Source organism: Halanaerobium saccharolyticum, from assembly GCF_004362045.1.
Taxonomy (GTDB): domain Bacteria; phylum Bacillota; class Halanaerobiia; order Halanaerobiales; family Halanaerobiaceae; genus Halanaerobium; species Halanaerobium saccharolyticum_C.
The window spans coordinates 1-87,181 of sequence record NZ_SNWX01000012.1 but is presented as its reverse complement, the minus strand read 5'-3'; the positions used below and the strand labels follow the sequence as shown (position 1 = coordinate 87,181).

Below are 87,181 nucleotides of genomic sequence, written 5' to 3'. Positions count from 1 at the left end.
CCTCCTATCCCTATTTTAGCACCACTAATAAAATAAAACAACTAGACAATATTCCTAGCATCTAATTCTGTTAAATTTCTTAAACAATAATCAATTTTTTTTCCATCAGGAGTAAACTCCAGATGATTTGCATATTCACCTGCAGCTATATAACATTCAATCTGATTTTCCTGCAGGATCAAAGTCTATGTGACTGAGACTATCACCTATTCCATCTAAATCTATGACTCTCTTCTCGAATACCATTTATCTCCAGTTCAAGATATTCTGGTTTTCTCAGAATAGAATTTCTGTCCATCTATTTTAGTATTCTTGATTTTAATTAATCTAATTGGATGGTGACTGGACTCCCGTTCCCACTCACAACTTATATTTTCATTATTTAACTTTACAACCATCTAACTGATCTAATAATTCAAATATAAACAACATCAATCTTCATTTAAAATCGAGGAAGAAATATCAGAAGATAGAGTTGGATAAGAGACGATCATTCCCGCAGACTTCCGTCTCCAGAACAAGATTAATACCCAGCTCTTCAGTAGCCTTAACCAGGTGATTAACAATATCCTGTTCAAAGTTTTTCAATGGAGCTTGACCACGATGAACAATTGTCACTTCAGCACCAGAGCGAGCGGCTATATGAGCAAACTCAAAGGCAATATAATCACCTCTTTAAATATTAACTCCAAATCTCTGCAAGATAAAAATCATAGTAAAATATACAGCGACCATAATTGCCGTTGAGATAGCTAATGAGAGATAAAAATTTAATTCAGTTTTTAATAATACCGGTAAAACTATAAAAAATGATAAAGATGGTATAACCATCCAGAAAACATCCCTGGATAACTGAGCTACCTGAGTCTTACTTTCAGTATCTATATAAAGCCATATAATTCCTAAATATGAGACTAATGGAAGTGAAGCTAAAATTGCCCCCAGGAGAGAACTTCTTTTAGAAACTTCAGAGACAGCTACAATTATTACTGCTGAAATTATTGTTTTAAATAATAAATATGCCATATATATCAGCTCCTCTTCCAAATCCTAGTCTTTTATTAATATTATATATTATAATTAAAAACCACTAAAAATTAATCACTTTATCAGCTTCAATAATCCACTCTGTAAATTCTGTCATATTGCTTAACTCTACCCCATCTATCAATTCCACATTCTTTAAACCCCCTGCAGCAGATCCTCCGCAAGTTCACAGGCTTTACCAAGGGCAGCATCAAAAATAACATTTTCTGTTCCCGCTCTTTTCCCCATCTCATGTCCTGCTCCATGAATTAAAGGTTCTATCTCAATCCCGTCTTTTATATAAAGAGCACCAATCCCTTTGGGGGCATAAACTTTATGAGCGGCAACTGAAAAAAAATCTACTCCCAGCTTTTTAACATCTGTTTCAATTTTACCCACAGACTGAGCAGCATCAGTGTGGAATAAAATATCATTTTCTGAAGCTATTTCAGCTATTTCTGCCAGTGGTTGAATTGTCCCTGTCTCATTATTTGCGTGCATGATGGTAATTAAAATTGTCTCCTCGGTTACTGCAGCTTTTAATTGATCAATATCAACTACTCCATTCTGATCTACGGGTAAATATGTTACCTCATAACCGTTTTTCTCCAGAAATTCACAGGGAGAGATTACAGCAGGATGTTCTATTTCGGAAGTTATAATATGTTTACCCCGATTCTGATAAGTATAGGCAGCTCCCTTAATTACCATGTTATTCGACTCACTTCCTCCAGAAGTAAAAATAATCTCTTCTGGTGAAGCATTTAATAAACTGGCAACTTTTTTTCGAGCCTCTTCCACAGCCTGTTTTGTTTTTGAGCCCAGTTCGTGACTGCTGGATGGGTTGCCAAAATTTCCATAAATATATGCTTCCATTGCTTCAGCTACTTTCTTATCAATTGGTGTTGTAGCATTATAATCAAGATAGATCATAGATTCACACCTTCCTTTCTAGACTTTACTTATCAGGTATCGATTGATTTAATATTTATATTTATATTTAAAGCTACTTCTTACATAACATCATCAATATAATCTCGTTATAAAAATAAAAGAATATCAGTAATTTTTTAACAATTCTGTAAAGTTCAGAACATCTTTAGTTTGTTTTGAAGTCGGTTCCTAACATCTAAACACTTTCTCACTATTTCTATTATATCAAAGTCATTTTTATAAAACAAAAATCCCCAGAAAAGCTCAATTATTAATTGAAATAATGAAGTTTCTCTGAGGATCAATCAGAGTAGAAAAATTAATATAATCATGATATATAACAGATATAATAAATTAAAAGTAATTATCTCAGTCTTTGTAAAACCATATCTTTCTTTATCTTCCCGAATAAAAATCGTATAAAATAAAGGCATTAATGCTACAAACAAAATATTAATTATATATAAAGTTAAATCATTAATAACTGTGCTCACTAGAGCCAGAGGAACAAATCCAATTGTCAAAGTAATGACATTATCTGCAATAACACTTGTCGAACCAGAAGTAATTTCTCCTTCTTTTGATACATTCCAGGCCTGAAAAATTTCTGGTAAAGTAGTTAAAGGACCCGTTATAAATAAACCACCGATCAGCTGAGGTATCCCCAGAATCTGGACAATATTCTCTGTTGCTCTCACAATATAATATGCACCAATAGCAATTGCTGCAGCACCAGCTATAGACAGTATCAACTTAGTCCAACTCCAACTCACCTCCTCTCCCTCCTGTTTCCCTGTCATTATTGCCTGAAAGAGAAATATAACATAAGCTATCAGCATAATATATCCATCTGCTGGCTGCAGACCTCGCCATCCCTGAGGCAAAGTTAAAAAAGCAGTTAAAACAATGATAGCCAGATAAGGTAATGCAAGAACTTTGACAGTTCGTTTATTTAGAGCCAGGAATTCATTTTTCAGATGCTGTTCATGTTTTTGATTATTTTTATATGATTTCCTGGAAGCAAAATAAGAAACAGTAATAATTAAAGGAATAGAGATTATATTTGAACCAAGTAGATTGCCTAAACCAATATCCGAGACTCCTCTTACTGCACTTGTTATATTAATAGATACCTCTGGACTGGCAGTTACAATAGCCAGAAGAGCTGCACCAGCTGAAGAAGTTAACCCCCACTGTCTGCGTAACATTTTTAAGGGAAATGATAATTTGCCTGCTCCCCAGTGAGCAGCCCAGGCTGATATAAGTAAAACACCAAACCAAAAGAATAATATTTTGATCACCTCTTTTGCTTAACATACCAGAATTTATATTCAATTAATTTATACCATCTTTTCCTCATATAAATGTAAACTTTTTCTTAATAACTAAACCTCTATATCTTTAAAATACTCAATAAATTCTTTTTTATTTAATAAGATTTGATTTCCAATCCCCAGTTCCTTAGCTAAAGCAGTAACCGAAGGCATCTCTAGATGAGCCTTTTTTAGTATCTCCTTTTGAGCAAAAACTTCCGCAGTTGGTCCATCAGCCAGAATCTTTCCCTGATTTAACACAATTATCCTTTCAAAAACTTCAGCTACAAAGTCCATATCATGATTAATTGTAAGCACCAGTTTACCTGATTCAATCTCTTCCCTGATAATTTTCTTAATTAAAGCTATATTTCTATAGTCCTGACCGATAGCAGGTTCATCAAAAATAATAATTTCCGGCTCCATGGCCAGGATAGAAGCTATAGTAACTAATTTTCGTTCTGAAAGACTTAAATCATAGGGATTTTCATCAGCAATTTCCGAAAGCCCCAGTCTTTTAATAGCTTTTCTGGCTCTTTTTTCTGCTTTATTTTCTTCAATATCAAGATTTAAAGGTCCAAACTTCACTTCATCCAGAACATTATTTTTAAAAATCTGATCACTTGGATTTTGAAAAACCAGTCCAATTTCCCGAGCCAGGGAGGCAGCAGTATGTTCTTTTGTATTCTTATCGTTAATTAAAACATCCCCTTTTTGGGGTTTTAAAAGTCCTTTTAGAAGTTTGACTAAAGTAGTTTTACCTGCCCCATTCTGACCAATTATTGCTGTCGATTTCTGTTCAAGGGAAAAACTAAGATCTTTAAGTACTGGTATTCCTTGATTATAATGAAAAGAGAGATTATTTACCGATATTTTTGCCATACTTAGCCACCAACATTTCTTTGAGTTCTGAGTTTCTAATAGGATACTGATCCTTTTCATTTTTTAATTCTAATTCCCTGGCTATCTCAGTATAAATAGGCACTCCCATTCCCATCTGTTCCAGGTCATTTCGAGAAAAAACTGCTGCTGTATCATCATATGCTACAATTCCCCCCTGATTCAAAAAGAGAATCTTATTTGCATAATCAGCTAATTTATTTAATTTTTGACTGACCAGAATAACTGTTAAGTTTTCTTCTCTCAGGCGAGATACTGCTTTAAAAACCTCTTCTGTTCCCTGGGGATCAAGCTGGGATGTAGGTTCATCTAAAACAAAAACATCTGGCTTTAAAGCCATGATACTGGCAATGGCCAGCCTCTGCATCTGACCTCCTGATAATTCAAAGGGGTTATTATCCTTTACTTCATTTAAATCCATTAGGTCAAGATACTTATCAATTCTTGTTATCATTTCTTCTCTTTCTACCCCATTATTTTCCAGGCCGAAAGCCAGCTCATCATAAACACTTAGCTTGGCCCCTGAAATCTGATTAAAGGGATCCTGGAAAACCAGACCAACTTTTAAAGATATTTCGGCAATACTACTGTTTAAAGTATTTAGGTCATCAATTAAAATTTCCCCTTCAAATTCTCCTTTGTAAAAATGAGGGATCAGTCCTACAAGAGACTTGCAAAAAGTAGATTTTCCTGCTTTATTGGGACCAATAACTCCTATAAAGTCACCTTTTTCAATTTCCAGAGAAATATTGTTTAAGGCTTTGTTTTCAGCAAGTGAATACTTATATGATAAATTGTTTATAATAATTTCTTTCATAAAGTTAGCCTCCAGACCAATACTGCTGCTAAAAATAATAACAAGAAAATTCTCAGCTGCTTCATTCCTCCAGGTACTTCCTCCTGATGCAGGAATGTTTTTTTAGTAGCCGCAGAAAAACCTCTAACCTCCAGGGCTATTGAACGCTCATGAGTGTTTACCAGAGAACTCATAACCAGAGGACCAATTAGTGGTATAAAAGCTTTAATCCGGACCCAGAGACTGCCCTCTGTTTCCATTCCGCGAGCTCTCTGGGCATCCATAATTATAGAAGCATTGCTGGACATCATAGGTATTATCTGCAGGACCGAATGCATAATATAGCCCAGTTTTGCCGGCATTCCTCTGCGTACCAGTGATTCTATCATCTCAGCCGGGGGTGTGGTTAAAATTAGAAGAGAAAAAGCTAACAAAACATTAATTGCCCTTATTGAAATTTTGGCCGCATAAAGTATTCCTTCAACATAAAAACTCAGATTAAATATAGTAAAGAGTTTTGTCTGATTTGCCCCATAAAACATTCCCTGAATAACAAAAATAGTCAGGATGATTATAAATACAAAGCTAATTATAGGAATCACCCGTTTTACAACCTTAGCCAGCAGCAGAAGCATTAAATTAATTAAAGTTAAACTGGCTGAAAAAATTAAAGTAGGCATAATAAATGGGGAAATTACTGAAACAAAAACATAAATAATTTTAGTAAACGGATCAATTTTATGAATTAAACTATTTCTTTTTACATATAAACTGAGAGATCTCAAGCTCCCGGCCTCCTCTATTAGCTTTCTTCAAAAAGTACAGTTATTCGTTTAGGTAAACCCTTATATATTATATAAGCGATAATAGTAGTTGCTATCTTATCGGGTAAGTCTACTGCCAGCTCATCCAGTCCAGAAGCAAGCCAGACTGGCCAGTTTGCTGAACGGAGAATTCCAAAGAGAGCATCTCCCCAAATATTTCCTGTCTGACCTCCCCAAAAAATTATATTAATTGGAGTAGAAACAATAGTCGAGACTACTGCAATAACAACACCCATTATCACAGCTCTTTTCATGTTTTTTACAAATCCCATTCTGGCCATAACCCCGGCAGTAATACCAATAGCAACACTGGTGATTCCATAGGCAAAAGAAACAGGACTAATTGTCAATCCATAAATTACATTGTTAATCCCTCCACTAATAGCTCCTATCCATGGTCCAGCCAGAATACCGGCCAGAATTGTACCAATCGAGTCCAGCCAGAGCGGTAATCTTAAAGTCTGAGCAAATAATTTTCCTACATAGTTAATTCCAATACTGACAGGTATTAAAACCAGTGCCATAGTAGAAAAATTAAAGGACCATAAATTCTTTTTTTGATTATTTCGCATAATCTTTCCTCCTTAGTTTAATTGATCAAAATGTATTCTTTAATAATTAACTTATTAATTTATTTCTTTGAAAAAAAATTAATTCCTGCTTAATATACTGTAAATAAAATTAATTTATACCACTCCCAAAATATACTTGACAGCTAAATAATTTTATGTGATAATATTAATTGATAACAATTATCAATACTAAATAGCAAACTATAAATCAAACTAATAGGAGGTACATAAAATGTCATTAGTAGGAAAAGAAGTACTGCCCTTTATGGCACAAGCATATCAAAATGGAGAATTTTTGGAAGTTACAGAGGAAGATTTTAAAGATCAGTGGAGTGTTGTTGTTTTTTATCCGGCTGATTTTACCTTTGTCTGCCCGACTGAATTAGCAGATTTACAGGACGAATATGATACTCTAAAGGAACTTGGAGCTGAAGTTTATTCAGTTTCAGCAGATACCCATTACACTCACAAAGCCTGGCACGATAATTCACCAACAATTGGTGAGATTGAATTCGTGATGGTTGGAGATCCTTCTCATACCCTCTGTAAAAACTTTGATGTTTTAATTGAAGAAGAAGGTCTTGCCGATCGCGCAACTTTTATAATTGATCCAGATGGAATAGTTCAGGGTATAGAGATCAACGCGGGAAATCTTGGAAGAGATGCCAGTTCTATTGTCAGCAAAATTAAAGCTGCTCAATATGTAAGAAATAATCCGGAAGAAGTTTGCCCTGCCAAATGGAAAGAAGGAAGTCGAACTCTTAAGCCGGGGTTAAACCTTGTTGGAAAAATATAAAACTAAAACAATTATAAAATATTGAGCCACCTTTCACTAATATAGTGATTGGTGGCTTTTTTTACTTAGCTGCCCAGCTGCTCTTTTTTGCAACTATAATAATCAAAATTATTGATAATATCAATAATCCACCGGTTTCTAAAGCTAAGTTGAATGGTTTTAATTGACTGACTCCCATAATCTGCTGTAATCCCCGGGCAAGATAGGTTAGCGGCAGAAAACGGCTTAAGCTCTGAAAATATGAAGGTAGAAATTCTATTGGAAAATAGATTCCGGAAAAAAAGATCATAATAGTCAGTAAAATACTAGCAGCCTGAAAAGCACTATCTGCTGTTTTGAAAAACAGGGTTATTAAAGCACCAAATCCCATCATAATAACTGTTCCAATAAAGATATAAGGGATAAACAGCAGCCAGTTGATTGAAAACTAACTCCAAAAATAATTCTGCTGGCAGCCAGAATTAAAAACATGCTTAAAATTGATGCCGGCCCGGCATCCTGCTTGTTATCAGAGCCAGAACAAAAGCATTTTTGTTGATAGGAGCTGCTGCCATCCGCTTTAAAACTCCTTTTTCTTTATAATAGATAAAAACCTCGACTATGACAAATAATCCTGAAGAAGCAAGTCCCAGAGCAATTAAGCCGGGAAATAATGATAAAAACTGAGTTGAACCTGATGCCTGTGCCGGAGCTGTAGTTGCAGATTCTGTATCAATAATTACTGTTTCTAAATATTCATTTAGATTATTTTCTCTTAAATTGATTTCTCTGGCAATTGAATATGCCTGCTGCTCCAGAGCCGGATTATCCTGAATTCTGGCAGGATTAAAGGCAAATTCCAGACTGTTAGTAGAGCTTCTGCTTTATAATTTCTTAAAAGCTCCTCTCCCGCTTCTAGAGTGGAAACATATTTAAAAGTTAAGCTCTGATTTTCATTTATTACCTCTTCTAATCTGCTCTGCTCAATTGTCGCCTGATCACTATAATAAATAAGTACTCTATCAGGCTGGCTCTGATCACCACCACTATAAAGCGAACCGAAAATTAACATGAATATAAGCGGCAGTAAAAGCACAAAAAATATCGTCTCCTTATTGCGCAGAAAACTCAAAGTTAAAGTTTTCGTATTATTTAGATACTGTTTTAACATTAAGATTCACCTCCAGGATTCCAGCTGAATTTGTAGCTTGAAATGATAATTGAGCCAAACAGCCAGATAGCCGGAACAAGAATATTTAGCAGAACCGGAGTCGGACTTGGATAAATTCCCAGTGCATCTCTCATTCCATTAACCAAATAGTACATCGGATTAATTTTTGCAACCAGAGATATAACTCCTGACAAGTTAGAAACTTCAAAGAACATTCCACCTAAAAAAGCCATAGGATAAATTACAGCCTGAGTTACTGATTCCTTATTTTTAACTATTGATAAAAGTAAAAAACCGAGAGCAATGGAAACAATCAGAGAAAACAGCATATAAAATATAAATTCCGGTCTGAAAATCGCCAGATTAATATCAAAAAATATTTTAGCCCAACTATAAATTAAAACAACCTGGGTAATTGAGAGTAAAATAATAAATCCGAGTATTCCACTAAAATATTCAACAGCTCTTAATGGAGTTGCAAAATATCTTTTAAGAATTTCTCTGGCTCTCATAGATGAAATTTTTTCTACAAAAATTTCAAGACCAGAAATTAAAAAACTAAAAAGTATAATTCCGGGTACTAAAAATTCTGCAAATGAAAAGTCACTTCTGCTTTCAGATTCCATTATCGCTATTTCTCTGCTGCTTACATTTATCAGCTCATCTCTGCTAATATTCCCCTCTGCTATATTGATCTCCTTATTTAATTCATTAATAATACTGGTAATCATATCTGCCGCGATAAGAGAAAGCTGTCTTTCTGGCTGGCGATAAATTTCTAATTGAGCACTTGCTCCCCATTCTATTTCCGGAATTACTAAAACTAACTCTCTCTCACCCTGCTCAAGCTTTTTTCTTTCTTCCTGCAGAAAATTTGATCTGCTTTGATTTTCTTCTTTTCTATAAAATTGAAACCAGCGGCTTTCTTCGGAAGCTTCTATTAATTCAAATACTGTATTAATTATTGCTGGATAACTATTAACAGTGTTGGTTTCTTCAACTTCTGGACTGACTATACTAATCCGAAAAGTTACATTTTCTTCAATTTGGCCCCCGAAAATAAGAACCAGAATAGTCATTAAAATTAATGGGAAAATCAGATTCTAAAAAACCGAATATTTATCTCTTAAGTGCTGGCGCAGATGCTGTAAAAAAATACTTTTTATGGCTCCCATCAGTCACGCAGCCCCTTTCCTGTTAACTCTATAAAAACATCTTCCAGATTTGGTCTTCTAATTTTTAAATTGTCAATTTTAATTTCTTTTTCACCTGCCCAGTTAATCAACTCAGTCAGGGAATGAGAAAGATCTTTAACATAAATAGAAATCTCGGACTCTGTTATCTTCAATCCTGGATAAGTCTCCCTCAGCTCGTCAATTGCTGAATCTGTAAAACCAGTTTTTTCAAAAACGATTACATTTTCTTGCCCCAAATTATCAATTAGTTTTTCCGGGCTGCCGTCTGCAATGATTTTACCCTGATCCATAATATAGACATAATCTGATAGTTTTTCTGCTTCCTCCATATAATGAGTTGTTAAAAAGATTGTTTTACCAGCTTTTTTTAAGTCTTTTATTAAACCCCATAATTTTCGTCTTGCCTGAGGATCAAGCCCGGTTGTTGGTTCATCTAGGTATAGAATTTTGGGATCATTGATTAAGGCAAGCCCTATAGATAGGCGCTGCTGTTGACCACCCGAAATATCTTCTACAAAAGAATCTTTTTTATCCTCCAGAGCAATTTTTTTGAGAATATCAGCTGTTGAAAGTGATTTTTTGTAAAACGAGCTGAACATTTTAATTATCTCTTTAACCTTAATTTTTTCTATATAGTTATTTTTCTGCAGCAGAACCCCAATTTCTTCTTTTTCTTTTCTCGAAATCTTAGCTACTGTTTCTCCAAAAAATTTAATTTTCCCAGCATCTTTTTCTTTTAAACCTTCAAGTATTTCTATTATGGTAGTTTTTCCAGCCCCATTTGGCCCTAAAAGTGTAAATATCTGGCCTTTTTTAACATAAAAAGATATTCCAGCAACAGCTTTGAGAGACCCATATGATTTTTCTAAATTAATAATTTCTACTGCTTTATTATTTTCAACCATTATTCTGATTCTCCTTTGTATTAATTTTGCGTTTGTATGTTTATATATAAATATATGATATTGTAAGTTTTTGTCAATGGAAAAATAAAAAACTCTCAAACCAGAAATCTGGCTCAAGAGCTTTAATATCATATTAAATATATTTAATTATTGAATCTATTCAGTTTGAAATAATAATTTCTAATTCTGAGTCAGCAGATAAATAAAATAAGGAGCACCGATCAGAGCATCAATATTGAATATTTCTTTTAATACTTCAGAAGCAATTACTTCTTCCGGATCACCGGCTTTAACGACTTTTCCATCTTTCATTGCAATAATATAGTCTGCAAATCTAGCTGCCTGGTTTAAATCATGCAGCACCATAATAATTGTTCTTTCCTGCCTTCTATTTAAATCATCCAGCAGTTTTAGTACTTCTAATTGGTGGGCCAGATCAAGATAGGTAGTAGGTTCATCTAAAAATATGGTATCAGTTTCCTGGGCCAGGGCCATAGCAATCCAGACCCGCTGTCTCTGGCCTCCAGAAAGAGCATCTACAGAACGATACTTAAACTCATCTGTTCCGGTAACCTCCAGCGCCCAGTTGATCACTTCATAATCCTTTTTAGTTAATCTTCCTAACCCACTCTGATAGGGAAAAAGACCATAGGAAACTAATTCTCCTACTGTCATTCCAGTAGCCATTTCCTGAGTCTGGGCCAGATTGATAAAATACTAATTAAATCTAATTGAAAATGAAATCGATTCTCATTTGATTGCAAAAAAATAGACTACTGCAAAAATCAAGTAGTCTACTATAATATAAGATATGCCTGAAAATATATCAAATCTAATATAATCCCATATTTAAAAATATAAGTAAATTAATATAATTTAATAAATAATACTCTTATTTCCTCAGGTAATTGACTTTTCGCTTCAGTTACTCGCTTTAAATTTTCACTACCAGATTTTCGGGAGCAATTTTTTTGTTTCCTCCATATATTCTTTATACTCCGGTAGTTTATCAATCAAAATTTCTTCTTCAACTTTTATTCGCCATAAAAAACCAGCTATCGTTATTAATGAAAAAAAGAGACTAAAATATGAATTCAAGACTAGAGGGAAGGCTATGATCTGAATTATATTACCTGTATAAGCAGGATGCCTGACATATTTATAAATTCCAGATTTGATAATTTTCTGTTCTTCCCAGTTTTCTATATCTCTTGAAAAAAACTTACCCAGTCTTTTAATTGCCAGACCCCGAATTATTATACCCGAAATAATTAATATACTTCCAGAGACTGTAAATAATAAATTATCTCTCTGCAGGTAAACATATTCTATTACTGGAACTATCAATGTAACAAACCAGGTTAATGATAAATAATGACTGGTTGCAAGGTGTGATTTGTTATTTTCAGTCTTTTGTCCCTTATAAAAATATTTATCAGATAATAAACTGCAGCTAACTAGAGACAAATATAGATAGATGTAAAATTTGTTTACAGCTGATCCATTAGCCTCAATTAATCTCCAGGTATAAATTAATAAGATAATAATTACTATTTTAACTATAATATTAATTTTTTTATTCATATTAATCACCGATTTTTTTAAAAAAATTTGTCTATTTTTAATTACTTATTTGTATTCTTTATTTTTTACTCCTTTAGTCTAGTTATTTCAGTCCCATACTTGTTTTAACTTTATCCATTGTTTCAGCTGCAATTCCACCTGCTTTTTCTTCTCCCTCTTTTAATACATTATTCAAATAAGTTTCTTCATTAATTATTTGTTTGTATTTTTGCTGGATAGGCTTTAATGTTTCAATAACCACTTCTGCCAGTTCTTTTTTCAATTTACCATACTTTCCATCCGAAAAATGATTTTCAATTTCAGCTTGAGTTTGATTTGTTAAAGCCTGATATAAAGTTAACATATTTTTAATTCCAGGTGAAGCATAATCAAATCTAGTTTCTCGATTGGAGTCAGTAGTGGCACTCATTATTGTTTCTCTTATAACATCAGGTGAATCAAGCAGTCCAATAGCATGTCTTTTTTTGCTTTCACCAGTGCTTTTACTCATTTTAGCTTCCGGATCATCAAAGCCCATTATTCTGGCACCACTTTTTCTAATCAATTCTTCAGGAACTTTTAGAACATCTCCATATAAATGATTAAAGCGTTGAGCAATATCTCTTGTAATTTCTATATGCTGTTTTTGATCTTCACCTACCGGCACTAAATCTGTGTTATACAACAAAATATCTGATGCCATCAAGACCGGATAATCAAATAAACCTGTCCCAACTGATTCTAGCTTTTTTGATTTAGACTTAAACTGAGTCATTCGCTCTAACCAGCCAACAGGAGTCACACAGTTTAAAAGCCAGGTCAATTCGCTGTGCTCTGGTACATCAGACTGTACGAAAATTGTAGATTCTTCAGGATCAATTCCGCAGGCCAGATACAGAGCAGCAACTTCTTTCACCTTTTTTCGCAGGTATTCTGGCTTAATACTCTCAGGAATTGTCAGGGCGTGTAAGTCAACAATACAAAAGATGTTATCATACTTCTTCTGATTTTCTACCCATAAACTTAAAGCTCCTACATAATTTCCAATATGCATTTGGCCAGTGGGCTGAACCCCAGAAAAAACTCGCTTTTTATTTTCCATATTAAAACCTCCAGAATATCATTATAGTAATTTGCTTCTTAATTCTATTATCTCTAAATATTTATCTTAATTAGTTAAAAATAAAAACCTTAGCTTATCCTGTTACATGATAGCCACCATCTACATGAATAATTTCCCCGGTGACCATAGTTGAAAGATCACTGAGCAAATAAAGTGCACTGGCAGCAACTTCTTCCTGTTTAACCAATCTTCCTAAAGGTGATTTCTCCTTAAAACTCTTCATTAAGCCTCTGAAATCAGAAATACCGCTGGCAGCTCTGGTTAAAATTGGCCCGGGCGAAAGAGCATTAACTCTAATTTCATCCTGACCAAGGTCAGCAGCCAAATATTGAACTGAAGACTCAAGAGCCGCCTTAGCAACCCCCATAATATTATAATTTGGAATAACTTTCTCCCCTCCATAATAAGTAAGAGTAACTGCTGAGCCACCACTCTTTTTCATAAAAGGATAGGCCAGTTGAAGAGCTTTAACATAAGAATAAACACTTATTTCCATACTGCGGAGAAAACTATCCCGGGCAGTATTTACAAATTTCCCACTTAAATCTTCTTTCCGGGGTCCGCCAGCAATTGCATGAACAATAAAATCAAATTCTCCCCCAAACTCTTCTCCAATTTGTCTAAAAACTGCTTCAAATTCCTGATCGTCTGTAATATCTAATTTATGATAGTTTTTTGCCCCTAATTCTTTAAATAAAGGGATAACCTTTTCACCAATTTTTTCATTTTGATATGTAAATGCAGTTTCTGCACCTTCTTCATTTAACCTTTCTGCAATTTTCCAGGCCAATGATTTTTCATTAGCAACTCCCATAATTATACCTTTTTTACCTTCCATCAATTTAGACATCATAATTACCTCCCAATTTTAATAAATCAAAATTATTTGTTGTGTAAGTTTAAGTTAATAATATCACTAATGTTTTTTAATTTATAATTTTTAAAGCCTGTTCCAACTGGGGATCTCTCTTATTTAAAATATCACTAATCTCCTCTTTGACAGTTATATCTGGCTCAATTCCTTTATTTTTAGGCAGCCCCTCTACTGCAAGTTCGTATATCAGAGTAGAATAATGAAGCCTCATCCGGGTATTACTTAAGACTATATCTTTTGAGCTATCACTGCACACATATGATCCACCAGTTCTTCTTCCTAATATGGTACCAAGTTCATGGTATTTAAAGAAGGCAACAAAATGAGCAGCAGTTGAAAAATTCGCTCCATCTGTTAAAAGAATAATTTTGCCCTCGAAATTGTTTTCGGAAGTCTTAATTGGATCTGTAAAACCTAAAACCCGCTGGAGAAAAGGAAGATCAGCAGTAAAGTAGTCAGTTTCTTTATTAACTAGATAGGAAAGTAATGTTTTTGACATAAATGGATTAGCTCCAAAATTTCCTCTGAGATCAATAATTAAATTAGAAACTTCTTTCTCTTTTAAATTCAAGAAGAAATCCTCTAAAAAAGAATCAAATTTCTCTACTTTTTCCTGCATAAAAACATTTAGATCCAGCAGAGCATAATCATCAAATATTTTCTGCTCATAATAATTTCCATCCCTGTATGCTGCAAAATGAAGGCTCCAGGAGTTTAAGTTGAAATTACTATTGTGCTCTGCATTTAAATTAACAGTTATTTTATTTCCCTCCTGGTCAAGATACTCAACTGTAAACTGATCTGAATTATCAATAAAATCGTAGAATCTGCTGTTAAAATATTTGCTGAGTATATATCTCTGTTTTGCTTCACCTTTTCCGTCGCCACTGATGTTTTTAATTAACTCTTCTATAATTTTTTTGCTGCTCAAACCATTAATTGATTCAATTTTATTCCCGGGCTTAATTCCACTCTCCCTATCACCTTCTAAAAGAAAAAGTTCATCATTTAATAAAGTTACTTTCAATGGGAAAAACTTTGCATTTTCTTCTCTATTTTTTTCTAATGCCTCTGAAATATATAAGTTGGTATGACCGCAGTTAACACCAGTAATTAAAGGATTAATCAATCTATAAAATTCCAGCTCTGTCATTCCATTTTCAATCAAATCATAGGTGTTAAGAAAATCTGATTTCAAATCTTCTTTTTTGACAAATAGAAGAGGATTTTCATCCAGAATAGTAGTCTCAACCTGCTTTAGATCCTGAACTAATTCCTCTCTGGTATATTTTTTGCTTTTAGCAGCTTCCACATCAATATAGCTGCCAAAAAAGCCGGTGTTATATAACATTAAAACTGCCAGTAAACTGATAATGGTCCAGGCAGCAAAAATTTTAATTCTTTTCCCCTGCAGCCTCCTTCTTAATAAAATAAATGAAAATAGTAATATTAATGAGATAAGAACAAAAAATAAAGCAAATAAAATAATTGTATTAACCGGTAAAAAACCGGATTGATTCACTGAAAATATCATAAATACCCCCTCCTCCAGATTTATTATAAATTAATAGTAGATTATTGAAGTCAATAAAGAGCCCAACTTAAGTTAGGGTTTTTAGATAAATCAATAAAAAATTAAGAAGATACAGAATATGCATCAATATAATTATAACACATAGTGAAACAAAGATTAATAGTATAACTATATTCAATTAATAAAATGTAACTTTATTAATTAATTCCTACTTTATTGCTCCTTCTTTCTAGTAAAACCACATCCCGCCACTCACCATTTTTCATTTTTCCAATCTTCTCTCTTATCCCAACTTCTCTAAAACCATACTTTTTATGTAATAATAAACTAGCTTTATTTTCCGGAAAAACACCTGCCTGTAATGTCCAGAATCCATTTCTTTCTGATATCTTAACTAATTTTTTTAATAAATTAGTTCCAATATTATTCTTTCTATATTTTTCTCCTACATAAATACTCACTTCAGCAACACCAGAATAGACACACCTATCAGAAACCGGGCTTAATGCTGCCCAACCTAAAACTTCATCTCTTTTTTTAGCTACTAAACGGCATTCCGAACTATGTCCCGTATCCCACTCTTTCCAATCTGGAGCTTGAGCCTGAAAAGTTGAATTCCCTGTTTTTATTCCTTCAAGGTAAATTTCTCTTACCCCTTCCCAATCTTCAGTTTTCATTTTTTCAATTATGTATTCCATATTCTAACTCCTTTTCAATTATAATTGTCCCTGTTCTCCATACTTCTTGTTCGATAAAATACTTTATTTTTTTAATTTTATTAAATTGCAATGTTAAATTGAACTAATTTCAAACTGTAATAATTTTAATTGTATAGAATTTGTTTTAGTTGATCTTCAAAAGCTTCATTTGGAGTTAAGTAACCCAATATTTTTCTTGGTAAAGTATTACACCAATTTTGAACTCTGGCAATAGCTTCAATGGGGAATTCGTTTATGCTTCTACCTTTAGGTATAAATCTTCTTATCAAGCCATTGTGACGTTCGTTAGTGCCTCTTTCCCAGGATGAATACGGATGGGTATAATAAATTTTTGTATCAACTACTGCTTCTATACTGGCTATCTCTGAGAATTCAGAACCATTGTCACTTGTAATGCTTTTAAAAACTGTAGAAAATAGGTTTCCCGTTTCTTTAATCAGCATTGTCATAGCCTCCTGAACAGAATAAGAACTTTTGCCAGCAATTTTACGAATTATTTGTGAGCGAGTGGTACGTTCTGTCATAGTAAGTAATGCTGCCTGATCTTTAGTCTTTTTGTTGTTTCTAATTCGTCTTGATTTTAAAGAACGTCTCAATTTAAGTGGCAGATCAATATTTTTAATCTCAAGTAATCCAGCATCTATATAATTATAGAGAGTTTTAGTACAAACCATCTCTGAATTTGGAAATTTATTATGCAGCTTAGCTGAACCACAAATAGAATCAATTGAATGATCTGAGTTGTAAAATTCATCTATCACATGTTCTATGAAATTGTAACATTCTAAGAGTTTAAACTTAGGTCCGCAATTTTTACGATTATTCTCATAAACTCTTTGACCAGTGTCTGGAAAGTAGATTTCAACAGTTTTATTAGCTTTGATTTGAGAAACAGTACCACGTTTCAATTCGTTTCTGACTGTATTAGAAGCTCTATTTAAGCGTTTAGCAATAGCATAAGCTGACATTCCTTCTGAGTGTAATAATGCAATTTGACCACGCTCATAAGCATTTAGGTGTTTATTTTTTCGAGAAATTGGTGTATCATTTAAGTAGTCCATAGTGTGCACCCTCCTGTAATGTTTTTGTTTGTGGTAATTCAATTATATTACAGTTTGGGCCACTATGGGCATTTTTTTATTAAATTTTTAATTAGTTCAGGTTCATTATACAATTAAGCGCTTTTTCTTTTTCTTCATGAGAAAATAACATATCTTCACCTAAGATACCATCTTCTTCTAATTTAAGTGTCCAATTTAAAATAATATTTCGTACTGTATCTATAAGCCCCTTAACACTTGATTTATCAATAAAAAATACAATTTCTGTTTTATATCTCATATTACTATTCTCATATATTTTATTTTTGGTTTGATCATCAATAGATAAAGCTAATCTTCCTGACGTATTTAAGTCATTTTCTAACTCAGAAATTTTAAGATGTATTTTCATTGATGACATAAACCCCAGTATTGTTTGCCAACCTCTTAGTGGATGTTGTCCTTTTAATTGCCCTGGAATCACTCTATAATCAGGAATATCATCAGACTCAGAATACCCATTCATTTCTTTTTCTAACCACGCTTTAAATTCAGGAATATTTAATTTTCGTGCAACTACATAAGATTTTCTTAATAAATCTGAAATATTGTTTTTATTACTTAAGGATTCTTGTTGCAACTCTAAAACTATAGATTCCATATAAAATCACCTTCTTTTATTAGAATAAGACTTATAAACTTAGTATTTCAGATAACGTCCCTGGGATTTGCGCTCGTGACTGATTCCGTCAGAAACTGGCGTAAAGCTTGCTTTTCTATATCCGTAATTTGTTAAATTGCAAGCTTTATGACAGAAGTCATGACGCCAATCCCATGTTATCTAATCGTTTGCTTCTTTTGACCTTCTCTTTATATAATTATTTATTCTTTTTCTTTTACCTGCTTTCTTTTTAGTAATACAAATGTTATAATATAGTTGAGGTGATAAACTATGAAAACTATAAAATTAAGAAAAGTTGGTAACAGCTATGGCTTTACTATTCCTAAAGAGCTTAAAGAAAAATATAATCTTAAAGAAGGGGAAGAACTTCATATCATTGAAAATGAAGATGGTTTTACAGTAACCCCTTTTAATCCAGAATTTGAAGAATGGGCTAAAGCTTTTGATAAGACTAACCAAAAATATAAAAATACTCTTAAGGAATTAGCTAAATGAATGATATTAAATTTATACCTAAAGACATAATTCTATTTTTCCATGAACAACTTGTTAAAATTTATGGTGGTAGTTTTGGTATTAGAGATGAAAATTTATTAGATTCAGCTCTTGAACAACCTAAAGCAACTTACCAGGGTGAATATTTACATGATTCATTGTTAAAAATGGCAGCAGCTTATGGCTATCATCTTTGTAATAACCATCCATTTATTGATGGAAATAAACGAATTGCTTTTGTAGCTATGGATACTTTTTTACAAAAAAATGATCTAGAAATTACAGCTTCCGAGAAAGATACCTATAAAATGATGATTCAGGTAGCTTCTGGCCAGTTATCGAAAAAAGAACTAACTTTATGGCTTGAAAATAATACAAATTCAATAAAATGATAAACCTTCTGAGTTCATTAATCAGGAGGTTTTTTGTTTCGCAATCTACTAATCGGCAAATATCAGATAATTTCCCTGGGATTTTCGCTCGTGCCTGGTTCCGATAGGAACTGGCGTGAAGCTTGCGTTTTCGTATCCGTGATTGGTTAACCTGCAAGCTTTATGACAGAAGGCATGGCACCAATCCCATGTTATACGACCGTTGGGCTTTGCTCTTATCTTTATTAATTAAGAACATTAATAATATAATTCTTTTAATAGAAAAAAACACCTGCATAAATATCAAAAACATTATACATGCATATTGCATGCGTTAGTGTTAAGTGATATAATATAAATAGAATAAAAGATTAATCATTAGACGAAAGGAGTTTTTATTATGCCATCTTTACAAGTTAGAGATTTACCAGAACATCTTTATCAAGAAATTGTCCAATTAGCTGAAGCTGACAGAAGAAGTATTACCCAGGAAACAATAGTATTATTGGAAAAAGCTTTAAATATAGAAAAAGAAAACAAAAAACGTCGTCAACAACTTCTAAAAAAAATACAAGAAGAAACCAGTCAAGAACAGAAAGATGAAGAAATATTAGATCCTGTAAAATTAGTTAGAGAGGATCGTGAAAGATGAGAATTACAATCGATGTAAGTGCAGCTGTTGTAGTAGTGATGGGCGGTAAAAGACAAGAAGAAATTATAAATATATTAAATGACGCAGACTGGGTAATTGCTCCTTCTCTTTTTATTTATGAAGCTAGTAATACATTGTGGAAATATCATGAATATCAAGATTATAGCAAAGAAGATATTATGAAAAAAATTGAGTATCTTTATAAAATGGTAGATCAGTTTATTGATGCCAAAGACATTTTTGAAGAAGCTTTGCCACTTTCATGCAAGATAAGTCATCCTGCTTATGACGCTATGTATTTAGTTACAAGCAGGCGTAAAAATGCTACTTTAGTAACTTTAGATAAAAGATTAGTTAGAGCAGCTAAAAGTATTGATGTTCCAGTAGCAGTAATTACTTAGCCCAATGTCGTAGTCACGGTAGGATTAGCAGTTGCCTGCTCACCCCCGCACAGATCTCAGCATGCAGAATTACCACACTGAGCTCTTCAGTAATATTCACATCCGTTATCAGGCAAAGTTAAATCTTACCTGTTCTCTTTGCCTTTCTTGCTATATTCTTCAGTGAGGTTTGCACTAATTGTTCTGGCCTTGCCCGTCCAGTTAGTGTTTCCTTTAAAGATTTCATATTACTGTTAACCCCTTCCTCTGTATTATCTAATTTGACTTCAGAGTACTATGAGTTAATCCGAAGTCCTGCTAATTTCTGGTTATCCTTCTTGTTTGGTTGGATTTACCTACCAGTATGATTACTGGAACTGCAGGAGTCCTCCCAGGTTCCTAATACTTCTTTCTTTTCATGCCAGGTGCTCTGACCCCGACAGACCCTCATGAGTTTCACCATTACAACTCATTTGTGCTGACTTCCATGACGTTAAACATGTTGTCATCTGCTCTTTTGTCTGTGCTACAGACATCCAGTTAACGGGGCTGAATATGCTTCAGGAGTACGGTACTCCTTCTGGCCTAAAAAGTCCTCTGTGTACACTTCATCTAATAGTTACCTATTTCGATGCAACACTCGATACAGCCTGCTGGTTAGGCTTTGACTGATAGAGACTTGATAATTAATATCTACATTACGACTATGCTTTATCTACGGACAGCGAGGTAGCAATAGTTGACCTTCTGTCTGGCTTTTATTTATATCATTACCATCTGATTTTTTCGCTGTAATATTATTTTATCTCACTCTACTAGAAGTATTAAACTTCCTGGCGTTCTAACGTCCCGCAGGTTTACGAAGTTGATGAGTCTTAGCGCGACTGCGCTTGACGAATCAATTTGGGCGAAACGATAGTGGAGCCGTAAACCTTGCTGTTAGGCGAAGTCCTAGTTGACGCTTAATTCCCACAACATCTCTTATATTTCATTCTTCTTTTGGTTTTAGGATTTATGGCTCCACAAGGACAAGGGTCATTTCTTCCAACTTCATTATCTTTTACAACAAAATCTGTATCAGTTTTTATTCGAATTGCAGGAAAAATAAATTTAAATCCTGCATATTCCATATCTATTTCTAATATTTTAAAATCTTTATTCCATTCTGGAAGAAAAGCAAGAGATTCTATTTTTTCTGTTATTATTTCTAAATTTCCATCAAATTCATTAAATAATTCTATTAAACTTTGTTCAGTTATTATTCTTATTGAATCATCTAAAGCAGAACTACCAAGGTTATTTTTGGATATTACACATCCATATATATTATGTATTTTTTTATTAAAATTATTTCCAAATATTCTTTTTGATCCATCATCTAAATTATCCTCTAAATATTCTAATATTGCATGAATCTGAGATATACCTTTACTCAAATCTTCATCTCTAGCACAAACTTCTGGAATAGAATCAGTAGGTATCAACCACTTTATTTCCCCTATAAACAAAGTATTCGTAATAGAATCAAAACAAGCCATATCTATATCAGGAAGTTCACCAGGTAGTTCTGTTTTAAAAGATAAATTAAGGCTTTCAAATTCATCACTAAGTTTATTTTTGATTGAATTAATGATAACATCTTCTTTTTGATTTGATATTCTAGAATAACTGGGTTGATCAATTTTATTTATTAAAGTAATCAAATTTCTTTCAGCACTATTATTAATAATCATATTTGGTGCTATAGCATATATATCATCCTTCAAATTGAAGAATGGTTGCCATATTGCATCAATATTTCTAATACTATGGTCATAAATTAATATATCAATAATTGATTCTATTTTGTCTCTAGATAAATCAGTTCTAGATAAAAACAACTGGCATAAATCTTCGTAAGTATAAATTAAAACTACACTTTCAACTGCCAAATTATTTTTACCCGAATATAAACATGCAGATTGATGTAATAAACATTTAGTTAATAATATATTCCAAAATTCTTTGAATTCCTTTAAAGTAAAGCCAATAAAATCCCAATCCTCTGGTAATGTAAACATCTTATCAATTTGTATCAAACTAATTCTTTCAAATATTCCCAATATTTCATCGGCTTCTGAATAACTTATTTTTTCATCAAACGAAATTGATTCTATCAATTTGTGAATATTATTTTGGTATATTTCACTATTTTCCATAATATCATCTAAAGGAACTTCAGATATTTTTGCTTGTTCACGATAAGTTAAAGCTATAGCATCAATTAAATTATCATCTTCAAGTAGATTAAATTTAACAATATTATTTGTTTTATCCACCTCTACATCATTTCTACCTCTTGACCATAAAATATATGAGTCACACAAACTTCTATAAAAACCTGCATGTTTTAAAGTATCGCCTGCACTTACATAAAATTCTCCATCTATTTCATAATCTATTTCAAAATCATCATTTTTGCAACAGTCATATGCCCAATTAATAGCCATATCGACTTTGTCCAGATGATTATGAATTAATATATCCATACTTTCTGGTGAATCAGACAATAATACTATAGGTGCCTGTAATCTACACATATCTTCAAAAACTCTAAGTAAATATAAAATTGATTTTCCTCTTGGATTTTCAAACAGGGGAAATGACTCATGCTCGACATCTATTATATTTTCAATCTCCCTAACATACTTTTCAATATCTTTTTTCACATTATCAACTCCCTTACTAGGATTTCGCCTAACTCACTTATTTGCCAATGAAAATTCATGAATACTAAAAATAGTAAATTTTCATGACTGTAGTTTCATTAAGATTATCATTCAGTAAACGTTCTTAAATTTTAAGAAGTTCCTAAATCTTAGGTCGATCTTCCTTGCCAAAAAAATTTGCATTAAGCAAATCTATACCTGCTTTCCCATTCGCTTCTCATTATAATTTTTTTATTATCAACCAAATAATCTGTAGCTAGCTTACCATAAAGATGATCAATTTCATGTTGAAACAGTTCCGATAAATCATCATTAAATTCTTTTACTACTTCTTTTCCATTTTCATTTTGATATTTTACTTTTATTTTTTTATGGCGCTTAATATTAACAAAAAAGGCAACATCAAAACTAAAGCAGCTGTCCCAGACATCAAACATTTCTTCACTTTTCCAGATAATTTTTGGATTAACCATAATTATCTCTTCCCCATTTGAATTATAGTAAATCACTTTTTTTAGATAATCTATTTGGGGAGCGGCTAGAGCTCTACCAATATTTTTTTCTTTTTGAAGATAAGATAATGTATCCTTCAAATCTTGAACAACTTCTTTTAACTGGTTATCAAAATTAGTTATATTAGCTGATTCTTCCCATAATTTAGGATTACCAATCATTAATACTTCTCTTATGGCCATTATTAATCTCTCCTAACATAAATAACTTAATTTATATATTCAACAAACATTAGTCTTATCCTTCAAATTTTACCAATATTAATAAATTACTGGATTCTGTTTACATTAATAATGTAAATAGAAATAATTTTCTGAATTATAAACATAAAATAAAATCACAGCTGTACAATTAATATCACAATCAATTAACTGACTTAGCTGAGATTTTATTCTTATATTAGAGTGATTAAACTCTAATAAATTAAATTCTATAAATTCTCTTTTTCATGCTGCAGCAGCCATTTCTTGCGCCAGACTCCTGAACCATAGCCGCCCAGATCACCATTACTTGCTGTCACCCTGTGGCAGGGAATAATTATTGGAAACCTATTTTTATTATTTGCATTTCCAACTGCTCTATAGGCTTTATTATTGCCAACTGCTTCTGCAACTTCTTTATAAGAAAAGGTATTACCATAAGGAATTTCTAACAATTGCTGCCAGACACTTTGCTGAAACTCTGTGCCTTCAATTTCCAGCGGCAGCTCAAATACTTTTCGCTCTCCTTTAAAGTATTGATCCAGTTGTTTTTTTGCAGTCAATAAAACTGGATTAGCAGCTTCCTGATAGCGCTTTTCTTCTTTAAAATCTAAGCTGACTATTTTATCCTTATCAGCCTGAACCTCAACTAAACCAACTGGGGAATCATAATATGCAACCTTATTCTCTGTAGTCAGTTCTTTTGCACTATTAAATATTTGATCTAGATTCTGAGTGGTTACCTCCCAGAGATAAAGAGAAGCTGCTGTATTAAAGGGATCAAATTGATCTTTAAATTTTTTGAACTGCTTTTCTGTAGGCTCAGATTTTAAGCCATAAAACCACTGGATTCCTTTTCTAATTCCAAGATCATTGTAGCTGATTACATTTTTTCTATTTAATGAAAAGATTAAAAACATCTCTGCAGTCCAGCTTCCAATTCCCTTGATTTTAACAAGTTGATCAATGATTGTCTGAGCTTCAATTTGTTCAAGCTTTGAAAGTTCCAGCTGATTTTGATTAACTGCGGCAGCTAAATTTTTAAGATAATCAATTTTTCTTTTAGAAAGCCCACACTTTTTTAAATCACTGTCTGCAGCAGCAGCTATATTTTCTGGAGTTAATTTTGGAATCAGATTCTTTAATTTATTCCAGATAGAATCTGCAGCCTTTGCAGAAAGCTGCTGGTAAACTATACTGTTGGCCAGGGCAGTAAAAGGTTCTGGTATATATTCTCTTTCAATTTCTCCAATATAATTGATTAAATCATTCATCCTTTGATCCTTGTTTTTTAAGTAATCAATTTCAGACTGGGAAATCACAATTTTATTCTTCATCTGCTTTAGCTCCTTAGTTCATCGACTAAAAACTAATTATTTTTTTAAAGACTCTTCGATATCTTCTTTCTTGGTGGCAATAGAGTCAGCCAGGTGCAGCAGTCTTACATCAGGATATAGTTGTTCTGCTTTAGACCGCTTACGTTCATCAAAAGGGCCATAAGGTCCCATATGATAGGTAATCGCAAGTATATCTCTCTCTTCCAGTTCAATAAACCTGGTTGCCTCCAGAATTGAACGCATCGAATGATTTAAAGGCAAATTATTTTCATTATAGTTCCAATCACTATTCACATCCGGAGGAGCTATATTTCTGCCATCTTTAAACCATTTAATGAGATCACTGGCATATTCTTTGGAAATAATAAATTCCTTGTCTTCTACATATTTATCCAGGCCATAAGAATTGTAAAGATCCATATTATCTCTGACCAGGCTTCTCAAAAAGTTGTTCTGACCTGGAGTTATGGTGTGCTGCATCTCTGAGGTATAGGCAAAACATTTTTCCAGATCATGAAGTGAAGCCTGGAGAATAATATTTTCCCGGGGTATACCTGCATTAATTTCTTGATTAAGCTTTAAATACTCTCTTTTAACGTTTTCTGTGTGTTCTAATAGACCACCGGTAACATTTAAATGATGTCTGATACTTGCTGGTTTTTTATAAAAACCTATCTCTTCTAAATATGTTAACAGTTCTTCTATACCTTTTTTACCTGTCTTTTTTAAATCACTAATAAACCTATCCTTCATTTTTGCACCTTCCTGTATCTAAAAATTTAATTATTTTTATCTTTTTCTCATCTATCAAATTTTAACATTTCAGCTGTAATAAAACAAGCAATTTTAATAAAATACAAAAAATCCCGGTTTAACTGCAGTTAATTAAATCTTTACAGCTAACCAGGATTATTTATGATTATTCTATTTAATTAAGACTTTTATACATTCTCTATAACTCGTTCTAATCTTGTTTGGATCTCCTGAGCTATTTCATTAATCCTTTTATTTTCTGACATTCCCAGTGCCTTTTTGGGATCAACTGCTGCTACTTTAACTTCCTCAGTTTCAGTTTTATAAACAATTACATTACAGGGAAGCAGTAAACCGAGTTCAGGCTCCTCTGCTATTCCCTCAAAGGCAAAAGCAGGATTACAGGCTTCCAGTATAATATATTCATTCATTTCTTTATCCAGCTTTTCTTTAAATATTTTTTTCATATCCAGTTCTGTCAGAACCCCAAATCCTTCTTTTTTTAACTCAGCTTTGACCTTTTTGATTGTTTCCTGATAAGAAAGTTTAACTGTTTTTTGAATACCGTAATTACTCATAATTTTCCCCCTTAGAATTTTAAATCGCAATTTCTTGTGGACTTAATTGTTTAAATTATTCAAGATTTCTCTCAATTCTTCTTTTGAAATTTCGCCTTTTGCATAGCGCTGTCTTGCTATTTCTTCAGCACTGTCTGCATTTTTTTGATGTTCAATTACTTTTCCATTATTAAAATGGTTTCGATCATTATAACCCGGGCCACCATGTCTCTGATCATCATGTCTGCGCTTATCATCTCTGTGGTGATTATTTCTATTATATTCTTTAAAAAAGTAGTAAACAACTCCAACAATTACTATCCAGAAAATAAACGAAAATCCTCCACCCATCATTCCAGGGCCAAAACCCATCATAATTATTCCCCCTATTTTAAAAAGTTTTACTGATATTGTCAGTATTTACTAATACCAGTTATTTAACCAGTCTCTCATCATAAAGATTTCTTCGCGCTGACTGTCTCTGATACTTCTGGCAAGCAGATATACTTCTCGATGTTCATCTAAATTACGCATTATTAACTGCTGTGACATCATTACTGCTCCCATGTGATGAAAAATCATATCTTCTAAAAAAGCACGGTCCAATTCTTCTCCAGCTAAACCTTCGTAATTCCCCATCATTGGCTCATACTGATAATTATTGCTCCTATCTGGATACCACTTAGCCAGGTATTTTTCCATCTCTTCAATTTCCTGAGTCTGAACTTCTATAATATCTTCAGCAAACTCTCTCATTCTATCTCTATTGGTATTTTCTCTTAAAATTTTTGCCTTAGCAACTGCTTCCTCATGGTGTGGTATCATTTTAATTAAGAATTCATACTCACTGTCAACTGATTCCATCATTCCAGGACCCATCATCCAGGGTCCCATCATTCCTGGGCCAGGTTGAGCAAAAGTTAAATTAGCACCTGCTGCAATAATTGTTAAAATAATCAAAGTAGTAATTAAATATTTTTTCATTAAATTGGCCTCCTTTGAAACTCAAATTCGTCCCCAAATATACCCCTGTTAGGTATCCTAAACATAGTATAACACTCAGGATTGTTCCTGTCAATAATAATATCGTAATTGTTGGATATTAAACAATTACTGTTCTTTCAACTTTAGTCTAAGTTTATTATAGAATATAAATATGAAGAGAATATGAATTTTCTAAAAAAATTAGCTAGTTCTTTCAGATAGTTCTTCAGGATAAAAAAAGAGCAGCTGCAGATCAGCCACTCTTCAGAAATTAATTATGGAGTTTATTTTTATTTATAATTTAACAAGAATTCTTCCCTTAGAATTTCCTGCCAGCATTTTTTCAATCTGCTCATCTAAGGCTTCTAAAACAATTTCTTTCGAAAATTTATCAATTTGATCAAGCTTCCAGTCAGAAGCTATTTTTTGCCAGATTTCTTCCCTCAAATTTCTCTTACACTGAACAGAATCTATACCGAGCAGACTGACCCCTCTTAAGATAAAGGGATAAACATTTAGATCTAATTTTGCAGAGGCTACATTTCCACAGCAGGTTACAGCTCCACCGTAACTGGTTGATTTAATGGCAGTAGACAGCATATTTCCGCCTACAGTATCAATGACTCCATCCCATTCTTCTTTTAAGAGCATTTTCCCAGAATCATCATCAACCTCTCTGCGGTCTATTATGTTCTGAACTCCTAAGCTATTAAAATAAGCTTTTGCATCAGTTTTACCGGTAGCTGCTGTAACATTATAACCTAACTTTGCTAAAATAGCAGAGGCAAAGCTGCCAACTCCTCCCGAAGCACCAGTAACTAAAATATTACCTTGATCAATATCTGCCTCCCCGATTTTATAAACTGAAAGTGCAGCTGTAAAACCAGCTGTACCATAAATCATACTTTCTCTTAAAGATAAATTATCCGGTAATTTCACTGCCCATTCTGCCGGTATTCGAATATATTCTTCTAATCCACCATCAGTATTCATTCCCAAATCATAACCGGTGACTATAACCTTATCACCTCTGCTGTAAGTTCCACTCTGATCTTCCACAACTATACCCGCCGCATCAATACCTGGAGTATGGGGATATTCTCTGGTAACCCCTTTATTCCCATTTGCAGAAAGAGCATCCTTATAATTTAAAGAAGAATATTTAACATTGATTATCAGATCACCTTCGGGTAAATCACTAATTTCTTTTTCTATAATTTTTCTTTTAAATTTGCCTTCAACTTCGCTAACTTCGAATGCTTTAAATTTTATATTTTCCATATTAATAATCACTTCCTTTAACTTAAGCTTAACATATAGACTGCTAAAATTAAATGTTTAAAACTGACCGATAAATAGCTGGACCATAAAGGAAACTATTACTACGAGTGCTGAAATTATAAAACCGTGTAATAATGGTTTGATACCAGAATCAGTAACTTCCTTAAAATTTGTTTTTAAGCCAATTGCACCCAGGGCCATTACCATCATAAATTTTGAAACAGCAGCAATATTACTGCTTAAATCTGCTGAAACAACACCTGTGCTTTTAACCGCAACCATTATTAAAAATAGTAAAATAAAATAGGGAAAAATAGTTTTAATCTTAATTTCTTTAGCTGATTTATTAGATTTTTTACCCAGCTTCTTATTTTCTCGGGCATTTATATAAGAAAAAATCATTACTATTGGAACAATTGATAAAGTTCTGGTCAGTTTTACAATTACTGCAAAGGCACCTGCTGCATCAGAAAATGTATAAGCTGCAGCAACTACAGAAGATGTATCGTTAACTGCTGTACCTGCCCAGAGTCCAAAACCTAGATCACTCATCCCAAAATATCTACCTGCTATCGGAAAAAGAATAACCATTAATATATCAAAAATAAAAGTTGCAGAAATCGCATATGCAATATCACTATTATGAGCTTCAATTGTTGGGGCCACTGCAGCTATTGCTGAACCTCCACAAACACCGGTACCTGCAGAAATTAAACTGGAGAGTTTCCAGTTCATCTTAAACAGACGTCCAAAGATATAACCACCCCCAAAGGCAGTCAATAAGGTAAAAGTCATTACAATTATAGAATAACCTCCAACTGATAAAACCTGAGAAAAACTTAAAGTAAGGCCCATCAGTACAATTGCTGTTTTTAGAATTTTTTTGGACACAAACTGAATACCGCTGTTGAAAAAAGTTAGTTCTTTAATAATCGGATTTAACAACATCCCCAGCAGCAGTGCAAAAACACTGGCACTAATCAAATCCATTGGTATATATGTACTTACTGCTTTGGCAGTTAAAGCTACTAAAATTGTAAGGATAATTCCAGCTATATAATCCTTAGCCTCTGTCATTTTATCTCCCCCTTTTTGATTTCATTCTTGATTTTATAATAGAATAACGATAAAATAAAATTATAATATTTTATAAATCAATAAAATAAAATTATAGGTGATAAAATGATAGATTTCAGACATCAGACTTTTCTGCAGCTCTGCAGAATTAAAAATTATACTAAGACTGCATCTAAACTTCATATTACCCAGCCCACCGTAACTCAGCACATCCAATATTTAGAAAACCATTATGGTGTTAAATTATTTAATTACAGCGGCAAAAATTTAGAGATTACCGGAGCTGGAAAAAAGTTATATAAATATACAGAAAGAATGGTCGCAGATAGTCAGGAAATAAAAAAGTTAATCAGAGAAAAATCAGATATCCAAAAAATTAAATTTGGAGCTACTCTTTCAATTGGTGAGTTTGTAATGCCCGAAATTTTAAATCAGGTTATGCAAGAGAAGCCAGTGCTTAACTTTGATATGCTGGTTGAAAATACAGAAACTCTGCTCAATAAATTAAAAGCAGGGGAAATAAATTTTGCTCTTTTAGAAGGCTTTTTTGATAAGTCTAAATTTGGTTATCAGCTTTTCAGTAAAGAGGAGTTTATCGGAATCTGTTCTCCCGGCTTTAAACACAGCCAGCAGAAAATCAAACTGGAAGATCTATTAGATTCTCGTCTAATTTTAAGAGAATATGGATCAGGAACCCGTGAAATATTAGAACAGATTCTTTATACCAATAATTTAAGTAAAAAAAGTTTTGCTAATACATTAGAAATTGGTAATCTTAATGCTATCAAAGAATTGGTTGCAAAGAATAGAGGTATTTCTTTTATCTATCGGGCAGCAGTAAAAAGGGAATTAGAAAATAATATCATCTCAGATTTGAAGATTAACAACTTCAATATCAAAAGAGAATTCAATTTTGTTTACTTAAAAAATAGTGTTTTTGAAGATCAATATTACAAATACTTTAAGTTATTTAACAGCTATAGAAAATAATTAAAGCTGTTCTGTTAATTTCTAAATTAAGCAGAACAGCTCTCTAAAATACCATTATCTAATCCATTTTGTGTAATCTGTTAAAATTGATAATTTATCTGCTATAATTTTTCTGCCAGTTGATCACTTAGAGCAAGCAGTTCATCTTTTTGCTGCAGTCCCTCTATAAATCTTCTGGGAATTTTAGAAAATCCAACCTGAGCTCCAATCAAAGCACCTGTCAGCATAGTTCTTACCTGATTCTGACCTCCACCATTTAAAGCATGCAGAACTCCGGCTTCAAAATCATCCTTAAATCTTGCAGATAAATAATAGACAGCCGGCAGCATATGATAAATAGCACAGGGCATCCCATAAACTATAGAGGCTTTCCAGGCTGGTTCAATTACTATCTCTTCAGCCTCAGCTGCTCGAGCCATGTAAGACGGAGAAAGCAGACCATCAGGAGATGCAAACATTCCTTCACCATAAAGATCTGACTCCTTAACCACATTATTTTTGGGAGGTTGACTTAAATCATCAGAAGTCACCTTATGAAAGGGCAGCTTGCCCTGATCAACAGCCTGCATTAATTTAGTGGAAATTTCTGGATCAAGGCTTTCTCCCTGAACTAAAAGTGCCAACACTGAACTGAAGGCCACTGTTAAAGAAGCAATTAAATTATCTGATTGGATCAGAGCAGTATTTGCCGTTATCTTTAAACTTAATGACTCAAGATCATCAGCATAGAAAATAGCCTGAGCAATATTTCTTTCAATTGATTCAGTTGTATCTGCATTACCTGCTACCTGATCCCAGGGCAGTTCTTTTTCAACTCTGGCCCGCCAGAGATGCCGCATTGACTGACTTGTATAACCTCCTGGACCAGCCATCGCCTGGCCGGAAATTTCAGGCAAAAAATCTTCATCCATCATCCTGCAGAAATCATCCTGATCATAACCATCGTTTTCAATTAAGTGTTCAGCCATCATTTTTAGTAAAATTCCTGCCTGCGAAATTTCTCCTGCTTCCAGACCACCGTGATATCTATCAGATTTTGGGTCTGTATAATCATCAATCCATTCCCCATATTCCTCCCGCATTTCTTCTAAATCATAATACCAGTGAGGACCAACTCCCAGAGCTTCTCCGATAAACGCACCCATTAAAGCACCTTTTGCTCTTTCATGTTTACTAATCGCCATAATTTACCCCCTCACATTTTATATTGCCAGCTAAAATCTATTCATCAATTTTATTAGCTTCTATAAGTTTTGATTTTAAGTCAAATAATTTATCTGATAAATCTACTTTCATAATATGGGGATTTGTTAATCTCTTATATTCCTCTCCCAGACTATCCTTTTCTTGCTCTGCATACTCTTTAATTTCCACTACGGAAGGAGAATCATAGACCAGTTCTCCATTTTTAAAAATTGGTTCCATCATTTCTCTAATTCTATAATTACCTTTTTTTAGAGTGGTAGTTTTCCAGGTATCTCTGGCATCAAAAAGAGTTAAATCCTGATTTTCACTAATCTCTTCCTGCTGCAGACTAATTAAATCTGCTCTAATTTCACCTGAGTCTTTATCATAAATTCTTAATAATTTTTTGTCACCAGGATTAGTCATCTTTTTAATATTATCAGAAAGTTTTATTTTAGGCTGACCATTATATTCGCTCATCTTATAAACTGCCCCAAAGGCTGGACAATCATAGGAAGTAATAAGTTTAGTTCCAACTCCGTAAAGATCAATTTGAGCTCCCTGTAGATTAAGAGAAGTTATAATATTTTCATCAAGATTATTAGAAGCAACTATCACAGCCTCTTCCAGACCTGCCTGATCAAGCATTCTTCTGGCCTCTTTAGAAAGATAGGCTAAATCTCCGCTGTCCAGTCTAATTCCAAAAAGATCTGATTCGATTCCTTTCGCCTTCATCTCCTTAAAAACCTTAATCGCATTGGGAACACCAGATTTTAAAGTATCATATGTATCTACTAAGAGTATATCACTATTGGGAAAATTATCAGCATAGGTCCGAAAAGCTTCTAATTCACTTTCAAAACTCATTACCCAGCTGTGAGCATGAGTACCACTTACCTTAACTCCAAATTTCTTACCGGTTAAAACATTGGAAGTACCAGCACAGCCACCTATTACCGCAGCGCGCGCTCCGTAGACACCAGCATCAGGTCCATGAGCCCGACGCAGACCAAACTCCAGCACATCTTTTCCCTGAGCTGCCTCAGTTATTCTGGCGGCTTTAGTAGCAATTAATGCCTGGTGGTTAATAAAATTTAAAAGGGGAGTTTCTAATAACTGAGCCTGTAAAATTGGGGCTTCTACTTTAAGCAGTGGTTCATTTGGAAAAACAACACTACCTTCCGGAACTGAATGAATATCCCCTGTGAATTCAAAATCTCTCAAATAATCTAAAAAAGTTTCATTAAATCCCTGACTTCTTAAATATTCAATATCATCTTCTTTAAATTTAAAATTCTCTACAAATTCAATAATCTGTTCCAGACCTGAATATATAGCATACCCATTATTACAGGGGTTTTCTCGATAAAAAAGATCAAAAATTGCCTTTTCGGTTTTACCTTTATTACAGTATCCCTGAGCCATAGTCAATTGATAAAAATCAGTTAAAAGACTTAAATCTCTCATCATAATAAACACCAGCCTTATTTTATATTTTATGTATTGTTGTTTATAAAAATTTTAACATTTCAGATTTATTAAAACAAGTAATTTTGCACTATCTATTTCTAAACTTCATCATTAATCCTCCTGAACTTACAATAATTAAAGCAACTATTATTAATCGAAAGCAGGTTATTCAAAAAAGACTGGAGTTTTAACTCCAGCCTGATTAAAAATAATTTTGATTATCTAAAAATATATGTGGTTAACTTATCATCTATTTATTCAAGAAACTTATTTCCCAGACCCCATAATGTTAAATAACTCCAGACATTAGGCATTCTCGGATTACCAACACCAGTTGTCCCGTGCATATAAACATTTGTTCCGTCACCACCAAAAAACTAATGATGAGGACCTACCAGTATTAACTTCTGAAGTTTAATCTGATAGGTGTTTTCGCCTGAAGGGTCAGTAAATTCAGCGGGGAGTTAAGTCATAAAAAATATGTTATCATTCACTAAAATGTCATTACCTTACTTTCACTTTTAAGATAATCAGTTAAAGGCTCTCCCATATATTTAACCTCGATACCCAATTCTGCTAAATCATCTGCTACATTATACCGGTCAGCACAGGCTTTACAGGCCTCAACTTTAATTCCTGCTTCAATAAAATCTTTAACCTGTTTCTGTAATTCCTGATTCTCACTTAATAATTTTGAGGATGGCCCCCAGACAATAAATTTAACATCCTGCCACCATCCCTGTTTTTTAGCGTTGATAGTGTACATAAACACCATGTTTTCTGCAACTTCTTGATCACCACTTGTCCATAAAATAACTAAGCTATTGTCTTCTGTCATTTTATTCAACTCCTGTTAATTACTCAAACTCCGCACATTAATTATTCTTTTACAAATGCGGAGTTTGAGTAGTTATATTTAAATTAGATTAATTTCTAACTTATTCCTGTACTTCCATTTCGCCGGTAACTTCACTATCTTCAGTAATCTCTGCAGACTCCTGATATTCTTCACTGGCAAAATAGATGTTTCCTTCAACTGTGGCATCATAGAGTGTAAAACCATTAGCTTCTATAACCATATCTCCTTCAAAAACGCCGCCCTGAAATCTTGTATTTGGGCTACTTATAGTCATCTGGGGAGCTGTAATTGTATATCTGTCTGTTACATTACGTTCATCATCCTGAGCATAAGCTGCTATTTTACGATAAACCTCATTCTCTGAGTCACCACCATTATAGAAAGTTCCCTCAACAACAAGTTCCTCTTCAAAAGTCAAATCATTTAAAGTAGCAATGATCCAGGTTCCATCCTCACTAATAGCCTGTCTGAACTCCTCTTCTTCACTTACTATTGAAGCAGTTGTAACCGTATCAGCCGCTTCTTCCTGATTTTGATCGGTTCCATTACCTCCACCACATGCTGCCAGTAAAAAAAGTCCCAGAACAATAACTGCTGCTAAACCTAATTTTCTTTTCATTTTACTCCTCCTTTTTAATCCAAAAACAATTATCATTGGTGTATTTTTATAATCATCTAAAATACCACTTAATATTTTTTCTGCCTGCTCATCATCTCTGATCAACTTTTGGAGCGCCGCTCCATGATTAGTTATTCAGCAGCGACATTCATTGACCTCAGAAACCACTGTTGCTATCATTTCTCTCTGCCTGCGGGAAATATTTGAGCTGGCAAACATAATTGTTTTATAGATTTTTAGACTGATATTATAATTTAACTCAAATACTCATTTGCTCTCAGAGCCGCTTTTGCTCCCTCGGCAGCCGAAATTACAATCTGTTTATCTTTGATATCTGTTACATCTCCTGCAGCAAAAATCCCTTCTATACTTGTCTGATTATTCTCATCTATAATAATCTCGTTTTTCTGGTTTGTCTCCAGTCGATCACAGACAAAACCTGTATTTGGTATTAAACCAATTTCAATAAAAATTGCCTTGACAGCAAGATCAAGTTCTTTTCCCGTATTTGAATTTTTAATTTTAACAGATTCAACCTCGTGGTCACCATTTATTTCAGTTGTCTCATAGGATTTACAGATTTCTATTTTATCTGAGCTATTTACTTTATCCTGCAGACTTTTATCTCCAGATGGCTGCTCTCCTCTAATGATTAAATAGACCTTAGTTGCAATTTTGGCCATATCTAGAGCTGATTCCAGACCAGAATTACCGCCGCCAACAACAGCAACCGGCTGATCTTCATATAAAAATCCGTCACAGGTAGCACAGTAACTTACTCCCTTATCTTTTAATTGATGTTCTCCTGCAACTCCAAGGTGTCTCTTTTTGGTTCCAGCAGCAATAATCACAGCTTTAGTTTCAATTTCTTTTTCACTTTTGGTAATTAGAGTATGTCCCTTTTCTTCGTGTTTGATATCCAGTATTTCTTCTCCAAAAAGGGTATCTATATTATAATTTCGAAGATGACTTAAAAAATCCTGTACCAGATCCGGGCCGGTGGTTCCATATTCAGGTAGATAATTATCAATGGTATCAGTTTCTAAAACCTGACCACCGATATCTCTGGCTACCAGGAGAACCTTTAAACCTTTTCGAGCTGCATAAACCGCTGCAGTCATACCGGCTGGTCCAGCACCAATCACTGCCACATCCCAGTCTTTTTCACTGCAGTTTGGCCTTTCAAATTCAGTCATCTCATCAAGTCCACCCGAACTGACAAGTTCAATTAAATCATCATAGCCGCCAATTTTTTGATCACTGATAAATATTTGCGGAATAGTTTCTTTGCCACTTCGTTCTACCATTTCCTGCTGGAGTTCCTCGTTATCAGTTATGTCATAATCAGTATATTCAAGCCCCAGACTTTTCAGCATTGACTTTGCACGTCTACAATAAGGACACCATTCTTTTGTATAAATTTCGATCTTCGGGTTTTCCATCATATCAAATCCTTTCTTTTAATTAATTTCAGGATTAATAATATCTTTAATAGTTGTCTGTTCAAGTTCAGCCAGCATTTTTTGATAGGCCTTTCCAAATACACGGTGAATTTTACATCTATCTTTAATTTTACAGCTGCGGATTTCATCTACACATTCAAACACATTTTCTTTTGCTTCAAAAAGCTCCACTATCTGAGCCAGGTTGATCTCTTCAGCACCTCTACTTAAATTATATCCACCTTTTTTCCCTTCAGCTGAACTTACAATTCCATCTGCTGACAACCTCTGCATTACTTTTGCCAGATAAGATGAAGATACATTTCCCATCTCTGCCAGTTCTTTGACAGAAAGCTCTTCCTTTTTATTTCTTGCCAGAATCATTAAAGCAGGGACGGCATAATCAGTTTTTCTTGAAGTTTTCATTAATTAATAATCTCCTCATTTAATACCTTTCTCTGTTAAAAAATTATTTTTTTGATTTATCCTAATTATATAAGTGACAGGAGGTTAAATGACCTGCCTCTACTGCTTCGAGTTCAGGTTCTATCTTTTGACATTTATCAAAACTATATTTACAGCGGGGATGAAAACTGCAGCCGGAAGGTGGATTGATCGGGCTCGGAACTTCACCCTTTATTATATCCCGCTCTTTATAATTCCAGTCATCATTAACTCCTCTTAAGGAAGAAAACAGGGCTTCTGTATAGGGATGGACTGAATTATTGAAAATTGTGTCAGTATCTGTAATCTCAACTATTTTACCTAAATACATTACTGCCACTTTATTGCTGATATATCTTACCTCATGTAAATTATGGGAAATCCAGAGATAGGTCAGCTGATATTCCTGCTGCAGTTTTTTCATCAGATTTAAAATAGCAGACATTATTGAAATATCAAGGCCGGAAGTTGGTTCATCACAGACTATAAACTCAGGCTGTAAAGCGAGTGCCCGTGCAATTCCCACTCTTCTCGCCTGACCACCACTTAATTCGTGGGGAAAAAGTTCCGAATATCGTTTAGCAAGTCCCACCATATCGAGCAGTTCCCAGACTCGATCCAGCAAATTATAATCATCCTTAATCTGATCATGGATATATAATGGTTCAGAAACAATCTCTTCTACAATAAAGCGCGGATTTAAGGAAGACCTGGGATCCTGTAGAATCATCTGGGCATCTGATCTAAAATTTTTTAATTCCTTTTTATTAAAACCATTGATTGATTTTCCCTTATACAGAATCTCTCCTGCAGTTGGTTCGATTAATCTCAAAACAGATCGAGCCACAAACGATCGTTTAAAAAACAGGCTGAAAAGTGACCTGGTTCTATTTCTTCAAGCCGGGGCTCTTCTTTCCGACAGCGATCAAAACTGTAGCTGCAGCGGGGATGAAATTTACAGCCATCTGGATAATTGCCGGGATCAGGGACTTCTCCGGGAATAGTCTCCAGCTCTTCTGTTTTCTGATAGGGTGCAGATATCTTGACCCTTAAATATAATGCTACCTTTTTTTATTCTGGCTGAATCCGGCAGTAATCTCAAGATTGTTTTTCCTAAAGTCGACTTTCCGGAACCACTTTCCCCGACCAGAGCCAGAATCTCACCACTCTCGAGTTCCAGATTTATATCTTCCAGCACCCTTAAATAGCTGCCCTTATTTTTATATTCAACTGCTAAATCATTTATCTTTAAAATTTTATCCGGCATCAGACTTTATACCTCCTGATTCAATTTTGGATTTAAAGCCACCCTCAGACTCTCAGCAAAGGTTGAAAACCCAAGCATGGTCAGCATTATTGCCAGAGACGGCCAGACAATCATTAACGGCGCAGTCTGAATATACTGATATGACTGCTGCAGCATTACTCCCCAGCTGCTCAGAGGAGGCTGTAATCCCAGTCCTAAAAAAGAGAGTCCTGCCTCCCACATAATCATTGAAGCCATATCCATTCCACTCAAAACAAGGACTGAAGCAAATATATTGGGTAGAATATGCTTAAAAATTATGCGAGAATTATCTGCTCCCAGTGATCTGGCAGCTTCAACAAAATCCTCTTCTTTTTCTGAGAGAGTATCGGCTCTGACTACCCTACCGTAGCGGGGCATAATGGTGACCCCCAGGATAACTATAACACTCAACAGGGAAGGTCCAACTATAGAAAGCAAAACTAAAATTAAAATAATTGGGGGAAAAGCACGAATTACATCAAAAATAAATAAAATTAGATTTTCCAGTACACCACCTACATAGGCTGCCAACAGTCCCAGAATCATCCCAATAATTAATGAAATAATTATACCCCCAAAAGAAACGAGGACTGCCGGCCGGGCTGCATAAATTAGACGACTCAAAATATCTCTACCCAGACTATCTGTCCCCAGTAAATTTTCAAGACTGGGACCTTCCAGCCTTTTAGTCACATTAGTTTTATAAGGGTCAGCAGGAGCAATCAGGGGTGCAAAAATAGCTGAAACTAGAATCAGCATGATAATTATTCCACCAAGATAGGCTTTATAATCATTGCCCATTATTTTAATTACTCTAATTCTCTTTTTTTTGAAGCGGAAAAATTTCTGGCTCTTAAACATGATAAACCTCCAGCTGGTTATTTTTGTTTTATTCTGGGATCAAAATAGGCATATGAGATATCTGCAATCAAATTTGCAATTACAAATAATAAAGCTGCGGCTAAAACGCCACCTCTAACCATTGGTAGATCACGCTCATTAACCGAATTAACAATTAATCTCCCCAATCCAGGGCGGTTAAAAATTACTTCCACAAAAACAGCTCCACCGAGCAGCCTGCCAATACCAAGACCAATTACAGCAATGATTGGTTTAATTGCTTTTTTTAATGCATATTTATAAAGAATATAGGAGCGGGGAATACCAAATGATTTTTCAGTCTGAATGAACTCCTGATCCAGAGTTTCGAGCATTGAACTTCTGGTTAAGCGAGCAATATAACCGGTCCAGCCAACTGAAAGTGCCAGTGCAGGTCCAATTAAATGGTGCAGCCTGCTCAAAAACCCTCCTTCACCAATCCCAATTGAAGGTATTAGATTAAGATTAACTGAAAAAATAACAATCAATAAGACTCCGGCAATATAGGTTGGAGTTGAGGCTGTGATAAAAGAAAAGAGTGTTAAAAATTTTTCTAAATAACTATTATTATAATTAGCAGCCAGCAGTCCAATAGAAATCCCATTAAAAACAGCAAGTCCCATCCCTGTAAGGGTTAAAATAACTGTATAGGGCAGAACATTCAAAATCACCTTAAGTACCGAACGATCTCTAAAAATTGAGGTCCCAAGATCTCCCCTGATAATATTCTGCAGATAAATTAAATAACTTTGATACCAGGGTTTATCAAGGCCCAGGCGCCTGTTTAGTTCCTCCGCCATTTCTGGAGTAGCCCTCGGTCCAAGTATAATATCCGCTGGATCTCCAGGCAGTAAATAACTGAGGCTGAATAAAATTAATAAGACTGTAAGAATAGTTGGAATCACCCACAAAAGTCGTTTTGTGATATAGATAAACATATGCTAATCCTCCAGCTTTCAAATTTCAGAAAATATGGGTTTGATTAAATAAAATTTAAAAAAATATTTGAATAAAACCTGAATCTGAATTAAAATATTTGGATTCAGGTTTTATAATTTTTATTTTTCGCTGCTGGTGGTTAACCAGGGTAAAACTACTCCATCTGGAGAAAAAACTGGCTCTACTTCAGTATTCCAGGCGGGAGTTTTAACTCCGTGAGTAACCCAGATGCCAATCGAATCTTCATTCATCAGCTGCTGCATTTTTCGATAGTTTTCAGCCCGTTTGTTAGTATTGAGTGAAGTTTCAGCTTCCTGCCAGAGCCTATCATATTTCTTGTTTGACCATTGAAATAGGTTCCATTTTCCAATTTGTTCACTCAAGTACCACTGAAAATTATAACCAGGATCAACAGTATTGGTAAATCTAGCATAAGTTATATCATAACTGCCTTCCTGCCAGCTTTCTATTTTGGGTCCAACTTCCATAGCCTTAACATTTAAATCAATATTAAATTGGGACAATTGATCCTGAATTAAAGCTCCAATCAGTCTTCTTTTCTGGGTGGAGTCAGTTACATATTCCAGTTCTAAACCTTCTCCCTCTGGATAACCGGCCTCTGCCAGCAAATTCCAGACATAATCTTTCCCTACTTCTTTCAGTTTAAAATCAGGAGCCTTCCAGTAACCGATCATATCCTCAAGTAAAATAGAATAGGCTTTCTCTGCCTTGCCAGCAAAAGCACCCACCAAGATTTCTTCAGGATTAATTATATATCTTAAGGCTTCTCTTAATTTCTTATTATTTAATGGCTCCTTACTGGTATTAAAGGCCACATATTGGACTGCCAAATCTGGAAAAATTTCAGCTTCAAACTCTTCCATCTGACTTATCTGATCAAAATTATCAAGAGTAAGCTGTCCAATATCAATTTCTCCTGCCTGTAAAGCCAGTTCTTGAGAAGTAGGGTCAGCCATGGGCATAAAAACAATTTCTCCATAATCCGCCTCTGCCTCAAAATAATTTTTGTTTTTCTGCAGAGTTATATTATTATTAACATCCCATTCTTTAAAGACATAAGGCCCAGTACCAATCGGATTACTGGAAAACTCTTTTCTTCCCATCTCTTCCACTGCCTTTTTGCTGACAATTAAACCCGCATTAAAAGGAAGTGTGGAAGTAAAAAGCCTTCCCATTGGCTGACTTAAAATTAATTTTACTGTATATTTATCAACAATTTCTACTCGTTCCAGATTACTGAATGATTGTGCTTCCGGAGAGTTTGCATCTTCTGCGATTATTCTCTCAAATGAAAATTTAACATCTTTAGCAGTGAATTCTCCGTAGTCCTTATGAAACTGAACTCCCTCTTTTAGCTGAAAGTTGATTTCGGTACCATTCTCAGAAATCTCCCATTTTTTCGCCAGATCAGGCACCACTTTAAATGTTCCAGGCTTATACTTAACCAGTCCATTAAAAACTGAATTCATTACCGGCCAGTCAGATAAAACCCGCTGCAGATATGCCGGATCAAGTGTCTGTGCTCGACCAGGAATAGCAATATTAAGGCTGTCATCCTGGGCTGCTGCCGGGTTAGTTAACAGACTGAACAACAAAACAGTAGTTATCAAAGTAAAAATATATTTATTTTTTAACATTTTGGCCTCCTTTTAAAACTTCTCGACAATTATCTATATTCTGGATTGGGGTGATCAAAGCTGCAGCCAGCATCCCAGGCACTGCGCTGATTGCCGTGGGCAGTAATTCCATCATTCCCTTTAAGCATTTTGGCCAGATGCATTAAATTCCAGGTCATAAAAGTTGTATTTCTCTGAGTAAAATCATTTTCCGGACCACCCGAATTATCATCTAAGTAGGAAGGTCCAGGCCCAGCCTCACCAATCCAGCCAGATTGGAGTACCCAAAATTAAAATATCAGCTGCCATCACTTTCTCAAATATCTGGGGCCAATCGTCTTTTTCCAGCCCCTTCTTTGTCATATCAGGCCAGACTCCAGGAGCAATGTCATAATCAGCTGCTCTTAGAACTTCAGCCTCCTGTTAACTCAGATATTAATTATCCGCGTTTATGTTAAACCAATTATAGTATATTGATAATGAATTTACAGGAAAAAATTCTGAATTATACAGCAATTATTCTGAGTCAGATATATAAATCCAGCTTAAATCCAGTCATTTCTTTTAAATAACCAGTATTCGATTCCGATAATTAAAATCATTATTATTGAAAAAATAGCAAAAGATAAATTGCTTTCAGTTCCCGGCATACCACCGATATTGATTCCAAATAAACCGGTCAGAAATCCCAGTGGCAAAAAGATACTACCGACAATAGAAAGAATGTACATGGTTCGATTCATCTGGTCATTTATCTTATTATTCAATTCTTCCTGAACCAGTGCTGCCCGATCCCTAATCGTATCAAGTTCTTCAATTTGTCTGATTGAACGGTTGGAAAACTCATAGATATATTCTTTGTCATCCTCATCCAGCCAGGCTATCTTTTCTCTGTAAAGACGGGCCATTGACTCCCGCTGGGGCACAATATAACGCCGAATAATAACTGCTTCTCTTCTTTTTTCGGAGATCAAAGACCGCAGTTTAGACCTTTCTGCAGTTAAAACTTCTTCTTCCATCTCATCAATCTGTTCTTCAATATCGTAAATATAATCACTAATTCTATTACTTATCCCATCAATCACTTGAATCAAAAAATCAGCAGTTGTTCTGGGACCTTTACCCTTCTGATAACTTTGATTGATGTCATCAATGGTAAAAATGCGCTCACTGCGGGTAGTAATTATTCTACCGGGTTCTATCCACATATGCAGAGAAACCATGTCTTCTTCATCTGAATCAGGATTTAAATTTAGCCCCCTCAAATTGAGAAGTATCCCGGCTTCATCTTTTAAAATACGGGGTCTGGTTTCTTCTGAGATTAATTCTTTAATTACAATATCAGATAAACCGCTCTCCTCTTTTAACCATCTTTTGGTCTCCTCTTTTAGAACATTGAGGTGATACCAGCAAAAGGAATCTTCGCGTTTTTTTGAAACATCTTCTTTTAAAGTTGCCAGCTGCTTAATATAATCTTTTTCTACATAGTAGCCTGTAATCAGTGCTGCCATTAAATACCTCCTTCAACTAAAATGTGCCTCCATCCCAGCCCCACATTGCACCTGGAGCATCTGCAAATTCAATATATATTCTGTCCTGCTCAATTTCTAATTCAGTTTCAAGAAATTGACAGAGAAACTGAGATAGTTCTTCGGTCATTGATTCTTTTAAACCGATGCTTTTTACCTGAATAAAGGCTGTCTTTTCTGTGCTGCCGCCAAAAGTCATTCTGGTTTCAGCTTCCAGAGCTGTCATAATATATGATTCCGGTTTTCCCAGCTGATCTGCCATCTCAGCCGATAACTTCTTTAATAATCCTTCTTCTTTTTCCACTTTCTGATTAGTCTGAACTTTAATATAAGGCATCAAAACCACTCCTTCTTTATATTATTAAAAATATTATACTTAAATTCTACTCGCTTAAGTTACGAACTATCCCATATTTTCTTAAAACAATTAAGTCAGCATCTATTTTACCACTTTTTTCGGCCCCATAATCAACATCTATAAGTTCAATAAATTCTGCCGTATAATCTTTTAAAACTCCATTATATTTGACCCAGTCATTACCCCGTTTTAATTCTAAAATCACTCTTTCACCAATATAATCTTCCAGCAGAGGCTCATAGGAAGTTTCAACTAAATTATAAACCTCATTTTTCATTTTATTAACCTGACTGTCATTGCTGCTGATAGCTGCTCCTACAGGGGTTGTCTTGGAAAGATTGCTGGTCATCATATTTATTATTTCAATAACAGCATCTTTGATGATTTTTAAGAAATTTAAAGTTGAGCGCCTGAACTTCCGCCAGCGTGAAGGTTGGAAGGTTTGCTTGAAATCCTCTGCTCTGAGTATTTTTCCTTCCTCAGTTAAATCTTTATGATAGCGCACTACTGCCTGAATATCAGGATATTCATTTTTATAAAGCAGAAAACTCAAAAATTTAAGCTGTCTCTCATCTTCAATAAAATCGGAATAATTAAATTTTAGCCCAGAACTTTTCAGCTTCAACTCACCTCTGTACTGCTGACCGTTTAAGAGTTCCAGAGTAACCATATCATCTCTGAAATCTTTAAGACATTTGTCTTTTTTTATCTTTCTGATGACAACGGCTATCAGAGCAGAAAGAATAATAAAAATAATTGTTATAGTTGCAGCATCCAAAATTTAACCCCCTTTTTTAATAATTTCTTTCTCGCTATATCCATATTTAAACAAAGATAAGTAAATTCCTCTATTTTAAAGCTTAATTTTCTTATCAAATTTTAATTTGTAAAGTGATAAAAAAAGACTGCGCCAGGCAAAATAAGCCGACACAGTCTTTAATAAAATAAATTCTATACAGTCAGTATTTTTTTGAGATCAGAAAATTACTGGCTCTTTTTTATTCATCTTCACTCTTATATTTATGAAGCAGTACAGAACATTGAGCAGCTTCGGCAATTTTATCAGTTGTACGGCCAAATACTGTCTGATAAACCCACCAGTCTCCAGATGGACCAATAACCAGCAGTTCAAAATCTTCTGTAGCTTTTTTGATACTGGCTGCCAGAGAATTTCCTTCCAGCATCATTGTTTCAGCATCAATTTTAAATTCAAGCGCCTTATCTTTTGCTGCTGCCAGAACTTTTTTTCCTTTCTGCCGGCTGCCATCTCTTTTATCTACATAATGAGCCAATGTCAAAGTAGCACCCGTTTCCTGTACTATATGTTTGATTAGATTCAATCTACTTTTGGAAGGTACTTTTGCTACTGGATACATTACTTTTTTGGTCTGCTCAATATCAACTCTATTTTTATAGATAATCACATCACCATGAAAATTATCCATGATATGAGAAGCCATTTTAGAAATTTTAGCCCCTGGCTTAGGACCCCAGCCCAGGATGATCGCTTCTGCTTCCATATCAAAGGCAGTCTCTAAAATACCCCTTTCTATAGTCTTAGAAGTTACAATTTCACGGTCACTGTGAATACCATATTGCATCATCTTATGATGACTTTCGGTAACTCTTTTAGCTCCCTCTCTCCATTCGCGCGGCAGGTCAATATAACTTCCCTCACGCATGACATGGATAAATTTAACCTCTCCTTTTTTACGTTCAATAATATAGGAAGCTAGATCAGTTAAATTATTAATATCTGCTTTATGGCCTAAAGGAAGTAGAATCTTCTTATATCCAGGCCAGTTCTCATGTAATTTATCATTCATTAATCTAATACCTCCTCAAGTGCCAGATTTAATTCCAGCACATTAACTCTGCTTTTTCCATATAATCCGAGCAGCTTGGACTCTGTATGTTCTTCTATTAATGAATTCAGGGTTGACTCAGAAATTCCTGTCTGATCTACCAGATATTCTACCTGAAAATAAGCTGCCTCAGGTGAGATATGTGGATCTAGAGCAGAACCAGATTCAGTAATTAAATCTACTGGTACAGCCATATTGCCAAGCTGATATTTAGCTTTAATTTTTTTTAAGTCAGCCTCAATTCTCTGCTGTAATTCAGGATTTGAAGCAGCTAAATTAGCACTACCAGAAGTTGTAGCATCATAATTAATTGAAGATGGTCTGGATATAAAATAAATGTCACTATCAAATTTTTGACCGATAAGTCTGGAACCTACAGCCTCTCCATTCTGATAAATCAAACTGCCTTCCGCTTTATTCCCAAATAACTGTCCCACACCCCCTAATAATAGTGGATAAACTATTGAGAAAATTAGAAGTGAGAGAACTATTAACTTGACTGCAGTTATTATATTCTTTTTTGCACTCATTTAAAACACCCCCAGCATTACTAATAGCATATCAATTAATTTAATAGAAATAAATGGTGCAATCAAACCGGCTCCTCCGTACATAACCAGATTCTTGCGCAGCAGCTTAGAAGAACTTTCCGCTTTATAATCCACACCCTTCATTGCCAGTGGAATTAAGAAAGGAATAATCAGTGAATTATAAATTAAAGAAGCAATTACTACACTCTGCGGTGAATATAAGTTCATAAAGTTAATCTGCTGTAAGGCCGGTATTCCTGCACTAAAAATTGCAGGAACCAGCGCAAAATATCTGGAAATATCATTGGCAATACTGAAGGTTGTTAGAGAACCTCTGGTCATTAATAACTGTTTACCAATGGCAACGACCTCAATTAATTTTGTCGGATCAGAATCAAGATCAACCATATTTCCTGCTTCTTTAGCAGCATTTGTTCCGGCCTGCATAGCAAGTCCTACATCAGCTTTGGCTAAAGCAGGAGCATCATTGGTCCCATCACCGGTCATTCCAATTAACTTTCCTGTTTTCTGTATTTTTTCAACCAGAGCAATTTTTTCTTCCGGCTTAAACTCAGAATAGTATTCTTCTATTCCAGCCTGCTCAGCCACATAGCGGGCAGTTCTCTCGTTATCACCAGTTGCCATAATACATTTAACTCCCATTTCCTGGAGTTCCTGGATTCTGGCCTTAATGCCTACTTTCAATTCATCCTGGAGTTCAATTAAACCCAGAATCTTCTTATCAACAGCAACAGCCAGAGGCGTACCTCCACTATCTGCAATTTCATGGGCTTTATCAGTTAATCCATCAGGAATCTCATCTGCATATTCCTTAACTGCTTCTACAGAACCTTTTCTGATTTCAGTTCCATCAGGTAAATCAATACCACTCATTCTGGTTTTAGCAGAAAATTCAACAAAATTTTCCTTTTTCAGCTCACTTTCATCTACATCAACATCTAAGTCATGAGCCAGGTTAACTACTGAACGGCCTTCTGGAGTTTCATCAAAATATGAAGACTGGAGGCAGGCTTTATATAATTCATTATCTTCACTGCCAACTGCAATAAATTCTTCTGCGATTCTTTCTCCAGTTGTAATTGTCCCTGTTTTATCTAAAATCAGCGCATCAAGGTCACCTGCTGATTCAACTGCTTTACCCGATTTAGCAATTATATTTTCTCTGGTTACTCTGGTCATCCCGGCTATTCTAATCGAGGCCAGTAAAGCTCCAATTGTTGTCGGCATTAAACCGATCAAAAGAGCAATCAAGTTGGCCACATCAACGTTCATATCTACATACATCCCAAAAAAACGCATGGTAACAACTGCTGCCAGATAGACAAAGGTAAAGCTGGCCAGAAGCAGGGTCATCGAGATTTCATTGGGAGTTTTCTGTCTGGATGCTGTTTCTACCAGACCAATCATCCTATCTAAAAATGACTCTCCTACAGCAGCAGTAACCTCAATTTTAAGCACATCACTTAAAACTTCAGTTCCTTCTGTAACAGAGTTTCTGTCACCACCACTTTCTCTAATTACAGGTTCTGATTCTCCTGTAATTGCTGATTCATCAATAGAAGCACTACCTGCAACAACTTCTCCATCACGGGGTATAATATCTCCTTTTTCTACAAAAACATAGTCCCCTTTTTCTATATCTGCTCCAGCTACCACCTCATAGTCGTCTTCAGTTATCTGATCTAATTCAATATCCTTATTTTTTAATCTCTTACCTTCACTTTCCACCTGTAAGGCCTTTAAGCTATCAGCATGAGCCTCCCCCTGCAGTTCAGCCAGAGATTCGGCATAATTTGCAAATAATAAGGTAAAGACTAAAATTATTGTGATTGTCAGATAATACCAGGTGGGCTGCTGACCATTAAAAAGCGGTGGATAAAGTGTCAAAATTATTGTCAGTATAGTACAGAGTTCTACTACAAACATAACCGGATTCTTAATTAAATATCCAGGATCAAGTTTGATAAATGACTGTTTGATTGCTGTCCACTGCTGTTCCCAATCTATATCGAACATCTCTACATCCCCCCACTTAGCATTTCTGCAATTGGTCCTACTGCTAATGCAGGCATAAAGATTAAACCACCAATAATAATCATTACACCAACAAATAGAACTAGAAATGACAGATTTTCTACTTTAAGTGTTCCTTCTGTTTCTGGTCTGATTTTTTTCTTCGATAAATTACCTGCTATTAAAAGCTGACCGAAAATAGGAAGATATCTTCCCATTAGAATTGCGCCACCATTGAGTAGGTTATAAAATACTGTATTATCCATTAAGCCTTCCATCCCACTGCCATTATTGGCTCCGGCGGAAAACATCTCATATAATACTTCTGAAAAACCAGTAAAACCAGGATTATGGATAGCTTCTTTTCCGGCTTCAGTAATTACTGCAATTGAAGTTGGGAATAAGACTAATACAGGCAGCAGCAGAATAATTAAAGCTGCAATTTTAACTTCTCTCCACTCAATCTGTTTACCTAAGTACTGTGGTGCCCGACCAATCATCAGACCTGCGATAAAGACACAGATAAAGATATAGGTCATTAAATTAAGTAATCCAACTCCAATACCATTATAGAGACAATTCATTGCCATAGCCAGGAATGGACCCATGAGCCCCTGTGGGCTATAACTATTATGCATACTGTTTACCGCGCCATTGGTAGTTGAAGTTGTGGATATTGCCCAGAGTGAACTTAAAAGACTGCCAAAGCGCGTCTCTTTTCCTTCCATATTGCCTGCACTCTGATCAACAGTTATATTTAAATTTTTTTCTGCCATTGTTACTGCTCGATTGGGCTGCATTTCTCCAGCTGCAGTAACCCAGAAAAGACCAAGAAAGATAACAAATAAAGCCCCAATTAAAATAACTCCATGTCTTCTCTTGCCCATCCAGATTCCAAAGGCATAAATGATTGCCATCGGGCTGGCCAGCATAATTAAGTTAAGTACTAAGTTAGATAATATTGTCGGGTTTTCAAATGGATGAGCTGCATTGGCGGCAAAAAAACCACCACCATTTGTGCCCAGGGTCTTAATCGCTTCAATTCCAGCTACAGGACCAACTCTGATTGCCTGTTTTACTCCCTCAATGGTATTGACAACAATCTCTCCACCAAACCACTGGGGTGAACCCTGAGAAATTAAAATCACTCCGATCACAAATGAAATGGGCAGTAAAAATCTGATTAAACCTTTAATTAGATTGACATAAAAATTACCCAGTCTACTATCTTCTTGATTCTGGATTCCTCGGGTAAAGGCAGGAGCAAGTGCCAGTCCAGTACCGGCAGATAAAAACATTGCCAGTCCAACAGCAAATAGCTGGGAGAAATAAGAAAGATTTTCACCACCATAATGCTGCTGGTTTGTATTACTGACAAAAGTACTGGCTGTATGAAAAGCCTGATCCCAGCTCATACCTTCTAAATTAAGAGGATTTAGTGGTAGAATATTCTGGAATTTAAAGACCAGAAAAAGAAAAACAAATAAGATTCCATTGAAAATTAAAAGCGAAAATAGATACTGCTTCCAATTCATTTCTTTGTCTGGCTTGATATTCAAAAATGAAAATATTTTCTCTTCTATCAACTTAAAAGGTCGATCCAGTTTTTTAAACAAATTTAACTTTTTAGGTAGTTCACTTTTACTATTTGTCTCTTCCTGATATATCCAGGCTATATATTCGCCGAAGACATATATTAAGGCAAATAATAGTACAAAAAAGACAATTAAAGCTGCTATATTTAACATCTTATCACCTTCCTTTTAGAACTTTGTTGGAAAAAATAAAACATACGAAAGATAAATAAATACAAAGATAGTAACTACTCCTAAAATAATATTACCCAGATCCATTTAACACCACCCCTGTCTCAAAATTTAATCATGTTTTGCTATATAAACACCATCTTTGACTAATTTAATACCGGCATAAAGAATAATGAAAAACTCTAATCTTCCTAAAAACATACCAATAGTCTGAGTCCAGATAATACCGGCTGGTGCCGCTGGAGAAATCAGACCAATAGAAAGTCCAACAGTTCCTAAAGCAGATCCAAACTCAAACATACTGTCTAAAAGAGAATATCCATAGGCAGTATGAATTGCTACCCCGGCAAAAAAGGTAAATAAATATAGAATTATATAGTTTGCCACATCTTTAATATGCTGATCTTTAACATGAAACTTATTTTCTCCCCGCCAGAGATAATTACTGCTCACACTTCTACGGGGTAAAAATTGTTCTTTAATTTCCCAGTAAATTGATTTAAAGATTAAATAAATCCTGTACTGCTTGATACCACCGGCAGTTGATCCTGTTCCTCCACCAACCAGCATAATTAAAATGATAATAAAATTAGCAAATAAGGGCCAGCCAGCAAAAGAGATGGTCGAAAATCCGGTTGTTGATAAAGCAGTTATAATCTGAAAAAACGTAACCCTAAAATTCTCACTCAATCTGGGATATAAAGTATTTAATGAAAAAAACATTAAAATTGGTGTTAAAAGCGTAAATAAAGTAATCATTAAGCGAATTTCTGCATTTTTAAAAAAAGTTCTAATTTTACCTTTAAGTAAAGTATAGTGAGTTGCAAAGTTGATTGTACCTAAAAACATTAGAACAATGGTTACTACTTCTATGGAAAGGCTGTTATAATGACCTATACTGTCCGGTTGAGTTGAAAATCCCCCGGTAGAAATTGCTGCCATCGAGTGATTGATAGAATCAAACATAGACATTCCGGAAAAATAGTATAAAAAGATACCAGCAATAGTATAAAGTGTATAAATCTTCATAATCATCATTGTTGATCTTTTAACATGAGGTAACAGTTTGTCACTTCGAGCCTCAGCCATATAGAGACCCATTCCGTGAACTGGAAGCAGTGATGATAAAGCAATAACTGCCAGACCAGCACCTCCGAAAAACTGCATAATACTGCGCCAGATTAATATTAATTTGGGAGCAGTTGTAACATCTACCAGTGATAAACCTGTAGTTGTCCAGCCACTTACAACCTCAAAAATGGAATGAGTCCAGCTCATATCCAGAATTGTAATAAAAGGAATTGCAGAGAAAAAAATTGCTCCCAACCAGGAAAAAATAACTATTATACTTCCTTCATTTAATGATAATTCGACATCTTTTTCCTGATGTTTACTACCATAAATATAAAGCGCTAACCCTGCCAGCACTGAGAGGCCTGCTGCCAGCAAAAAATGCGGAGCCAGAGCAGCCTCTTCTGGATAAGCTATTAAAAATAAAAGCGGTGAAGCAATAGCCGCTCCAGCAAACATAATTATTATTCCCGTATATTTTGAAATCAAGAAATAGCGAGAAATAAGTAGATTTTTATATTTCATTTTATTCTTCACCACCAAATACTTTAATGGCCTCTGCCTGCTCTTCCGGCAGTGAAATAATCACTATTTTATCTCCTGCCTTAATTTGAGAACCACCACGCGGAATGATAATTTCTCCATTACGAACTATTCCCCCTAAAACAATGGTCAGCGGTAAATCTATATCCTTTATTTCTTTACCCACAGCCTCCGACACAGGAGATACCTCTACCTGGAAAATACTTAACTTCCCTTCTTCAATCATTGTTAAATTACTGACATCATCTGCAGACACGCTCTGCTCAATGATCGAGCTGATTAAATCAGTGATATTGAAGATGCCTGTAATCCCTAAAGTGTTAAATAATTCCTCATTTTCTGGATTGTTGACCAGAGCTGTTGTTCTCTCCACCCCAAAATAATCCATTGCCATTTTACAGATAAAAAGGTTATTATGGTCTTTTTGAGTTAAGGAAACTAAATTATCAGCCTTATAGGCCCCTGCATCTTCTAATACAGTTTTATTAGTTGCATCACCAAAAACAACTGTAGCGTTGATTTCTCTCGCTAAATCCTCTGCCAGTTTTCTATCTTTATTGATGATTGTTAAAAAATGTCCTTTTGATATTAATTTTTTGCCAAGATGATAAATCAACTTGCCTCCACCAACTAATATGATATCCACATTTATCTCATCCCTTCTCGCTCAATTTTATTAATCATATTTTCAGCTAAAAGAGAAATTTGCGAAAAGCTTTCCACTCTATCTTCATTTTCATACATTTTCTCTACTGCCGGGTCAATTGTTCTGACCATAATCCTTGGCACATCAAAATTAACCTTTGCCATCTGTGATACCAGATAATTTATCTGGTCATTACCAGTACTCACTATAACCAGATCAGCTGACTCAATTTTTCCTTCTTTTAAAATATCATTTTCTGCGGCATCCCCCTCAATCTGAAAACCGGAAAAATCAACAGGGAGCAGAGCAAATGACTCTGGATCATGTTCAATCACAACTACTTCATGACCGGAGCGGGAGAGGTTTCCTGCCAGCAGAGAACCGGTTCTGCCACAGCCTATAATCACTATAAACATTTATTTTTCCTCCTCGTCATCCCCAAAATTAACATTGTCCAGATCAATTGAACCCATACTCTCACCAGCACGCTCAATATTATCATTAGCCGGCTTATATCCAGGTTCTAGTGCTAAAGCTGCTCTATACATTTTCATGGCCTCTGCCTGTTTATGCTGCATTTCGTAAATGATTCCCAGTAGATTAAAGGGTTCCGGTTTTTCGGAATCTAAAGAAGTAGCTTTCTGCAGCATTTCCTTCGCTTTTGAAAAATTCCTTTTATTAATTGCATTTTTAGCCAGCATAATATATTCATCAAATGTTTCTACTTCTTTTTCGCTATTTTCCACTTCATAACGATCAAAAACATCTTCTACAATTTTAATGATTTCTTCTGGCTTAAATGGTTTGCGCAGATAATCAACCGCCCCCAGCTTTAGAGTTTCCACAGCAGTTTCTACACTTCCATAACCTGTGATCATTATTACTTTAGTTTCAATTTCATCATCTGTAATTTTTTTTAAAAATTGAATTCCATCCATACCTGGCATTTTCATATCCAATAGCACAATTGGATATTCTTCTTCCTGTAGTTTACTTAAACCATCTTCACCATTAACAGCAGTTTCTACCTCATAACCAGCTTTTGATAAAGCAGTTTTTAAAGTCAGTCGAATATTTTTTTCATCATCAACGATTAATATTTTATTCTTCATAATTTTTTTCCTCCTCATTTTCCTCTTCTTTACTATTTCCTCTTTCTTCAACCCTTATATTTTCTTCTACAGCAGCCAGCAGATCACTCTGACTTATTGGTTTTACTAAAAAATCTTCAGCCCCCAGAGAAATTGCTTTCTGCACATCATCTTCCTCTGATAAAGCCGAAAGAATAATTATTGGAATATCTTCAGTTGGAGTATCACCTTTAAGAGCTTCCAACACTAAAAATCCATTCATTTTTGGCAGTCTCAGATCTAAAAGCACAAGATCAGGATTAAATTTATTTGCCTGATCAACCGCTTCCACTCCATCAACTGCATAAACTACATCAAAGCCTGCTTTTTCCAGACTTTTACCAACCACAAGCCTGATATTTTTTTCATCATCTACTACTAATATTTTACTCATTATTTTCCTCCTGATAGCCAAACCGTGGAATATAGAACGAAAATGTTGAACCTTCACCCTCTTCACTATCTACCCAGATTCTACCATTATGGGCAGTGATAATCTCCTTTGAAATAGCCAGACCAAGTCCTGTACCGCTTTTCTCATCTTTATCATTACCTGCCCGCACAAACTTATCAAATATCTTGGATTGATATTCTTTTGGAATTCCAGGCCCATTATCTGTAACTGAAACCAGCACCCTTCTTCCCTTTACTTCTGCAGAGACCTCAATTTTTCCTTCATCTGCATAGCGAAGTGCGTTGCCAACTAAATTGGAAATAACCCAGCTGATTTTGGAAGGATCTGCCCAGGCGAAAACATTATCCTCTGACTGTTTAAATTTGAGTTCAATTTCCTTTTCTTCAGCCTGTTTATAAAATGGATTAAGTGTTTTCTCTATAAGATTATTGACATCAACCTTATCAAATTCCATTTCAATTCTGCCTGATTCAATCTTTGAAAGATCAAGCAGATCATTTACCAGCTCTGTCAGCCGCTCAACATCCTCATAAGCAGCTTCCAGCAGTTCACGCTGCTCCTCATTTAGCTCTCCTGTATCTTCATTAATTACCATACTTAAGCCCATATTCATTGAAGTCAGCGGAGTTCTAAATTCGTGAGAAACAGTAGAAACAAATTCTGATTTCATATTATCAATTTCTTTTAACCTTGTAATATCTTCTAAAAGAGTAACTGTAAATTGATATTCTTCATCTTCATCTATTACCTGTTTTGTAGATATTCTATAATGTCTTTCTTTATCATCTTTCTTTAGTTTAAATGTTCTTTTTTCTTTGGCGTCAGGATTTTTAATATATTCGAAAATCTCTTCTGCCTGAATCACTTCTAAAAAGTGGGTATCAATCACATCCTGTTTGATAGAAAATAACTCTTTTGCAGTTTCATTAATTAATACAATTTTATGATCCTGATCCGTTACAATTAAAGGGCTGCTTAAATTATTAACTACTGCTTCCGACTTTTCTTTTTCCATTACCAGTTTTTTAACATTAAGTTTCTCGTATTCCTGCAGCTTTGAAATCATCTCATTAAATTCATCAGCAAGTGCTCCAATTTCATCTTCAGAGGCGACTTCTACCTGCTGTTGAAAATTTCTATCTGCAACTTTTTGGATTCCTTTTTCCAGCTCCCTAATCGGCCGCAAGATTTGCTTTGTTAGATAAACAGCAAAAATCAGAGAAACTATAATTACTGTTAGGGCGAGCACAATAGTATAGATAATTGCCTGATTGGCTCTGCTATTTGCATCACGCTGTGCTTCAACCATTGCCTGCCTATTTAATTCTCTTAGTTCACGGATATCACTTTTGATTTCATTAAATAAAGGAAGCAGTTCCTGGTTATATATCTCCCAGCGCTGATCTTCATCTGCATTATAAAACTTATCAAATTTAGAAACAAAACTAAAATATTTTTCATTTATTTGTTCTAAAATCTCGCCTTCACCCTCGATAGTAATATTATCTTCTGCTCGGGCCAGCCAGGTATAAAATTCTTTTTCATTTCTCCTGAATATCTCCTGACCCTGATCTTCTGTAGATCTTAAAAGCAGCAGCAGAGCACTATCCTGACGCTCAATTGACTCCACCATACTGTCACTGGCTTTAATACTGCGGTAATTTTCAACCATAATATCATTTATAGCATTTGATAAAGTTTCAAAATTATAGATACTCCAACCCACAACTCCTGCTATTATAATAATCATAACTGCAAAACCAAGGAGCATTTTGCCTTTTAATGTTTTTATTTTCATCTTTTTACACTCCCTAACAAAAGATTATCTTTAAGTAACCAGGTAATATTTAGTTCCCGAAATCTCTCATTTTATCTAAGTTTTCGTTTTTACCCATTAAAACTAGTTTATCTCCATCCATAATTTTATCATCAGCACCCGGAGAAATGTAGAGCTGCTCTCCTCGTTTAATTGCCATTACATTGACATCAAAATTAGCTCTTAACTCCAGTTCTTTTAATGTTCTTCCAACCATTTTCTGACTTGCCAGAATTTCAATAACTCCATACTCAGGTGCAAACTCAATATAATCTAAAACATTGGAAGAAATTAAATTTTGAGCAATTCTAACTCCCATATCTCTTTCTGGATAAACCACTCTATCTGCTCCCACTTTAGTTAAAACCTTACCATGTAAGGTATCAGGAGCTTTGACAATTACATATGGCAAATTTAATTCCTTTAAGATTAAAGTACATAAGATATTTGCCGAAACATTGTCCCCAATACTGACTACTGCTACATCAAAGTTTCTGACTCCCAGAGTTTTTAGAGCTTCCTCATCAGTGGCATCAGCCTCTACAGCATGAGTTACATCTCCACTAATTGCCTGCACTTTTTCTGGGTCGCGGTCAATAGCTAAAACATCATGTCCATTTTCTGCCAGAGTTGCAGCAACACTGGCACCAAATCTTCCCAAACCTACAACAACAAACTGTTTCATTTATTCTTCCCCCTATCGAAATTAACCAACCATTACTTTTTCTGTTGGATAGTGATATTTACCTTTTCTTACTCTTTCTCCAAATGCCAGTGCTAAAGTCAAAGGTCCAACTCTACCGGCAAACATAGTTATTGTGATTAAGACTCTGCTGATATCAGATAATTGACCTGTAATTCCAGTTGAAAGTCCCACCGTACCAAAGGCAGAAACTGTCTCAAATAAAACATCTATAAATTGAAAGTCCTCGATTATCAATAATAAAGTAGTTACTAATACAACCAGACCAGCAGCCAGCATTGTAATTGTAAAGGCCTCATAGATAATCTTTTTTTCAAACCGGCGGTTATATACTTCCATGTCTTCTTTACCTGTAATCATATTTTTTAGAGTAACAAGCATTACTCCAAAAGTAGTTGTCTTGATCCCTCCACCAGTTGAACCGGGAGAAGCACCTATAAACATTAAGATGATGATAATAAAAAGTGAAGACTGTTTTAAAGCTCCAGTTGGAACTGTATTAAAACCTGCTGTTCTGGGTGTAACAGAAAGAAACATTGCCCCCAGTGTTTTATCAAGCAGTGGTAATCCAGCAAGAGTATTATCATATTCTAAAGCAAAAAAGACAATAAAACCAAAAACTAAGAGTACCAGTGTCATCACAATTACAATTTTAGTCTGCAGAGTTGACTTTTTAAATTTAACCCGATTATAGGCTTCTACCATGACTCCAAAACCTATACCTCCCAGGATAATTAAAGCCATAATAACAAAATTTATGGTTATATCTCCGGTAAAGTTCTCTAAACTGTTACCAAAAAGATCAAAACCAGCATTATTAAAAGCAGACACTGAATGAAAAATTGCTAAATAGATTGCTCTACCGGCAGGATAATCCTGAACCAGACGGGCAAATAAGATTACAGCTGCCGTTCCTTCTATAGCAAAGGTGAAGCCTAATAAATACTGAACCAACTTCACCATACCAGAAATTTGATACTGATTTAAATCTTCCTGGATAATTAATCTTTCTTTGAGGCTTATTTTTTTGCCAATAATAAAAGCAAACAGTGTTGACATAGACATAATACCCAGCCCACCAATTTGAATCAAAAGCATAATGACCGTTGAACCAAAAATAGTAAAAGCTTCTTTGGTATTAACTACAATTAAACCTGTAACACAGGTAGCAGAAGTGGCAGTAAAAACTGCATCAACTGCATTTAAACCCTGACCATCAGTAGTGGCAATAGGCAGCATTAAAAGTAAAGCCCCCAGCATAATTATTATAAAATAGCCGCTAACTAAATATTGAGCCGGGGTTAAATTTTTCTTACTGATCTTCATTTCTGATTCCCCTATTCCATTTTCTTAAATTATGTACCTCATTAAATTATTAATAAAAAGTCTAATAAATGCAAAAAAACACTACAGATAGACTGTAGTGTCAATAGTAAATTAACGCCATGACAGGCAGTCTGTCCCTTAATAAAGTCTACGGAGTTAGCTGCCGGGCTAGAAGTAAAGGTCTTCTTCTAATATAGATTCGCCCCAAAAAAGTGGGTCCCCCGCTCTCAAATGAGATTAGACAACAGATATATTTTCTTTTTATCATTAAATCACAATTTAAATAATTTGTCAATTATAATTCACTAAAAATTAATCTATTTATAATTATACTCTTAGAATTTTAAAATATCAAATTCAGGAGTTATGTCATGTATCTTGTTTTACAATTTTAATAATTCCTTGACTTATTAATTTTAAACATATAAAGCCAGGGTTTTTATGCCCTGGCTTTATTTATGCTATTAGGATTTAAGTCTAATTAATAATCACTTTAACAAAGCTAATTCATAATTAATCAGTAAATTTGGCCAGTACCTCCATCAGTTCATTAATTACATCATCGCCTTCTTCGTCTTTAACGGCCCTCTGTACACAGCCGTGGACATGTTTATCCAGAATTTTTAAACCAACTTTTTTGAGTCCACCCTGGACTGCATTAATTTGATGTAAGATATCAACACAGTATTTATCTTCTTCCACCATCCGCTGCAGTCCACGAACCTGACCTTCTATTCTTCGTAAACGAGTTGTTAACTCTTTTTTATCTAAATCACATAAAGAATTCATCAAATCCCCCCCATTCTATTTTTCCATTTCAAATTCAATTATTCTCAATTTATCTTTAAATAATGCTAGCTTTAATTTTCTTTATAATCTGCCTGAACATTTTTGCGTCTTAAGAGATTGGCGTTTGTGACAACACTAATTGAACTTGTAGCCATTGCCATCTCAGCAATTACCGGATGCAGCAGTCCTAAAATTGCAACCGGAATCGCAATCAGGTTGTAGAAAAAGGCCCAGAATAAATTCTGTTTAATTTTTCTAAATGTTGCCCGGGAAAGTTTAACTGCTGTAATTACAGAAGATAAATCACCGCGAACAAGAGTAATATCTGATGATTCTATTGCAATATCTGTACCGGTACCAATTGCTATTCCAACATTTGCCTGAGTTAAAGCTGGTGCATCATTGATTCCATCACCAACCATTGCAATCACACCAAACTCAGACTGCAGTTCTTTTACCTTATCTACTTTACCATCGGGCATAACTTCGGCAACTACATGGTCAATTCCAACTTCTTTTGCTATTGCCTCAGCTGTACGCTGATTATCCCCCGTGATCATTGCTGTTTCTAAGCCCAATTTTTTTAGTTCAGCAATTGCCTGGATAGAATCTTCTTTTAAAGCATCTGCTACAGCAACTATTCCCAGCATTTTCCCCTCAGCTGCAGCCAGCATTGCGGTTTTAGCTTCATTTTCCAGTCTCTGTAATTCATCTTCAAAATCAGAGGTATCTATTCCAGCTGATTCCATTAATTTTCTGCTCCCAACAAGTACTTCTTTACCTTCAACATCCGCTTTAACCCCTTTACCGGTTACAGAGTTGAAGTTTTTAATTTCTTTGATTTCAATTTCTCTGTCCTTAGCTCCTCGAACTATTGCTTCTCCCAGAGGATGTTCAGAACCCGCTTCTACACTTGCAGCCAGCTGCAGCAATTCCTCTTCACTGCTGTCTGAAGCTGCAGTTATATCTGTTACCTCGGGTTTACCCTTGGTAATGGTTCCAGTTTTATCAAAAACAATTGTGTGTACATCCTTCATTGTCTGGATTGCCTCACCTTTACGGATTAGAACTCCATTTTCAGCTCCAATTCCACTTCCAACCATCAGAGCAGTTGGAGTTGCCAGTCCTAAAGCACAGGGACAGGCAATTACTAAGACAGCGATTGTTGCGAAAATTGCCAGAGTAAATGTTCCTAAAGTCGGATCAACCCAGGGAAGAAATGATTGAGCCCAGAAACCAACTTCTCTTAATGCATCAGGAAAGATCAGCCATAAGACAAAGGTTGAGGCCGCTACAACTAAAACAGTGGGGACAAAGATTCCTGTTATCTTATCAGCAAATTCCTGAATCGGAACTTTGGTTCCCTGAGCTTCTTCAACCATTTTCACTACCTGAGACAGGAAGGTATCCTTACCCACTTTGGTGGCTTTTACCTTAATCAATCCATTCTGATTAACAGTGGCACCAATTACTTCGTCTCCCTTTTTCCTCTTAACAGGCATTGATTCTCCAGTTGCCATTGACTCGTCAACAGTAGTCTCACCTTCTACAATTTCTCCATCAGTAGGGATTTTTTCTCCTGGTTTTATCAGCATGATATCTCCAGGCTGTACATCCTCAATTGCAACTTCTTTTTCATTTCCATTCTCAATAATTGTTGCAGTTTTTGCTCCCAGTTCCAGTAATTTTCGAATTGCCTGAGAAGCCCTACCCTTGGCGGTTTCTTCAATATAGCGCCCGGTTAAATGAAAAGCCATAATCATTGCTGAAACTCCAGCATAATTTGCAATCGGAGTAAAGAAAACTGCAGGTCCGGTGATAAAAGCTGCACCAGTACCCATTGCAATCAGCACATCCATATTTGCACTTCCATGAGTAACTGCTCTGTAGGCAGTTATAAAAGTTTTACGACCAAAAACAAAAAGTGGTGGAATCGCCAGCACAATCATTCCTAAATTAAAGATCTGCATATTAGGCCAGGCAACCCCAAAGAACATCTCCGGAATCATCCAGAGCATAATCGGTATTGTAAAAGCCCAGGTACCCCACATTTTCTGCTTTGCTTCTTTAACTTTTTTCATGTCATCACTGAGTTCATCTTCAGCATTCTCACTACCTTTATCTGTTTCTTCATCTTCAAAACTGAGCAGCTCATAACCAGAATTCTTTACAATCTCCCTCAAATCGTTTTTGCTTAAGACTTCTGAATTATACTCTACATGACCTTTTTCAGTTGCAATATTGACATTGGCCTGATAAACACCTTCACTTTTATTTAAAGCTTTCTCAACTGCTGAAGAACAGCTGGCACAGGTCATTCCACCTACCTTAAAAGATGTCTTTGCCTTTTCTTCTTTAACACCATAACCGCTGTTTTCAACAACCTTAATTAATTTTCCTCTGCTGTTTTGCTGTGGATCAAAAGTGACATATGCTTTTTCAGCAGCAAAATTAACCTGTGCCTCACTTACTCCATCAGCTTTGTTTAAAGCTTTTTCTACTGTCTGAGAACAGCTGGCACAGCTCATATCTGTTATTTTTAAAGTTATTTTCTTACTTGCCATTATTCTGCACCTCCATTAAATTGTAATAATTATTATCTAATTAGTTCTATCGACATAATAGGATTATTCTCACTTTCCATTTTCTTTTTTTGTTTTTCCATCTCCACAGCAGTCCGGAACATCATCTCCATACTGTTTTTCATTTGCTGAAGCTAATTTATCAACAAATTTCTGCCACCAGCCTTTTTTATCTTTACCGTGAGCCATCTTATATCCTCCCTGGAGTATATATTACTGTTTCTAAAAGTACAATTTTTTGATTTAGCTTCTAAAGCAATCATGTGTGGATCTAATATATATTTAACTTCTATTAATTATTCGTTTAATTTTCGGCTCAAAAGAAGAAGTCTTTTTCAGATGAGAATTAAATAATTTGTTTATTAAAAACGAAAGAATTAAAAAAACAAAAGTACCTGCAATACCTGCCACTTCTGCTGCCGCTATATTCAACAAGGCTGCCATCCAGACTCCGAAAAAATAGCCTGCTATCATTAAAAATATTGGAATTACGTAAACAACAATAGTAGCAAATAAGAGATTGCCTTTTTCCATTTCAACTAAAACCTGATCTCCTGGTGTAACTCCAATCCTATCTTCCACTTCTAAAACAATTTCGTCCTGATCATGGCTGTCACCAGCCAGACTGCAGCTTTTATCACACTTACTGCAGGCAGAATATCTTGTGATTTTAACCTCTGCCTTCTCGCTTTTCTTTTTAACTACAGTAGCTAATTCTTCCATTGGAGTTTACCTCCTATTTTAAAAAATGTACCCCTAGCATGTATATTTAGATTAAAATTTTTTAAATCTATGCAGTTTTAATATATTCGTAGCCAGCTTCTTCAACAGCGGCTTTTAGCTTATCTTCTGCTACCTCTTTTTCCATTTCTACTACAGCCTGACCCTGATCAGCATCAGCTTCTGCAGAAATAACACCATCAATTTTTTCTAATTCTTCTTTAGTGTGCATTTCACAGTGTCCACAGGACATTCCTTCAATGATAATTGTCTTTTTCATTTTATTAACATCTCCTTTATACATTATACATGTAGGGGGTATAAATAATAGTAACATTACTTAGTGTTTTTGTCAAGATTAAATTACTTTTTCAGCTCAATTTCTTTAACAATATCAGACATCAGATCATTAATCTCAACCAGCTCCAGCCCTGCTTTTTCTATATTTTCTATTGTTTTACGATTTATATTCGCTCCCCAGGTGTAGAGACTAACCCAGTTAAACCAATCCATCATTTTACCAACAAATTCATTTTGACTGCGCATATGCTCCAGCATTATTATCCTGCCCTCTTTTTTAAGCACTCGTTTTAATTCTTTTAACCCCTTAACCGGGTCAGGAACCGAACAGAATACACAGCTGGTCACAATCAGATCAAAATAATCATCTTCAAAATCCAGATTTTGAATATCCATTTCCAGCAAATTTACCTCTTTATTATATTTTTTTGCCTTTTTTTCTGCCTGATTAAGCATTTTAGGACTGAAATCTATGGCGTAAATTTCAAGATCTTCCGGGTAGTATTCGATATTTTTACCACTTCCGACACCTGCTTCCAGGAGCCTCATTCCGGCTTTATCAATTTTATCTTCAACCTTCTGCCAGAGATTCTGACGCCAGTCCCCCATCTTCCCCTTTTCCATGAGCAGTTCTAAAGAATCATAGACTGGAGCAATTCGATCATAACGCTTTTTGATTTTATTATTTTTACTCATAATAAAAACCCCTTAATTTGATTCTATATACCCCTATATGGTATCTTTAAACATAGTATAACACTCAAGATTCAGGCTGTCAAGAAAAAAGGTGCTGTTCTCTGAATTGAGAAAGCACCTTAATAATTTTAAATATTTATTGATAATTAATCATTTTTAATTAAAATCTTTTTCTGGCCCTGTATCGAAATAAGTCCTTCCTGCTGCAGGGCAGACAATTTGCGGCTTAATGTTTCCTGGGTTGTTCCAATTAAATTTGCCAGACCATCACGACTCAGAGGCAAATTTATTAAAATACCATTCTCCTTTTTGATTCCGCTTTCTTTTGCCAGCTCCAGCAGTAAACGCATTGTTTTCTCTTTTGCATCCTCTAAAGCCAGCGACTGTAATTTGTTTTCAGTTTTATTTAAACGGCTGGTAATCGCTGATAGAAGTTTATAAGAGAGTTCAGGTGATGACTTAATTAATTTTTCCAGTTCATCTTTGGGAAGCATGCAGATTGTGCAGTCTCCTACCGCTTCTGCACTGCTGCTCAACTGCTCTTCTTTAAATAATACCAGTTCGCCAAAGAAATCACCTTCTTTTAATAATCTTAATATATATTGATTTCCCTCTTCATTACTTCTATATAGTTTAACCAATCCGGATTCAATAATATAAATATTTTTTCCTATCTCTCCCTCCAGATAGATTAACTCTCCATTTTTAAATTTTCTCTGTTTGACTAAACTGTTCAGTTTGTTTATTTTTTCATTATCCAGATCAGAAAAAATTGGTACCTTTCTGACACATGCCTCATGCTTACAGGAATCCATACTATCACCCTTAGTTATAAAATTTTGGGCATCTGCTTTCTCCAGCTAATATGCTTTTGAGCAGTCAAACTTAAAGAGAAAAGCAAATGCCCTTTATTATTTATTTAGTCTTTTCTACTTCATATCCTGTTTTTGCTACTGCTTTTTTTAACCCGTCCGAATTAATTTTATCTGGATCATATTCTACATTAGCCCTGCTGGTTGTATAATGAACATCAGCTTTTTTGACTCCTTCTGTTTTATTTAAAACCTGTTCTACCTTATTTGCACAGTCAGGACAACTCAGTTCTTCTAAATAAAGTTTAATTTTTTTCATTATTTTCTACCTCCAAATTATATTTTTTGAATTATTCTTAATAAAAATTATTAAACTGAAATTATTTTTTTATGCTGTATCATATCTCAATAAGCGCATTGCATTAAAGATTACTATTAAAACACTCAACTCATGGACCAGCATTCCAGAAGCTAGAAATACTTTCTGACCTAAAACACCTGCCAGTAGAGCGAAAACAATCAGAACAGCAAAAACTACATTTTGTTTTATATTTCTATTAGCTGCTTTGCTGAGTCCTATTGCATATGGCAGTTTATTTAAGTTATCTGCCATTAAAGTAATATCCGCCGTATCAATTGCAGCATCTGTACCGGCTGCTCCCATTGCGATCCCAATATCAGCCGTTACCAGAGAAGGTGTATCATTGATTCCATCTCCTACCATAGCCACTTTATAACCTTCTTTTTGATATTCTTCTACCGCCTTTACCTTATCTTCGGGCAGTAATTCAGCTTTATAACCATCAAGATTTAATTCATCAGCAACTGATTCTGCTATTCGCTCATTGTCTCCAGTTAACATCACTACTTTTTTGATACCTACATTTTTTAGCTTCTCTACAATCTGATAGGCATTTTCTCGAGGTCTGTCAGCAATGGAAATTAAGGCGATAATTTGATCATTTTCTGCTGCCACAACCACTGTTTTCCCCTCTGCTTCCAGCTGGTTTTTTTGCTCTTCAATTTCCTGACTGATTTCAATTCCCTGCTCCCTAAATAATCTGCTGTTTCCGATCATAATTTTTTTACTGTCAATTTGAGCAGTTACTCCTTTTCCGGTATGAGTCTCAAAGTTTACTGGAGATTTAATTTCTGTTTCCAGTGTCTTTTCTGCTTTATTTTTGATGGCCCGGGCCAGGTGATGTTCAGAATTAAATTCAGCAGCTGCCGCCAGACTTAAAACTTCAGCTTCATTTTTGTTATAAGTTATTATCTGATTAACTTCTGCTTCTCCTTTACTTAAGGTTCCAGTTTTATCAAAGGCAACCATATCGATTTCTCCTGATTTTTCTAAGTACTCACCTCCCTTGATCAAAATTCCATTTTTGGCTCCATTACCAATTCCGGCTACAATAGATATCGGAGTTGAAATAACCAGTGCTCCCGGACAGCCAATAACAAGCAGGGTTAGAGAAAGCCGGACACTACCGCTAATAAAGTAGGAAATAAGTGAAAGCAAAATAATTCCGGGTGTATAATATTTAGAAAAACGCTCCATTAATTTTTGAGTAGGAGCTTTTTCTTCCTGGGCCTCTTCTACCAGCTCTATTATTTTACCAAAAGTAGTGTCATCTCCAACCTTTTCAGTTTTAATTTCCAGATAACCATTCTTATTTATAGTGCCGCTGAAGACTTCATCTCCTTTTTCTTTACTGACCGGTATTGATTCCCCTGTAATAGCTGCCTGGTTGACTTCACTTTTACCTTTAATTACAGTACCATCAACCGGTATTTTTTCTCCCGGCCTGACGATTACTACCTCTTCAACCTCTACTTTTTCTGCAGCAATCTCTTTTTCTTCTCCTTCCCTGATAACTGTAGCCAAATTGGGAGCCAGATCCATTAAGTCTCTAATTGCATCTCTGGCTTTACCTACTGTTCTGCTTTCTAAATAGGAACCAAAAGCAAACAAAAATGTAACTGCTGCAGCTTCCCAGTATTCCCCAATAATAACTGCCCCTACAGCAGCTATTGTTACCAGTAAATTAATACTGATCACTTTCATCTTTAAAGTATTATAGGCATTGATAGCTACCTGATACCCGGCAATAATAGCTGCCGCCACCATCGATGTATTAAAAATTAGTGGATCAAAATTTAATAAATTACTTAACCAGCCTATTGCAATTAAAATTCCTGCTATTGTGACTATTTTTAATTTCTTTTTCATCTCAAACAACCTCCCTGATTTCTTTGTACCACCAGTATAACTATTTTTAGGGAAGGCAGCTATGATATAAATCATTTTTTGCAAAAAAAGACCTCAGCCAGCTTCAAAAAAATTTAATTCTGAAGTTAGCTGAGGTTATAATCAATAAATATTTAATTTTGAAATTAGCTTCCTCAAAAAACAACTAATAAATTTATATTCAGATCAAATTTAAAACTTTAACATCTTGGCATTGATCGCCACAATCACTGTACTCATCGACATCAGTACTGCACCAACTGCTGGAGAAATCATAATTCCAACCCCTGCCAGTACACCTGCTGCCAGTGGTATTGCAAAAGCGTTATAGCCTGTAGCCCAGAATAAATTCTGAATCATCTTCTTATAAGTTAAGCTGCCAAACTCGATAAGCTTAAGCACATCAAGCGGATCACTTTCAACCAGAATTATATCTGCTGTTTCGGCAGCTACATCTGTACCTGAGCCAATTGCAATCCCTATATCAGCTTTAGCCAGGGCTGGTGCATCATTAACACCATCACCAGTCATCGCCACAAAAGCACCTTCAGCCTGCAGCTCTTCTACTTTTTTCTGCTTCTCATCAGGTAGAATTTCAGCAAAGAAATCAGTTAGACCAAGTTCATTACTTACATATTCTGCAGTTTTCTGATTATCTCCGGTCAGCATTTTGACCTTAATTCCTTTATCCTTAAGTTTTTGTACTGCCTCATAAGAGCTTTCTCTAATTTGATCGGCCAGTCTAACCATTCCAATTAAATTTCCAGCTTCTAAAATAAAGATTTCGGTAAATGGACCTTCTTTTAAAGCATCCTGTGGTACTTCTATATTATTTTCTTTCAGATAACCGGGAGAAACAGCTTTAAAATCTCCGCCTTCAATTTTTCCGATAACACCTTTACCTTTAATTATCTCAAAATCATCTACTTTCAGCAGTTCTACTTCATCTTCTTCTGCTCTTTTTACTATTCCAGCTGCAATTGGGTGTTCTGATTCCTGTTCTAAAGAAGCTGCTTTCTGCAGAATCTCTTCCATATTATATTTATCCACAAAACTTTCTACTGCTTCAACTCCAAATTCTCCTTTAGTCAGGGTACCTGTTTTATCAAATAAAACTGTATCTATTTTACGCGCATTTTCAAAAGCAGTACGATCACGGATCAGCAGTCCATTTTTAGCTGATAGAGTTGTGGAAACAGCTACCACCAGTGGTATAGCAAGCCCTAAAGCATGGGGACAGGTGATAACCATAACTGTTGCCATCCGCTCTATAGAAAAAGCTAAGTCTCCGGTAATAAAGTACCAGCTAAAAAGAGTAATTGTTCCTGCTGTAATAGCAATTAGTGTCAGCCAGAAAGCTGCTCGATCGGCAAAATTCTGAGTCTTCGATTTAGCTGCCTGAGATTCTTTAACCAGATCTATAACCTGGGACAGGTAACTCTCATCCCCAGCTTTTTCTATTCTAATTTTAATTGAGCTGTCACCATTAACAGATCCACCTATTACTTCATCATCAACTTCTCTTACAACCGGTTCTGATTCTCCGGTTAACATTGATTCATCTATATAGGAGTCTCCTTCGTAAATTACTCCATCAGCTGGTATTTTCTCACCCGGTTTAACTAAAATCTGATCTCCCTTTTTTAGCTCTTTTATTTTAATTTCTTTAACTTCTCCATCAACAATTTTATGGGCCTCATCCGGCATCAGTTTTGCCAGTTCTTCTAGAGCATTAGAGGCTCCCATAACCGAGCGCATCTCAATCCAGTGGCCTAAAAGCATAATTACAATTAAAGTTGCCAGCTCCCAGAAGAAAAATCTACCTTCCAGACCAAAGACAACTGCTGAACTGTAAAAATAGGCGACAGAAATTGCAAGAGCAATTAAAGTCATCATACCCGGAGTTTTATCAGCTAATTCATTTTTCATTCCACTTAAGAATGGCCAGCCACCATAAAAGAAAATAACTGTAGAAAGCAGAAATAGAACATACTGACTGCCTGCAAACTCAAAACTGTAGCCAAAAAAACTCTGAATCAAAGGTGAAAGTGCTAAAATTGGTACCGTTATAACTAAAGAAATTTTGAATCTCTTTTTAAAGTCCTCTAACATTTTCTGATGATCCATTATTATTCCCCCTTATTGACTATACCCCTATCATGTATTTTAAGTATAGTATAGCACTCGGAATTGTTCGAGTCAAATCAGAATTTTCTCCTATCCATAACATAAAGTTATCCAACATAAGATATTATTATTTTAGTATTATCAATAAATAGTATATAATTATTGTAGAAACTTGTGAATTATATTATAAATAACTTTTATTTCAAATTAACAGCACTTTTTTTATTTTTTTATTCTGTTTTGCGAATTTTAGAACAAAGTTATTTGATATTCAAAAAATATGAGGAGGTAATTTTTTAATGAAAAAATTTGAAAAAGTTTTAGGATTAATAGCTGTAATTATAATTTTAGTAATAGCAAAGTTCTGGCTAAAAACAGACCTTTTGTTTTTTAGATTGTTAGCCGGGTCAGGACTGGGATATGCTCTTGCAAGAGCTTACACTGGCTTTGCAGGTAGTGTAAACAGAGCTTATAGAACTGGTTCAACTAAATTAATGAGAACTCTTATGTTTATGTTTTTTATTACCGCCACTTTAATGACAGCCTTTTTATTTGGCAAAGATCCAGCAAGCTACAATCTCTGGATTAAACCAATTAATATTGGTTTAATGCTGGGAGGATTTTTATTTGGTTTTGGAATGTCTATTTCCGTCTGCTGTGCGAGTGGAGTTCTGACAGACTTACCACAGGCACTTCCCAGGGCTTTTACAACCCTCATTTTTTTTATGTTTGGAGTATTTATTGGTTTTCCGATTCAGTATACTGCAAACTGGGTTCAAGATTCATGGTTTAGCACATATATTGGCTATAGAACTATGGGAGGAGTTTTTCTACCGGATTTATTCCAGGGAGATGGTTTTGAAGGTTATTTAGGAGGTCTGCTTGCTCTCGGCGCCTTATGTCTTCTTTTCACTATCCTCTCTTACATGTATGAAAAACACAAGAAAAAAACAGGTGAATATAGGGGACTTGAAATCGAAAGAATTCAGGGAAATTTAGAACCAATGGATTTAAAAAATTTCAAATTATTCAGTGCTGATACATATTATCACTTATTTGAAAAACCCTGGACATTAAAGCAGGGTGGAATTGCATTAGCTGTAATTGTAACAATTATGATGGGAGTAACCGGATATGGTTGGGGAGTTTCACAGCCATATGGTATCTGGTTTGGGAAAATCTTAATGTTATTTGGAGTTTCTGCAGAAAGTCTGGCAGAATTCACTAAGCTATCTGCAAGTTCATTTTCTACACCTTTTTTTGAGCATCAAATTTCTGTCCAGAACTTTGGTATTTTAGTCGGAGCAATTATTTATCTTTTAACTGCAGGTAAGTTTATGGAATTCTTTAATTCTGAACTGCATATAACAAAAAAACAAGGAGTAATGTATGCCCTTGGTGGTTTAACAATGGGGTTTGGTACTCGATTAGCTCAAGGTTGTAATGTTGGAGCCTTATATACTCCAATATCTAACTTCTCACTCTCAGGCTGGATATTCCTGGTTTTCATGATTATCGGAGGAGTAATTAGTAATAAGTTCAGTGAAAAAATTTATTAGACTTAGCAAGTAATATACTGTTCCAGGCTATAGTTCCATCCTAGCTAAAGCAGTGATTTATAATACAAAATTCACAGGAGGAATAAGATATGAGTAAAAAGATTTTAGTTGTTGGAGGAGTTGCTGGTGGTGCTGGTACAGCTGCCAGAGTAAGAAGGCTGGATGAAGACGCAGAAGTAATTATGTTTGAACGCGGATCCCATGTTTCTTTTTCAAACTGTTCACTTCCTTATCACTTGAGTGGAATTGTTAGAGATTGTGATGATTTAGTTTTAATGTGCCCTTCTAAGTTTGCTGAACAGTATAATATTGACGCCAGAGTTAAAAATGAAGTTACAAGAATTAATAGATACGAAAAAACTGTTGAAGTTAAAGACTTAGAGACCGGTGAAGTATACACTGAAAATTATGATAAACTAGTTCTTTCGCCTGGGGCCAACCCAATTAGACCTCAGAGTATTAAAGGTGTAAATAACGATAATGTATTTACAATCAGAAACGTAGTCGATATTGATAAATTAAATAGATATGTTGATAATAATAATGTAGAAAATGTTGCAGTGATTGGTGCTGGATATATCGGTGTTGAAATTGCTGAAAACTTTATTAATACAAATAAAAATGTAGCTTTAATTGAAGCTCTGGAACAGGTATTACAGCCCTTTGATTTTGATATGGCTCAAATTATACAAAAAGAACTTCATGATAATGGAGTAAATGTGGTTCTATCAGATCCACTAACTGCTGTTAATGAAGATCATATTGTTTTAAAATCAGGCAAAAAAATTGATGCTGAAGCAGTTGTTTTAGCAATTGGTGTGAGTCCAGAAACAGAATTAGCTGAAGCTGCTGGACTTAAAATTGGAGAAACAGGCGGAATTGAAGTAAATCATAATTATGTAACCAGTGACCCCGATATCTATGCAGTTGGAGATGTAATTGAGGTTTATTCTAAAATTGCCCGTTCTAAGACAAGATTACCACTTGCTGGTCCAGCTCAGAGACAGGCAAGAGCTGCAGCAAATCACATCTACAATATTCCAAATAAAAATAATGGGGTAATTGGAACCTCAGTCATTAGAGCTTTTGATTACAATGCAGCAGCAACTGGACTGAACGAAAAACAGCTTAAAGATGCCGGCATTTCCTATGATTTTGTTTATATAATACCAACAGATAAAGTAAGTTTGATGCCAGAAGCTAATCCTTTACATTTTAAATTATTATATGAAGTACCAACAGGTAAGATTCTTGGTGCTCAAGCTGTAGGTAAAGGTAATGTAGACAAAAGAATTGATGTTATGGCAACTTCAATCCTAATGGATGCAACAGTTGAAGATTTAACAGAATCAGAGCTTGCTTATGCACCTCTCTTCTCAACTCCAAGAAATGCGGTTAATCAGGCATCTCTTGTAGCAACAAATATAATAAATAATCGTTATAATCAAATACCTGTAACTAAGGTTAGAGAATTAGTAGAAAATGATGCCTTTATAGTAGATGTTCGAGAAGAGGATGAATATGAAGCTGGACATTTAATCAATTCAATTAATATTCCTTTAAGTGAGTTAAGAGAAAGAACTGATGAGATTCCTAAAGATAGACCTGTTTACTTACACTGCCGTTCAGGACAGAGAAGTTATAATGCCTGTCTTGCACTTCAGGGCAGAGGTTATGATAATGTAATTAATGTTTCTGGATCTTTCTTAGGTATCTGCTTTTACGAATATTTCTTAGATCAAACCACTAATCGCAATAAAATTGTGACTGAATATAATTTCGAGTAAAAAAAAGATCTAAAACAGCAGCCAGAGTAAAATTTACGGTCGCTCACCAGTACAATATAGATTGCCTGTTTCAAATGAATTTCATAAAATATATATTCAAATAAATCAGGCCATCAGGGTTAAACTTGGTGGTCTTTTTAAACATTAATCAGGGACTTCAAATTGATAAATTACAGTAAATATGATATCTTTGATAACAGTAGATAACTTATGTTCAAAAAGATTGCGATAATTATAAGGACGTGTAAAGAATGGCTTTAAACAATAATGAGGAAGATAATAAGGTTGCTAACTCAGCGGTTCAAACTACTAATCAAAATATAAGCAGGAAAACACCTAAAAATAAAAAGAATAAAACAGAAAAAACACTAACTTTTTTAACCTGGGGTTTTATCTTTTTTTTATGGTATGTTATTACTAAATTGAATATCTTCACTCCTACTCTACTGCCAGGTCCAGCAAGAGTCTGGAGAGCATTCCTGGATATTTTAGCAAACGGTTATAATGATGTACCTTTATGGGTTCATCTGGGAGCCAGTTTTAAACGCTTATTTGTAGCACTTTTTTTTGCTATTTTTACTGCAGTTCCACTCGGACTTTTAAGTGGCTATTTTGATAAAGTAGAAGCAGTAATTGACTCTGTGGTTGAGTTTTATCGACCACTTCCACCTCTGGCGTATTATACACTTTTAGTGCTCTGGTTTGGGATTGATGATACCTCTAAACAGGTGCTTTTATTTTTAGCAGCCTTTGCTCCAATTTATATTGCCTGTGTTTCTGCTGTTAGAAAATTAAATCAAGATTTTGTTTTAAGTGCTAAATCACTGGGAGCAAACCAGAAAAATGTTTTTTTCAAAATTGTACTTCCTGCTTCGCTTCCAGAAATTTTTACCGGTGTCAGGACTGCTTTTGGGGTTGCTTATACAACACTTGTTTCTGCTGAGATGGTTGCTGCAACTTCAGGTATTGGCTGGATGGTTTTAGATGCCTCTAACTTTTTGAAGAGTGAAGTTATTTTTGTTGGAATTATAATTATGGGAATCACAGGAGTAATAATTGATGCTGTTTTAAGATTTATAGAACGAAGATTGATATTCTGGAAAGGACATATTTAATAAATAATACTTTTACAAATATAGATGGAGGCAAAAAAATGATAAAAAAACATTACAAAAAAATTGTATTTATTTTATTAATCACAGCAGCAGTTTTGACCCTTTCTGCCTGTAGTGGAGACCAGGCTCAAAATACTAATTCTACTGCAGAAAGTACTACGGATAAAAAATCACTACCTGCTGAGATTAATTTTGGTATTTTAAGAGTGCCAAATGATGAAACTATAGCAATTGCAAAAGGTTATTTTAAAAAATATTTTGGAGATAAAGGTATTAAAGTCAATACCATAGTTTTCGACTCAGGTGCTGAAGCAAATCAGGCACTTGCCTCAGGCAGTATTGACTTTGCTACCATGGGTAATACAAATGCAATCACTGCCCTGGCAAGAGAATTAAATGTTGAGCTGATCTGGATCCACGAAGTACTGGGGGAAAATGAAGCTCTGGCAGTAAAAAATGGTTCTGGATTCAAAACCATAAAAGATCTTGCAGGAGAAAGAGTTGCCGTCCCCTTTGCTTCTACAGCGCATTATATTCTTTTAAATGTACTAAAAGAAGCAGGAATTGAAGAAGAAGTTCAGCTCCTGGATATGCAGACTGCTGAGATTGTTGCAGCCTGGGAACGCGGTGACATTAAAGCAGCTTATACCTGGCAGCCGACTCTAGCACAGCTCTTAAAAAGTGGTTCTACTTTAACTGATAGTAAAGAAATGGCTGATAAAGGTTATATCACAGCAAATGTAGAAGTTGTCCGCAAAGACTTTGCAGAAGAGTATCCCCAATTAGTTGCTGATTTTATATCTGCAATGAGTGAAGCAGGAGATATTTATAGAAATAATCCTGAAAGAGCTGCTGAAATTGCCGGGAGCAAATTAGGAATTGAAGCTGGAGTAGCTCTCAATCAGATGCGGGGTACAACCTGGAAAACTAGAAAAGAACTTTTAAGTGAAGATTTCTTTGGTACAGTAGATGAGCCGGGAAACTTTGCTCAGGTAATGAAAGATACTTCTGACTTCCTTCAGGCTCAGAATTCTATTGAAGAATCTCCTTCACGGGAAGCTTTTAATGAATATGTGAATCCAGAATATATTAAAATGTCATTAAAAAATGATCAAAATAACTAATTCAATAGATATCTATAGTTAATCAGGAAAGGATATATTTTATGTCTGCTCAAGAAAAAAAAGAGAGCTTAATTAAAATTGAAAATATGAGCTTAGAATATGGAGAAAGTATCAACTCTACTCTGGCTCTAAAAAATATTGACTTAGAAATTAACAAAGGGGAATTCATCTGTGTTTTAGGGCCCTCTGGCTGTGGAAAAAGTTCTCTGCTTAAATGTATTGCCGGTTATGTTAAACCTACATCTGGCAGGGTTTTAATGCATGGTGAAGAAGTCGATGGACCTGACTGGCATAGAGGAGTAGTCTTTCAGTCTCCTACTCTTTATCCCTGGATGACGGTCAATGAAAATGTTGAATTTGGTCCTAAAATGCGTAATTTACCGAAGGCTGAAATCAAAGATATTCGAGAATATTTCTTAGATGAGGTAAATTTGAGCGGGATTGGTGGAAATTATACCTTCGAATTATCCGGTGGAATGAAACAGCGGGTTGCTATTGCCCGAGTCCTGGCAAATTATCCACAGGTTGTCTTGATGGATGAGCCCTTTGGTGCTCTGGATGCTTTAACCAGAGAAAATATGCAGAACTTAATCCGCAATATCTGGGAAGAAAATAATACTACAATCTTTTTTATTACCCACGATGTGGATGAGGCTCTTTTACTTGCCAATAGAGTTGTAGTAATGTCCAGCCAGCCAGGAGAAATAATAAAAATATTTAATGTAGATTTCACCAATCAGATTTTCGAAAAAGGAAGTAAAGAAGTAATTTATAATGAAGATTATTTCGAAGTTAAAAATGAAATTATGGACATTATTCATAACCAAATTGATTAAACTTTATATCAAAAATAATAGGTTTATTTAAATAAAATTATTAGCAAAAAGTAAAGGAGCCCAGTTGGGCTCCTTTTTTGTATATATGTCTATCACTTTTACTATTAATTATTTCAACTTAATAATCTCTTACTGAACTACTTCATAACCTTTGTTAGACCAACCATAAGGCTCATTAGCAGGAGTACCCATACCTCCATTAAGTGATACAGCATCATAACCTAACATTCTTAAACCTGCTACTGCCTGACCTGCAGTCTGGCCTGTATAACAGTAAACAACTAATTTCTGATCCTGTGGAAGTTGACCGAAATACTGCTCCATTCCAGCACCCCAGGGGATATTAACTGCTCCTTCAATATGTCCTTCAGCAAAATCTCCTGGCTGTCTGATAGATACCACCATCATATCTGCATCAGAATCCAAAGCCATTTTTAACATATCTTCAGAAATCTTATAGTTTTTATACATTGTATCACTAACATCTGCTAAACCTGCATAGTAATCCTCAATTGCAGCTTTTATGTCAGCATTGATCTCATAATCTGTTGTTCCAGTAAGTTCATTTGCTTCTGTTTCAACAGCTTCCTCATAACCATCAACTCTGGCAATACCAAGGTTCCAGCCAAATTTAACTGATTTAGCTTCAAAACCGGCAAAGTTTAATAAAGCAACTGTCTGATTTGCAGTCTGAGCTGTATAGCAGTAAACATAAATTGTTTCGTCTCCAGGTAACTTATCTAAAGCAGCTGGAATTGCTTCTGGACCCCAGGGAATATTAACTGCACCTTTAATGTGCCCTTCATTATAAACATCAGGCTGTCTAATATCTAAAACAAAAAGGTCTTCTCCAGCTTTTACCTTTTCTACAAAAGCTTCCTGTCCAATCATTGCATTATCTGAGGGAAGATTTGCAAAATAATCATTAACTGCATCCTCTACTGCATCTGTAACTGCAAAAGCTGATGTTGAAACTACCAGTAAAGCCATAACCACTAGCGCCATTGATAATAAAATTCTTCTTTTTCTCATTCTTATTCCTCCTAATTTTTTTGGTAAATAATTGAGCTTAATTAAATTATAAAAATAAAATACATAAGAATATATTTCACAAACTCTTTTAAATAAAAGTTCTCAACATTAGTCGAGAACCCTTCTACTTTTATTTAGCATAATACTGAAAATTTTTAAGAACCATCCTGAACACTAGGCTCTACAGGGGCTCCAGTTGGCACTGCCTTTGGTGTAGAACTATCTGATGACCATTCAATCCAGGCACCATCATAAAGTTTTAAACCTCTATAACCAGCATTATGTAAAGCTATATAGCTCTGAGCAGCTCTAATTGAAGTCTGACAGTACATAATAACTTCTTCATCTGGTGTTATATCATTATCAGGATAATATCTCTGAATATAACTTGGTGGATAAAATTCTCCATTTTCCTTATTATTTTCTACATAATTAATATGAATAGCTCCAGGAATAATTCCTTTACTAACTTCTCCTGCAGTTCTTACATCTAAAATTTCAACATTCTCACCAGGATCATTAACCTCGGCCAGCACTTCTTCTTTAGTAGCAATTAAATCCTCATTCTTTTCGGCCGCTATGTATTCTACAGCTTCAGCTTCATATTCACCAGAAACAAAATCTGCACCAGCATCTTTTAAAGCATTTAATCCACCACTTATAACCTTCATATTGTCAGTGTGATGCCCATAAACCAGCATTGTCCACCATAAGCGGGCTGCATCCATATTATTGTTATTATCATAGATAAGTACCTTTGATTGATTAGAGATGCCATTATCACCTAAAGAAGACTCCACTTTAGATGCATCTGCCAGCATATTGGGATAAGGTCCAAAAGTTGTGATATCATTTCTAGCAATATTTACTGCTCCATCTAAATGTTGATCTTCAAAATTTCCAGATTTTTGAGCATCCACTACAATTATCTCTTCTGCTTCAATCATTTTAAGAGCTTCATCTGCTGTGACTATATCCTGACCCACTTCTCCGGGTACAGATATATCTGCTTCACAGCCTGTGAGAATAATCGCAAAAGCTAATAAAATAAATAATATCTTTGCTGTTTTTTTCATTTTTCCACCTCCAAATTTATATTGTTAAAATTGGAACAATCTCTATTAATATTATAAAACATATTATCCCTTTATGGTTATAACATTTACTAATAGTACATTCAATTATCAAATGAGCCCAGATTTAAAATCCTTCTGGTTAAATGTATTGATGACTATTCTCTAATTTTAATGCATATATTTAAATATAACAGATATCTATGCTATAATAATCTTAATCAAAAAAATTTTAAGGAGTCTTGCTATGGATTGTTTATTAAAAAATAAATTTGAGAAAATTAAAGCCTGGCATCTAATTATAATTTTCTTTCTTATAAACCTATTTTTTCTTAATAATTTTCCTTTTATCCACTCTGATGAAGCCTGGCTCAGTGGACTTTCCAGACAGATTATGGAAACTGGAAATTTAGCCAGCACTGAAGCATTCTTTGATCTGCTTCCACGTCACCCTCATGCAGTTAAAGTTTTTTTCCATCTGCTGCAGATTATTTTTATCAAAATTTTTAATTATCGAATCTTTACTTTTCGTCTGATTTCTCTGCTGACAGGAAGCCTGAGTCTTTTTGCTTTTTATAAAATCTCTTATTTAATTACTAAAAATAAGATTTTAAGTCTGGGATCTCTAATTATCCTAGCAGTTGATATTCACTTTATATATAGCTCTCACATTGCCCGTCAGGAAATAATTTTGATTCTATTTTTGCTGAATGCTCTTTACTATTTTCTAAAAAAAGTTGATTATAAAAACACTAAGAGATCTTACTTAAATACAAAATCAGGAAATTCAATTAAAAATGATATTTTTCTGGGAGTTATTCTGGGCACAGCTATTGGATTTCATCCAAATGCATTTATTATTGCTTTACCTTTAATTATAATCTACAGCTGGAATTTGATTTTTAACAAAAAAACTACTTTCAAAAATTATATCAGCTTTGGAGGAACTTTAGCACTTATTGCAGGCCTTTTCATTTATCTAAGTTTTCAATTTGATCCTGAATTTATTAACAATTACAGCAGTTATGGAGCAGGATTAGGAGTTCTGGACTCATTTTTAATCAAGCTAGAAAATCTAAAAAATTTCTATCTAAAATTATTTTACAGAATCAGCGGCACTTATTATATTCCACCTATTAAATTTCAGCTCCTATTTTTTGCTGTAGTTACTTTTGCTTCTCTGGTGAAAACCATTTTTAAAAAAGACAGAATCAATCTTTATTTACTTTTGAGCTTGTTTGCCATAAATTTAGGCTATTTAATTATTGGAAGATATAATCAAACCTCTATTATTTTTATTTTTCCTCTTGCTTATCTTCTTTTTATAAATTTAATTAAAGATATAAAGTTAAAGCAAGGTATAACTTTACTAACAATTATAGCGATTATTTTAAGCTTGAACACTGGCATCACAGTATTTAATGACAGTCACTACAATTATCAAGAATATCTGCAGCAAATTGCGGAGGTGGTACCACAGGAGACTCGGGTACTGGCAAATTTAAACACAGATTATTATTTTAAAAACGGCAGTCTTTTTGATTACCGAAATCTGGACTACTTAGAAAAGAACAATCTTTCTTTTTCCCAATATATAGTCAAAAATGAAATTGAATATATAATTTATCCAGAAGAAATGGACTTTATATACAACAGCCGTCCTACCTGGAATATTCTCTACGGCAATCTTTATCCCTATTACTCTGAAATGCAGGAGTTTTTAGATCAAAAAACTGAGCTGATCAAAACATTCAGCAGCTCTACTTATGCAATGAGAATTGTTAGAAAAATTGGTCAGAAAAATTGGTCAGTTAAAATCTATAAAGTTAATTATAAAGCTGACCCTGGAGCTGTTCAAAAAGCTGATTAAATTCTCTGCTGCTGAGTCTACGGGGATAAGGCATCTTATTTTCTACTACCTTTATAATTTCTCCAGGTTCATTTTTCATGAGCACTATCCGTTCTGAAAGAAAAACTGCCTCTCTGATATCATGAGTCACAAAAATAATTGTTCTATCTTCTTCCTGCCAGAGCTGAGTTAAGAGCTGCTGCAGTTCCTGTCTTGTCTGGCTATCTACACTGCCAAAAGGCTCATCCATCAGCATAATTTCTCCTTCTGCAGCTAATGTCCTTGCCAGAGCTACGCGCTGTTTCATCCCACCAGAAAGCTGATGGGGATAATAGTCCTGATAATTTTCAAGCTTTACTTCACTTAAATATTTTAAAGCTTTCTTTTTTATTGCTGCTTTAGATAATTTATTCTTTTTATTTTTGGCTGCTGCCTTAACTGCAAAAGTTACATTCTCAATAACTTTCTGCCAGGGAAAAAGCTGCTCAAACTCCTGAAAAAGCATAATTCTATCCAATCCCGCCTTTTCAATCTGTGCTTTGTTTTTTAACAGCTGCCCACTGTCTGCTCTGCTAAAACCGGCAATTATTTTAAGTAAAGTTGATTTTCCACATCCAGAAGGACCTAAGATAGTAATAAACTCATTTTCTTTAATCTGAAGATTAATATTTTTTAAAGCAGCTTTTCTTCTTTTTTCTGTCTCAAAACTCTTATTTATACTTTTTAATTCCAAATAGGAGTTCATTTCAACATACCCCATTTTTTCACTGTTCTTATTTCTATTTTTTTGAAAATAAAATCTTCAACTGTAACTCCAATAACTATAATAACTATAATACCTGCAAATACACCCGGCAGATCGAAAAAGACCCGTTTCTGGAAAATAAACCAGCCCAGTCCTCCCAGACTGTTGATTGCACCAAAAAGCATTTCTGCACTAATTAAGGCCCGCCAGGATCTGGCCCAGGCTATTTTTAAACCGGAAATAAAATAAGGAAGTGAAGCTGGTATTAATATTTTAAACATGAATTCTAATTTATTTAAGCGATAATTTTCAGCAATTAAAGTGTAAATATCTGGAATAGAGTTAAAACCTGTGCTCAAATTTAAAATTAAAGGCCATAAGACGGAATGAATGATGACAATTAAAATTGCAGTTCTACCAGAACCAAACCAGATTAAAATTAAGGGCATCAATGCAATTCCCGGCAGTGGATGGGCCAGAGCAGTTAAAGTATCAATTAAACCAGCCGCACTTTCAGAAAAATATGAGGATAGTGCTAAAATCAAAGCTGCTGCTGTAGCTAGAAATAATCCCTGAATGATAATTGAAAGAGAAAATATTATCTGTTTAACTAATGTTCCATCTTTGAACGATTCAATCAAAGCCAGAAAAATGTGATCCAGCCCGGGAAATATCATTTCTGAAAAAATACCACTCAAAGCTGTCAGCTGCCAGATCAGAGCCAGAACTGTAATCCAGATCAAACGCTGATGGTATTTATTCCCCATTTTTAGCAGCTCCTCTTTTTTGTTCGGCTTCATTATTTTCTCGATCCTCTAAATCATTTTTTTCAGCAAAGATTAGTTCAGAACGCTGATAGTCTTTTTTCTCTAAATAACCTTCAGCAGTCATAAAGGCCAGAAATTCTTCCAATCCTTTAATCTCAGTAGTGAATTCCATTCCCGGCCAGGTAAGATATTCTTCCATTTCTGTTTGACTCAGATCATAATTATCCGCTAGAAGTTCTGAAACTTCAGCTGGATTTTGCTCTATAAACTCAATAGCTTCTCTTAATGCTTTCAAAAATAGTGTGTAATTTTCAGACTGCTGCTGATAAAATTCTTCGGTGCTGACTCCTATAATAAAGGTGAAGTCACCACCAAAAGCTTCACCGCCGCTTAAAATCTTTTTAATACCAGCTTCCTTACTCTCTAAAAATAAGTAGGGAGGAGAAGCAAAGTGAGCACTTACTTCTCGACCAGCCAGCAGGGCATTCATTGCATCAGGATGGTTCATTGTTAAAAGCTGATCATCAAATTTATCTGTTTCTTTAAAATTCCGCTGAGCTGCCATAGAAAGCAAGATATGCTGAATACTTCCAGGCTGCGGCAGCGCAATTTTATCTTCATCCTTAAAATCTGCAAGAGTTTTGATATATTCTCGATTAGTCATTAATCCCAGTGGACTTTCGGAAAGACCCGAAATTATTTTCCATTTCATTCCTTTGTCTTTAGCTATTAAAAAAGGCGGAATAGCCATAAAAGCAATATCAACTTCTCCAGCCAGCATCGATTCTCTAATAGACGTCGTATTACTTAACTGTTTCCATTCCACTTTTATGTCTGAATCTTCATTATTTAAAAGCCCCAGTTCTTTGACTAACTGTACCGGTGCATATGCAAGTCCATACTGTTCAGCAACTGTAATACTCTTTTGATTGCTCTGGTCAGGTCCCTCACAACCGCTTATTATAAAAAGAGTTAAACTGATAATTATAATTATTAAAATATATTTTTTCATAATTAAATTCCTGGCCCCTCCCCAAAATTCTCTCCAATTTCTCGTAAGACAAGATTATTACCATTTTGATCAATAATTTTTAAATTATTATATACTGCCTCTACCCGTTTCTGCAGCTGACTTTTATTCTCTGCCAGAACTATAAAATAACCGGCTCTAGCAGTAGCATTTTCTATCTCAGGGATTATATTTCCCATTTCATAATTAAGTCCCGCCTGTAAGACACCGGGAAGTTTTAAAATCTTGCTGATTTCTGTAATTTTTCTTATTTTTCCCGGGCCAGCAAAAAAGAGCTGTGAAGATAGATGATTTGAATTATCCTGAAGTGAATAATTGGTGAGAGCCGTTTTATCAACCTCTTGACCTGCTGCCAGTTCTACCATCATCTTTAAAATATCCACACCTGCCAGATCCGGCATAAAATCTCCTTCATAAGCACCACCAATTCTGCAGGCTATTTCATTAACTTTAATTCCCTGTTCTCCAATTAAAAATTGAAAATAGATAGGTCCATTTACTATTTCAAACTCACTCACAATTTTTTGAGTTAGTTTTTCGATTTGATCTTTATATTTTTTTAAATATTGAGATGGAAAAAGATGAGAAGAACAGATACCAATGTGAATATCTTCTTCAAAACGCAGCCGATCAGTTACAGTTAAAATTTTTGCTCTACCAGCAAAGGCCCAGCCGCTGACTGTTATTTCATTTGATTTATAATATTCTTCCACCAGAATCTGATTTTCTCTGGAAAAAGACAAAACTTCGTTAAATTTTTCTCTAATTTGAGTAATAGAATTTAATTTGAAAACTCCACGCTGTCCCTGACTGTCCAGTGGTTTAACGACAAAAGGTCTATTAAAATCTGCTAACTCCTTCTCAGAAAATTCTTGATCCAGTATTTTATATTTGACTGTAGGAATTCCTGCTGCTGAAAATTTATTTTTCATAACTTTCTTATTAGTCACAGCTTTTGCAGCCTTAACTAAAATATATTGATTTAAATCTAACTTTTCTGCCACCTGAGCAGCAGTATAAACAGGCTGATCTGTGCCGGATGTTAAGACACCATCTATTTTATGTTTTCTTGCAGTTTTAAGATTAGCTTCAAAGTCAAAGGTACTGCTTTCAGAACTAAAGTCAGCAATTTTTTTCCCGGGAGCATCACAATAATAATCAGCAACAACTACCTGATGCCCTAATTCTTTAGCCTTTTTGATTAAACTGAGCTGGCCGCTTCCTCCACCCAAAATTAATAGTTTCATATATAATCCTCTTTCTGTTTAAAAGTGCTTTCTGCAATCAGGTACTGCTCTTTTTGAGAACGAAAAAGTTTTAAAATCGGAATTTCATGATAGTAGATATAAAGTTGTAAAAATAATTTCAGCAGTTTTAAAAAATTATAATTTGACTGACCATATTTTCGCTGCTGATGTCTGGTATAAACATTTGCAATCTCAGCTTCTTCTTGAAGAATAATTGCTGAAAGATAAATGAAGGATTTGTCTGAAACTATAATTTTTTGCATTATTTCTCGAGTAATTATTCTAAAACTGCTAACCGTGATTCCATCTTTTTTAGGAGTAATTACATTGAAAAGCCAGTTAGTTAGCTTTGAGCCCAGTTTTCTATAAAAATTGTATTTTCTCTCTTCTGGAATTGCATAAACTACATCATAACCCTCTTTGATTTTTTGATAAAGCAGAAATATATCTTCCGGTCTGTGCTGCAGATCATCATCCATAGTAATTATATAGTCTCCAGTGGCATAATTTAAACCGCAAAAAATAGCATTTTGCTGGCCAAAATTTTGAGCCAGACGAATGCCTTTTACTCTGCTGTCCTGCTTGTGCAGCTTCAAAATCTCTTGATAGCTCTGATCAGGACTATGATCATCAACAAGAATTAATTCAAATTCTAATTTATTAGCAGCAGCTGTTTGATTGATGGAAGTATAAAGCTCCTCTAACGAATTTTCTCCATTATAAACAGGAACTACTATAGAAATTAAATCAGCCATTATCATCCTCCTGCCTGACTAATTTGAGAGAAAATTACTCTTAAAGTTCCAATAATAAATTCTAAATCTGACCGGGAAAGGTCAGGATAAATAGGCAGTCGGAGCATACTATCTGCAATATCATTTGTCAACCTCAGTTCCTCTTTACTATAACCAAGTTTTTTTCCCATAGGAGAAGAATGTAGAGGTAGAAAATGAAAAACAGCTTCTATACCATATCTTCGCAGTTCTTTTAAGACAAAATCTCTGATTTTTTGATTTTTAAATTTCAAATAATAAATATGATAATTACTCTTCCTGTCAGAAGGTACTGAGGGAATTACTTCCAAAAAATCTTGGGTTAAAAACTCGTTTAAATGATAATTATAATAATCAAAGACCTTTTTTCTCTGAGCAGTAATGTCATCAATCTCCTCCAGCTGGGCAAATAAAAGAGCCATCAATATATCAGATGGCAGATAACTGGAGCCTTCCCCAACCCAGCTGTATTTATCAATTTCTCCCCTCAGAAAGCGGGAGCGATTTGTTCCCTTTTCTCTTATAATCTCTGCTTTTTTAATAAGCTTCTTCTGCCTGGAATTAATAATCAGAGCTCCACCTTCACCACTAACAAAATTTTTGCTGCCGTGAAAACTATAACAGCCAAAATCTCCCATGCTGCCTGCTGCTTCTCCTCGATAAAAACTATTAACAGCATGAGCTGCATCTTCAATAATATAAATATTATTTTCTGCTGCTATCTCTCTAATCTGATCCATTTCACAGCTAATACCAGCATAATGTACCGGGATTACTGCCCTTGTTTTATCTGTGATCTTAGCTTCAAAGTCAAGAGGATCCAGATTAAAGGTATCTGGCTTAATTTCTGCAAATACTGGTTTTGCCCCTTCTTTTAATACCGCATTAGCTGTAGAACTAAAAGAAAAAGAAGGCATAATAACCTCATCATTTTCTTTTAGATTAATCAGCTGAGCAGCCATTTCTAGAGCATGGGTTGCCGAAGTAGTCATTAACACCTGCTCTAAAGCAAATTTTTCTTCTAAAAATTCATTTACCTTCCTGGTATAATGGCCATCACCACTTACATTACCTCTTATTAATGCATCAGCTATATAATCTTTTTCTTTTCCACTTAAATAAATCTTATTAAAAACTATTTTGCACATAAATTACTCCGTTCCGAATATTTATTTCTAATAATTCCACACTGCAATTTAAGTAATTTAATTAATAACAGATATGTTTACCCAGTTTTTTGAAATTTGCTATAAAATCTCTTACATCTTCTGATAGATGCTCTGCTTTTTTATTAATCATATAAATATCATAATCAAGATCATAATCTGTAATTCTAGAAACATTAATTTCCTTAGCACTAAACTCGTCTCTAACTGAGTTATAGGGAACAAAAGCAACACCATAACCTTTACGTACTAAAGTTTTAAGCGCCTCTGTAGAGTCCAGTCGAGAAATAATCTCTATTTCAGATAGATTACGCCCTATCTCTGCAAGCACCTCTTTGAAATTTTCCTTAATTATACAGTTTTCTTTCAATATCACAAATTTATGATCCAAAATTTCTTCTATCTTTACCTTTTCAGGTAGGTCAAAAGCAGGTGGTGAAATTAAAACTACCTTTTCCTTAATTACCTCTTCTGAATGTAAATTTTCTGCCCCGGCAGGGTGAGTGGTAAATCCAATTTCACAGATATCACTTAAAACATCCTGCTCAATTTTATCCGAAGAAGCTGCGGTAAGATTATATTGATGATTTGGAAACTTAAACTTCATATTTAAAATTGCACAGGGAAGGCAGTAAGTTGCAATAGTGTATTCTCCCTCTATTTTGATTTCTCTGCTCTCCTGGTCATTTAAATCAGAAAGCATTTTATTATGGGTTCGTATTATATTATCTGCATATTTTAATACTATTTCTCCTGATTCTGTCAATTTTACTCCTCTATTGCTGCGTATAAAAAGCTCTTTACCCAGAGAATCCTCCAGTTTTTGTATCTGCTGACTTAAGGCTGGCTGAGATATATGAGAATTTTTTGCCACTTTTGAAATGCTTTTTAGCTCTGCAATTTCCTGAAAATACTTAAGACTCTCTATATGCATAAATACACCCTTTCCTAGTCATAAAATATAATTTAGAGAATATTGTTTTTAACTAATGTTCTTAATTAATTATATTATTAATCAGGTAAAATAACAAGAGTTAATCTCAAAAGTCAGATATTAAAATTAAGATTTTATTTTATAAATTAAATTTGCTTTTGCCACCATTCTTTATGATCAAGATACCAGTTTAAAGTTGTTCCCATCGCCTTTTTAAAGTCATATTCTGCTTCCCAGCCCAGTTCAGCTTTAATTTTTCTGCTGTCAACTGCATATCGGTAATCATGGCCCTTACGGTCTTCTGCATGTTTAATTAAAAGTTCTGATTTTGATAAAAGAGAAAGAATTTTCTTAGTGATTTCCAGATTACTTTTTTCGTTATTAGCACCTATATTATATATTTCTCCTGTATTTCCACACCGCATTACTAAATCAACTGCCCGACAGTGATCCTGAACATAAATCCAGTCCCTCACATTACTACCATCACCATAGAGCGGTAATTTTTTATTTTTCAGAGCCTTGATAATAAAAAGTGGAATCAGTTTTTCCGGATACTGATAAGGTCCAAAATTATTTGAACACCGGGTAATATTTACCGGCAGTTGATAAGTTTTAGCATATGATTTAACTAAAAGATCAGCAGCAGCTTTAGAAGCTGAGTAAGGGCTGGAAGGATTTAAAGAGCTATCTTCTCTAAATTTTCCGCTGTCTCCCAGGCTGCCGTAAACTTCATCTGTAGAAATCTGCACAAATTTTTTGACTCCAAATTTCAAGGCCAGATCAAGCAAATTCTGAGTACCTTCAACATTAGTTTTAACAAAAATCGAAGGATCTTCGATACTCCGATCAACATGGGATTCTGCTGCAAAGTTAACTATATAATCTATCCCCTGATGTAACAGAGGATCAATTTTTTCTCTATCACAAATATCCAGCTGCTGAAATTCATAATTAGGATTTCTCTCCACATCTTTTAAGTTATCCAGATTGCCAGCATAACTTAATTTATCAACATTGATAATCTGATCATTATAATTTTTCAACTGATAATGAATAAAATTACTGCCGATAAAACCAGCTCCACCTGTAACTAATATTCTCATCTAATTCAACTCCTTACTGCTGATTATAATTATTTTTCAAATTTATTTAAGTTAAATATTCATTTTAAACAGCTAATTTTTATTAAAACAATTATACCACACTGTGCTTTGATTCTACATTAATTCTGCTATTTTTTGATCAGTTGTTGTTTATCGAACAAATGTATGGTAAAATTAATATAAACTGATTTTGGTTTTGCTGGAGCAGATCAATAATTGATTTTTAAATTTTAGATTATAATCAAAGGAGCTGAAAATATGAATTTTAAAGACAGAGGTAATAAAAAATGGAATTCCTTAATGTTAGTAGAACATCAAAAAAAGCTAAAGGAATTAAAAATGAGAGAAAAGGATGTTAAAAAGCCTGAGTTAGACGAGCAGCAGCTTCAAGAAATTAATTTTAAAATTGAAAAGGCCTTAAATAGAAATTTAATGGTCAAAATCAAGTTTTATAAAAATAAGAAACTTAAAAACATTGAAGGAAAAATTCTAAAAGTTGAAAAATATAAACAGCAAATAAAAATTAAACAGCCAGATAACAAAATTACAACTCTAAGATTCGAACAAATTTTAGAAGTTTCACTTTAACTATTTATGATGTCCACCAATGGTATTTTCAATTCTTTTTTTGATATTTCCTTTTTCCAGGTTGCGGGCATAATAAAGAACATCTTTCCCCATTTTTTGGGCCAATTGATCTCGAAGTTGATTAATTTCCGATCTCTTTAAATCATTTTCAAATAAGTTTAACTGTTGATAATCGCTTTCCACGAATTTAGCCAGATAGAGGCTTATTTTTCTAACCTTTTCTGCCTGATAATGTTTATTTAAAATTGCCAGTGCAGCCTGATAGATATCTCTTGTCATGTCTGTTCTTGTTTCCAGACTGAGCTGTCTGGAAAATCCTTTTTTATTCTCCTCTTTAGAATAACTGAGAGACAGTGAAACAGTTTTCCCTTTCAAATTATTATAACGAACTCTTTTACTCACTTCTTCTGCCAGATTAAAAATCACAGTTTTAATTTCCTCTAAATCTGTATAGTCACTGTAGAGTGTAATCCCACGTCCAACTGCTTTCTTGCGGTCATCAAAATGTCCTTCCACTTCCGAATAATCAATACCCCAGGCATGATAATAGAGCTGATTACCAATAATTCCAAATTGGTTTTCCAGATACTCCAGAGGCAGCTGGGCCAGCTCGCCCAGGGTGTAAACTCCAATTTTATTTAATTTTTTTTCAGTTCTACTGCCAATTCCCCAGCAGTCAGAAAGATTTAGCGGCCATAACTTATCTGGGATATCACTATAATCCCAGCGGCAGAGACCCTTTTTTTTACCTTCAGTATCCATTGCCACCTTGGCCATAAACATATTGGGACCTATCCCCATACTGCAGGGTAATCTATATTTATTCCAGATTTCTTTTTTTATTTTTACTGCCAGTTCAAGTGGATCACCATATTTTTTTTGACTGCCATTTAATTTAAGCCATGCCTCATCTATAGAATAAATATGTATTGCTGACAGAGGTAAATAAGAATTGAAAATTTCTGTGATTTTCATTGAGAGATCAAGATAAAGTCCCATATTGGCTTCAGCCAGTATGATTTCTTCCTTATCCGGAATTTGGAATAAGCGGTTTGCTGTTTTAATTCCATATTTATCTTTTAAAGCAGTCGATGAGGCAAGAACGACCGATCCCTTCCTTTTTTTATCTCCAATTACAGCCAGATATCCCTTAAGAGGATGAATATTTCTTTTGACTAATTCTATGCTGGCATAGAATGATTTCATATCAACACATAAAATTTGATCTGCTGGTGCTTGATTATAATCAGGCTGCATAATAAACTCTCCTTCGCTGTTAGAGAACACTTGTTTGATTATATTCTAGCATAACCTGCAGCCTTTAGCAAACATAAGTTCTATTAAATCGAGTAGGAGGGAAATAATTAGTTTATTCCCCGTCCTCTCACACCACCACAGCGTACCGTTCGGTACTGGGCGGTTCATTAAGAATTAATTA

Annotated in this window: 90 protein-coding genes, 3 pseudogenes and 1 riboswitch; of the genes and pseudogenes, 13 read left to right on the top strand and 80 right to left on the bottom strand. The window is 34.7% G+C overall.

Going from position 1 to position 87,181, the window contains the following annotated elements; genetic code table 11:
• Positions 1-501: 501 nt before the first annotated feature.
• The 9 genes and pseudogenes from DFR79_RS08900 to DFR79_RS08860 all read right to left on the bottom strand — a co-directional run.
• Positions 502-672: pseudogene (locus DFR79_RS08900) on the bottom strand (NAD-binding protein); the annotation flags it as partial.
• A 3-nt stretch (positions 673-675) separates the two neighbouring features.
• The gene (locus DFR79_RS08895) at positions 676-1,026 is read right to left on the bottom strand and encodes a DUF3147 family protein (RefSeq protein WP_133515149.1); all 351 of its coding nucleotides are present in this window, start codon (positions 1,024-1,026) and stop codon (positions 676-678) included.
• A 64-nt stretch (positions 1,027-1,090) separates the two neighbouring features.
• Entirely contained in the window at positions 1,091-1,177 is an 87-nt protein-coding gene (locus DFR79_RS16540; protein WP_133515155.1) for a hypothetical protein, read from the bottom strand.
• A gap of 5 nt (positions 1,178-1,182) precedes the next feature.
• Positions 1,183-1,959, bottom strand: coding sequence for a cysteine desulfurase family protein (locus tag DFR79_RS08885; RefSeq protein ID WP_243727749.1), 777 nt, complete (start codon positions 1,957-1,959; stop codon positions 1,183-1,185).
• Between the two features lie 305 nt (positions 1,960-2,264).
• Positions 2,265-3,260 carry a sodium:calcium antiporter gene (locus tag DFR79_RS08880; protein ID WP_208107519.1) on the bottom strand — a complete coding sequence of 332 codons (996 nt, stop codon included), beginning with the start codon at positions 3,258-3,260 and terminating at the stop codon, positions 2,265-2,267.
• A gap of 84 nt (positions 3,261-3,344) precedes the next feature.
• A complete protein-coding gene (locus DFR79_RS08875) occupies positions 3,345-4,154 on the bottom strand; it encodes an energy-coupling factor ABC transporter ATP-binding protein (RefSeq protein WP_133515148.1) in 810 nt (269 codons plus the stop codon).
• The gene (locus DFR79_RS08870; RefSeq protein ID WP_133515147.1) at positions 4,132-4,989 is read right to left on the bottom strand and encodes an energy-coupling factor ABC transporter ATP-binding protein; all 858 of its coding nucleotides are present in this window, start codon (positions 4,987-4,989) and stop codon (positions 4,132-4,134) included. Before DFR79_RS08870 ends, DFR79_RS08875 begins: the two co-directional genes overlap by 23 nt.
• Positions 4,986-5,753 (bottom strand): energy-coupling factor transporter transmembrane component T family protein, encoded by a 768-nt coding sequence (locus tag DFR79_RS08865; protein WP_166638020.1) that lies wholly within the window; start codon positions 5,751-5,753, stop codon positions 4,986-4,988. The genes DFR79_RS08870 and DFR79_RS08865 overlap by 4 nt, the downstream gene beginning before the upstream one ends.
• 17 nt (positions 5,754-5,770) lie before the next feature.
• Positions 5,771-6,364, bottom strand: coding sequence for an ECF transporter S component (locus DFR79_RS08860; RefSeq protein WP_133515145.1), 594 nt, complete (start codon positions 6,362-6,364; stop codon positions 5,771-5,773).
• Positions 6,365-6,596: 232 nt separating this feature from the next.
• Between DFR79_RS08860 and ahpC the strand changes: the two genes are divergently transcribed.
• The gene (ahpC, locus tag DFR79_RS08855) at positions 6,597-7,160 is read left to right on the top strand and encodes an alkyl hydroperoxide reductase subunit C (RefSeq protein WP_133515144.1); all 564 of its coding nucleotides are present in this window, start codon (positions 6,597-6,599) and stop codon (positions 7,158-7,160) included.
• Between the two features lie 61 nt (positions 7,161-7,221).
• Here the strand turns inward: ahpC and DFR79_RS08850 are convergent, their stop codons facing one another.
• The 12 genes and pseudogenes from DFR79_RS08850 to DFR79_RS08795 form a co-directional block, all read right to left on the bottom strand.
• The gene (locus DFR79_RS08850; protein WP_279512881.1) at positions 7,222-7,569 is read right to left on the bottom strand and encodes an ABC transporter permease; all 348 of its coding nucleotides are present in this window, start codon (positions 7,567-7,569) and stop codon (positions 7,222-7,224) included.
• Positions 7,570-7,914: 345 nt separating this feature from the next.
• Positions 7,915-8,310 carry an ABC transporter permease gene (locus DFR79_RS08845; protein WP_133515142.1) on the bottom strand — a complete coding sequence of 132 codons (396 nt, stop codon included), beginning with the start codon at positions 8,308-8,310 and terminating at the stop codon, positions 7,915-7,917.
• Entirely contained in the window at positions 8,310-9,407 is a 1,098-nt protein-coding gene (locus tag DFR79_RS08840) for an ABC transporter permease (protein WP_279512880.1), read from the bottom strand. The genes DFR79_RS08845 and DFR79_RS08840 overlap by 1 nt, the downstream gene beginning before the upstream one ends.
• A gap of 77 nt (positions 9,408-9,484) precedes the next feature.
• Positions 9,485-10,411, bottom strand: coding sequence for an ABC transporter ATP-binding protein (locus tag DFR79_RS08835; RefSeq protein WP_133515140.1), 927 nt, complete (start codon positions 10,409-10,411; stop codon positions 9,485-9,487).
• Positions 10,412-10,591: 180 nt separating this feature from the next.
• Positions 10,592-11,116, bottom strand: a pseudogene (locus DFR79_RS08830) (ABC transporter ATP-binding protein); the annotation flags it as partial.
• Between the two features lie 240 nt (positions 11,117-11,356).
• Positions 11,357-11,995: a methyltransferase family protein gene (locus DFR79_RS08825; protein ID WP_133515139.1), complete on the bottom strand. Its 639-nt coding sequence runs from the start codon at positions 11,993-11,995 to the stop codon at positions 11,357-11,359.
• A gap of 82 nt (positions 11,996-12,077) precedes the next feature.
• Positions 12,078-13,076, bottom strand: coding sequence for a tryptophan--tRNA ligase (gene trpS / locus DFR79_RS08820; protein ID WP_133515138.1), 999 nt, complete (start codon positions 13,074-13,076; stop codon positions 12,078-12,080).
• Positions 13,077-13,170: 94 nt separating this feature from the next.
• Positions 13,171-13,950, bottom strand: coding sequence for an enoyl-ACP reductase FabI (locus DFR79_RS08815; protein WP_166638019.1), 780 nt, complete (start codon positions 13,948-13,950; stop codon positions 13,171-13,173).
• Between the two features lie 73 nt (positions 13,951-14,023).
• Entirely contained in the window at positions 14,024-15,505 is a 1,482-nt protein-coding gene (locus tag DFR79_RS08810; protein ID WP_133515136.1) for a S41 family peptidase, read from the bottom strand.
• Positions 15,506-15,702: 197 nt separating this feature from the next.
• Positions 15,703-16,203: a GNAT family N-acetyltransferase gene (locus tag DFR79_RS08805; RefSeq protein ID WP_133515135.1), complete on the bottom strand. Its 501-nt coding sequence runs from the start codon at positions 16,201-16,203 to the stop codon at positions 15,703-15,705.
• A 125-nt stretch (positions 16,204-16,328) separates the two neighbouring features.
• Positions 16,329-17,285: an IS30 family transposase gene (locus tag DFR79_RS08800; protein WP_133515134.1), complete on the bottom strand. Its 957-nt coding sequence runs from the start codon at positions 17,283-17,285 to the stop codon at positions 16,329-16,331.
• Between the two features lie 91 nt (positions 17,286-17,376).
• Positions 17,377-17,925, bottom strand: coding sequence for a hypothetical protein (locus DFR79_RS08795; RefSeq protein WP_133515133.1), 549 nt, complete (start codon positions 17,923-17,925; stop codon positions 17,377-17,379).
• A gap of 291 nt (positions 17,926-18,216) precedes the next feature.
• Between DFR79_RS08795 and DFR79_RS08790 the strand changes: the two genes are divergently transcribed.
• The 4 genes from DFR79_RS08790 to DFR79_RS08775 all read left to right on the top strand — a co-directional run bounded on the left by DFR79_RS08790 (position 18,217) and on the right by DFR79_RS08775 (position 19,865).
• On the top strand, positions 18,217-18,441 hold the full coding sequence (locus DFR79_RS08790; protein ID WP_013405740.1) for an AbrB/MazE/SpoVT family DNA-binding domain-containing protein: 225 nt from the start codon (positions 18,217-18,219) through the stop codon (positions 18,439-18,441).
• Positions 18,438-18,833, top strand: a complete 396-nt coding sequence (locus DFR79_RS08785) for a type II toxin-antitoxin system death-on-curing family toxin (protein ID WP_133515132.1) — start codon at positions 18,438-18,440, stop codon at positions 18,831-18,833. Before DFR79_RS08790 ends, DFR79_RS08785 begins: the two co-directional genes overlap by 4 nt.
• A 379-nt stretch (positions 18,834-19,212) precedes the next feature.
• Positions 19,213-19,464 carry a hypothetical protein gene (locus tag DFR79_RS08780; RefSeq protein ID WP_114457974.1) on the top strand — a complete coding sequence of 84 codons (252 nt, stop codon included), beginning with the start codon at positions 19,213-19,215 and terminating at the stop codon, positions 19,462-19,464.
• Complete coding sequence (locus DFR79_RS08775; protein WP_133515131.1) at positions 19,461-19,865, top strand: type II toxin-antitoxin system VapC family toxin; 405 nt, start codon at positions 19,461-19,463, stop codon at positions 19,863-19,865. Before DFR79_RS08780 ends, DFR79_RS08775 begins: the two co-directional genes overlap by 4 nt.
• A gap of 941 nt (positions 19,866-20,806) precedes the next feature.
• On the opposite strand, the gene DFR79_RS08770 is transcribed toward DFR79_RS08775, so the two are convergent.
• The 9 genes from DFR79_RS08770 to DFR79_RS08730 form a co-directional block, all read right to left on the bottom strand.
• Positions 20,807-22,552, bottom strand: coding sequence for a YecA family protein (locus tag DFR79_RS08770; protein WP_133515130.1), 1,746 nt, complete (start codon positions 22,550-22,552; stop codon positions 20,807-20,809).
• A 182-nt stretch (positions 22,553-22,734) separates the two neighbouring features.
• Complete coding sequence (locus tag DFR79_RS08765) at positions 22,735-23,247, bottom strand: peptide deformylase (RefSeq protein ID WP_133515129.1); 513 nt, start codon at positions 23,245-23,247, stop codon at positions 22,735-22,737.
• Between the two features lie 248 nt (positions 23,248-23,495).
• Positions 23,496-24,602, bottom strand: a complete 1,107-nt coding sequence (locus DFR79_RS08760) for a methylated-DNA--[protein]-cysteine S-methyltransferase (protein ID WP_133515128.1) — start codon at positions 24,600-24,602, stop codon at positions 23,496-23,498.
• Positions 24,603-24,638: 36 nt separating this feature from the next.
• On the bottom strand, positions 24,639-25,355 hold the full coding sequence (locus DFR79_RS08755) for an HD family phosphohydrolase (RefSeq protein ID WP_133515127.1): 717 nt from the start codon (positions 25,353-25,355) through the stop codon (positions 24,639-24,641).
• Positions 25,356-25,543: 188 nt separating this feature from the next.
• Positions 25,544-25,933 carry a DUF302 domain-containing protein gene (locus DFR79_RS08750; protein WP_133515126.1) on the bottom strand — a complete coding sequence of 130 codons (390 nt, stop codon included), beginning with the start codon at positions 25,931-25,933 and terminating at the stop codon, positions 25,544-25,546.
• 42 nt (positions 25,934-25,975) lie between these two features.
• Positions 25,976-26,287, bottom strand: coding sequence for an SHOCT domain-containing protein (locus tag DFR79_RS08745; protein WP_133515125.1), 312 nt, complete (start codon positions 26,285-26,287; stop codon positions 25,976-25,978).
• 48 nt (positions 26,288-26,335) lie between these two features.
• Positions 26,336-26,896 carry a DUF305 domain-containing protein gene (locus DFR79_RS08740; RefSeq protein WP_133515124.1) on the bottom strand — a complete coding sequence of 187 codons (561 nt, stop codon included), beginning with the start codon at positions 26,894-26,896 and terminating at the stop codon, positions 26,336-26,338.
• 294 nt (positions 26,897-27,190) lie between these two features.
• Positions 27,191-28,177, bottom strand: coding sequence for a YhdH/YhfP family quinone oxidoreductase (locus tag DFR79_RS08735; RefSeq protein WP_133515123.1), 987 nt, complete (start codon positions 28,175-28,177; stop codon positions 27,191-27,193).
• 57 nt (positions 28,178-28,234) lie between these two features.
• Complete coding sequence (locus DFR79_RS08730) at positions 28,235-29,254, bottom strand: YeiH family protein (protein ID WP_133515122.1); 1,020 nt, start codon at positions 29,252-29,254, stop codon at positions 28,235-28,237.
• 105 nt (positions 29,255-29,359) lie between these two features.
• On the opposite strand from DFR79_RS08730, the gene DFR79_RS08725 reads away from it, so the two are divergent.
• Positions 29,360-30,244 carry a LysR family transcriptional regulator gene (locus tag DFR79_RS08725; protein WP_133515121.1) on the top strand — a complete coding sequence of 295 codons (885 nt, stop codon included), beginning with the start codon at positions 29,360-29,362 and terminating at the stop codon, positions 30,242-30,244.
• A 101-nt stretch (positions 30,245-30,345) separates the two neighbouring features.
• Here DFR79_RS08725 and DFR79_RS08720 read toward each other — a convergent pair whose 3' ends face one another.
• From DFR79_RS08720 to DFR79_RS08525, 39 genes and pseudogenes are all read right to left on the bottom strand, one after another.
• Entirely contained in the window at positions 30,346-31,428 is a 1,083-nt protein-coding gene (locus DFR79_RS08720) for an ADP-ribosylglycohydrolase family protein (protein WP_133515120.1), read from the bottom strand.
• 37 nt (positions 31,429-31,465) lie between these two features.
• Complete coding sequence (locus DFR79_RS08715) at positions 31,466-32,896, bottom strand: nicotinate phosphoribosyltransferase (protein WP_208107517.1); 1,431 nt, start codon at positions 32,894-32,896, stop codon at positions 31,466-31,468.
• A 496-nt stretch (positions 32,897-33,392) separates the two neighbouring features.
• Positions 33,393-33,737, bottom strand: coding sequence for a DsrE family protein (locus DFR79_RS08710; protein ID WP_133515119.1), 345 nt, complete (start codon positions 33,735-33,737; stop codon positions 33,393-33,395).
• Between the two features lie 100 nt (positions 33,738-33,837).
• Positions 33,838-34,482, bottom strand: coding sequence for a hypothetical protein (locus DFR79_RS08705; protein ID WP_243727747.1), 645 nt, complete (start codon positions 34,480-34,482; stop codon positions 33,838-33,840).
• 149 nt (positions 34,483-34,631) lie between these two features.
• Positions 34,632-35,822, bottom strand: coding sequence for a glutaredoxin 3 (gene grxC / locus DFR79_RS08690; RefSeq protein WP_347814032.1), 1,191 nt, complete (start codon positions 35,820-35,822; stop codon positions 34,632-34,634).
• A gap of 15 nt (positions 35,823-35,837) precedes the next feature.
• The gene (locus DFR79_RS08685) at positions 35,838-36,245 is read right to left on the bottom strand and encodes an RrF2 family transcriptional regulator (RefSeq protein ID WP_133515118.1); all 408 of its coding nucleotides are present in this window, start codon (positions 36,243-36,245) and stop codon (positions 35,838-35,840) included.
• Positions 36,246-36,306: 61 nt separating this feature from the next.
• Positions 36,307-37,110, bottom strand: a complete 804-nt coding sequence (locus DFR79_RS08680; RefSeq protein WP_279512877.1) for an ABC transporter ATP-binding protein — start codon at positions 37,108-37,110, stop codon at positions 36,307-36,309.
• Positions 37,092-37,265: an oligopeptide/dipeptide ABC transporter ATP-binding protein gene (locus DFR79_RS08675; RefSeq protein ID WP_243727751.1), complete on the bottom strand. Its 174-nt coding sequence runs from the start codon at positions 37,263-37,265 to the stop codon at positions 37,092-37,094. Before DFR79_RS08675 ends, DFR79_RS08680 begins: the two co-directional genes overlap by 19 nt.
• Positions 37,246-37,530 carry an ATP-binding cassette domain-containing protein gene (locus tag DFR79_RS08670; RefSeq protein WP_133515117.1) on the bottom strand — a complete coding sequence of 95 codons (285 nt, stop codon included), beginning with the start codon at positions 37,528-37,530 and terminating at the stop codon, positions 37,246-37,248. The genes DFR79_RS08675 and DFR79_RS08670 overlap by 20 nt, the downstream gene beginning before the upstream one ends.
• A 6-nt stretch (positions 37,531-37,536) precedes the next feature.
• The gene (locus DFR79_RS08665; protein WP_133515116.1) at positions 37,537-38,412 is read right to left on the bottom strand and encodes an ABC transporter permease; all 876 of its coding nucleotides are present in this window, start codon (positions 38,410-38,412) and stop codon (positions 37,537-37,539) included.
• A 17-nt stretch (positions 38,413-38,429) separates the two neighbouring features.
• Positions 38,430-39,368 carry an ABC transporter permease gene (locus tag DFR79_RS08660; RefSeq protein WP_133515115.1) on the bottom strand — a complete coding sequence of 313 codons (939 nt, stop codon included), beginning with the start codon at positions 39,366-39,368 and terminating at the stop codon, positions 38,430-38,432.
• A gap of 120 nt (positions 39,369-39,488) precedes the next feature.
• Complete coding sequence (locus DFR79_RS08655; protein WP_133515114.1) at positions 39,489-41,027, bottom strand: ABC transporter substrate-binding protein; 1,539 nt, start codon at positions 41,025-41,027, stop codon at positions 39,489-39,491.
• Positions 41,028-41,056: 29 nt separating this feature from the next.
• Positions 41,057-41,420, bottom strand: a pseudogene (locus DFR79_RS16485) (hypothetical protein); the annotation flags it as partial.
• A 131-nt stretch (positions 41,421-41,551) separates the two neighbouring features.
• Positions 41,552-42,517 (bottom strand): CorA family divalent cation transporter, encoded by a 966-nt coding sequence (locus DFR79_RS08645; RefSeq protein WP_133515113.1) that lies wholly within the window; start codon positions 42,515-42,517, stop codon positions 41,552-41,554.
• A gap of 16 nt (positions 42,518-42,533) precedes the next feature.
• Positions 42,534-42,872: a phenylpyruvate tautomerase MIF-related protein gene (locus DFR79_RS08640; protein ID WP_133515112.1), complete on the bottom strand. Its 339-nt coding sequence runs from the start codon at positions 42,870-42,872 to the stop codon at positions 42,534-42,536.
• Between the two features lie 46 nt (positions 42,873-42,918).
• Entirely contained in the window at positions 42,919-43,671 is a 753-nt protein-coding gene (locus DFR79_RS08635) for a hypothetical protein (protein ID WP_133515111.1), read from the bottom strand.
• 220 nt (positions 43,672-43,891) lie between these two features.
• A complete protein-coding gene (locus tag DFR79_RS08630; RefSeq protein WP_133515110.1) occupies positions 43,892-44,719 on the bottom strand; it encodes a universal stress protein in 828 nt (275 codons plus the stop codon).
• Positions 44,719-45,288 carry a potassium-transporting ATPase subunit KdpC gene (gene kdpC / locus DFR79_RS08625; RefSeq protein WP_133515109.1) on the bottom strand — a complete coding sequence of 190 codons (570 nt, stop codon included), beginning with the start codon at positions 45,286-45,288 and terminating at the stop codon, positions 44,719-44,721. The genes DFR79_RS08630 and kdpC overlap by 1 nt, the downstream gene beginning before the upstream one ends.
• Positions 45,289-47,325 (bottom strand): potassium-transporting ATPase subunit KdpB, encoded by a 2,037-nt coding sequence (gene kdpB, locus DFR79_RS08620; protein ID WP_133515108.1) that lies wholly within the window; start codon positions 47,323-47,325, stop codon positions 45,289-45,291. It lies immediately after the preceding gene.
• A 2-nt stretch (positions 47,326-47,327) separates the two neighbouring features.
• Positions 47,328-49,070: a potassium-transporting ATPase subunit KdpA gene (gene kdpA / locus DFR79_RS08615; RefSeq protein ID WP_133515107.1), complete on the bottom strand. Its 1,743-nt coding sequence runs from the start codon at positions 49,068-49,070 to the stop codon at positions 47,328-47,330.
• Positions 49,071-49,085: 15 nt separating this feature from the next.
• Positions 49,086-49,175 (bottom strand): potassium-transporting ATPase subunit F, encoded by a 90-nt coding sequence (locus DFR79_RS08610; RefSeq protein ID WP_111572947.1) that lies wholly within the window; start codon positions 49,173-49,175, stop codon positions 49,086-49,088.
• Between the two features lie 24 nt (positions 49,176-49,199).
• The gene (locus tag DFR79_RS08605; protein WP_133515106.1) at positions 49,200-50,684 is read right to left on the bottom strand and encodes a TrkH family potassium uptake protein; all 1,485 of its coding nucleotides are present in this window, start codon (positions 50,682-50,684) and stop codon (positions 49,200-49,202) included.
• Position 50,685: 1 nt separating this feature from the next.
• Positions 50,686-51,348, bottom strand: a complete 663-nt coding sequence (locus tag DFR79_RS08600; RefSeq protein ID WP_133515105.1) for a potassium channel family protein — start codon at positions 51,346-51,348, stop codon at positions 50,686-50,688.
• Between the two features lie 2 nt (positions 51,349-51,350).
• Positions 51,351-51,764: a potassium channel family protein gene (locus tag DFR79_RS08595; protein WP_133515104.1), complete on the bottom strand. Its 414-nt coding sequence runs from the start codon at positions 51,762-51,764 to the stop codon at positions 51,351-51,353.
• The gene (locus DFR79_RS08590) at positions 51,765-52,460 is read right to left on the bottom strand and encodes a response regulator (RefSeq protein WP_133515103.1); all 696 of its coding nucleotides are present in this window, start codon (positions 52,458-52,460) and stop codon (positions 51,765-51,767) included.
• A complete protein-coding gene (locus DFR79_RS08585; RefSeq protein WP_133515102.1) occupies positions 52,450-52,872 on the bottom strand; it encodes a response regulator transcription factor in 423 nt (140 codons plus the stop codon). Before DFR79_RS08585 ends, DFR79_RS08590 begins: the two co-directional genes overlap by 11 nt.
• On the bottom strand, positions 52,865-54,691 hold the full coding sequence (locus DFR79_RS08580; RefSeq protein ID WP_133515101.1) for an ATP-binding protein: 1,827 nt from the start codon (positions 54,689-54,691) through the stop codon (positions 52,865-52,867). Before DFR79_RS08580 ends, DFR79_RS08585 begins: the two co-directional genes overlap by 8 nt.
• 49 nt (positions 54,692-54,740) lie before the next feature.
• On the bottom strand, positions 54,741-55,394 hold the full coding sequence (locus DFR79_RS08575) for a potassium channel family protein (RefSeq protein WP_133515100.1): 654 nt from the start codon (positions 55,392-55,394) through the stop codon (positions 54,741-54,743).
• A 21-nt stretch (positions 55,395-55,415) separates the two neighbouring features.
• A complete protein-coding gene (locus DFR79_RS08570; RefSeq protein ID WP_133515099.1) occupies positions 55,416-56,738 on the bottom strand; it encodes a TrkH family potassium uptake protein in 1,323 nt (440 codons plus the stop codon).
• A gap of 130 nt (positions 56,739-56,868) precedes the next feature.
• Positions 56,869-56,992: riboswitch (cyclic di-AMP (ydaO/yuaA leader) on the bottom strand.
• Positions 56,993-57,251: 259 nt separating this feature from the next.
• On the bottom strand, positions 57,252-57,527 hold the full coding sequence (locus DFR79_RS08565; protein ID WP_111572938.1) for a metal-sensitive transcriptional regulator: 276 nt from the start codon (positions 57,525-57,527) through the stop codon (positions 57,252-57,254).
• A 71-nt stretch (positions 57,528-57,598) separates the two neighbouring features.
• Positions 57,599-60,091, bottom strand: coding sequence for a heavy metal translocating P-type ATPase (locus DFR79_RS08560; protein WP_133515098.1), 2,493 nt, complete (start codon positions 60,089-60,091; stop codon positions 57,599-57,601).
• Between the two features lie 69 nt (positions 60,092-60,160).
• Complete coding sequence (locus tag DFR79_RS16105; RefSeq protein ID WP_166638018.1) at positions 60,161-60,298, bottom strand: LDCC motif putative metal-binding protein; 138 nt, start codon at positions 60,296-60,298, stop codon at positions 60,161-60,163.
• A 93-nt stretch (positions 60,299-60,391) separates the two neighbouring features.
• Positions 60,392-60,832, bottom strand: a complete 441-nt coding sequence (locus DFR79_RS08555) for a SoxR reducing system RseC family protein (RefSeq protein WP_133515097.1) — start codon at positions 60,830-60,832, stop codon at positions 60,392-60,394.
• A 67-nt stretch (positions 60,833-60,899) separates the two neighbouring features.
• Entirely contained in the window at positions 60,900-61,109 is a 210-nt protein-coding gene (locus DFR79_RS08550) for a heavy-metal-associated domain-containing protein (protein WP_133515096.1), read from the bottom strand.
• A gap of 83 nt (positions 61,110-61,192) precedes the next feature.
• Positions 61,193-61,825 carry a class I SAM-dependent methyltransferase gene (locus DFR79_RS08545; protein WP_133515095.1) on the bottom strand — a complete coding sequence of 211 codons (633 nt, stop codon included), beginning with the start codon at positions 61,823-61,825 and terminating at the stop codon, positions 61,193-61,195.
• A 146-nt stretch (positions 61,826-61,971) separates the two neighbouring features.
• Positions 61,972-62,640, bottom strand: a complete 669-nt coding sequence (locus tag DFR79_RS08540; RefSeq protein WP_133515094.1) for a Crp/Fnr family transcriptional regulator — start codon at positions 62,638-62,640, stop codon at positions 61,972-61,974.
• Between the two features lie 100 nt (positions 62,641-62,740).
• Positions 62,741-62,956, bottom strand: coding sequence for a heavy-metal-associated domain-containing protein (locus DFR79_RS08535; protein WP_133515093.1), 216 nt, complete (start codon positions 62,954-62,956; stop codon positions 62,741-62,743).
• A gap of 69 nt (positions 62,957-63,025) precedes the next feature.
• Positions 63,026-64,867: a heavy metal translocating P-type ATPase gene (locus DFR79_RS08530; RefSeq protein WP_133515092.1), complete on the bottom strand. Its 1,842-nt coding sequence runs from the start codon at positions 64,865-64,867 to the stop codon at positions 63,026-63,028.
• 210 nt (positions 64,868-65,077) lie between these two features.
• Positions 65,078-67,012: a copper-translocating P-type ATPase gene (locus DFR79_RS08525; RefSeq protein WP_133515091.1), complete on the bottom strand. Its 1,935-nt coding sequence runs from the start codon at positions 67,010-67,012 to the stop codon at positions 65,078-65,080.
• Positions 67,013-67,311: 299 nt separating this feature from the next.
• On the opposite strand from DFR79_RS08525, the gene DFR79_RS08520 reads away from it, so the two are divergent.
• The 5 genes from DFR79_RS08520 (at position 67,312) to DFR79_RS08500 (ending at position 73,433) form a co-directional block, all read left to right on the top strand.
• On the top strand, positions 67,312-68,571 hold the full coding sequence (locus DFR79_RS08520; protein ID WP_133515090.1) for a YeeE/YedE family protein: 1,260 nt from the start codon (positions 67,312-67,314) through the stop codon (positions 68,569-68,571).
• An 89-nt stretch (positions 68,572-68,660) separates the two neighbouring features.
• Entirely contained in the window at positions 68,661-70,358 is a 1,698-nt protein-coding gene (locus DFR79_RS08515; protein ID WP_133515089.1) for an FAD-dependent oxidoreductase, read from the top strand.
• A 251-nt stretch (positions 70,359-70,609) separates the two neighbouring features.
• On the top strand, positions 70,610-71,473 hold the full coding sequence (locus tag DFR79_RS08510; protein ID WP_133515088.1) for an ABC transporter permease: 864 nt from the start codon (positions 70,610-70,612) through the stop codon (positions 71,471-71,473).
• A 38-nt stretch (positions 71,474-71,511) separates the two neighbouring features.
• Positions 71,512-72,597, top strand: a complete 1,086-nt coding sequence (locus tag DFR79_RS08505) for a MetQ/NlpA family ABC transporter substrate-binding protein (protein WP_133515087.1) — start codon at positions 71,512-71,514, stop codon at positions 72,595-72,597.
• A 41-nt stretch (positions 72,598-72,638) separates the two neighbouring features.
• On the top strand, positions 72,639-73,433 hold the full coding sequence (locus DFR79_RS08500) for an ABC transporter ATP-binding protein (RefSeq protein ID WP_133515086.1): 795 nt from the start codon (positions 72,639-72,641) through the stop codon (positions 73,431-73,433).
• Positions 73,434-73,562: 129 nt separating this feature from the next.
• Here DFR79_RS08500 and DFR79_RS08495 read toward each other — a convergent pair whose 3' ends face one another.
• Both DFR79_RS08495 and DFR79_RS08490 read right to left on the bottom strand, forming a co-directional pair.
• Positions 73,563-74,465 carry a rhodanese-like domain-containing protein gene (locus tag DFR79_RS08495; protein ID WP_133515085.1) on the bottom strand — a complete coding sequence of 301 codons (903 nt, stop codon included), beginning with the start codon at positions 74,463-74,465 and terminating at the stop codon, positions 73,563-73,565.
• 155 nt (positions 74,466-74,620) lie between these two features.
• Entirely contained in the window at positions 74,621-75,541 is a 921-nt protein-coding gene (locus tag DFR79_RS08490) for a sulfurtransferase (protein ID WP_133515084.1), read from the bottom strand.
• A 244-nt stretch (positions 75,542-75,785) separates the two neighbouring features.
• On the opposite strand from DFR79_RS08490, the gene DFR79_RS08485 reads away from it, so the two are divergent.
• A complete protein-coding gene (locus tag DFR79_RS08485) occupies positions 75,786-77,408 on the top strand; it encodes an ArnT family glycosyltransferase (RefSeq protein WP_133515083.1) in 1,623 nt (540 codons plus the stop codon).
• Here the strand turns inward: DFR79_RS08485 and DFR79_RS08480 are convergent.
• From DFR79_RS08480 to rfbB, 8 genes are all read right to left on the bottom strand, one after another.
• Positions 77,365-78,132: an ABC transporter ATP-binding protein gene (locus DFR79_RS08480; protein ID WP_133515082.1), complete on the bottom strand. Its 768-nt coding sequence runs from the start codon at positions 78,130-78,132 to the stop codon at positions 77,365-77,367. The two genes, DFR79_RS08485 and DFR79_RS08480, sit on opposite strands and share 44 nt — an antisense overlap.
• Positions 78,129-78,899: an ABC transporter permease gene (locus DFR79_RS08475; protein WP_133515081.1), complete on the bottom strand. Its 771-nt coding sequence runs from the start codon at positions 78,897-78,899 to the stop codon at positions 78,129-78,131. Before DFR79_RS08475 ends, DFR79_RS08480 begins: the two co-directional genes overlap by 4 nt.
• Positions 78,889-79,911 (bottom strand): ABC transporter substrate-binding protein, encoded by a 1,023-nt coding sequence (locus DFR79_RS08470; protein WP_133515080.1) that lies wholly within the window; start codon positions 79,909-79,911, stop codon positions 78,889-78,891. The genes DFR79_RS08475 and DFR79_RS08470 overlap by 11 nt, the downstream gene beginning before the upstream one ends.
• Before the next feature lie 2 nt (positions 79,912-79,913).
• A complete protein-coding gene (locus tag DFR79_RS08465) occupies positions 79,914-81,176 on the bottom strand; it encodes an ATP-grasp domain-containing protein (RefSeq protein WP_133515079.1) in 1,263 nt (420 codons plus the stop codon).
• Entirely contained in the window at positions 81,173-81,931 is a 759-nt protein-coding gene (locus DFR79_RS08460; RefSeq protein WP_133515078.1) for a glycosyltransferase family 2 protein, read from the bottom strand. Before DFR79_RS08460 ends, DFR79_RS08465 begins: the two co-directional genes overlap by 4 nt.
• 2 nt (positions 81,932-81,933) lie before the next feature.
• On the bottom strand, positions 81,934-83,097 hold the full coding sequence (gene rffA / locus DFR79_RS08455; protein ID WP_133515077.1) for a dTDP-4-amino-4,6-dideoxygalactose transaminase: 1,164 nt from the start codon (positions 83,095-83,097) through the stop codon (positions 81,934-81,936).
• Positions 83,098-83,158: 61 nt separating this feature from the next.
• Positions 83,159-84,049 carry a LysR family transcriptional regulator gene (locus tag DFR79_RS08450; protein ID WP_133515076.1) on the bottom strand — a complete coding sequence of 297 codons (891 nt, stop codon included), beginning with the start codon at positions 84,047-84,049 and terminating at the stop codon, positions 83,159-83,161.
• Between the two features lie 146 nt (positions 84,050-84,195).
• On the bottom strand, positions 84,196-85,155 hold the full coding sequence (gene rfbB / locus DFR79_RS08445; RefSeq protein ID WP_133515075.1) for a dTDP-glucose 4,6-dehydratase: 960 nt from the start codon (positions 85,153-85,155) through the stop codon (positions 84,196-84,198).
• Between the two features lie 258 nt (positions 85,156-85,413).
• Between rfbB and DFR79_RS08440 the strand changes: the two genes are divergently transcribed.
• Positions 85,414-85,743, top strand: a complete 330-nt coding sequence (locus tag DFR79_RS08440) for a YolD-like family protein (RefSeq protein ID WP_133515074.1) — start codon at positions 85,414-85,416, stop codon at positions 85,741-85,743.
• Here the strand turns inward: DFR79_RS08440 and DFR79_RS08435 are convergent, their stop codons facing one another.
• Positions 85,744-87,000, bottom strand: coding sequence for a DNA polymerase thumb domain-containing protein (locus tag DFR79_RS08435; protein WP_133515073.1), 1,257 nt, complete (start codon positions 86,998-87,000; stop codon positions 85,744-85,746).
• Between the last annotated feature and the right edge of the window lie 181 nt (positions 87,001-87,181).

What these genes read in the sequence shown, in the direction of transcription:
- DFR79_RS08895 (WP_133515149.1), bottom strand. Translation starts at nt 1,026, where the DNA reads ATGGCATATTTATTATTTAAAACAATAATTTCAGCAGTAATAATTGTA.
- DFR79_RS08885 (WP_243727749.1), bottom strand. Translation starts at nt 1,959, where the DNA reads ATGATCTATCTTGATTATAATGCTACAACACCAATTGATAAGAAAGTA.
- DFR79_RS08875 (WP_133515148.1), bottom strand. Translation starts at nt 4,154, where the DNA reads ATGGCAAAAATATCGGTAAATAATCTCTCTTTTCATTATAATCAAGGA.
- DFR79_RS08870 (WP_133515147.1), bottom strand. Translation starts at nt 4,989, where the DNA reads ATGAAAGAAATTATTATAAACAATTTATCATATAAGTATTCACTTGCT.
- DFR79_RS08860 (WP_133515145.1), bottom strand. Translation starts at nt 6,364, where the DNA reads ATGCGAAATAATCAAAAAAAGAATTTATGGTCCTTTAATTTTTCTACT.
- ahpC (WP_133515144.1), top strand. Translation starts at nt 6,597, where the DNA reads ATGTCATTAGTAGGAAAAGAAGTACTGCCCTTTATGGCACAAGCATAT.
- DFR79_RS08845 (WP_133515142.1), bottom strand. Translation starts at nt 8,310, where the DNA reads ATGTTAAAACAGTATCTAAATAATACGAAAACTTTAACTTTGAGTTTT.
- DFR79_RS08835 (WP_133515140.1), bottom strand. Translation starts at nt 10,411, where the DNA reads ATGGTTGAAAATAATAAAGCAGTAGAAATTATTAATTTAGAAAAATCA.
- DFR79_RS08825 (WP_133515139.1), bottom strand. Translation starts at nt 11,995, where the DNA reads ATGAATAAAAAAATTAATATTATAGTTAAAATAGTAATTATTATCTTA.
- trpS (WP_133515138.1), bottom strand. Translation starts at nt 13,076, where the DNA reads ATGGAAAATAAAAAGCGAGTTTTTTCTGGGGTTCAGCCCACTGGCCAA.
- DFR79_RS08815 (WP_166638019.1), bottom strand. Translation starts at nt 13,950, where the DNA reads ATGATGTCTAAATTGATGGAAGGTAAAAAAGGTATAATTATGGGAGTT.
- DFR79_RS08810 (WP_133515136.1), bottom strand. Translation starts at nt 15,505, where the DNA reads ATGATATTTTCAGTGAATCAATCCGGTTTTTTACCGGTTAATACAATT.
- DFR79_RS08805 (WP_133515135.1), bottom strand. Translation starts at nt 16,203, where the DNA reads ATGGAATACATAATTGAAAAAATGAAAACTGAAGATTGGGAAGGGGTA.
- DFR79_RS08800 (WP_133515134.1), bottom strand. Translation starts at nt 17,285, where the DNA reads ATGGACTACTTAAATGATACACCAATTTCTCGAAAAAATAAACACCTA.
- DFR79_RS08795 (WP_133515133.1), bottom strand. Translation starts at nt 17,925, where the DNA reads ATGGAATCTATAGTTTTAGAGTTGCAACAAGAATCCTTAAGTAATAAA.
- DFR79_RS08790 (WP_013405740.1), top strand. Translation starts at nt 18,217, where the DNA reads ATGAAAACTATAAAATTAAGAAAAGTTGGTAACAGCTATGGCTTTACT.
- DFR79_RS08785 (WP_133515132.1), top strand. Translation starts at nt 18,438, where the DNA reads ATGAATGATATTAAATTTATACCTAAAGACATAATTCTATTTTTCCAT.
- DFR79_RS08780 (WP_114457974.1), top strand. Translation starts at nt 19,213, where the DNA reads ATGCCATCTTTACAAGTTAGAGATTTACCAGAACATCTTTATCAAGAA.
- DFR79_RS08775 (WP_133515131.1), top strand. Translation starts at nt 19,461, where the DNA reads ATGAGAATTACAATCGATGTAAGTGCAGCTGTTGTAGTAGTGATGGGC.
- DFR79_RS08765 (WP_133515129.1), bottom strand. Translation starts at nt 23,247, where the DNA reads ATGGCCATAAGAGAAGTATTAATGATTGGTAATCCTAAATTATGGGAA.
- DFR79_RS08760 (WP_133515128.1), bottom strand. Translation starts at nt 24,602, where the DNA reads ATGAAGAATAAAATTGTGATTTCCCAGTCTGAAATTGATTACTTAAAA.
- DFR79_RS08755 (WP_133515127.1), bottom strand. Translation starts at nt 25,355, where the DNA reads ATGAAGGATAGGTTTATTAGTGATTTAAAAAAGACAGGTAAAAAAGGT.
- DFR79_RS08750 (WP_133515126.1), bottom strand. Translation starts at nt 25,933, where the DNA reads ATGAGTAATTACGGTATTCAAAAAACAGTTAAACTTTCTTATCAGGAA.
- DFR79_RS08745 (WP_133515125.1), bottom strand. Translation starts at nt 26,287, where the DNA reads ATGATGGGTTTTGGCCCTGGAATGATGGGTGGAGGATTTTCGTTTATT.
- DFR79_RS08740 (WP_133515124.1), bottom strand. Translation starts at nt 26,896, where the DNA reads ATGAAAAAATATTTAATTACTACTTTGATTATTTTAACAATTATTGCA.
- DFR79_RS08735 (WP_133515123.1), bottom strand. Translation starts at nt 28,177, where the DNA reads ATGGAAAATATAAAATTTAAAGCATTCGAAGTTAGCGAAGTTGAAGGC.
- DFR79_RS08730 (WP_133515122.1), bottom strand. Translation starts at nt 29,254, where the DNA reads ATGACAGAGGCTAAGGATTATATAGCTGGAATTATCCTTACAATTTTA.
- DFR79_RS08725 (WP_133515121.1), top strand. Translation starts at nt 29,360, where the DNA reads ATGATAGATTTCAGACATCAGACTTTTCTGCAGCTCTGCAGAATTAAA.
- DFR79_RS08720 (WP_133515120.1), bottom strand. Translation starts at nt 31,428, where the DNA reads ATGGCGATTAGTAAACATGAAAGAGCAAAAGGTGCTTTAATGGGTGCG.
- DFR79_RS08715 (WP_208107517.1), bottom strand. Translation starts at nt 32,896, where the DNA reads ATGAGAGATTTAAGTCTTTTAACTGATTTTTATCAATTGACTATGGCT.
- DFR79_RS08710 (WP_133515119.1), bottom strand. Translation starts at nt 33,737, where the DNA reads ATGACAGAAGACAATAGCTTAGTTATTTTATGGACAAGTGGTGATCAA.
- grxC (WP_347814032.1), bottom strand. Translation starts at nt 35,822, where the DNA reads ATGATGGAAAACCCGAAGATCGAAATTTATACAAAAGAATGGTGTCCT.
- DFR79_RS08685 (WP_133515118.1), bottom strand. Translation starts at nt 36,245, where the DNA reads ATGAAAACTTCAAGAAAAACTGATTATGCCGTCCCTGCTTTAATGATT.
- DFR79_RS08670 (WP_133515117.1), bottom strand. Translation starts at nt 37,530, where the DNA reads ATGCCGGATAAAATTTTAAAGATAAATGATTTAGCAGTTGAATATAAA.
- DFR79_RS08665 (WP_133515116.1), bottom strand. Translation starts at nt 38,412, where the DNA reads ATGTTTAAGAGCCAGAAATTTTTCCGCTTCAAAAAAAAGAGAATTAGA.
- DFR79_RS08660 (WP_133515115.1), bottom strand. Translation starts at nt 39,368, where the DNA reads ATGTTTATCTATATCACAAAACGACTTTTGTGGGTGATTCCAACTATT.
- DFR79_RS08655 (WP_133515114.1), bottom strand. Translation starts at nt 41,027, where the DNA reads ATGTTAAAAAATAAATATATTTTTACTTTGATAACTACTGTTTTGTTG.
- DFR79_RS08645 (WP_133515113.1), bottom strand. Translation starts at nt 42,517, where the DNA reads ATGGCAGCACTGATTACAGGCTACTATGTAGAAAAAGATTATATTAAG.
- DFR79_RS08640 (WP_133515112.1), bottom strand. Translation starts at nt 42,872, where the DNA reads ATGCCTTATATTAAAGTTCAGACTAATCAGAAAGTGGAAAAAGAAGAA.
- DFR79_RS08630 (WP_133515110.1), bottom strand. Translation starts at nt 44,719, where the DNA reads ATGAATGATAAATTACATGAGAACTGGCCTGGATATAAGAAGATTCTA.
- kdpC (WP_133515109.1), bottom strand. Translation starts at nt 45,288, where the DNA reads ATGAGTGCAAAAAAGAATATAATAACTGCAGTCAAGTTAATAGTTCTC.
- kdpB (WP_133515108.1), bottom strand. Translation starts at nt 47,325, where the DNA reads ATGTTCGATATAGATTGGGAACAGCAGTGGACAGCAATCAAACAGTCA.
- kdpA (WP_133515107.1), bottom strand. Translation starts at nt 49,070, where the DNA reads ATGTTAAATATAGCAGCTTTAATTGTCTTTTTTGTACTATTATTTGCC.
- DFR79_RS08610 (WP_111572947.1), bottom strand. Translation starts at nt 49,175, where the DNA reads ATGGATCTGGGTAATATTATTTTAGGAGTAGTTACTATCTTTGTATTT.
- DFR79_RS08605 (WP_133515106.1), bottom strand. Translation starts at nt 50,684, where the DNA reads ATGAAATATAAAAATCTACTTATTTCTCGCTATTTCTTGATTTCAAAA.
- DFR79_RS08595 (WP_133515104.1), bottom strand. Translation starts at nt 51,764, where the DNA reads ATGTTTATAGTGATTATAGGCTGTGGCAGAACCGGTTCTCTGCTGGCA.
- DFR79_RS08590 (WP_133515103.1), bottom strand. Translation starts at nt 52,460, where the DNA reads ATGAAGAATAAAATATTAATCGTTGATGATGAAAAAAATATTCGACTG.
- DFR79_RS08585 (WP_133515102.1), bottom strand. Translation starts at nt 52,872, where the DNA reads ATGAGTAAAATATTAGTAGTAGATGATGAAAAAAATATCAGGCTTGTG.
- DFR79_RS08580 (WP_133515101.1), bottom strand. Translation starts at nt 54,691, where the DNA reads ATGAAAATAAAAACATTAAAAGGCAAAATGCTCCTTGGTTTTGCAGTT.
- DFR79_RS08575 (WP_133515100.1), bottom strand. Translation starts at nt 55,394, where the DNA reads ATGAAACAGTTTGTTGTTGTAGGTTTGGGAAGATTTGGTGCCAGTGTT.
- DFR79_RS08570 (WP_133515099.1), bottom strand. Translation starts at nt 56,738, where the DNA reads ATGAAGATCAGTAAGAAAAATTTAACCCCGGCTCAATATTTAGTTAGC.
- DFR79_RS08565 (WP_111572938.1), bottom strand. Translation starts at nt 57,527, where the DNA reads ATGAATTCTTTATGTGATTTAGATAAAAAAGAGTTAACAACTCGTTTA.
- DFR79_RS08560 (WP_133515098.1), bottom strand. Translation starts at nt 60,091, where the DNA reads ATGGCAAGTAAGAAAATAACTTTAAAAATAACAGATATGAGCTGTGCC.
- DFR79_RS16105 (WP_166638018.1), bottom strand. Translation starts at nt 60,298, where the DNA reads ATGGCTCACGGTAAAGATAAAAAAGGCTGGTGGCAGAAATTTGTTGAT.
- DFR79_RS08555 (WP_133515097.1), bottom strand. Translation starts at nt 60,832, where the DNA reads ATGGAAGAATTAGCTACTGTAGTTAAAAAGAAAAGCGAGAAGGCAGAG.
- DFR79_RS08550 (WP_133515096.1), bottom strand. Translation starts at nt 61,109, where the DNA reads ATGAAAAAGACAATTATCATTGAAGGAATGTCCTGTGGACACTGTGAA.
- DFR79_RS08545 (WP_133515095.1), bottom strand. Translation starts at nt 61,825, where the DNA reads ATGAGTAAAAATAATAAAATCAAAAAGCGTTATGATCGAATTGCTCCA.
- DFR79_RS08540 (WP_133515094.1), bottom strand. Translation starts at nt 62,640, where the DNA reads ATGGATTCCTGTAAGCATGAGGCATGTGTCAGAAAGGTACCAATTTTT.
- DFR79_RS08535 (WP_133515093.1), bottom strand. Translation starts at nt 62,956, where the DNA reads ATGAAAAAAATTAAACTTTATTTAGAAGAACTGAGTTGTCCTGACTGT.
- DFR79_RS08530 (WP_133515092.1), bottom strand. Translation starts at nt 64,867, where the DNA reads ATGAAAAAGAAATTAAAAATAGTCACAATAGCAGGAATTTTAATTGCA.
- DFR79_RS08525 (WP_133515091.1), bottom strand. Translation starts at nt 67,012, where the DNA reads ATGGATCATCAGAAAATGTTAGAGGACTTTAAAAAGAGATTCAAAATT.
- DFR79_RS08520 (WP_133515090.1), top strand. Translation starts at nt 67,312, where the DNA reads ATGAAAAAATTTGAAAAAGTTTTAGGATTAATAGCTGTAATTATAATT.
- DFR79_RS08515 (WP_133515089.1), top strand. Translation starts at nt 68,661, where the DNA reads ATGAGTAAAAAGATTTTAGTTGTTGGAGGAGTTGCTGGTGGTGCTGGT.
- DFR79_RS08510 (WP_133515088.1), top strand. Translation starts at nt 70,610, where the DNA reads ATGGCTTTAAACAATAATGAGGAAGATAATAAGGTTGCTAACTCAGCG.
- DFR79_RS08505 (WP_133515087.1), top strand. Translation starts at nt 71,512, where the DNA reads ATGATAAAAAAACATTACAAAAAAATTGTATTTATTTTATTAATCACA.
- DFR79_RS08500 (WP_133515086.1), top strand. Translation starts at nt 72,639, where the DNA reads ATGTCTGCTCAAGAAAAAAAAGAGAGCTTAATTAAAATTGAAAATATG.
- DFR79_RS08495 (WP_133515085.1), bottom strand. Translation starts at nt 74,465, where the DNA reads ATGAGAAAAAGAAGAATTTTATTATCAATGGCGCTAGTGGTTATGGCT.
- DFR79_RS08490 (WP_133515084.1), bottom strand. Translation starts at nt 75,541, where the DNA reads ATGAAAAAAACAGCAAAGATATTATTTATTTTATTAGCTTTTGCGATT.
- DFR79_RS08485 (WP_133515083.1), top strand. Translation starts at nt 75,786, where the DNA reads ATGGATTGTTTATTAAAAAATAAATTTGAGAAAATTAAAGCCTGGCAT.
- DFR79_RS08480 (WP_133515082.1), bottom strand. Translation starts at nt 78,132, where the DNA reads ATGAACTCCTATTTGGAATTAAAAAGTATAAATAAGAGTTTTGAGACA.
- DFR79_RS08475 (WP_133515081.1), bottom strand. Translation starts at nt 78,899, where the DNA reads ATGGGGAATAAATACCATCAGCGTTTGATCTGGATTACAGTTCTGGCT.
- DFR79_RS08470 (WP_133515080.1), bottom strand. Translation starts at nt 79,911, where the DNA reads ATGAAAAAATATATTTTAATAATTATAATTATCAGTTTAACTCTTTTT.
- DFR79_RS08465 (WP_133515079.1), bottom strand. Translation starts at nt 81,176, where the DNA reads ATGAAACTATTAATTTTGGGTGGAGGAAGCGGCCAGCTCAGTTTAATC.
- DFR79_RS08460 (WP_133515078.1), bottom strand. Translation starts at nt 81,931, where the DNA reads ATGGCTGATTTAATTTCTATAGTAGTTCCTGTTTATAATGGAGAAAAT.
- rffA (WP_133515077.1), bottom strand. Translation starts at nt 83,097, where the DNA reads ATGTGCAAAATAGTTTTTAATAAGATTTATTTAAGTGGAAAAGAAAAA.
- DFR79_RS08450 (WP_133515076.1), bottom strand. Translation starts at nt 84,049, where the DNA reads ATGCATATAGAGAGTCTTAAGTATTTTCAGGAAATTGCAGAGCTAAAA.
- rfbB (WP_133515075.1), bottom strand. Translation starts at nt 85,155, where the DNA reads ATGAGAATATTAGTTACAGGTGGAGCTGGTTTTATCGGCAGTAATTTT.
- DFR79_RS08440 (WP_133515074.1), top strand. Translation starts at nt 85,414, where the DNA reads ATGAATTTTAAAGACAGAGGTAATAAAAAATGGAATTCCTTAATGTTA.
- DFR79_RS08435 (WP_133515073.1), bottom strand. Translation starts at nt 87,000, where the DNA reads ATGCAGCCTGATTATAATCAAGCACCAGCAGATCAAATTTTATGTGTT.